107 protein-coding genes, 3 rRNA genes and 1 riboswitch (2 of these 111 only partly in view) are annotated in these 111,545 nt (G+C 68.8%); of the genes, 73 read left to right on the top strand and 37 right to left on the bottom strand.

The genetic code is table 11. The annotated features are described in order from the left end of the window. Nucleotides 1-67, bottom strand: partial view of a hypothetical protein gene (locus tag CQ047_RS18765; RefSeq protein ID WP_181155789.1) — the 5' portion only. The gene continues 104 nt to the left of window position 1, outside the view; the window shows 67 of its 171 coding nt (coding positions 1-67); it begins with the start codon at nucleotides 65-67; the stop codon falls past the left edge of the window. Nucleotides 68-108: 41 nt separating this feature from the next. Between CQ047_RS18765 and CQ047_RS18760 the strand changes: the two genes are divergently transcribed. From CQ047_RS18760 to CQ047_RS01030, 4 genes are all read left to right on the top strand, one after another. Continuing rightward, entirely contained in the window at nucleotides 109-363 is a 255-nt protein-coding gene (locus tag CQ047_RS18760; RefSeq protein WP_181155788.1) for a DUF3263 domain-containing protein, read from the top strand. Nucleotides 364-515: 152 nt separating this feature from the next. Continuing rightward, entirely contained in the window at nucleotides 516-905 is a 390-nt protein-coding gene (locus tag CQ047_RS01040) for a TadE/TadG family type IV pilus assembly protein (RefSeq protein ID WP_181155787.1), read from the top strand. After that, nucleotides 895-1,329 carry a TadE family protein gene (locus CQ047_RS01035; RefSeq protein ID WP_308737038.1) on the top strand — a complete coding sequence of 145 codons (435 nt, stop codon included), beginning with the start codon at nucleotides 895-897 and terminating at the stop codon, nucleotides 1,327-1,329. Before CQ047_RS01040 ends, CQ047_RS01035 begins: the two co-directional genes overlap by 11 nt. Further along, entirely contained in the window at nucleotides 1,329-1,748 is a 420-nt protein-coding gene (locus tag CQ047_RS01030) for a pilus assembly protein TadG-related protein (RefSeq protein ID WP_105672432.1), read from the top strand. The genes CQ047_RS01035 and CQ047_RS01030 overlap by 1 nt, the downstream gene beginning before the upstream one ends. Nucleotides 1,749-1,768: 20 nt before the next feature. Here CQ047_RS01030 and CQ047_RS01025 read toward each other — a convergent pair whose 3' ends face one another. Further along, entirely contained in the window at nucleotides 1,769-3,031 is a 1,263-nt protein-coding gene (locus tag CQ047_RS01025; RefSeq protein ID WP_105672411.1) for an MFS transporter, read from the bottom strand. 38 nt (nucleotides 3,032-3,069) lie between these two features. Between CQ047_RS01025 and prfB the strand changes: the two genes are divergently transcribed. After that, entirely contained in the window at nucleotides 3,070-4,179 is a 1,110-nt protein-coding gene (gene prfB / locus CQ047_RS01020) for a peptide chain release factor 2 (protein ID WP_105672410.1), read from the top strand. Nucleotides 4,180-4,185: 6 nt separating this feature from the next. Here the strand turns inward: prfB and CQ047_RS01015 are convergent, their stop codons facing one another. Beyond that, nucleotides 4,186-5,223, bottom strand: a complete 1,038-nt coding sequence (locus CQ047_RS01015; RefSeq protein ID WP_105672409.1) for a DUF2510 domain-containing protein — start codon at nucleotides 5,221-5,223, stop codon at nucleotides 4,186-4,188. Between the two features lie 19 nt (nucleotides 5,224-5,242). Next, nucleotides 5,243-6,745: a DUF2510 domain-containing protein gene (locus CQ047_RS18635; protein ID WP_146114244.1), complete on the bottom strand. Its 1,503-nt coding sequence runs from the start codon at nucleotides 6,743-6,745 to the stop codon at nucleotides 5,243-5,245. A gap of 139 nt (nucleotides 6,746-6,884) precedes the next feature. Between CQ047_RS18635 and ftsE the strand changes: the two genes are divergently transcribed. Genes ftsE through smpB form a run of 3 tightly spaced genes read left to right on the top strand, consistent with a single transcriptional unit; the run spans nucleotide 6,885 to nucleotide 9,394 of the window. Then, nucleotides 6,885-7,952, top strand: coding sequence for a cell division ATP-binding protein FtsE (gene ftsE, locus CQ047_RS01005; protein WP_105672408.1), 1,068 nt, complete (start codon nucleotides 6,885-6,887; stop codon nucleotides 7,950-7,952). Then, nucleotides 7,949-8,866, top strand: a complete 918-nt coding sequence (ftsX, locus tag CQ047_RS01000) for a permease-like cell division protein FtsX (RefSeq protein ID WP_105672407.1) — start codon at nucleotides 7,949-7,951, stop codon at nucleotides 8,864-8,866. Before ftsE ends, ftsX begins: the two co-directional genes overlap by 4 nt. A 51-nt stretch (nucleotides 8,867-8,917) precedes the next feature. Beyond that, a complete protein-coding gene (smpB, locus tag CQ047_RS00995) occupies nucleotides 8,918-9,394 on the top strand; it encodes an SsrA-binding protein SmpB (protein ID WP_060927199.1) in 477 nt (158 codons plus the stop codon). Here smpB and CQ047_RS00990 read toward each other — a convergent pair whose 3' ends face one another. Next, nucleotides 9,395-11,230 (bottom strand): prolyl oligopeptidase family serine peptidase, encoded by a 1,836-nt coding sequence (locus tag CQ047_RS00990; RefSeq protein WP_105672406.1) that lies wholly within the window; start codon nucleotides 11,228-11,230, stop codon nucleotides 9,395-9,397. It lies immediately after the preceding gene. Between the two features lie 194 nt (nucleotides 11,231-11,424). Here CQ047_RS00990 and CQ047_RS00985 point away from each other — a divergent pair, with 194 nt between their 5' ends. Together CQ047_RS00985 and metE are read left to right on the top strand one after the other, a co-directional pair. After that, nucleotides 11,425-12,366 (top strand): methylenetetrahydrofolate reductase, encoded by a 942-nt coding sequence (locus tag CQ047_RS00985; protein WP_105672405.1) that lies wholly within the window; start codon nucleotides 11,425-11,427, stop codon nucleotides 12,364-12,366. A gap of 29 nt (nucleotides 12,367-12,395) precedes the next feature. After that, entirely contained in the window at nucleotides 12,396-14,708 is a 2,313-nt protein-coding gene (gene metE, locus CQ047_RS00980; protein WP_105672404.1) for a 5-methyltetrahydropteroyltriglutamate--homocysteine S-methyltransferase, read from the top strand. Nucleotides 14,709-14,781: 73 nt separating this feature from the next. On the opposite strand, the gene lexA is transcribed toward metE, so the two are convergent. Further along, nucleotides 14,782-15,468 (bottom strand): transcriptional repressor LexA, encoded by a 687-nt coding sequence (lexA, locus tag CQ047_RS00975; RefSeq protein WP_105672403.1) that lies wholly within the window; start codon nucleotides 15,466-15,468, stop codon nucleotides 14,782-14,784. A gap of 291 nt (nucleotides 15,469-15,759) precedes the next feature. Here lexA and CQ047_RS00970 point away from each other — a divergent pair, with 291 nt between their 5' ends. From CQ047_RS00970 to CQ047_RS00945, 6 genes are all read left to right on the top strand, one after another. Next, nucleotides 15,760-16,122, top strand: coding sequence for a LysM peptidoglycan-binding domain-containing protein (locus CQ047_RS00970; protein ID WP_105672402.1), 363 nt, complete (start codon nucleotides 15,760-15,762; stop codon nucleotides 16,120-16,122). Nucleotides 16,123-16,215: 93 nt separating this feature from the next. Beyond that, nucleotides 16,216-17,310, top strand: coding sequence for a histidinol-phosphate transaminase (locus CQ047_RS00965; protein WP_181155786.1), 1,095 nt, complete (start codon nucleotides 16,216-16,218; stop codon nucleotides 17,308-17,310). Beyond that, a complete protein-coding gene (hisB, locus tag CQ047_RS00960; protein ID WP_105672400.1) occupies nucleotides 17,307-17,918 on the top strand; it encodes an imidazoleglycerol-phosphate dehydratase HisB in 612 nt (203 codons plus the stop codon). The genes CQ047_RS00965 and hisB overlap by 4 nt, the downstream gene beginning before the upstream one ends. Continuing rightward, nucleotides 17,915-18,550: an imidazole glycerol phosphate synthase subunit HisH gene (hisH, locus tag CQ047_RS00955; RefSeq protein ID WP_105672399.1), complete on the top strand. Its 636-nt coding sequence runs from the start codon at nucleotides 17,915-17,917 to the stop codon at nucleotides 18,548-18,550. The genes hisB and hisH overlap by 4 nt, the downstream gene beginning before the upstream one ends. A 100-nt stretch (nucleotides 18,551-18,650) precedes the next feature. Then, nucleotides 18,651-19,397 carry a bifunctional 1-(5-phosphoribosyl)-5-((5-phosphoribosylamino)methylideneamino)imidazole-4-carboxamide isomerase/phosphoribosylanthranilate isomerase PriA gene (priA, locus tag CQ047_RS00950; protein WP_105672398.1) on the top strand — a complete coding sequence of 249 codons (747 nt, stop codon included), beginning with the start codon at nucleotides 18,651-18,653 and terminating at the stop codon, nucleotides 19,395-19,397. Continuing rightward, a complete protein-coding gene (locus CQ047_RS00945; RefSeq protein WP_105672397.1) occupies nucleotides 19,381-20,178 on the top strand; it encodes an SseB family protein in 798 nt (265 codons plus the stop codon). The genes priA and CQ047_RS00945 overlap by 17 nt, the downstream gene beginning before the upstream one ends. A gap of 273 nt (nucleotides 20,179-20,451) precedes the next feature. Here the strand turns inward: CQ047_RS00945 and CQ047_RS00940 are convergent, their stop codons facing one another. Then, entirely contained in the window at nucleotides 20,452-20,850 is a 399-nt protein-coding gene (locus CQ047_RS00940) for a DUF1844 domain-containing protein (RefSeq protein ID WP_105672396.1), read from the bottom strand. A gap of 179 nt (nucleotides 20,851-21,029) precedes the next feature. Between CQ047_RS00940 and infC the strand changes: the two genes are divergently transcribed. From infC to rplT, 3 genes are all read left to right on the top strand, one after another. Next, the gene (infC, locus tag CQ047_RS00935; protein WP_374197869.1) at nucleotides 21,030-21,728 is read left to right on the top strand and encodes a translation initiation factor IF-3; all 699 of its coding nucleotides are present in this window, start codon (nucleotides 21,030-21,032) and stop codon (nucleotides 21,726-21,728) included. A 73-nt stretch (nucleotides 21,729-21,801) separates the two neighbouring features. After that, nucleotides 21,802-21,996: a 50S ribosomal protein L35 gene (gene rpmI, locus CQ047_RS00930; RefSeq protein WP_060927878.1), complete on the top strand. Its 195-nt coding sequence runs from the start codon at nucleotides 21,802-21,804 to the stop codon at nucleotides 21,994-21,996. Between the two features lie 33 nt (nucleotides 21,997-22,029). Then, the gene (gene rplT / locus CQ047_RS00925; protein ID WP_017202428.1) at nucleotides 22,030-22,416 is read left to right on the top strand and encodes a 50S ribosomal protein L20; all 387 of its coding nucleotides are present in this window, start codon (nucleotides 22,030-22,032) and stop codon (nucleotides 22,414-22,416) included. 8 nt (nucleotides 22,417-22,424) lie between these two features. Here the strand turns inward: rplT and CQ047_RS00920 are convergent, their stop codons facing one another. Further along, the gene (locus tag CQ047_RS00920; protein ID WP_105672395.1) at nucleotides 22,425-22,877 is read right to left on the bottom strand and encodes a DUF2809 domain-containing protein; all 453 of its coding nucleotides are present in this window, start codon (nucleotides 22,875-22,877) and stop codon (nucleotides 22,425-22,427) included. Nucleotides 22,878-22,934: 57 nt separating this feature from the next. On the opposite strand from CQ047_RS00920, the gene CQ047_RS00915 reads away from it, so the two are divergent. The 20 genes from CQ047_RS00915 (at nucleotide 22,935) to argH (ending at nucleotide 45,792) form a co-directional block, all read left to right on the top strand. Beyond that, on the top strand, nucleotides 22,935-23,747 hold the full coding sequence (locus CQ047_RS00915; RefSeq protein ID WP_105672429.1) for an RNA methyltransferase: 813 nt from the start codon (nucleotides 22,935-22,937) through the stop codon (nucleotides 23,745-23,747). Nucleotides 23,748-23,800: 53 nt separating this feature from the next. Then, complete coding sequence (locus CQ047_RS00910) at nucleotides 23,801-24,469, top strand: response regulator transcription factor (RefSeq protein ID WP_105672394.1); 669 nt, start codon at nucleotides 23,801-23,803, stop codon at nucleotides 24,467-24,469. 3 nt (nucleotides 24,470-24,472) lie between these two features. Beyond that, on the top strand, nucleotides 24,473-25,849 hold the full coding sequence (locus CQ047_RS00905) for a HAMP domain-containing sensor histidine kinase (protein WP_105672393.1): 1,377 nt from the start codon (nucleotides 24,473-24,475) through the stop codon (nucleotides 25,847-25,849). Further along, the gene (locus CQ047_RS00900) at nucleotides 25,846-26,808 is read left to right on the top strand and encodes a TAXI family TRAP transporter solute-binding subunit (protein WP_105672392.1); all 963 of its coding nucleotides are present in this window, start codon (nucleotides 25,846-25,848) and stop codon (nucleotides 26,806-26,808) included. The genes CQ047_RS00905 and CQ047_RS00900 overlap by 4 nt, the downstream gene beginning before the upstream one ends. A gap of 236 nt (nucleotides 26,809-27,044) precedes the next feature. After that, nucleotides 27,045-27,791, top strand: a complete 747-nt coding sequence (locus CQ047_RS00895; protein WP_105672391.1) for an amino acid ABC transporter ATP-binding protein — start codon at nucleotides 27,045-27,047, stop codon at nucleotides 27,789-27,791. A 40-nt stretch (nucleotides 27,792-27,831) separates the two neighbouring features. Further along, a complete protein-coding gene (locus tag CQ047_RS00890; protein ID WP_105672390.1) occupies nucleotides 27,832-28,749 on the top strand; it encodes a glutamate ABC transporter substrate-binding protein in 918 nt (305 codons plus the stop codon). Between the two features lie 80 nt (nucleotides 28,750-28,829). Continuing rightward, a complete protein-coding gene (locus CQ047_RS00885) occupies nucleotides 28,830-29,477 on the top strand; it encodes an amino acid ABC transporter permease (protein ID WP_105672389.1) in 648 nt (215 codons plus the stop codon). Beyond that, nucleotides 29,474-30,400: an amino acid ABC transporter permease gene (locus CQ047_RS00880; RefSeq protein WP_105672388.1), complete on the top strand. Its 927-nt coding sequence runs from the start codon at nucleotides 29,474-29,476 to the stop codon at nucleotides 30,398-30,400. Before CQ047_RS00885 ends, CQ047_RS00880 begins: the two co-directional genes overlap by 4 nt. Nucleotides 30,401-30,442: 42 nt before the next feature. After that, nucleotides 30,443-31,483 (top strand): phenylalanine--tRNA ligase subunit alpha, encoded by a 1,041-nt coding sequence (gene pheS, locus CQ047_RS00875; protein WP_105672387.1) that lies wholly within the window; start codon nucleotides 30,443-30,445, stop codon nucleotides 31,481-31,483. After that, nucleotides 31,483-33,987, top strand: coding sequence for a phenylalanine--tRNA ligase subunit beta (pheT, locus tag CQ047_RS00870; protein ID WP_105672386.1), 2,505 nt, complete (start codon nucleotides 31,483-31,485; stop codon nucleotides 33,985-33,987). The genes pheS and pheT overlap by 1 nt, the downstream gene beginning before the upstream one ends. 37 nt (nucleotides 33,988-34,024) lie before the next feature. Then, the gene (locus CQ047_RS00865; protein ID WP_105672385.1) at nucleotides 34,025-34,741 is read left to right on the top strand and encodes a DUF402 domain-containing protein; all 717 of its coding nucleotides are present in this window, start codon (nucleotides 34,025-34,027) and stop codon (nucleotides 34,739-34,741) included. Nucleotides 34,742-34,823: 82 nt separating this feature from the next. Next, nucleotides 34,824-35,789, top strand: a complete 966-nt coding sequence (locus tag CQ047_RS00860; RefSeq protein WP_105672384.1) for an NAD-dependent epimerase/dehydratase family protein — start codon at nucleotides 34,824-34,826, stop codon at nucleotides 35,787-35,789. A gap of 23 nt (nucleotides 35,790-35,812) precedes the next feature. Further along, a riboswitch (TPP riboswitch) is annotated at nucleotides 35,813-35,907 on the top strand. Beyond that, nucleotides 35,897-36,745, top strand: coding sequence for a hydroxyethylthiazole kinase (gene thiM, locus CQ047_RS00855; RefSeq protein ID WP_105672383.1), 849 nt, complete (start codon nucleotides 35,897-35,899; stop codon nucleotides 36,743-36,745). (Overlaps the previous riboswitch by 11 nt.) Further along, nucleotides 36,742-38,880: a bifunctional hydroxymethylpyrimidine kinase/phosphomethylpyrimidine kinase gene (locus CQ047_RS00850; protein ID WP_105672382.1), complete on the top strand. Its 2,139-nt coding sequence runs from the start codon at nucleotides 36,742-36,744 to the stop codon at nucleotides 38,878-38,880. Before thiM ends, CQ047_RS00850 begins: the two co-directional genes overlap by 4 nt. Nucleotides 38,881-39,101: 221 nt before the next feature. Continuing rightward, a complete protein-coding gene (gene argC, locus CQ047_RS00845) occupies nucleotides 39,102-40,154 on the top strand; it encodes an N-acetyl-gamma-glutamyl-phosphate reductase (protein WP_105672381.1) in 1,053 nt (350 codons plus the stop codon). Further along, nucleotides 40,151-41,308 carry a bifunctional glutamate N-acetyltransferase/amino-acid acetyltransferase ArgJ gene (gene argJ, locus CQ047_RS00840; RefSeq protein ID WP_105672380.1) on the top strand — a complete coding sequence of 386 codons (1,158 nt, stop codon included), beginning with the start codon at nucleotides 40,151-40,153 and terminating at the stop codon, nucleotides 41,306-41,308. The genes argC and argJ overlap by 4 nt, the downstream gene beginning before the upstream one ends. Then, a complete protein-coding gene (gene argB, locus CQ047_RS00835; RefSeq protein ID WP_105672379.1) occupies nucleotides 41,305-42,222 on the top strand; it encodes an acetylglutamate kinase in 918 nt (305 codons plus the stop codon). Before argJ ends, argB begins: the two co-directional genes overlap by 4 nt. After that, nucleotides 42,219-43,430: an acetylornithine transaminase gene (locus CQ047_RS00830; RefSeq protein WP_105672378.1), complete on the top strand. Its 1,212-nt coding sequence runs from the start codon at nucleotides 42,219-42,221 to the stop codon at nucleotides 43,428-43,430. Before argB ends, CQ047_RS00830 begins: the two co-directional genes overlap by 4 nt. Then, a complete protein-coding gene (argF, locus tag CQ047_RS00825; protein ID WP_105672377.1) occupies nucleotides 43,427-44,362 on the top strand; it encodes an ornithine carbamoyltransferase in 936 nt (311 codons plus the stop codon). The genes CQ047_RS00830 and argF overlap by 4 nt, the downstream gene beginning before the upstream one ends. After that, complete coding sequence (argH, locus tag CQ047_RS00820; protein ID WP_105672376.1) at nucleotides 44,362-45,792, top strand: argininosuccinate lyase; 1,431 nt, start codon at nucleotides 44,362-44,364, stop codon at nucleotides 45,790-45,792. Before argF ends, argH begins: the two co-directional genes overlap by 1 nt. A 21-nt stretch (nucleotides 45,793-45,813) precedes the next feature. Here the strand turns inward: argH and CQ047_RS00815 are convergent, their stop codons facing one another. Then, nucleotides 45,814-46,410, bottom strand: a complete 597-nt coding sequence (locus tag CQ047_RS00815) for a DUF1349 domain-containing protein (RefSeq protein WP_105672375.1) — start codon at nucleotides 46,408-46,410, stop codon at nucleotides 45,814-45,816. Between the two features lie 60 nt (nucleotides 46,411-46,470). On the opposite strand from CQ047_RS00815, the gene CQ047_RS00810 reads away from it, so the two are divergent. The 4 genes from CQ047_RS00810 to CQ047_RS00795 are packed head-to-tail and all read left to right on the top strand — an operon-like array spanning nucleotide 46,471 to nucleotide 50,104. Next, nucleotides 46,471-47,115, top strand: a complete 645-nt coding sequence (locus CQ047_RS00810) for a SatD family protein (protein WP_105672374.1) — start codon at nucleotides 46,471-46,473, stop codon at nucleotides 47,113-47,115. Further along, entirely contained in the window at nucleotides 47,112-47,954 is an 843-nt protein-coding gene (locus CQ047_RS00805; RefSeq protein WP_105672373.1) for a hypothetical protein, read from the top strand. Before CQ047_RS00810 ends, CQ047_RS00805 begins: the two co-directional genes overlap by 4 nt. 28 nt (nucleotides 47,955-47,982) lie before the next feature. After that, nucleotides 47,983-49,284 carry a tyrosine--tRNA ligase gene (tyrS, locus tag CQ047_RS00800; RefSeq protein ID WP_105672372.1) on the top strand — a complete coding sequence of 434 codons (1,302 nt, stop codon included), beginning with the start codon at nucleotides 47,983-47,985 and terminating at the stop codon, nucleotides 49,282-49,284. A 25-nt stretch (nucleotides 49,285-49,309) separates the two neighbouring features. Further along, on the top strand, nucleotides 49,310-50,104 hold the full coding sequence (locus tag CQ047_RS00795; RefSeq protein ID WP_105672371.1) for a DUF4184 family protein: 795 nt from the start codon (nucleotides 49,310-49,312) through the stop codon (nucleotides 50,102-50,104). Here the strand turns inward: CQ047_RS00795 and CQ047_RS00790 are convergent. Beyond that, nucleotides 50,089-51,414 (bottom strand): CoA transferase, encoded by a 1,326-nt coding sequence (locus tag CQ047_RS00790; protein WP_258132420.1) that lies wholly within the window; start codon nucleotides 51,412-51,414, stop codon nucleotides 50,089-50,091. The genes CQ047_RS00795 and CQ047_RS00790 overlap by 16 nt on opposite strands. Nucleotides 51,415-52,074: 660 nt before the next feature. Here CQ047_RS00790 and CQ047_RS00785 point away from each other — a divergent pair. The 3 genes from CQ047_RS00785 to rrf all read left to right on the top strand — a co-directional run bounded on the left by CQ047_RS00785 (nucleotide 52,075) and on the right by rrf (nucleotide 57,353). Then, a 16S ribosomal RNA gene (locus CQ047_RS00785) occupies nucleotides 52,075-53,597 on the top strand. A gap of 416 nt (nucleotides 53,598-54,013) precedes the next feature. Then, nucleotides 54,014-57,117 (top strand): 23S ribosomal RNA (locus CQ047_RS00780). Between the two features lie 119 nt (nucleotides 57,118-57,236). After that, nucleotides 57,237-57,353, top strand: a 5S ribosomal RNA gene (gene rrf / locus CQ047_RS00775). Together the 16S, 23S and 5S rRNA genes form the textbook arrangement of a ribosomal RNA operon. Before the next feature lie 175 nt (nucleotides 57,354-57,528). Here the strand turns inward: rrf and CQ047_RS00770 are convergent. The 5 genes from CQ047_RS00770 to CQ047_RS00750 all read right to left on the bottom strand — a co-directional run bounded on the left by CQ047_RS00770 (nucleotide 57,529) and on the right by CQ047_RS00750 (nucleotide 61,735). Then, the gene (locus CQ047_RS00770) at nucleotides 57,529-58,458 is read right to left on the bottom strand and encodes a sensor histidine kinase KdpD (RefSeq protein ID WP_105672370.1); all 930 of its coding nucleotides are present in this window, start codon (nucleotides 58,456-58,458) and stop codon (nucleotides 57,529-57,531) included. After that, nucleotides 58,455-59,162: a response regulator transcription factor gene (locus tag CQ047_RS00765; protein WP_105672369.1), complete on the bottom strand. Its 708-nt coding sequence runs from the start codon at nucleotides 59,160-59,162 to the stop codon at nucleotides 58,455-58,457. The genes CQ047_RS00770 and CQ047_RS00765 overlap by 4 nt, the downstream gene beginning before the upstream one ends. A gap of 2 nt (nucleotides 59,163-59,164) precedes the next feature. Next, a complete protein-coding gene (locus tag CQ047_RS00760; protein WP_146114243.1) occupies nucleotides 59,165-59,674 on the bottom strand; it encodes a DUF3060 domain-containing protein in 510 nt (169 codons plus the stop codon). A gap of 20 nt (nucleotides 59,675-59,694) precedes the next feature. Next, complete coding sequence (locus CQ047_RS00755) at nucleotides 59,695-60,885, bottom strand: OmpA family protein (protein ID WP_105672367.1); 1,191 nt, start codon at nucleotides 60,883-60,885, stop codon at nucleotides 59,695-59,697. A gap of 70 nt (nucleotides 60,886-60,955) precedes the next feature. Further along, nucleotides 60,956-61,735, bottom strand: a complete 780-nt coding sequence (locus tag CQ047_RS00750) for an IclR family transcriptional regulator (protein WP_181155785.1) — start codon at nucleotides 61,733-61,735, stop codon at nucleotides 60,956-60,958. A 52-nt stretch (nucleotides 61,736-61,787) separates the two neighbouring features. Between CQ047_RS00750 and hutH the strand changes: the two genes are divergently transcribed. From hutH to hutI, 3 genes are all read left to right on the top strand, one after another. Further along, entirely contained in the window at nucleotides 61,788-63,326 is a 1,539-nt protein-coding gene (hutH, locus tag CQ047_RS00745) for a histidine ammonia-lyase (RefSeq protein ID WP_105672365.1), read from the top strand. Continuing rightward, complete coding sequence (gene hutU / locus CQ047_RS00740) at nucleotides 63,323-64,975, top strand: urocanate hydratase (RefSeq protein WP_105672364.1); 1,653 nt, start codon at nucleotides 63,323-63,325, stop codon at nucleotides 64,973-64,975. The genes hutH and hutU overlap by 4 nt, the downstream gene beginning before the upstream one ends. Nucleotides 64,976-65,064: 89 nt before the next feature. Continuing rightward, nucleotides 65,065-66,231 (top strand): imidazolonepropionase, encoded by a 1,167-nt coding sequence (hutI, locus tag CQ047_RS00735; RefSeq protein ID WP_105672363.1) that lies wholly within the window; start codon nucleotides 65,065-65,067, stop codon nucleotides 66,229-66,231. A 24-nt stretch (nucleotides 66,232-66,255) separates the two neighbouring features. Here the strand turns inward: hutI and CQ047_RS00730 are convergent, their stop codons facing one another. Genes CQ047_RS00730 through CQ047_RS00715 form a run of 4 tightly spaced genes read right to left on the bottom strand, consistent with a single transcriptional unit; the run spans nucleotide 66,256 to nucleotide 71,292 of the window. Beyond that, entirely contained in the window at nucleotides 66,256-68,121 is a 1,866-nt protein-coding gene (locus tag CQ047_RS00730) for a glycogen debranching N-terminal domain-containing protein (RefSeq protein ID WP_105672362.1), read from the bottom strand. After that, complete coding sequence (locus CQ047_RS00725) at nucleotides 68,118-68,957, bottom strand: carbohydrate ABC transporter permease (protein ID WP_258132419.1); 840 nt, start codon at nucleotides 68,955-68,957, stop codon at nucleotides 68,118-68,120. Before CQ047_RS00725 ends, CQ047_RS00730 begins: the two co-directional genes overlap by 4 nt. Further along, a complete protein-coding gene (locus CQ047_RS00720) occupies nucleotides 68,954-70,039 on the bottom strand; it encodes a carbohydrate ABC transporter permease (RefSeq protein WP_105672361.1) in 1,086 nt (361 codons plus the stop codon). The genes CQ047_RS00725 and CQ047_RS00720 overlap by 4 nt, the downstream gene beginning before the upstream one ends. A 2-nt stretch (nucleotides 70,040-70,041) precedes the next feature. After that, nucleotides 70,042-71,292 carry an extracellular solute-binding protein gene (locus CQ047_RS00715; protein WP_105672360.1) on the bottom strand — a complete coding sequence of 417 codons (1,251 nt, stop codon included), beginning with the start codon at nucleotides 71,290-71,292 and terminating at the stop codon, nucleotides 70,042-70,044. Between the two features lie 169 nt (nucleotides 71,293-71,461). Between CQ047_RS00715 and CQ047_RS00710 the strand changes: the two genes are divergently transcribed. Then, entirely contained in the window at nucleotides 71,462-72,466 is a 1,005-nt protein-coding gene (locus CQ047_RS00710) for a LacI family DNA-binding transcriptional regulator (protein WP_105672359.1), read from the top strand. Here the strand turns inward: CQ047_RS00710 and CQ047_RS00705 are convergent. The 3 genes from CQ047_RS00705 to CQ047_RS00695 are packed head-to-tail and all read right to left on the bottom strand — an operon-like array spanning nucleotide 72,441 to nucleotide 75,184. Further along, a complete protein-coding gene (locus CQ047_RS00705; RefSeq protein WP_105672358.1) occupies nucleotides 72,441-72,989 on the bottom strand; it encodes an AAA family ATPase in 549 nt (182 codons plus the stop codon). The genes CQ047_RS00710 and CQ047_RS00705 overlap by 26 nt on opposite strands. Continuing rightward, on the bottom strand, nucleotides 72,986-73,903 hold the full coding sequence (locus CQ047_RS00700; protein WP_105672357.1) for an arginase family protein: 918 nt from the start codon (nucleotides 73,901-73,903) through the stop codon (nucleotides 72,986-72,988). Before CQ047_RS00700 ends, CQ047_RS00705 begins: the two co-directional genes overlap by 4 nt. A 3-nt stretch (nucleotides 73,904-73,906) precedes the next feature. Beyond that, complete coding sequence (locus CQ047_RS00695; RefSeq protein ID WP_105672356.1) at nucleotides 73,907-75,184, bottom strand: DUF445 domain-containing protein; 1,278 nt, start codon at nucleotides 75,182-75,184, stop codon at nucleotides 73,907-73,909. A 126-nt stretch (nucleotides 75,185-75,310) separates the two neighbouring features. On the opposite strand from CQ047_RS00695, the gene CQ047_RS00690 reads away from it, so the two are divergent. The 7 genes from CQ047_RS00690 to CQ047_RS00660 all read left to right on the top strand — a co-directional run bounded on the left by CQ047_RS00690 (nucleotide 75,311) and on the right by CQ047_RS00660 (nucleotide 80,463). Further along, the gene (locus CQ047_RS00690) at nucleotides 75,311-75,586 is read left to right on the top strand and encodes a type II toxin-antitoxin system prevent-host-death family antitoxin (protein WP_223586092.1); all 276 of its coding nucleotides are present in this window, start codon (nucleotides 75,311-75,313) and stop codon (nucleotides 75,584-75,586) included. Between the two features lie 3 nt (nucleotides 75,587-75,589). Beyond that, on the top strand, nucleotides 75,590-76,000 hold the full coding sequence (locus CQ047_RS00685; RefSeq protein WP_105672354.1) for a type II toxin-antitoxin system VapC family toxin: 411 nt from the start codon (nucleotides 75,590-75,592) through the stop codon (nucleotides 75,998-76,000). Nucleotides 76,001-76,038: 38 nt separating this feature from the next. Then, entirely contained in the window at nucleotides 76,039-76,311 is a 273-nt protein-coding gene (locus CQ047_RS00680; RefSeq protein ID WP_105672353.1) for a metal-sensitive transcriptional regulator, read from the top strand. Between the two features lie 136 nt (nucleotides 76,312-76,447). After that, nucleotides 76,448-77,566: an ABC transporter ATP-binding protein gene (locus CQ047_RS00675; RefSeq protein WP_105672352.1), complete on the top strand. Its 1,119-nt coding sequence runs from the start codon at nucleotides 76,448-76,450 to the stop codon at nucleotides 77,564-77,566. Beyond that, nucleotides 77,563-78,741 (top strand): spermidine/putrescine ABC transporter substrate-binding protein, encoded by a 1,179-nt coding sequence (locus tag CQ047_RS00670; RefSeq protein WP_105672351.1) that lies wholly within the window; start codon nucleotides 77,563-77,565, stop codon nucleotides 78,739-78,741. Before CQ047_RS00675 ends, CQ047_RS00670 begins: the two co-directional genes overlap by 4 nt. Beyond that, nucleotides 78,734-79,624, top strand: coding sequence for an ABC transporter permease (locus CQ047_RS00665; RefSeq protein WP_105672350.1), 891 nt, complete (start codon nucleotides 78,734-78,736; stop codon nucleotides 79,622-79,624). The genes CQ047_RS00670 and CQ047_RS00665 overlap by 8 nt, the downstream gene beginning before the upstream one ends. Further along, entirely contained in the window at nucleotides 79,621-80,463 is an 843-nt protein-coding gene (locus tag CQ047_RS00660) for an ABC transporter permease (protein WP_105672349.1), read from the top strand. Before CQ047_RS00665 ends, CQ047_RS00660 begins: the two co-directional genes overlap by 4 nt. Before the next feature lie 68 nt (nucleotides 80,464-80,531). On the opposite strand, the gene CQ047_RS00655 is transcribed toward CQ047_RS00660, so the two are convergent. Next, nucleotides 80,532-81,920, bottom strand: a complete 1,389-nt coding sequence (locus tag CQ047_RS00655; RefSeq protein WP_105672348.1) for an aspartate aminotransferase family protein — start codon at nucleotides 81,918-81,920, stop codon at nucleotides 80,532-80,534. A gap of 28 nt (nucleotides 81,921-81,948) precedes the next feature. Next, nucleotides 81,949-83,433, bottom strand: coding sequence for a CoA-acylating methylmalonate-semialdehyde dehydrogenase (locus CQ047_RS00650; protein ID WP_105672347.1), 1,485 nt, complete (start codon nucleotides 83,431-83,433; stop codon nucleotides 81,949-81,951). A gap of 97 nt (nucleotides 83,434-83,530) precedes the next feature. On the opposite strand from CQ047_RS00650, the gene CQ047_RS00645 reads away from it, so the two are divergent. After that, a complete protein-coding gene (locus CQ047_RS00645; RefSeq protein WP_105672346.1) occupies nucleotides 83,531-85,069 on the top strand; it encodes a PucR family transcriptional regulator in 1,539 nt (512 codons plus the stop codon). Here CQ047_RS00645 and CQ047_RS00640 read toward each other — a convergent pair. The 5 genes from CQ047_RS00640 to CQ047_RS00620 all read right to left on the bottom strand — a co-directional run bounded on the left by CQ047_RS00640 (nucleotide 85,066) and on the right by CQ047_RS00620 (nucleotide 90,095). Next, the gene (locus tag CQ047_RS00640; RefSeq protein WP_105672345.1) at nucleotides 85,066-86,451 is read right to left on the bottom strand and encodes an aspartate aminotransferase family protein; all 1,386 of its coding nucleotides are present in this window, start codon (nucleotides 86,449-86,451) and stop codon (nucleotides 85,066-85,068) included. The genes CQ047_RS00645 and CQ047_RS00640 overlap by 4 nt on opposite strands. After that, the gene (locus tag CQ047_RS00635) at nucleotides 86,448-86,915 is read right to left on the bottom strand and encodes an Lrp/AsnC family transcriptional regulator (RefSeq protein ID WP_105672344.1); all 468 of its coding nucleotides are present in this window, start codon (nucleotides 86,913-86,915) and stop codon (nucleotides 86,448-86,450) included. The genes CQ047_RS00640 and CQ047_RS00635 overlap by 4 nt, the downstream gene beginning before the upstream one ends. An 80-nt stretch (nucleotides 86,916-86,995) precedes the next feature. Beyond that, on the bottom strand, nucleotides 86,996-88,156 hold the full coding sequence (locus CQ047_RS00630) for an acyl-CoA dehydrogenase family protein (RefSeq protein WP_105672343.1): 1,161 nt from the start codon (nucleotides 88,154-88,156) through the stop codon (nucleotides 86,996-86,998). Beyond that, a complete protein-coding gene (locus tag CQ047_RS00625; protein WP_105672342.1) occupies nucleotides 88,153-88,911 on the bottom strand; it encodes an alpha/beta fold hydrolase in 759 nt (252 codons plus the stop codon). The genes CQ047_RS00630 and CQ047_RS00625 overlap by 4 nt, the downstream gene beginning before the upstream one ends. A 20-nt stretch (nucleotides 88,912-88,931) precedes the next feature. Next, nucleotides 88,932-90,095 carry an MFS transporter gene (locus CQ047_RS00620; RefSeq protein ID WP_105672341.1) on the bottom strand — a complete coding sequence of 388 codons (1,164 nt, stop codon included), beginning with the start codon at nucleotides 90,093-90,095 and terminating at the stop codon, nucleotides 88,932-88,934. A gap of 213 nt (nucleotides 90,096-90,308) precedes the next feature. Between CQ047_RS00620 and CQ047_RS00615 the strand changes: the two genes are divergently transcribed. The 5 genes from CQ047_RS00615 to nrdF all read left to right on the top strand — a co-directional run bounded on the left by CQ047_RS00615 (nucleotide 90,309) and on the right by nrdF (nucleotide 95,345). Beyond that, nucleotides 90,309-91,169, top strand: coding sequence for a GNAT family N-acetyltransferase (locus tag CQ047_RS00615; RefSeq protein ID WP_105672340.1), 861 nt, complete (start codon nucleotides 90,309-90,311; stop codon nucleotides 91,167-91,169). A gap of 330 nt (nucleotides 91,170-91,499) precedes the next feature. After that, nucleotides 91,500-91,733 carry a glutaredoxin-like protein NrdH gene (gene nrdH / locus CQ047_RS00610; protein WP_067118559.1) on the top strand — a complete coding sequence of 78 codons (234 nt, stop codon included), beginning with the start codon at nucleotides 91,500-91,502 and terminating at the stop codon, nucleotides 91,731-91,733. 6 nt (nucleotides 91,734-91,739) lie between these two features. Beyond that, entirely contained in the window at nucleotides 91,740-92,192 is a 453-nt protein-coding gene (gene nrdI / locus CQ047_RS00605) for a class Ib ribonucleoside-diphosphate reductase assembly flavoprotein NrdI (RefSeq protein ID WP_105672339.1), read from the top strand. Beyond that, entirely contained in the window at nucleotides 92,189-94,333 is a 2,145-nt protein-coding gene (nrdE, locus tag CQ047_RS00600) for a class 1b ribonucleoside-diphosphate reductase subunit alpha (RefSeq protein ID WP_105672338.1), read from the top strand. Before nrdI ends, nrdE begins: the two co-directional genes overlap by 4 nt. Before the next feature lie 31 nt (nucleotides 94,334-94,364). Beyond that, complete coding sequence (gene nrdF, locus CQ047_RS00595) at nucleotides 94,365-95,345, top strand: class 1b ribonucleoside-diphosphate reductase subunit beta (RefSeq protein ID WP_105672337.1); 981 nt, start codon at nucleotides 94,365-94,367, stop codon at nucleotides 95,343-95,345. A 105-nt stretch (nucleotides 95,346-95,450) separates the two neighbouring features. Here nrdF and CQ047_RS00590 read toward each other — a convergent pair whose 3' ends face one another. After that, nucleotides 95,451-96,146 (bottom strand): TetR/AcrR family transcriptional regulator, encoded by a 696-nt coding sequence (locus tag CQ047_RS00590; RefSeq protein ID WP_105672336.1) that lies wholly within the window; start codon nucleotides 96,144-96,146, stop codon nucleotides 95,451-95,453. 206 nt (nucleotides 96,147-96,352) lie between these two features. Here CQ047_RS00590 and CQ047_RS00585 point away from each other — a divergent pair, with 206 nt between their 5' ends. Continuing rightward, entirely contained in the window at nucleotides 96,353-97,774 is a 1,422-nt protein-coding gene (locus CQ047_RS00585; protein WP_105672335.1) for an NAD(P)/FAD-dependent oxidoreductase, read from the top strand. A 66-nt stretch (nucleotides 97,775-97,840) separates the two neighbouring features. Here CQ047_RS00585 and CQ047_RS00580 read toward each other — a convergent pair whose 3' ends face one another. The 3 genes from CQ047_RS00580 to CQ047_RS00570 are packed head-to-tail and all read right to left on the bottom strand — an operon-like array spanning nucleotide 97,841 to nucleotide 101,635. Beyond that, entirely contained in the window at nucleotides 97,841-99,289 is a 1,449-nt protein-coding gene (locus CQ047_RS00580; protein WP_105672334.1) for an aldehyde dehydrogenase (NADP(+)), read from the bottom strand. A gap of 1 nt (nucleotide 99,290) precedes the next feature. Next, complete coding sequence (locus CQ047_RS00575; protein ID WP_105672333.1) at nucleotides 99,291-100,481, bottom strand: acyl-CoA dehydrogenase family protein; 1,191 nt, start codon at nucleotides 100,479-100,481, stop codon at nucleotides 99,291-99,293. Next, nucleotides 100,478-101,635 carry a CaiB/BaiF CoA-transferase family protein gene (locus CQ047_RS00570; protein ID WP_105672426.1) on the bottom strand — a complete coding sequence of 386 codons (1,158 nt, stop codon included), beginning with the start codon at nucleotides 101,633-101,635 and terminating at the stop codon, nucleotides 100,478-100,480. The genes CQ047_RS00575 and CQ047_RS00570 overlap by 4 nt, the downstream gene beginning before the upstream one ends. A gap of 111 nt (nucleotides 101,636-101,746) precedes the next feature. On the opposite strand from CQ047_RS00570, the gene CQ047_RS00565 reads away from it, so the two are divergent. The 5 genes from CQ047_RS00565 (at nucleotide 101,747) to CQ047_RS00545 (ending at nucleotide 106,109) form a co-directional block, all read left to right on the top strand. After that, nucleotides 101,747-102,514: a FadR/GntR family transcriptional regulator gene (locus CQ047_RS00565; protein WP_105672332.1), complete on the top strand. Its 768-nt coding sequence runs from the start codon at nucleotides 101,747-101,749 to the stop codon at nucleotides 102,512-102,514. Next, the gene (locus tag CQ047_RS00560) at nucleotides 102,498-103,232 is read left to right on the top strand and encodes a cache domain-containing protein (protein ID WP_105672331.1); all 735 of its coding nucleotides are present in this window, start codon (nucleotides 102,498-102,500) and stop codon (nucleotides 103,230-103,232) included. The genes CQ047_RS00565 and CQ047_RS00560 overlap by 17 nt, the downstream gene beginning before the upstream one ends. 95 nt (nucleotides 103,233-103,327) lie before the next feature. Next, nucleotides 103,328-104,692, top strand: a complete 1,365-nt coding sequence (locus CQ047_RS00555) for an NAD-dependent succinate-semialdehyde dehydrogenase (protein ID WP_105672330.1) — start codon at nucleotides 103,328-103,330, stop codon at nucleotides 104,690-104,692. A gap of 89 nt (nucleotides 104,693-104,781) precedes the next feature. Further along, nucleotides 104,782-105,747 (top strand): acyltransferase, encoded by a 966-nt coding sequence (locus tag CQ047_RS00550; protein WP_105672329.1) that lies wholly within the window; start codon nucleotides 104,782-104,784, stop codon nucleotides 105,745-105,747. Next, the gene (locus tag CQ047_RS00545) at nucleotides 105,744-106,109 is read left to right on the top strand and encodes a cupin domain-containing protein (protein WP_105672328.1); all 366 of its coding nucleotides are present in this window, start codon (nucleotides 105,744-105,746) and stop codon (nucleotides 106,107-106,109) included. The genes CQ047_RS00550 and CQ047_RS00545 overlap by 4 nt, the downstream gene beginning before the upstream one ends. 31 nt (nucleotides 106,110-106,140) lie before the next feature. Here the strand turns inward: CQ047_RS00545 and pgi are convergent, their stop codons facing one another. Continuing rightward, the gene (pgi, locus tag CQ047_RS00540) at nucleotides 106,141-107,820 is read right to left on the bottom strand and encodes a glucose-6-phosphate isomerase (protein ID WP_105672327.1); all 1,680 of its coding nucleotides are present in this window, start codon (nucleotides 107,818-107,820) and stop codon (nucleotides 106,141-106,143) included. Nucleotides 107,821-107,843: 23 nt separating this feature from the next. Between pgi and CQ047_RS00535 the strand changes: the two genes are divergently transcribed. Together CQ047_RS00535 and CQ047_RS00530 are read left to right on the top strand one after the other, a co-directional pair. Then, nucleotides 107,844-108,848 (top strand): hypothetical protein, encoded by a 1,005-nt coding sequence (locus tag CQ047_RS00535; protein ID WP_105672326.1) that lies wholly within the window; start codon nucleotides 107,844-107,846, stop codon nucleotides 108,846-108,848. Nucleotides 108,849-108,901: 53 nt separating this feature from the next. Further along, on the top strand, nucleotides 108,902-109,105 hold the full coding sequence (locus CQ047_RS00530; RefSeq protein WP_181155782.1) for a hypothetical protein: 204 nt from the start codon (nucleotides 108,902-108,904) through the stop codon (nucleotides 109,103-109,105). A gap of 10 nt (nucleotides 109,106-109,115) precedes the next feature. Here CQ047_RS00530 and CQ047_RS00525 read toward each other — a convergent pair whose 3' ends face one another. Genes CQ047_RS00525 through CQ047_RS00515 form a run of 3 tightly spaced genes read right to left on the bottom strand, consistent with a single transcriptional unit; the run spans nucleotide 109,116 to nucleotide 110,528 of the window. Then, nucleotides 109,116-109,718, bottom strand: a complete 603-nt coding sequence (locus CQ047_RS00525; protein ID WP_105672325.1) for a GNAT family N-acetyltransferase — start codon at nucleotides 109,716-109,718, stop codon at nucleotides 109,116-109,118. A 34-nt stretch (nucleotides 109,719-109,752) separates the two neighbouring features. Next, entirely contained in the window at nucleotides 109,753-110,136 is a 384-nt protein-coding gene (locus CQ047_RS00520) for an ImmA/IrrE family metallo-endopeptidase (RefSeq protein WP_105672324.1), read from the bottom strand. A gap of 8 nt (nucleotides 110,137-110,144) precedes the next feature. Beyond that, nucleotides 110,145-110,528 carry a helix-turn-helix domain-containing protein gene (locus CQ047_RS00515; protein ID WP_223586105.1) on the bottom strand — a complete coding sequence of 128 codons (384 nt, stop codon included), beginning with the start codon at nucleotides 110,526-110,528 and terminating at the stop codon, nucleotides 110,145-110,147. 93 nt (nucleotides 110,529-110,621) lie between these two features. On the opposite strand from CQ047_RS00515, the gene CQ047_RS00510 reads away from it, so the two are divergent. Both CQ047_RS00510 and CQ047_RS00505 read left to right on the top strand, forming a co-directional pair. Then, a complete protein-coding gene (locus CQ047_RS00510) occupies nucleotides 110,622-110,873 on the top strand; it encodes a hypothetical protein (RefSeq protein ID WP_146114242.1) in 252 nt (83 codons plus the stop codon). Nucleotides 110,874-110,970: 97 nt separating this feature from the next. After that, nucleotides 110,971-111,545, top strand: the 5' portion of a protein-coding gene (locus tag CQ047_RS00505; RefSeq protein ID WP_105672322.1) for an aldo/keto reductase family oxidoreductase. 355 nt of this gene lie beyond the right edge of the window; the window shows 575 of its 930 coding nt (coding positions 1-575); the start codon lies at nucleotides 110,971-110,973; its stop codon lies off the right edge, out of view.

Below are 111,545 nucleotides of genomic sequence, written 5' to 3'. Positions count from 1 at the left end.
GCGGATGATCACGCATCACGGTCCCGCAGTTCGGGCATCGGGGCTGCAGGTCGGCGAGGTCGTCCATTCGACCAGCGTATGTCGGAGGTCTCAGGCACCATACCCGTCATGAGCCCTGCTGAACTTCTCGCCTTCGAGGCCGCGCATCCGCACTCGACTCCGTCGCGAGATGCCCTCATTCGCTCCGAGCTCGGAATCACCCCGATTCGCTATGCCGTGCTGCTCGGCCGCGCCGCGGCATCCGCCGAGGGCGTCGCGGCCGATCCGTTCACGGCGCGCCGCGTGAGGGAGCGAGCCTCATCGCGTGCGGATGCCAGAGCACGGCGCACCATGGGCGCGGTGCGAGGTGGCATCTCGGCCTAGTCGCATTCGTGAATAGTGCCTGATCCCGGCGCGGGAATAGGGCATGTTCACACTGATGACCGCGGGACTGGTCGTTCTCATCTGGGCGGTCGCGGGGCCCGCATTGAGCGCCCTGTTCGAGCAGGCCATCCAACGGGTCTCGGGGCTCTGACATGTCCCTGCGGCGTGTGCTCGTCGATGAGCGCGGATCCAGTGCGGTGGAGTTCGTTCTGGTGGGCACGCTCCTCACAGTGCTCACGCTCGCCGTGCTGCAGCTCGCGCTCGCCGTGTACGTGCGCAATGTCGTACACGATGCCGCGGTGGAGGGCGCCTACCACGCGGCGCTCGCCGACACAGAGCCCGAGGAGGGAGTGGAGCGCACTCGGATCGCCGTGAACCGCGCGGTGGGGGCGTCCTACGCGGAGGACGTGACGATCTCGGTGACGGAGCAGGAGGTCACTGTGAGAGTTCGCACCACGCTCCCTGTGATCGGTCTGCTCGGCATCCCACACGCTCTGGAGGTGGAAGCGCATGCGCCGGTGGAGTCGCTGGGTGAAGAATGAAGACGGCTCGGCCGCACTCGAGTTCATCACGGTCGGGCTCATCCTGCTCGTGCCTCTCGTCTACCTGATCGCGACGCTCGGGATCATCCAGGAGCAGACCCTCGGAGTCGAAGCGGCCGCGCGGCACACGGCTCGGTTGATCGCCCAGGCATCCGACCCCGAGAGCGCCGGAGATCGGGGCGAGCAGGTGCTCGCGGCGGTCGTCGAGGAGTACGGCCTCGACCCCGAGTCCGTCGAGGTGTCGCTCGTATGCACGCCGGTCGGCGCGGAGTGCCCAGCCGCGGGAGCCACGCTGACGGTCACGGTCCGCACCCGCATCGAGTTGCCCCTGATGCCGTCGGTGCTGGGGCTCGACGAGTCCACGGCGATCCCGGTCGAGGCCGCCTCGGTGCAGAAGATCTCCCGACTGTGGGCGGGCGGCTGATGGCCGCTCGGACGGCAGGCGACGACGAAGGGAGTGTCCTCCTGCTGGCGCTCGGTTACGCTCTCCTCGCGCTCACCCTGATCTTCGTGTGCGTCTGCGCGACCGATCTCTACGTCACCCAGAAGCGGCTCGACGCGCTCGCCGACTCCGCCGCGCTCGCCGGAGCGGACGGCTTCACGCTGACCCTCGACGGTGAGGAGGCGCGAGCCGAACTCGACGACGAGGGTGTTCGCGCGCAGGTCGACGCACTGCTCTCCGCGCTGCCGACGGATGCGCGTCTCGTGTCCGCCGGCACCCCGGACGGACTGTCCGCGCGCGTGACGGTGGAGGGGGAGTGGCATCCGCCGCTCTTCTCCCTGTTCCTGCCGGACGGCGTCCGCCTCGAGGCGACGGGCACCAGTCGCACGGCGCTGCAGTGAACGCGGTCGTGCCGGATCGATCAGGTCTCGTCGGCCGCCGTCCGCGGCACGAACATCGGGATCCAGCGGATGAAGCCCACAGCGCCCAGCAGACCGACCACTCCGATGGCGGCTGCGGCGACCGGCAGGGATGCGACCGCGATGACCCCGGAGATCATCAACGGGGCGACGGCGCCCCCGGCATCCGTCAGCGTCCGCCAGGAACCGAGGAAGGCCGCCGGTTCGCGCTTCGGAGCGACATCGGCGCCGAGCGTGAGCAGGATTCCGCTGGACAGGCCGTTGCCGACGCCGAGCATGGCCGCGAACATGCCGAACCACAGCACGGAGGCGTCCAGGTCGTGCGTGAACGAGAGGGCGAGGAACCCCGCTCCCATGAGCACCATGGCGGGCATCGCCGCCCAGAGTCGGCCGAACCGGTCCATCACCTGCCCGCTCGCGTAGAACAGGGCGAAGTCGATCGCGCCGGAGACACCCACCACGAGGGCGATCGTGGAGGCGTCGAGACCGAGGGAGAGGCCCCACAGCGGCAGGAGCACCTGGCGGGCCGAGCGCACCGCCGAGAGCGACGCGGCCGCCAGCCCGAGACGCCCGAGCACGGCACGCTGCTGCCACATCGTGCGGAAGACCCCGGCGCGCTCGATCGTCGGGATCGAACCGCTCACCACCTCGCCCGAGTCCTCGGTCAACACAGAGGAGGGCGGCACCGGGACGGTCTTCTCCGGGTCGGGGCCGAACACGACGAGCACGACCATCACCACGAGGCAGACGAGGAAGAACCAGAACGCGGCGGCCTCGGCGCCGAACAACTGCAGGAGCCCGGCGGCGACGAACGGACCGATGAAGATCCCGAGGCGGAAACTGCCGCCCAGGAGCGACAGCGCCCTGGCGCGGAAGTCCACGGGCACGCGCGTCGTCATGAAGGCGTGCCGCGCCAGCCCGAACGCCGCAGCGCAGAAGCCGAGCAGGAAGACGGATGCCGCGAGCACAGCGGGCGTCGGAGCGAACAGCATCAGCACGCCCGCCGCGATCGCCACGACGCCGCCGATCACCATCGTCATACGCTCGCCGATGCGGGCGACAGCCCATCCTGCGGGCAGATTGCCGCAGAGCTGACCGACCACCAGAGCGGACGAGATGAGCGCGGCGAGGGCGATATCGGCGCCCATCGACGCCGCGACCACGGGGATCAGCGGGATCACCGCGCCCTCGCCCAGCGAGAACAGCAGCGTCGGCAGGTACACCATGGGCCCGAACTGCCTCAGGACCACGGATGCGCTGCTCATCACTGCGACTCTACTCGGCAGGCTAGGCTGGGTGAGCCATGCTCGAACTCGATCTCTCCGCCGACATCCAGGCCCTGCGAGTCACCTACGGTGACATCCGCGAGGTCGTCGATGTCGAAGCGCTCCGCACAGACATCGCCCGCCTCAGCGAAGAGGCCGGTGCCCCCGACCTCTGGGACGACACCGAGCGGGCCCAGAAGGTGACCAGCGCGCTCAGCCACCGCCAGTCGGCCCTCGCCAGGGTCGAGGGCATCGGCAACCGCCTCGACGACCTCGAAGTGCTCGTCGGCCTCGCCAACGAGATGGACGACGAGGACTCCGCCGCCGAGGCGCGCGCCGAGCTCGCCGCGCTCACCGAGCTGATCAATCAGCTCGAGGTGCAGACGCTCATGGACGGCGAGTACGACGAGCGCAGCGCCATCATCACGATCCGCTCCGGCGCGGGCGGCGACGACGCCACCGACTTCGCCGAGATGCTCATGCGCATGTACCTGCGCTGGGCCGAGCAGCACAAGTACCCGGTCAAGGTCATGGACACCTCCTACGCGGAGGGCGCTGGCATCAAGTCGGCCACGTTCGAGATCGAGGCCCCCTATGCCTTCGGCACGCTGTCGGTCGAGGCCGGCACCCACAGGCTCGCTCGCATCAGCCCGTTCGGCTCCGCCGACAAGCGTCAGACGTCCTTCGCCGCCGTCGAGGTCATCCCGCTCATGGAGGAGGCGACCGAGGTCGACATCCCCGAGGGTGACATCCGCGTCGATGTGTTCCGGTCGTCCGGCCCCGGAGGCCAGTCGGTCAACACCACCGACTCCGCCGTGCGCCTCACGCACCTCCCGACCGGCATCGTCGTGTCGATGCAGAACGAGAAGTCGCAGATCCAGAACCGCGCCGCCGCCATGCGCGTGCTGCAGACCCGCCTCCTGCTCCTGCAGAAGGAGCAGGAAGCAGCGAAGAAGAAGGAGCTCGCCGGCAACATCACGGCGAGCTGGGGCGACCAGATGCGCTCCTACTTCCTCTACGGCCAGCAGCTCGTCAAGGACCTGCGCACCGGGCACGAGTCCGGCAACCCCGCCGCCGTGTTCGACGGCGACCTCGACGGCTTCATCTCCGCTGGCATCCGCTGGCGGAAGCGCAAAGAAGAAGACTGATCGAGGTCACTGGGCGGCGCCGGCGAGAGTGCCGGTGACGTCCTCCTCGCTGTAGACGATGCACTGGATCGCGTGGTCGTCGTCGAGCGTCCAGCTGCGCTTCGTGGGCACGTAGTAGTAGAAATCCAACACGGAGTCCGCATACGGGATGCCGACGAAGGTCTCGAACTCGGCTCTGCACCGGGTCTGGGCCTCGACGTCGACCGCCTTGTCGCCGGGGAATTCGGGCCCTTCGACGTCGAACACGAAGTAGACCTCGTCGGTGTGCGGCTGATCGCACGGGACGACGGGCACCTCGTACACCCCCTTATCCCCGTAATCGATGAGGGGGATGCAGTCTCCCACCGTCAGTTCGATCAGGCCCTTCATGACCGCGCCGTCGACGTCGGCGGGATCGACCGGGGTCGGTTCAGCGCTCGGCGCATCGGAGGGGGCGGTGCTCTCCTCGGCGACAGGACCGGAGGGGTCGGCCGATCCCGTGAACGAGATGAGGGCCACGGCCACCGCGAGGATCGCGCCGAGACCGCTGGCGCCCAGACCGAGGAAGCCCGGCCACTTGGCTCCGCGGAGGAACAGCGAGACGATCGACAGCGCGAAACCGAGGCCGAGCAGCACCCAGCCGCCGACGGCGATCGGGGGGATGCACGAGACGACGATGCCGACGACGGCGACGATGAGGCCCACCAGCCCCAGGACGGACAGCCCCTTCTTCGCGGGCGCGGGTGCGGTCGCGTACGGGGGAGCGGATCCGGAGTATCCGGGGTACACGGTCGGCTGTTCGGCGAACTGAGCGGCCGACGCCCCGGGAGCGGGCAGCTCGAAGGGAGGGGCGAACGGAGCCGCGTCGCTGGGCGTGGACGCGACAGCCGCGGCGGCGGCAGCGTCTGCACTCTGAGCGGCATCAACGGGGTGCGCGGAAGCCGTGGAGTCTGCCGGCGCCGGGGCCGGTGCGGGCGCCTCCACGAGGTGCTCGGTCCACTGCAGGCCGTCCCACCACCGCCGACGTCCTGACCCGTCGTCGTACCAGCCCGCCGGAATCGTCATCTGTCGCCCTCCGTCGGGATCAGCCGGCCGACGGCGTCACGGTGATGCGCGCCACGGGCTGCAGGATGCCATCGAGCACGACGACCGTGTAGGAATCGCTCTGCGCGATGTCGAACGTCGCCGTGCCATGCGCCGTCTCCCCGGCCGCCAGCTCTGCGTTCTCGAACTGGCTGTCGGCGAAGAAGTCGTAGGTGCCCTCGGTGCCGTCGGCGGTCTCGACCGTGAAGTAGAACGGGCCGACGTACGTGGTGCCGTCGACGCCCGTCCACGTCACATCGATCGTGAGGAATCCGCCGTTGGTGGCGTCGATGCCGCTGCCGTCGGACGTGCTCCAGGTTGCCGAGCCGATGACGATGTCGCCGGTCCCGGTCGAGTGCGGGACGGTCACCGTCTCGCCCATCGCGCCCTCGACGACCGTTCCGGAGGCTGAGCCGCTGTCGCTGGAGTCCGTGCCGGAGTCCGTGCCGGTGTCGGTTCCCGAGTCGGTGCTGCTCGTCGGGAGATCGGTCGGCAGGTCTCTGATCGCGGAGCCGACGGCCGAGACGGTGAACACGATGGCCATCACCACCGCGAGGATCGTGCCCAGCACCGAGACGATGATTCCCGCGATTCCCGGCCACTTGCGTCCCTTGAGGAACACCGAGATCAGAGACACGACGAATCCGGCGAAGAGGAGGAACCAGCCGAAGATGATCGTGAACGGGATGCAGGAGAGGATCGTGCCGAGTCCGGCGATGCCGAGGCCGACGAGACCCAGGACGGAGAGCGGCACGGGGCCCGTGGGGGCGGCCGCGTAGGGGGCCTGGTAGGCGCCGGGGTAGCTGGGAGCCGCTCCGGGGTAGCTCGGCGCGGCGCCGGGGTACGTCGGCGCAGCTCCGGGGTAGGTCGGCGCCGTGCCGGGGTAGGGCTGTGCCGGCGCCGAGCCGGGGTATGCGCCCGGGGCGGGGTATCCCTGGGCCGGGGCTCCCGAGGCATAGGGCGGAAGCGGAGCCGTCGGCGCCGTCGCGCCCGGTGCGATGAAGGGGCTCGTCGGCTGCTCGTCCTGGGGCGCGCCCGCCGCAGGGGCGGACCAGTCCGGCGCGGCTGCAACCTCGGTCTCAGCGGGCGCCGCGGTCTCTGCAGGGGCCGCAGCCTCCGGAGCGATGACCGCATCCTCGGGGGCGGCGATCGGCGTCTCGGGGGATGCGACGGCCTCGGACGCGATGACGGTGCCCTCGATGTCCGACGGCGCATCGGCAGCGGTGCTCGTCTCCGCGTCGTCGGCGGCGAGGGCGGGGGCGGTCTCGGTCGGGGCGGCGTCGACCGCTGCGGCGGCCTCGACCGCGGCATCCGTCTGCGGCGTCTGTTCGACGGGCGTCTCCGAGGAGAGCTGCGTGTCCGGGGTGCTCTCGGCCACGGGGGCGGCATCCGTCGCGGGCGCCTCGGGCTCGACGAGCGGAGCGAAGTGCTCCGTCCACTGCTCGCCGTCCCACCACCGCTGGCGTCCGGAGCCGTCGTCGTACCAGCCTGCGGGTGTGGTCATCGTGTCCCCCTCGGACCTCGGAGCCCACGCGGGCGGCGTGGATCAGCACCTTCATGTATAGCAGTGAGCGGTGACACGCTCATGGCTGCGGGGTGTCGCTCGACGGCAGACGGGAGCAGGCGCTTAGGCTCGTACCGCCATGATTCGGTTCGAGAACGTCACGAAACGCTATCGCGGGACCACCAGGCCCGCTCTGTCCGGTGTCGACTTCGAGGTCCAGCGAGGAGAGTTCGTCTTCCTCGTGGGGGCGTCGGGGTCCGGCAAGTCGTCGTGCCTGCGACTCATCCTCCGAGAGGATGTGCCGACGTCGGGCCGTGTCGCCGTGCTCGGCCGTGACCTCCGATCCCTCGCGAACCGCAAGGTCCCGTACTTCCGCCGCCACATCGGCTCGGTGTTCCAGGACTTCCGCCTGCTCCCGTCGAAGACCGTCTTCCAGAACGTCGCCTTCACGCTCCAGGTGACCGGATCCTCGCGCGGCTTCATCCAGCAGGCGGTGCCGGAGGCGCTGGCGCTCGTGGGCCTCGACGGCAAGCAGAAGCGCATGCCCCATGAGCTCTCCGGCGGCGAGCAGCAGCGCGTGGCCATCGCCCGCGCTCTCGTGAACCGCCCTCAGGTGCTGCTCGCCGACGAGCCCACCGGAAACCTCGACCCCGCGACCTCCGTCGACATCATGCAGCTGCTCGCCCGGATCAACGCCGGTGGCACGACGGTGCTCATGGCGACGCACGAGGCCGCGTTCGTCGACGCGATGCAGCGTCGCGTGATCGAGCTCCGCGACGGCGAGATGGTGCGTGACGAGGTCCACGGCGGCTACGGCGACACCTCGAACATCCCGCGCCTCGTCCCCGAGGAGGTGCGAGGAGCCGCGGCGGCCGCGGCCCTCACCGCCGTCCAGGAGGTCCAGCGGCAGACCGCCGACCTCTCGGTCGTCCGTGCGGCGCTGGCAGAGGAGCTGAGCGCTCAGCGCAAGGCGGAGGCCTCGACCCCCGACGCCGTGCCCGCGGCATCCGAGATCCCCGAAGCGCAGGCGGCCCCCATCGAGCCGCAGCAGGCACCGCAGGAGGAGAAGCCCGCAGAGGCTCCCGCCGCGGTGGGCCCCCGCACGCACCCGATCGTCCTCCCGCAGGTCGACGTCGCCGAGCTCGGCGTCGCCGACAGGTTGGGCCTCTCCGACGACGGCGACGACGAAGTGGGGCCGACCTCATGAGAATCGGACTCATCCTCACGGAGGCCCTCGGCGGCCTTCGACGCAACATCTCGATGGTGATCTCCGTCGTGCTGGTGACCTTCGTGTCCTTGACGTTCGTCGGAGCGGCGATCCTCATGCAGGCTCAGATCGGCACCATGCGCGGCTACTGGACCGACCGCGCGCAGGTGGTGGTCTCGATGTGCTCGCCGCTGTCCGAGCCCACGAACGCCTGCGTCGGCGGCGCGGCCGACGAGGATCAGGTCGCCGCGGTCAAGGCGACCCTGGAAGGGGACGCGCTCGCACGACTCATCTCGAACGTCCGATTCGAGAACAAGGACGAGGCCTACGCGAACATCGTCGCGCAGCTCGGCGAGGACAAGGCCAGCCTGTTCACGGCCGACCAGATGTCGGAGAGCTTCTACGTCACGCTCAAGGACCCGACCCAGTCGCAGGTCCTCGTCGAGGCGTTCAGCGGCAAGGTCGGCGTCGAGCAGGTGAAGGACCAGCTGCAGTACCTCGAACCGCTGTTCTCGGCGCTCACCGTGGCGACGTACATCGCGGTCGGCATCGCCGCGCTGATGCTGATCGCCGCGATCCTCCTGATAGGCACGACCATCCGACTGTCGGCGTACGCGCGGCGCAAGGAGATCGGCATCATGAGGCTCGTCGGAGCATCGAACCGCTTCATCCAGACGCCGTTCGTGCTCGAGGGAGTGTTCGCGGCGTTCCTCGGCTCCGTGCTCGCCAGCGCGGCGGTCGTCGCAGGGGTGCACTTCGGGGTCGAAGGATATCTGCGCGGCAGGGTGCCGTTCATCACGACCTGGGTGAGCATGCAGGATGCCGCATATGTGGTGCCCGTGCTCATCGGCATCGGCGTGCTCCTCGCGGCGCTGTCGGCCGGCTTCGCGATCCGCCGGTGGCTGCGCACCTGATAAGCTGACAGGCTGTCGTGCGCCCGCACGGCACGGAATCAGGAGAGCATCATGCCCAGGGAACGCGGGGAGAAGGTCATCGCGACCAATCGTCGCGCACGTCACGACTACAACATCGAGAAGTCGTACGAGGCGGGGATGGTGCTCACCGGCACCGAGGTCAAGTCACTGCGTCAGGGACGCGCGAACCTCAGCGACGGCTACGCGTTCGTCAAGGGCAACGAGGTCTTCCTCGACTCCGTGCACATCCCGGAGTACTCCCAGGGTCACTGGACGAACCACTCGGCCAAGCGGGTCCGCAAGCTGCTGCTGCACCGCGAGGAGATCGCCAAACTCCAGCACGCCGTGTCGGCGGGCGGGTACACGCTCATCCCGCTGAAGCTCTACTTCTCCGACGGCCGCGCCAAGGTCGAGATCGCGCTCGCGAAGGGCAAGCGCGAGTTCGACAAGCGGCAGACGCTGCGTGAGCGGCAGGACACCCGCGAGGCGGAGCGCGCCATGCGGCTGCGCAACCGCGTCGGGGAGTAGTCAGCCGATCACGCGCCGCAGGAAGGCGATCTCACGCTCCAGGGCGTCGACGATCGTCTCGGCACTGCGGAAGCCGTGCCCCTCACCGGGATACAGCACGTACTCGTGGTCGACGCCGTGCGCGGCCAGGGCGTCGCGGATGGCCTCGGACTGCGCGGGCGGCACGACACGGTCCTCCTCGCCCTGCAGCAGCAGCACGGGGACGTCGATCCGATCCGCATGGGTGAGCGGCGAACGCTCGATGTAGAGGGCGTCGGATGCCGGGAGGGGCCCCACGAGGCCCGCGATGTACGACGCCTCGAAGTCGTGGGAGTGCTCGACGAGCCCGCGCAGGTCGGTCACGCCGTAGCGGCTGATCCCCGCGGCGAACGCTCCTCCGCGCACGAGGGCGGAGAGCACGGTCCAGCCTCCGGCGGACCCGCCGCGGATCGCGATGCGCGCGGGGTCGGCGAGCCCGGCGTCGGCGAGACCGCGTGCGGCGGCGATCACGTCGTCGACGTCGACGACGCCCCACTGGCCGAGCAGTCTCTCCCGATAGGCGCGGCCGTATCCGGTCGACCCGCCGTAGTTCACGTCGAGCACCCCGATGCCGCGACTCGTGTAGAAGGCGATGGCCGCGGCCGCCGCGCCGGTGACGTGGGCGGTCGGTCCGCCGTGCACGAGCACGAGATAGGGCGGACGCCCGCTCTCCGGCGTCGAGACGTCGGGGTTGGCGGGAGCGTAGGCGAAGGCGTGCACCGGTCCGTGCATCCCTTCGACGACCAGCGCACGCGCCGGCGGCATCCACGCGGCGTCCGCAGGAGCGCCTCCGGCGACGGTCGACACGGCGCCCGTGTCGAGGTCGACGCACCAGACTCCCGGAGCGACGGTCGATCCGTTGCCGCTCAGCAGCACCCTGGACCTCGACACGTCGTCGACGCTCACGTGACCGTCGCAGGGCACGGCGAGAGCGCGGGTCGACCCGTCACGGTCGATCAGCACCACCTCGTCGCGTCCGTTCGTCCGCACGGCGACGATCCGGCCGTCGTCGAGGAGCCCGTACCAGCGGTTGCCCAGCACCCACAGTCCGTACCCCGTGTCGGCATCGGCCGGCGCGATCGGCTCGGGGGTCGAGCCGTCGAGCGCGACCCTGTGCAGGTTCCAGCGGCCGGAGGGATCGTCGGCGAACACGAGCTCGTCCTCACCGGCCCACTCCGGTTGGAGGGCGGCGCGCGTGGGCAGGACCAGCTCGGCGCCGTCCGCACCGCGGACGTGCAGCCGGGCGCTGTCCCACGGCATCCGATCGCCGCTCCACTGCACCCAGGCGATCCGGTCGCCGGCAGGGGAGAGCGCGGGATGGGCGTAGAAGCCGGTGCCCTCGACGACCGTGCGGACCCGTTCGACGTCGTCTGCGGCCGAGCCGTCGATCGGGATCTCCACGATCGCGCGCAGATGGGGGTCGGCGGTGAGGTCCTCTCGTACGGCGAACAGCCGCCCGCCCTGCAGCCGCAGCCCTCCGTGGGCAGGACCGGCGGGGGTGAGCGGGCGCGGCTCTGCGCCGTCGTCGCGCCGATACACGCGCTGATCGGAGGCGTTCACGAAGAAGAGCGAACCGGCGGGGCTCGCCGTCCAGGCGCCTCCGCCGTACTCGTGCACGCGGGAGCGCGCGCTCCACGGCGCCGGAAGCACCTCACGCCCTTCTGAGCTGCGCACGGTCACGCGCCCGCCCTCGGAGGGCACCGACTCGCCCCACCAGATCTCGTGGCCGACGAAGCGGGCGCCGTCGATGCGGGGCGAGGACGCCGCGACCGAGGCGGCGGAGAAGGGAGACGGCCAGGACCCGAACGGCATTGACATGCCTCGAGCCTATTGGCGTGCGACACACGACGTCACACAGGATGCGGGCGGGCGTCGGCGTGCCATAGGTTTCTGGAAACGCCCGGTTCGCCCCGGTGCGTGGAGCGACAGCCGAGCCCGGCACCCGCCCGCGAGATCGACGCAGTCCTGCGCCGCTCGCGGCCCCGTGCCCGCCCTGTCCCCAGGAGAAGAAGATGTCTTCCGAGACGCCGAACCCTCGAGTGCCGTTCTCCTTCGAGCTCTATCCGCCGCGCTCGGCGTCCAGCCACGAGGCGCTGCACGAGACCGTCCGTCGGCTGGCGGCCGCAGGGCCCGACTTCATCTCGGTGACCTACGGCGCCGGCGGCTCGACCGGGGGACGCTCCCTGGAGGTGCTCCGCTTCATCCGCGAGCACACCGCCGTCGAGCCCCTCGCGCACCTCACCTGCGTGGGCAACACCTACGCGGGCGCCGCGACTCTCATCAGGGAGTTCCTGGATGCCGGCATCCTCAGCTTCCTCGCCCTCCGCGGGGATCCGCCCGTCGGACAGGACGAGCCGTTCCTCGGCGATCTGGAGAGCGCGGCGCAGCTCGTGCAGCTCATCGACCGCGTGCAGGCGGAGCGCGCCCCCTACGAGGAGTCGCCGGTGCCCGGCATCCCCGGCGCCGCACGCGTGAGCGCGCGCCGCAAGGCGAGCATCGCGGTCGCCGCCTTCCCCAACGGGCACCCGCGCTCCGTCCACCGCTGGCAGGATGTCGACGCGCTGCTCGCGAAGCAGGCCGCTGGCGCGACCTCCGCGATCACGCAGCTGTTCTTCCACGCCGACGACTACCTCACGTTCGTCGAGAGGGCGCGCGCCGCCGGCGTGACGATCCCGATCCTCCCCGGCATCATGCCGATCGTCTCGCCGGTCCGGCTCGCTCGCGTGCTCGAGCTCACCGGCGAGACGCTGCCCAGCGAGCTCGCCATCGCCCTCGACGTGGAGCCGACCCCCGAGGGCCGGCACGAGATCGGCGTCGAGTGGGCCGCGCGCCTCGCCAGGGAGGTCGTCGCCGGCGGCGCACCCGGCGTGCACCTCTACGCGTTCAACCAGCACGACACCGTGCTCACCGTCCTTGAGGAGGCCGGCGTCCTGCCGGTGTCCCGACTCCGCTGACCCCAGAACCCCCGCTGAAAGGAACACCCATGTCCGCATTCCCCGAGGGCACCATCCTCGGCTACCCCCGTATCGGTCGCCGTCGCGAGCTGAAGAAGGCCGTCGAGGCGTTCTGGGCCGGCCGCACCGACCTCGCCGAGCTGGAGGCCACCTCCGCCGAGCTGCGCGCAGCCACGCGCGAGCGTCTCGCCGCGCTCGGCCTCGGCCGCACCGACTCCGCCATCCCCGAGTCGTTCTCTTACTACGACCAGGTGCTCGACGCCGCGGTGACGGTCGGCGCGATCCCCGCGCGGTTCGAGGACCTCCGGTCGGAGGACGGCACCATCGGCCTTCCGGCGTACTTCACGGTCGCCCGCGGCGAGGGGGAGCGCGCCCCGCTCGAGATGACCAAGTGGTTCGACTCGAACTACCACTACCTGGTGCCGGAGATCGGCCCCGAGACGGTGTTCTCGCTGTCCAGTGACCGTGTCGTCCGCGAGTTCGCAGAGGGCGCGGCGGCCGGATTCACGACCCGCCCGGTCATCGTCGGCCCGGTGACCCTCCTCGCTCTGGCGAAGGCCTCGGACGACGCCCCCGAGGGGTTCGATCCGCTGTCGCGTCTCGACGACCTGCTCCCCGTCTACGTCGAGCTGCTCGCGCGGCTGAAGGACGCCGGTGCGGAGTGGGTGCAGCTCGACGAGCCCGCCCTGGTCAGCGAGTCGCTCCCTGCGTCGATCGCTGCGCTGTCGGATGCCGCCGGCCGCGCCCTCGGGGTGCTGGGCGGAGCGGCGGCGCGCCCGTCGATCCTGGTCGCCGCGCCGTACGCCGACCTCGGTGAGGTGTTCCCCGTGCTGGCCGCCGCCCCGATCGAGGCGATCGCCGTCGACCTCGTGCGCGGAGGCGTCCCCGCCGGCGCAGCCGGCCTGGAGGGGAAGATCCTCGTGGGCGGCGTCGTCGACGGTCACAACATCTGGCGCGGCGACCTCGCCTCGGCCTTCGACACGCTCGAGGCGCTGCGCGCGCTCGGCGCCGCCGGCGTCTCTGCCTCCACGTCGACCTCTCTGCTGCACGTGCCGCACGATGTGACCGACGAGACGAAGCTCGATGCGCGTCTGGTCTCGTGGCTCGCCTTCGCCGACCAGAAGGTCGAGCAGGTCGTGGCCCTGGCACGGGGCCTCGCCGAGGGGCGTGCGGCCGTCGCCGCCGATCTCGACGCGGCATCCGCTGCCCTGCAGGACCGTCTCTCGGCTCCGGGCGTCCGCGACGGTGCCGTTCGTGCCCGTGCACTCACCGAGGCGGACTTCTCGCGCGTGTCCTACGAGGAGCGCGAGTCCGCGCAGGAGGCCCTCGGCCTTCCGGCGCTGCCGCTCACGACGATCGGGTCCTTCCCGCAGACCGGCGACATCCGTCGCGCCCGGGCGCGGTTCACCAGGGGCGAGATCCCCGCCGAGGACTACGAGGAGTTCCTGCGTCGCGAGGTCGCCAGCGTCGTCTCGCTGCAGGAGGACCTGGGCCTCGACGTGCTCGTGCACGGTGAGCCGGAGCGCAATGACATGGTGCAGTACTTCGCCGAGAACCTCGATGGCTTCGACGTCACCGAGAACGGCTGGGTGCAGTCGTACGGCTCCCGCGCGACCCGTCCGTCCCTCCTGTGGGGCGACGTCTCCCGTCCCGCTCCGATCACGGTGGACTGGTCGACGTACGCCCAGTCGCTCACGACCAAGCACATGAAGGGGATGCTGACGGGCCCCGTCACGATCCTCGCCTGGTCCTTCGTCAGAGACGACCAGCCGCTCGGCGAGACCGCGAACCAGGTGGCGCTCGCCCTGCGCGACGAGATCGCCGACCTCGAGGCCGCTGGTATCGCGATCATCCAGGTCGACGAGCCCGCGCTGCGCGAGCTGCTGCCTCTGAAGAAGGCGGATCAGTCCGCGTACCTGCAGTGGTCGGTGGACTCGTTCCGCCTCGCGACGGGTGGCGCGGCGGCGGGCACCCAGGTGCACACCCACCTCTGCTACTCGGAGTTCGGCGTCGTGATCGACGCGATCCGCGCCCTCGACGCCGACGTGACATCTATCGAGGCGGCCCGCAGCCGCATGGAGGTCGTGGCGGACATCGCCGAGGTCGGCTTCGATCACGGCATCGGCCCCGGTGTCTACGACATCCACTCGCCGCGCGTCCCCTCGGCGGAGGAGGTCGAGTCGCTGCTGCGCCGCGCGGTGGACGAGATCCCGACGCGCCAGCTGTGGGTCAACCCCGACTGCGGTCTGAAGACGCGTGGATACGACGAGACCGTGGCGTCGCTGCGCAACATCGTCGAGGCCACGCGTCGGGTGCGCGAGGACGTGGTCGTCGCTGTCTGACGCCCGTCCGAAGAGAGAAGCGAACCGCCCTTCCCGGGGCTCGGGAAGGGCGGTTCGCTGTCGTCAGCCGTCGTCAGACCGCGCGCAGCACCGCGACGATCTTGCCGAGGATCACGGCCTCGTCGCCCAGGATGGGCTCGAAGGCGGAGTTGCGGGGGAGGAGCCAGGTGTGTCCGTCGCGGCGGCGGAGCACCTTGACCGTGGCCTCGCCGTCGAGCATGGCCGCGACGATCTCGCCGTTCTCCGCGCTGTGCTGCGAACGCACCACGACCCAGTCCCCGTCGCAGATCGCGGCGTCGATCATCGACTCACCCGACACCTTGAGCATGAACAGGTCGCCCTTGCCGACGAGCTGCCGGGGGAGCGGGAAGATCTCCTCGACCTGCTGATCCGCGGTGATCGGCACTCCGGCGGCGATGCGACCCACCAGCGGCACGAGAGCGGCGTCTCCGACCGGGGTGGCGACATCGGCGGGATTCTCGCCGCTCGCGCCGGGGAGGTCGATGAGCACCTCCATGGCCCTGGTCTTGCCGGGGTCGCGGCGCAGATAGCCGCTGAGCTCCAGCTGTCCGAGTTGATGCGTGACGCTGGACAGCGACTTGAGGCCGACGGCGTCGCCGATCTCGCGCATGCTCGGCGGATAGCCGTGCCGGCTGATCGAGTTCTGGATGACCTCGAGGATCGCCATCTGCTTGGGGCTGAGGCTCTTGCGGCGACGGGTACGCGGCGCCTCGGTGTCGGGGGCGGAGTTCTCGCTCATCGTGCTCCTTTGTACGCGATTCCGGCGTCGCAGTTCGAATGTCGGAGGTCCGTGGTGGGGTATCCGTATCGAAACCGTATCCGAGAAACGGCCCGATCTGGAAGATCTGTTCGAGCGTGTCGGCAGATTCTCGAACCAGGTTTCGAAGAACGCTTGACAGATGTTCGAACTCGAAGATATCTTCGGTACGTAGCTTCGCATTCCTGACTCCCGGCCGAGTCCTGGATGCGAACGCTACGCCAACTTTCTCCGGCGGGGATGATCCGCCGGAGGGCAGAAAGGGAGCACGACATGAGCACCATCACCTTCGGAACCGCAGCAGTCCTTCCGGCACGTCCGGCCGCACGCCTGCGTCTGACGGTCCGCGGTCGCCGCGTGCTCCTCGGGCTCGCCTCGATCCCTCTCGCGGCGGGCATCGCCTTCGCCGCGCTCAGCGGTGGAAGCGCGGCGGCGTCCGGTGCTCACGTCGCGACGGCGTCCTTCGAGACCGTCACGGTGATGCCGGGGGACACCCTCTGGTCGATCGCCACCACGGTCGCTCCCGACGCCGACCCTCGCGAGGTGATCGGCGAGATCAGTCGGCTCAACATGCTCACGGGCGGCGCACTGCAGATCGGCGACGAGCTCGCCATCCCCGCGCAGTACTCCGAGTGATCTCGGAGCGCGCGTCCTGCGAGCCCGTCGGGAGAGCGGTGCATGCGCAATGCGGCGTCACCCGGTGCATCATCGGCCTTCGCGCGTCCTAGCATGGGAAGGGTGACCGCATCACTCGCTGACCTCCCGCTTCGCGATGACCTCCGCGGATTGACTCCCTACGGAGCTCCGCAGGCCCCGCTTCCCATCGCGCTCAACGTCAACGAGAACACGCATCCCATTCCGGATGCCGTCGCCAGCGACATCCTCGACGACATCGCCGTGGCGCTGCGCGACATGAACCGCTACCCGGATCGAGAGTTCACGACTCTGCGCGAGGGCTTCGCCGAGTATCTCGGGCACGGCCTCACTGCCGACCAGATCTGGGCGGGCAACGGCTCGAACGAGGTGCTGCAGCACATCCTCCAGGCCTTCGGCGGTCCTGGACGCACGGCGTTCGGCTTCGCGCCCACGTACTCCATGTACCCGCTGATCGCTCAGGGCACCGGCGCACGCTGGGTGGCGGGTGTCCGCGAGCCCGACTACACGATCACCGCGGAAGATGCTGCTGCTCAGGTGCGCGCTGTCGACCCCGACGTGATCCTGCTGTGCTCCCCGAACAACCCGACGGGCACGCCCCTCGGGCTCGACGTCGTCGAGGCCGTCTACGAGGCGGCCAGAGGCATCGTGATCGTCGACGAGGCGTATCAGGAGTTCGCACCGAGGGAGGCGGCATCCGCCCTCTCCCTTCTCGAGGGGCGTCCGCGTCTGGCGGTGTCGCGCACGATGAGCAAGGCGTTCGCCTTCGCGGGAGCGCGGGTGGGCTACCTGGCCGCCGATCCCGCGTTCATCGACGCGCTGCGCCTCGTGCGCCTGCCCTATCACCTGAGCGCCCTCACCCAGGCGGCGGCGATCGCCGCGCTGCGCAACGCCGATGTCATGCTCGGCATGGTCGACGAGATCGTCGAGCAGCGCGACCGCATCTCGGCGACCCTGGAGGCGCTCGGGTACACGCCGCACGAGTCCTGGTCGAACTTCGTCCTCTTCGGTGGCGTGGTCGACCCGAAGGCCACGTGGCAGCAGCTGTACGACAGGGGCGTGCTGATCCGCGACGTCGGCATCCCCGGCCACCTCCGCGTCACCGCGGGCACGGAGGCCGAGACCACGGCGTTCCTCGACGCCCTCGCCTCGATAGGATCGGCATCATGAGCACCCCCGCCCCGCGCACAGCCCGCCGCGTGCGCAGCACGTCGGAGTCCACGGTCGAGCTCGAGCTCAACCTCGACGGGACGGGTGTGAGCCGCATCGACACCTCGGTGCCGTTCTTCGACCACATGCTGACAGCGTTCGCGAAGCACTCCCTCACCGACCTCACGGTGCGGGCGTCCGGCGACACGAACATCGATGCGCACCACACCGTCGAGGACGTCTCGATCGTGCTCGGGCAGGCGATCCGCGAGGCGCTGGGCGACAAGTCCGGCATCTCCCGCTACGGCGACGCGCTGGTCCCTCTCGACGAGGCGCTCGCGCAGGCGGTCGTGGACATCTCCGGTCGCCCGTACCTCGTGCACGAAGGTGAGCCCACAGGATTCGAGTACCACCTCATCGGCGGTCACTTCACGGGCGCCCTCGTGCGGCACTCGTTCGAGGCGATCACGTTCAACGCCGGACTCACCGTGCACGTCCGCGTGCTGGGCGGCCGCGATCCTCACCACATCGCCGAGGCGGAGTACAAGGCCTTCGCGCGTGCCTTCCGCCAGGCGAAAGCCCTCGATCCGCTGGTCGACGGCGTCCCGTCCACCAAGGGCGCGCTGTGAGCAGCGCGCCCACGGTCGCGGTCTTCGACTACGAGTCCGGCAACGTCCATTCCGCCGTCAAGGCGCTCGTCGCCGCGGGAGCGGATGCCGTGCTCACCCGCGACAAGACGCAGGCGCTGGAGGCCGACGGCCTCGTGGTTCCTGGCGTCGGCGCATTCCAGGCCGTCCGCGACGCGCTGTTCGCCCACGGCGGTGACGAGATCATCGATCGTCGGCTCGCCGGCGGGCGCCCGGTGCTGGGCATCTGCGTCGGCATGCAGGTGCTGTTCTCCCACGGCGTCGAGCGCGGACACGACACCGAGGGCCTCGGCGAATGGCCGGGCGCGGTGACGGAGCTCAACGCGCCGGTCCTGCCGCACATGGGCTGGAACACGGTCGAGCCCGGCGCCGACAGCGTGCTGTTCCGCGGCATCGAGCAGGAGCGGTTCTACTTCGTGCACTCGTACGCGGCGCAGTCCTGGGAGCTCGACGTCATCCCTCCGTTCCCGCAGCCCGTGCTCACCTGGACGACGTACGGAGATCCCTTCCTCGCAGCCGTCGAGAACGGCCCGCTCTCGGCCACCCAGTTCCACCCGGAGAAGTCCGGAGACGCGGGCATCCAGCTGCTGCGCAACTGGGTCGGCAGCCTCTGACCTCCTCGATCGGCGTCACGCATTTGAACGAGCGCCGATTGCGAGGGTAACCTCGGTTCTCGTGCCTCTCATCGGCGCACTCCCACCACTCAAGGACGTCATGAACGACTTCGCGCAGTCTCCCTCCCTCACTCTGCTCCCGGCCGTCGATGTCGCGGGCGGCAAGGCCGTCCGCCTCACGCAGGGCGAGGCCGGCAGCGAGACCAGCTACGGCGATCCTCTCGACGCAGCGGGGGAGTGGGTGGCGCAGGGCGCGAAGTGGATCCACCTCGTCGACCTCGACGCCGCTTTCGGACGGGGGAGCAACGCCCCCATCCTGCGCAAGGTGATCAAGCAGTTCAAGAACGTCAACATCGAGCTCTCCGGCGGCATCCGCGACGACGCGACGCTGGAGGCGGCGCTCGAGAGCGGCGCCACGCGCATCAACCTCGGGACCGCGGCGCTGGAGAACCCCGAGTGGGCGGCAGACGTCATCGGCCGGTTCGGCGAGGCGATCGCGGTCGGCCTCGACGTGCGCGGCACGACCCTCGCGGCCCGCGGCTGGACGAAGGACGGCGGCGATCTCTGGGAGGTCCTGGATCGTCTCGAGGATGCCGGCTGCAGCCGCTACGTCGTGACCGACGTGACCAAGGACGGCACGCTCCGCGGACCGAACCTCGAGCTCCTGCGCGAGATGACCTCGCGCACCCCGAAGCCCGTCGTCGCCTCCGGCGGCATCGCGAACCTTGACGACATCGCCGCTCTCCGCGAGCTCGTGCCGCTGGGCGTCGAGGGTGCCATCGTCGGCAAGGCGCTGTATGCCGGAGCGTTCACGCTGGCCGAGGCTCTGGATGTCGCAGGAGACTGACGCGCACTCCTGCGGGCCCGAGTCGCACAATCACGGCGACTCGGCGGGCGTTCCGTGGGAGGGGCGCAGTTTCGAGCCGAATCCGCACGCCGCGGACGACGGCTCCGCCGACCCCGCGCTGCTCGAGGCGCTGCAGAGGTTCCGTGCGGGTGAGGGCGCTCAGACCGAGGTCATCGACGCCTTCCGCTCCGCGCGCGTGCTGATTCCCCTCGTCGCCGAGAAGGGCGATGAGGGCGTAGGTCCCACGGGCCTGGTCGTCGACAAGACGCAGGAGCTGTCGATCGTCACGGTCGCGGCCCCCGACGGCCGCCGCGTGCAGCCGGTGTTCTCCTCGGTCGATGCGATGCAGCGGTGGGATGCCACAGCCCGGCCCATTCCGGTCGAGGCCGTGCGCGCCGCGCTGGCGGCCTCCGCCGACGACACCGATCTGATCGTGCTGGACCCGACGTCCGACACGGAGTTCGTGATCCGCCGTCCCGCCGTGTGGGCGATCGCTCAGGGGCATTCCTGGGAGCCGAGCTTCCTCTCGCCGGAGGTGTTCGGCGCGCTCCAGGAGAGCGTCGCGCACGAGCTCGCGGTGATCGACGTCGCCGTCGCCGCGGGCGACCCGGACGCGAGGCTCCGCGGCCCTGAGCTCGTCGTGATCCTCGAGCTCGTCGACGGACTCGAGCGCGAGGTGCTCGACGCGGTCCTCGCGCGTCTCGCCCAGCGCTGGTCCGCCGACGATCGCATCGCCGTGCTCGCCGACTCGCTCACCGTCAAGCTCCGCCGCTCCGCCTGACCCTGCCCCGACGACGTGCGATCCTCGCCGCGTTCGTCTCGCCGCGCTCGCTCAACGTCCGGGGATTGGTGCGCTCGCTCAACGTCCGGGGATTGCGTGTCGTCTCGCTGTGCTCGCTCAGCGCCCGGGTTGCGGACTTCTACCCCAGCCGTTCGTCAACAGAACGTGACGGCGCAGGGTTGCCCTGTTCGGGTGAATCGGGAGGTGCCCGCGAAGCGGGAGGGTTCCCGTTCTTTGCCTGACCAAGACATCCCGGAGTCCGGCAACGAGAGACTAGTTGACCGGCCCCGTCCACTTCTCGCCCGGCCCCTTGCCGATCGGGTCGGGGATGACGGAGGCCTCGCGGAAAGCGAGCTGCAGGGACCGCAGTCCGTCGCGCAGCGACCGTGCGTGCATGTCGCTGATCTCGGGGGCGCCGGCCGTGATGAGTCCGGCCAGCGCGTTGATGAGCTTGCGCGCCTCGTCGAGGTCGAGCTGCGCTGCGGCATCCGGGTCGTCGGCGAGGCCGAGCTTGACGGCCGCGGCGCTCATGAGGTGCACGGCCGCGGTCGTGATCACCTCGACGGCGGGGACGTCTGCGATGTCCCGGGTGGCGGATGACGCGGCCTCCTCCTGTCGGGCCCAGCGCTCTTCGCGCTCGCGTGTAGCCTCGTCCGATGCCTGGTTCGTCACTTCGCCTTGCCTTCTGTTAGACTTTGTCGGGCTCCGGAGCGTCATGCTCCGGTACGAAAGAGGATTCACTTCCCACCCGCGCTTGCCGTTCCAGGCTACCGGGTCTTGCACTCCACCGGATCGCATCGACAGATGCCGCCGGCAGACTGGGTGCGAAGCTGGCGTCTGGATGCCGGTGGGTGGGAGACGATTCTGATTTCGCCCGGATTGCGAACAGCATCCGGTGGCCGAAACCATCGTCTAAGGAGTTCCGCATCAGCGATCCCCGCACCAATGAGCGCATCCGCGTCCCCGAGGTCCGCCTCGTCGGCCCCGCGGGTGAGCAGATCGGCGTCGTCCGCATCGAGGCGGCGCTGCGCCTTGCGCAGGAAGCCGACCTCGACCTCGTCGAGGTCGCACCCAACTCGAAGCCGCCCGTGGTCAAGATCATGGACTACGGCAAGTTCAAGTACGAAGCCGCCCAGAAGGAGAAGGAAGCTCGCCGCAACCAGGCGAACACCATCCTCAAGGAGGTCCGCTTCCGCCTGAAGATCGAGGCGCACGACTACACGACGAAGCTCAAGCGCGCCGAGGGCTTCCTCAAGGCGGGCGACAAGGTCAAGGCCATGATCCTGTTCCGCGGTCGCGAGCAGTCGCGTCCCGAGCAGGGTGTCCGTCTTCTCCGCAAGTTCGCCGAGGACGTCGCCGAGCTCGGAACGGTCGAGTCCAACCCGACCATCGATGGACGCAACATGGTCATGATCGTGGCTCCGCTCAAGAGCAAGTCCGAGGCGAAGCAGGAGCAGAACGCCGTTCGCGACGCGCAGCGCGCAGCGAACAAGCAGGCGGCTCGCGAGGCCAAGACCGATGCTCCCGCCGAAGGCGCCGCAGCGGAGTAACTCCCGCCCCACCTACTCCCGCACCGCGGGTTGACACCGTCGCCTGAGAAGGCGCCATACGAAGGAAGAGAAGATGCCGAAGCAGAAGACCCACTCGGGTGCTAAGAAGCGCTTCAAGATCACCGGCAGCGGCAAGCTGAAGAAGCAGCAGGCCGGGATGCGCCACAACCTCGAGCACAAGTCGAGCCGTCGCACCCGTCGCCTCAACCAGGACCAGGTTCTGTCGAAGGCAGACTTCAAGGTCGCGAAGAAGCTTCTCGGTCGCTGACGCGATCGAACGCACGAATAGGAACACAGGAAAATGGCAAGAGTCAAGCGGGCGGTAAACGCCCACAAGAAGCGTCGCGTCATCCTCGAGCGCGCCTCCGGCTACCGCGGTCAGCGTTCGCGCCTCTACCGTAAGGCCAAGGAGCAGGTCATCCACTCCCTGGTCTACTCGTACCGGGACCGTCGCAAGCGCAAGGGCGACTTCCGTCGTCTGTGGATCCAGCGCATCAACGCCGCTGCCCGCCAGAACGGCATGACCTACAACCGCTTCATCCAGGGCCTCGGCCTCGCGGGTGTCACGGTCGACCGTCGCATGCTCGCCGACCTCGCGGTCAACGACGCTGCGACCTTCACCACGCTGGTGGAGACGGCGAAGAAGGCTCTGCCCTCCGACGTCAACGCTCCGAAGTCGGCTGCGTAAGCACCTCTTCACACAGGGCGCTCTCCTTCGGGAGGGCGCCCTGTGGCGTTCCCGGGAGCGCGTGAGCCCCGACGACGCGCGATGGTCTCGTCGACGACGGCGGCCGCGATGACGGCGACGGCGTAGACGACGAGGTCGCGCGGGTCGAACCCGGCCCCCAGCACCAGGCCGATCGGGGGGAACTCCGCCGTCCAGAGACGGGGGAGCCCGGTGAGCTGGAGCAGCTCGATCCCCGCGCAGATCGTGAAGGCGATGAGGGCCGGCCGCAACGGCCGCGCACGTGGGGCGACGAAGGCCGCGAGCAGATAGATGAGCACGGCGTAGAGCCCATCGCCGACGACATCTCCGACGGGGCCCGAGACCGACCGGTGCACGAGCAGCCCCAGCCCCACGGTCGCGGCGGCGAGCACCGCGAGCACGAGCCTTCGGCGGATCGGCGTCGGGGCGGCATCCGTCATCATGCACGCACCTTATCCGGATGGCGCGAGAAGGACCTCCACGTTCCCTAGACTGTGATCGTGCTGGAGAACCCCCGGTCCCCCCGAGTCCGTGCCGTCGCGAAGCTGACCAAGCGCAGCGCGCGAACAGAGACAGGGCTGTACCTCCTCGAGGGCCCGCAGGCCGTGCGCGAGGCGCTGACCTACCGACCCGAGACGATCGTCGAGCTCTTCGCGACCCCGACGGGGTGGGACAAGCATCCGGACATCAGGGCGAAGGCGGTGGATGCCGACGTAGACGTCGAGTACGTCACCGAGTACGTCCTCAACGCCATGGCCGACACCGTGACCCCTCAGGGGCTCGTCGCGGTCGTCCAGCAGACGCCGACGTCGGTGCGCGACGTCTTCGCGTCGTCGCCTCGTCTCGTCGCGATCTGCGAGGAGGTGCGCGACCCTGGCAATCTCGGCACGATCATCAGGGCAGCGGATGCCGCCGGAGCCGATGCCGTCGTGCTCACCGGCCGCACCGTCGACCCGTACAACCCCAAGGTCGTCCGCGCCACGACGGGGTCGCTGTTCCACCTGCCCGTGTCGGTCGCGGGCGATCTCGCCGAGGTCGTGGAGCGGGCGCACGACGCCGGGCTCCGCATCCTCGCCGCAGATGTGAAGGGCGACGACCTCCTCGCCGCCCGCGCGGAGGGCGTGCTCGCCGAGCCGACGGCCTGGCTGTTCGGCAACGAGGCCCGCGGTCTCGAGGACAGCGCACTGGAACTCGCCGACCGCGTCCTCAAGCTCCCGATCTTCGGCCGTGCCGAGTCGCTGAACCTCGCGACCGCCGCGAGCGTGTGCCTGTACGAGAGCGCCTTCGCGCAGCGCGCAGCCGTGGCAGACTGATCCGGATGGAGCGGCAGGGCGCCGTTCCCGCCTGACGTGGGGACAGGGGGCCGATGCGAGTTCTGATCGTCGAGGACGACGCCGGCGTCGCGAAGGCTCTCGATGCATTCCTGAGCCGCTCCGGATACGCTACGGTCCGTGCGGCGACCGGTCAGGAGGCGTTGGACGCCCTCGGAGCCGACACCGAGGTCGTGCTGCTCGATCTCGGCCTCCCCGATGTCGACGGCATCGACCTCTGCCGCCGGATCCGAGCGCGCACGGACGTGCCGATCATCGTCGTGACGGCGCGCAGTCAGGTCGACGAGCGCATCAGGGGGCTCAGGGCGGGAGCAGACGACTTCGTCGTGAAGCCCTACGACATCCAGGAGCTGCTGGCCAGGATCGAGGCGGTCACCCGCAGGACCCGGCCCGCGAGAGTCGAGTCGGAGGAGATCGTGCGCCTGCACGGGGGCGCCGTCGAGGTCGACTTCGTCAAGCGCCAGCTGCGGGTGCGCGCCGATCCGGTCGATCTCACCAAGAAGGAGTTCGACATCATCGCCGTGCTGGCGAGATACCCCGGTGTCGCGGTGCCGCGGGACCGGCTGATCAGAGAGGTCTGGAACACCGACTGGCACGGCTTCAGCCACTCGCTCGAGGTGCACGTGGGCGCGGTCAGGCGCAAGGTCGCAGTGCCGCTCATCGAGACCGTCCGCGGAGTCGGCTATCGGCTGATCGGCGGCTGACCCATGCGGAACCGCCTCGTCATCGTCTTCCTCGTGCCCCTGATCGCGATCGTCCTCGCACTCAGCGGAGCGTACGCCTGGAGCGCGGCGCGCAGCGTGCAGCAGTCCTTCTACAGCGATCAGTTCGGCGACCTCACCTACTTCGTGACCAGTGCGCGGCAGTCGCTGCGCGCCGACACCCCCGCTGTGCTCGAGGGCGAGGTCCGCAGGTTCCAGGACGTGTACGGCATCCGCGTGGTGGTCGTCGACGTGTCTGGTGAGGTGTGGGCGGCCAGTGGACCGGATTCGGCGGTGCTGGAGGAGGCGGAGTCCGAACGGGTGCAGCTCGCCCTCAGCGGGCGTCGCTCTGAGCCGCCGGAGCCCACCTTCCCCCTGATCGACAACGATGCGGTCATGGCCGAGCCGGTCTTCGACGACAGCGACGTGATCGGCGTCGTCCTGATCTCGTCGAGCACCGATTCGCCGAGATCGGAGATCCTGCAGCACTGGTTCGTGCTGTCTCTCATCGTGATCGCGACGATCCTCGCCGGGCTGCTGCTCGTGTTCGGGCTGGCGAACTGGGTCCTGGCGCCGGTGCGCCGACTCGATCAGGCGATGGTCGCGATCGAGCGCGGCGAGATGGACGCCAGAGTCTCCGAAGACACCGGGCCGCCAGAGCTGCGTCGCATGACGGTGCTCTTCAACAGCATGGCCGCCGAGATCGAACGCGTGCTCGCCCGTCAGCAGGAGTTCGCCCTGAACGCCTCGCACGAGCTGCGCAATCCGCTGAACGCCCTGCTCCTGAGGGTCGAGCATCTGATGACGGGCCTCGGTCGCGAGTGGCGCGAGGACATCGAGGAGACCAGGGAGGAGGGGCGGCGGATGACGCGGATCCTGGAGACCCTCCTGAGCCTCGCGAAGGGCGGGCGAGGCGATGCGAGCTTCGCCGCCGTCGACCTCGCCGGGCTCGCGCGGCGCAGAGCGGAGGCCTGGCGGGAGGTGGCCGGCCGTCGCTCGGTGACCGTGGAGGTGACCGGCGATCGGGCCGTGCCGACGATGGCGGACAGGACGGTGCTGGAGAGCGCTCTGGACGCGGTGATCGACAACGCCGTGAAGTACTCGCCCGAGGGCGGTCACATCGAGATCCGCGCCGTCGCGGCCGACGGTCGCACGGGGATCGCCGTGCGCGACAACGGCCCCGGTCTCGAGGCGTCCGAGGTCGGAAGCGCGACCGAGCGGTTCTGGCGCAGCTCCGAGACGGGGACCGTGAGCGGATCCGGCCTCGGGCTCGCGATCGCCACCGACCTCCTCGCCTCGATCGGCGGAGAGCTGAGCGTGGAGGCGCCGGACGACGGGGGGCTGCTCGTGTCGCTGTGGATCCCGGACGGAGCCGTCCGATGAGGAGAGGCCTGCGCAGGGTCGTCGCGCTGATCGCCGCGGCAGCCGTCGCCGTCGGGGTCGGCGGCTGCAGCGCGCCGAGCGACGAGTGGAGCACGAGCAGCACCGTGATCGCCGGCGGAAGCACGACGGGCGTCTACTACGACTACGGGGAGCATCTCGCGGGAGAGCTCTCCACCCGCCTCGGGACCCCCGTGACCGTGGCGGAGACGAACGGCTCGGTGGACAACCTGCTGCGCATCGCCTCCGGACGGGCCGTCGTCGGTTTCGCACAGGGGGATGCCGCGGCCGACGCCGTCGCCGGGACCGGGGTGTTCCAGGAGCCCCTCGCCGTGAAGGCCGTGGCGCGGCTCTACGACGAGTACCTGCACATCGTGGTGCGCGCCGACTCCCGCATCGACGATGTGCGTGACCTCGCCGGCATGCGCATCTCCCTGGGCGCCGAGAACTCGGGCGTGCACGTGATCGCCACGAGGCTCCTCGAGGCCGCGGGGGTGGATGCCACGACGATCAGCGACCCGCAGCTCGGACTCGCCGAGTCCATCGACGCCATGCAGAGCTCGGACATCGACGGCTTCTTCTGGGTGGGCGGCCTGCCCACTCCGGGGATCGCCCAGCTCGCGGAGAACACTCCCGTGCGGCTGCTCCCGGTGGAGCAGGCCTGGGTCAACAGCGTGAACGCGAGCCACTCAGGGGCGTATCGACCAGCCGACATCCCGGCGGGCACCTACGGCATCGAGGAGCCGACGCTGACGATGGCGGTCCCGAACTTCCTGATGACCGCCACGGACACGCCGGATGCCGTGGTGGAGGACATCGTCTCCACCCTGTTCGACGCCCGTTCCCGCATCGCTCAGGAGGTGCCGGTTGCCGCGCGACTGGACCGGAGGCAGGCGATCTTCACCGAGCCCGTCGAGCTGCATCCGGGTGCGCTGACGTACTACCGGGACACCAGGAACTGAGCCGCGGAGCGCTGCACGCACGTCGTTCCGTGTCCGTTGGGTAACACCCGTGTTACGAGCCTCAAGAAACCCTCAAGAAGTCTGACACCGCTCGTCGCGCTCTGCCATCGTGAGGTCGGTCGCGCACGATTCGATGGAGAACTCAGACGCCCGTGGGGACGGGTGGCGCGCATGAGCTCTCTGGGAGAGCACCCCCGATCGAGCACCGCTGACCACCCTGCGAGTTTGGAGAACACATGACCTCTGGTAACGCCCTTGTGGTGGTCGAGAACGTGCAGAAGCACTACGGCGACTTTCAGGCGCTCACCGACATCGACCTCACGGTCGATCAGGGCGAGGTCGTCGTCGTGATCGGGCCCTCCGGCTCCGGCAAGTCGACGCTCTGCCGCACGATCAACCGCCTGGAGACGATCACGAGCGGCAGCATCCGCATCGACGGCAAGGAGCTGCCCGCCGAGGGCAAGGGTCTCGCGACCCTCCGCGCCGACGTCGGCATGGTCTTCCAGTCGTTCAACCTCTTCGCGCACCTGACGATCCTGGAGAACGTGACGCTCGGGCCCATCAAGGTCCGCGGGATCAAGAAGGCCGACGCCGAGAAGGAGGCGATGGAGCTCCTGGAGCGCGTCGGCGTGGCCAAGCAGGCTTCGAAGCTCCCCGCGCAGCTCTCCGGCGGTCAGCAGCAGCGCGTGGCCATCGCCCGTGCGCTGGCGATGCATCCGAAGGTGATGCTCTTCGACGAGCCGACCAGCGCGCTGGACCCCGAGATGATCAACGAGGTGCTCGACGTCATGATCGAGCTCGCCCAGCAGGGTATGACGATGATCGTCGTCACCCACGAGATGGGCTTCGCCCGCAAGGCCGCCCACCGCGTCGTCTTCATGGCCGACGGGCGCATCGTCGAGGAGGCGACGCCGGAGGAGTTCTTCACGAACCCGAAGAGCGATCGCGCCAAGGACTTCCTCTCGAAGCTCCTCACCCACTGACCTTTCCACCCTGCACACACAGCACACGAAGGAGACGCACATGCGACGCACACGGACACTGGCAGGAATCGGGATCGCTGCGGCTGCGCTGCTCGCGCTGACCGCCTGCAACAGCGGCACCCCGACCAGCACCGGAACCGGCGGAGGCGCCGAGGAGGAGCCGTCGACGAGCAGCACGCCGTGGACGGTGGCGACCGACGTCAAGATCGACGGCAGCCCGACGTTCGACAGGATCTCGTCCTCCGGCACGGTCAAGGTCGGCGTCAAGGAGGACCAGCCGGGTCTCGGCTACCTCGACCCGGTGACGGGGGAGCGCACCGGCTTCGACGTCGACATCGCCCGCTGGATGGCGGCATCCCTCGGCGTCGACCCCGAGAAGATCGAGTTCCAGGCGATCGCGTCGGCGAACCGCGAGCAGGCCATCGTGAACGGCGACATCGACTACTACGTCGGCACCTACTCGATCACCGACAAGCGCAAGGAGCAGATCTCCTTCGCCGGTCCGTACTTCATCACCGGGCAGGGCCTCCTCGTCGCCTCCGACAGCAAGATCAAGAGCGTCGACGACCTGAGCTCGTCGACGACGGTGTGTTCCGCGACCGGCTCGACGCCGATCCAGAACATCAAGACGAACTACCCCGAGGTCCCGACCAAGGAGTACGACACGTACTCGAAGTGCGTGGAGGACCTGAAGAACGGGCAGGTGGATGCCGTCACCACCGACGAGGCCATCCTCATCGGCTACGCGGCGCAGGCCCCCGACCAGATCAAGGTCGTCGGCAAGCCGTTCAGCGAGGAGCGCTACGGCATCGGCGTCGCCAAGGGCGACACCGCGCTGGTGGAGTACTTCAACACGCAGCTGACCGATGGCGGCGACGTCTGGCAGCAGATCTTCGACAACAACCTCGGCGCATCCGGGGTCAAGGCGACTCAGCCCAAGGTCGACCCGGTCGGCTGAGTTCCGGCGGGCGGCCGATATCCTCGGCCGCCCGCTGATCGGCAGGGGCAGCACGAGCACACGAATCGACAGGAGCAGCAGTGGGAGTCATTACAGACAACCTCGATCTCTGGGGAGAAGCACTGGGGGGCACGATCGTGCTGTTCCTGGGCGGTGGGCTCATCGCCCTGGTGCTCGGGCTGGTCGTAGGAGCAGCGAGGGTGTCCCCGGTGCCGATCGCACGGGCGGTCGGCGGCGTGTACGTGAACTGGATTCGCAACACGCCGCTGACCCTCGTGATGTTCTTCTTCGCGTTCTGCCTGCCGATCCTGCTGGGGGAGCGCGTCAACTCGCTGCTGCTCACGGTGGTGGCGCTGGGCATCTACACCGCGACCTATGTCGCCGAGGCGCTGCGAGCCGGTATCAACACGGTCCCGGTCGGGCAGGCGGAGGCGGCGCGGGCGATCGGCCTGAACTTCGGCCAGGTGATGCGCTACGTGGTGCTTCCTCAGGCGACGCGCTCCGTGGTCCCGCCGATGATGAGCGTGCTGATCGCCCTGCTGAAGAACACCACGGTGGCGGCGGGCTTCTCGGTCCTCAACCTCGGCTCCATCAGGTCGTGGCTGAGCGAGCGCGGTGAGAACGCACTGGTCGTGCTGCTCTGGGTGATGGTGATCTTCGTGGTGATGGTGCTGCTGCTCGGCTGGGTGCAGCGCGTTCTCGAGAACAGGTGGAGGATCGCGCGATGAGTTCCGTCCTTTTCGATGTCCCCGGCCCTCGTGCCGTCGTCCGCAACCGGCTCATCGGAGTCCTGACGATCCTCGTCGTCCTCGCCGTGCTCGGCTGGGTCGTCTGGCGTCTCTTCGCCACCGGGCAGTTCTCCGCGGCGAAGTGGAACATCTTCACGTACTCCGCGGTCTGGGTCCGCTTCGGCGAGGGGCTGTTGAGCACGCTGGCCGCCTTCGCGGTCGCCGGCGTGGGGTCGATCGTCCTCGGGTTCGTCCTCGGCATCGGCCGTCTGTCCGACCACGCATGGGTGCGGGAGCCGGTCAGGTGGATCATCGAGGTACTGCGGGCGGTGCCCGTCCTGGTGCTGATGATGCTGCTGTACTACGGGCTCCCCGTGATCGGCGTGAAGATGCCTCCGTACTTCGCCGTCGTGATCGCGCTGATCGTCTACAACGGCTCGGTCCTCGCTGAGGTGCTGCGCGCCGGAATCGAGTCCCTTCCTCGCGGGCAGCGGGAGGCCGGCTACGCGATCGGTCTGCGCAAGTCCGGCGTGATGCGGCTCATCCTCATCCCGCAGGCGGTGCGGGCCATGATGCCGGTGATCATCGCCCAGCTCGTCGTCGCGCTGAAGGACACCGCGCTCGGCTTCATCATCACGTATCAGGAACTGCTCTTCGTGATCAACCTGATCGGCAACCAGCCGACCTACAACTCCCCGCTGATCCCGGCGGCGATCGTCGGCGGCTCGATGTACGTGGCGGTCTGTCTCGTGCTCTCCTACATCGCCTACCGGCTCCAGCGTCGGGCCAAGCGCTCGCCGAAGCAGGCCGCGGTCGCGCACAACGCGGCCGCAGACGACGAATCGACGATGACCGAGGTGATCGCGCTGCAGAGCCGAGCCGGGAAGCACGACGGGAGCAACTCCGGCGCCCAAGGTCTGTGAGCCGCACGGCGCGGTGCCGTGCCCCCGGTAGACTCGACTCTCGTGTCTGAGTCTCCAGAGATCACCCCAGAAGCGGTCGAAGCCGCCGTCGCCGCAGCCCTCGAGGCCATCGGGGCGGCGCGCGACACCACCGAGCTGAAGGCGGCCCGCGCCGCACACGTCGCCGAGGGGTCGCCGCTCGCGGTCCTGAACGCGTCCATGCGGCAGGTCGCCCCCGAGAACAAGGCGGCGTTCGGCAAGCTGGTCGGCCAGGGCCGCGGCCAGGTCACCCAGGCGCTCGCCGCCAAGGAGGCTGAGCTCGCCGAGGCCGAGATCGCCGCTCGGCTCGAATCGGAGCGCGTCGACATCACCGCCGTGCCGTCCCGCACGCGCGTCGGCGCCCGGCATCCGCTCACCCTGCTCAGCGAGCAGATCTCCGACATCTTCGTTGGCATGGGGTGGGAGATCGCGGAAGGCCCCGAGCTCGAGCACGAGTGGTTCAACTTCGACGCCCTGAACTTCGACGTCGACCACCCGGCGCGCCAGGAGCAGGACACGTTCTACGTCGACCCGGCCTCGCGTCACCTCGTCATGCGCACCCACACGAGCCCCGTGCAGGTGCGGTCCATGCTCGACCGCGAGGTGCCGATCTACGTGCTCTGCCCCGGCCGCGTGTACCGGACCGACGAGTTCGACGCGACGCACCTGCCGGTGTTCACCCAGTTCGAGGGCCTCGTCGTCGACAAGGGCATCTCGATGGCGCACCTCAAGGGCACGCTCGACCACGTCGCGCGTCAGCTCTTCGGACCGGAGGCCAAGACGCGCTTCCGCACGAACTTCTTCCCCTTCACCGAGCCCTCCGCAGAGCTCGACCTGTGGCACCCGACCTTCAAGGGCGGCGCGCGCTGGATCGAGTGGGGCGGCTGCGGCATGATCAACCCGAACGTGCTCCGGGCGGCGGGCATCGACCCCGACGTCTACAGCGGCTTCGCCTTCGGCATGGGCGTCGAACGCGGGCTCATGTTCCGCAGCGACGTGCAGGACATGCGCGACATGGCAGAGGGCGATATCCGATTCAGCGAGCAGTACGGGATGGTGGTGTGATGCGCGTCCCGCTTTCGTGGCTGCGTGAGTACGTCGATCTGGCAGCGGATGCCACGCCCGAGGACGTCCTCGCGGCGATGGTGCGCGTCGGCTTCGAGGAGGAGGACGTCCACCGCTTCGACATCACCGGTCCCGTCGTCGTCGGACAGGTCGTCTCGCTCGAGGGCGAGCCGCAGTCGAACGGCAAGACGATCAACTGGTGCCAGGTCGACGTGGGCGAGGCGAACGGCGGCATCCGCGGGATCGTCTGCGGTGCGCACAACTTCGTCGCCGGCGACAAGGTCGTCGTGACCCTGCCCGGTGCCGTGCTGCCCGGTCCGTTCCCGATCGCGGCGCGCAAGACCTACGGACACGTGTCCGACGGCATGATCGCGTCGGCGCGCGAGCTCGGCCTGGGGGATGAGCACAACGGCATCGTCGTGCTCTCCGACCTCGGCATCGATGCGCCCGTCGGCGCCGACGCGATCGCGCTCCTCGGCCTCGACGACGTCGCCGTCGACATCAACGTCACCCCCGACCGCGGCTACGCCTTCTCGCTCCGCGGAGTGGCTCGCGAGTACTCGCACGCGACGGGGGCGGAGTTCCGCGACCCCGCCGAGCGCGACTTCGCCGAGCTTCAGCCGGGCACCGGTCACACCGCGATCGTCGACGACCAGGCCCCCGTGCGCGGACGCGTCGGCGCGAGCGAGTTCGTCACCCGCGTGGTGCGCGGGGTCGACCCGTCGCGTCCGACGCCGCCCTGGATGATCGCGCGTCTGACCCTCGCCGGCATGCGCTCCCTCGGCGTGCTCATCGACATCACGAACTACGTGATGCTCGAGCTCGGCCAGCCCCTCCACGGCTACGACCTCGACGCCCTGAGCGGCGGCATCACCGTGCGCCGCGCCTCCGCGGGCGAGAAGATCACGACGCTCGACGGCCAGGAGCGCACGCTCGACGCCTCTGACCTGCTGATCACCGACGACTCGGGCCCCATCGGCATCGCCGGGGTCATGGGCGGCGGCACGACCGAGATGACGGAGACCACGCGCAACGTCCTCATCGAGGCGGCGACGTTCGACCCGGTCACGATCGCGCGCTCGGCACGTCGTCACAAGCTGCCCAGCGAGGCCTCCAAGCGCTTCGAGCGAGGCGTCGACCCGCTGATCCCGTTCGTCGCGGCCCGTCGCGCCGCCGACCTCATGGTCGAGCTCGCCGGCGGCACGCTCACCGAGGAGGGCGGCGCGCTGTTCGCCGAGGTCTTCGTCGGCGACATCGAGCTGCCCACGGGCTTCGTCGAGGGGCTCATCGGCGTGGACTACACGGATGCCGAGATCTCGGGCGCGCTCGAGACGATCGGCGCCGAGGTCACCGCGACCGACGCCGGCTGGACGGTCATCCCGCCCACCTGGCGTCCCGACCTCACGGACAAGTGGACGCTGGCCGAGGAGGTCGCGCGCATCCACGGGCTCGACCGCATCCCGTCGGTGCTGCCCACGCCGCCCTCCGGCCGCGGACTCACCGCGCACCAGCAGGGTCGCCGTCGGGTCGCGAACGCGCTCGCGTCCGCAGGACTCGTCGAGACGTCCGCGTTCCCGTTCACGAACGAGGCGCAGAACGATCTGCACGGCTCCGCCGCGGGCGAGCACCTGCCCAGCATCCGCCTGGCGAACGCCCTCGACGGCCAGACGCCGTACCTGCGGCGCTCGCTGATCCCCGGTCTCCTGCAGATCGCGCATCGCAACATCTCGCGCGGCTTCACTGACCTCGCGATCTTCGAGACCGGCGTCGTCTTCCTGCCCGAACCCGGCGTCGTCTACGGCACCGACGAGGTGCCGCCGCTCGGCGTGCGTCCGTCGGACGAGACGCTCGCAGAGCTGAACGCGTCGATCCCGCCGCAGCACCGTCACGTCGCGGCGCTGTTCACGGGCAACGTGTCGGCGCGCCAGCCGGGCCGAGCGGCCGAGGCGGCCGGTCTCTCCGAGGCCCTCGACGCCGTGCGCGTCATCGCCGCGGCGGCGGGCGTCGAGATCGACGTGGTGCAGACGCAGCGCGCCGCGCTCCACCCCGGCCGTGCCGGTGCGCTCCGCATCGGGGATGCGGAGGTCGGCTACGTCGGCGAGCTGCACCCGGCGGTCTCCGAGGACGCCGATCTGCCCGGTCGCGCGACGGTGCTCGAGCTCGATCTCGACGGCATCCTCTCGCTCGCCGGGGGAGGGACGGTCGCGGCCTCGCTGTCGACCTTCCCCGCGGCGACGCAGGACGTGTCGCTCACGGTGCCCGCGGAGGTCCCCGCTGGGGACGTCCGTGCCGCTCTCATCGAGGGGGCGGGGCCCATGCTCGAGTCCCTGCGACTGGTCGACGACTACCGCGGCGAGGGCGTTCCCGAGGGGTCCAAGAGCCTCACGTTCGCACTGCGCTTCCGCGCCGACGACCGCACGCTGACCGCGGCGGAGGCCACGGAGGCCAAGCTCGCCGGGGTCGCGGTCGCGGCGGAGCGGTTCGGCGCCGCGCTGCGCGACTGAGCCAGGTTCCGGCACGGCGCCGGGGTAGCGTGTCGGGATGAGCATCCTCCCGCACAGCACCCCGGCGGCCGTTCCCGAGGGCGCCCGTCCGCTCGGCGACGGTCCGTTCCTCATACCGGGAGAACAGATCGACTGGCACTACCGCGCGCCCGGCTGGCAGCCGGGAGATCCCTCGACGATCAGCCCCATGCGCGTCGTGCGCGACGATGAGCGCGGTCTCGTGGCCTGGCTCGCCTCCGGCACGCTGCAGGAGGCCCAGGGCACGGTCACGGGCGAGCGCGTGCGCTCGATCCCGCTGGAGCGGCGCTGGCTCGACGGCCGCACGAGGATCGTCGAGGCATGGTGGGGCGGCGGCAGCCTGCGCATCGCTCCGGCCGGAGCACCCTGGTCGGTGTGCCTGTTCTGGACGCACGCGGATGACGGCGACTGGCGCTTCGACGGCTGGTACGTGAACCTGGAGAACGCCCACCTGCGCACCGACCGCGACACCTACTCCTCGGATCACATCCTCGACGTCTGGATCGCGGCGGACCGCACGGTTCATCTCAAGGACGAAGACGAGGTCGCCGCGGCGATCGTGCAGGGTCGCCTCACCCGCGAGCAGGCCGCGCAGATCGAGAGGCATGCGGATGCCGCGATCCAGTCCTTCCACGACGGCGACTGGCCCTTCGACCCGGAGTGGGTCGCATGGCGCCCCGACCCGACGTGGACCCTCCCCGAGCTTCGCGGACTGGAGGAGCTGCGGCGCCCTTGAGGTCGGCTCCGCCGCGGTGTCGGTGCTCTGCTCTGGGCGGAACGGGCTTCCGTGCGGAAGCGGATGCTGATGACATGGACGCATGACGATTGCTCTGATCCTCGGCGGAACCGGCTGGCTCTCCGGTCGCATCGCGCGACGGCTGATCGACGACGGCGTCGAGGTCACGTGCCTCGCCCGTGGTGCACGCACGGCGCCGAGCGGGGCTGCTCTCGTGCGGGCGGACCGGGATGATCCCGACGCGTACGCGGAGGCGGCCGTGCGTGACTGGGACCGTGTGATCGACATCTCCTCCCGTGCCGACCATGTCGTCGCCGCCGTCGCGGCGCTCGGAGACAGAGCCGCACGCTGGACGTACGTCTCGTCGATGTCCGCCTACTCCGACGACGTCACGGTCGGCGCCGACGAGTCCGCTCCGCTGCACATCGCCGCGGCACCGGGGGATGAGTACGAGTACGGTCCGCAGAAGGTCGCGGCGGAGGACGCGGTGCGCACGCTCGCAGACCGGGCGCTCATCGTGCGACCCGGACTCATCGTCGGCGCGGGCGACCCCAGCGATCGCTTCGGATACTGGGCCGCGGCGTTCGACCGCGCGGGCGACGGGACGGTGCTGCTGCCGCCAACGGAGGGGCGCACGACGCAGGTGATCGACGTCGATGATCTCGCGGCGTACGTGGCCGCCACGGCGTCGACCGGTGCGGTGAACACGATCGGCGACGAGCATGCGCTCGGCGAGGTGCTCGCACTGTTCCGCGCGGTGGCGGGGCACGACGGCGACACGGTGTCCGCCGACGAGGGATGGCTCGTGGAGCACGGCGTCGAGTACTGGATGGGGGAGCGCTCGCTGCCGCTGTGGCTGCCGGCGGAGATGACCGGTTTCATGACGCGCTCGAACGCCGCCTATCGTTCCGACGGCGGGACCCTGCGTCCGCTCGGGGACACCGTGGACGCGGTTCTCGCGGACGAACGAGCACGCGGCGTCGACCGCGAGCGGCGCGCGGGGCTCACCCGGACCCAGGAGCTGGAGCTTCTCGCCGAGCTCGGGTGATCCGCGCTCTTCGCTAGACTGCGAGCAGTGACACGGGGTGCCGCATCCGCGGCTGAGAACAGACCCGTCGAACCTGATCTAGTTAGCACTAGCGAAGGGAATGTCGCATGAGCGATCTTCTGCGTCCTGCATCCGCCTCCGACCTCGTCTCCGAGGCCGCCACGCTGCTGGGGGTGCTGCGAGAGGCGCCTCCTCTCACGCACTGCATCACCAACGCCGTCGTCACCGGGTTCACAGCCAACGTGCTCCTCGCCGTCGGCGCGGCCCCCGCGATGGTCGACATCGTCGGCGAGGCCGGGATGTTCGCCGGCATCGCCTCCGGTCTGCTCGTGAATCTCGGCACGCCGAACCCCGAGCAGCGGGCGGCGAGCCTGGAGGCGGCGGCCGGAGCCGCGGCATCCGGCACGCCCTGGGTGCTCGACCCCGTCGCCATCGGCGCGCTCCCGGTGCGCACGGCGCTGGCGCAGGAGCTCGTGGCGCTGCGCCCGACGGCCATCCGCGGCAACGCCTCGGAGATCCTGGCGCTGGCCGGACTCAGCGCAGGCGGTCGAGGGGTCGACGCCACTGACACCACGGATGCCGCCGCCGACGCCGCGGTCGCGCTCTCCTCGCGCCTCGGCAGCATCGTCGCGGTGTCGGGTCCGGTGGACCTGATCACCGACGGGGAGCGCGTGCTGCGGCTCGCGAACGGACACGAGCTGCTCACCAGGGTCACGGGAGGCGGCTGCGCTCTCGGCGCCGTCATGGCTGCGTTCCTCGGGGCCGCACGGACCACGGGAGCCGATGCGCTCACGGCGGTCGCCTCGGCCAGCCTCGTCTACACGATCGCCGCCGAGCGCGCCGCTGCGGCATCCGCAGGCCCGGGCAGCTTCGCGGTCGCACTGCTCGATGCGCTCGCCGCCGTGCATCCTGCCGATCTCGCCGGAGCGGCGCGCGTCGAGGGCGGCGCGCTGTGATCGCCGACCTCTCTCTGTACCTCGTCACCGATCCGGGGCTGTGCGGAGAACGCGGTGTCGTGGAGACCGTGCGGATGGCCGTCGACGGGGGAGTGCGCCTCGTGCAGCTGCGCGACAAGCGGGCGACGGATGCCGAGACGACCGCGCAGCTCGTCGAGCTCTCCCGGGTGATCGACGGTCGAGCGCTCCTCGTCGTGAACGACCGTCTCGACGCCGCGCTCGCCGCTCGTGCCGCGGGCGCCCGCGTCGACGGCGTGCACCTCGGACAGGGGGACTCCTCGGTGCTGCGCGCCCGTGCCGCACTCGGCCCCGACGCCCTGATCGGTCTCACCGCGAACAGCACTGAGCACCTCGCCGCACTCGGAGAGCTGCCGGAGGGCACAGTGGACTACCTCGGCGTCGGCGTCATCCGACCGACCAGCACCAAGCCCGACCATCCGCCTGCACTCGGCATCGAGGGCTTCGCGGCGGTGGCTGCGGCCTCTCCGCTGCCGTGCGTGGCGATCGGCGGCGTCGGCATCGACGACGCCGAGGCGCTGCGCGAGGCGGGCGCCGCCGGTCTCGCGGTCGTGTCGGCCCTGTGCGCCGCCGATGATCCGGCAGCGGCGGCGCGAGGATTCCTCCGCCGCTGGCGTGCAGCGGGGGTGCCGCGTGTGCTCAGCATCGCCGGCAGCGACCCGTCGGGAGGGGCGGGCATCCAGGCCGACCTGAAGTCGATCGCGGCGAACGGGGGATACGGCATGGCCGTCCTCACCGCTCTCACCGCGCAGAACACGCAGGGCGTCAGCGCCGTGCACGTGCCGCCGACGGAGTTCCTGCGCGCGCAGCTCGACGCGATCTCCGCCGACATCGTCGTGGACGCCGTGAAGATCGGCATGCTCGCCGACGCGGAGGTCATCGGCGCCGTGGCTGACTGGCTCGACAGGGTGCGCCCGCCGATCGTCGTGATCGATCCCGTCATGGTCGCCACCAGCGGGGACCGCCTGCTCGACGCGGCGGCCGAGCACGCGCTGCGCGGACTGCTGAGCCGTGCCGACGTCGTCACCCCCAATCTCACCGAGCTCGCCGTGCTCACCTCCCGTCGGATCACAGGTTGGGAGGAGGCACTCGCCGCGGCGGAGGAGCTGTCGGCCGAGATCGGCGCCCAGGTGCTCGTCAAGGGCGGGCACCTCACCGGTGCGGAGACCCCAGACGCGCTGATCGGCGCCGGGGTGCGGCGCGAGTTCTCCGGCGCCCGCATCGACACCCCGCACACGCACGGCACCGGCTGCTCACTGTCCTCCGCGCTGGCTACGCTGCTCGCGCGGGGGGAGAGCCCGGCGGATGCCGTCGCCGGAGCGCGCACCTGGCTGCGGGAGGCGCTGCGTGAGAGCCATGAGCTCCGTGTCGGACGCGGACACGGCCCGGTGCACCACTTCGCAGGCCTCTGGTCCCGCGGTGGTCTCGACACCCGACCCACCCCCGGTGAGGTCCGCGCGGACTGGTGGGAGGGCATCTCCGACATCCGTTCCGGCATCGACGAGCTCCCGCTCATCCGTGCCCTCGCCGACGGCACGCTGGATCGCGATGCCTTCGTGTTCTACCTCGCGCAGGACGCGCTGTACCTGCGGGAGTACGCCAGAGTGCTGGCGGAGGCGTCCCGCCTGGCGCCGTCGTCGGCGGAGCAGGCGTTCTGGGCGGAGTCCGCACACGGGGCGATCGTCGGAGAGCTCGAGCTGCACGCCTCCTGGCTGACCCCCGCGACGGGCGTCGGCCAGGAGACATTCGCCGCCGCGCCCGCCCCGACCACGACGGCCTACCTCGACCACCTGCGCTCGGTCGCCTTCGGGGGCGACTATGCCGAGCTCATCGCGGCGATCCTGCCCTGCTTCTGGCTCTACACCGACCTCGGTCGGCGTCTGCACGCGGGGGAGTTCGGGGAGTACGCCCGCGATCCACGGCATCCGTACGCGTCCTGGCTCGTAACCTACGCCGACCCCGGTTTCGAAGCCGCGACGGAGACGGCGATCGCGTACGTGTCGCGGGCCGCGGCGGCATCGTCGCCCTCGCGCAGAGAGAGGATGCTCCGCGCCTTCGAGATCGCGAGCGCGCACGAGCTCGCCTTCTTCGCCGCGCCGATCCCGCAGGGCATGTGACGCGCAGGATTTGCGGATGCCGCGGCGCTCGCGCTACTGTCGCGACATGCCTTCGGCCGCCACCGCTTCTCTGACGCTCACTCCGAGCGTCATCGCTGTGCGCCGACGCCGCGGCGGCCGCCGACTCTAGGCGACCCCGCGCTCCTGCCTGTGCACGCACGGCGGTCGAGTGCCGGTGTCGCCGCTCAGGCCTCCGACCCTCCCACCGTTAAGGTAGAAGCATGACGTACTCCGTCGCCGTCTCCGGCGCATCCGGCTACGCAGGCGGCGAGATTCTGCGCCTCCTGGCCGCCCATCCCGACATCGAGATCCGCACCGTCACCGCACACTCGAACGCAGGGCAGCCGCTGATCCAGCATCAGCCCCACCTGCGCTCGCTCGCCCATCTCACGCTGCAGGACACGACACCCGAGATCCTGGCAGGGCACGACATCGTGTTCCTTGCCCTGCCGCACGGGCAGTCTGGGCAGTACACCGACGCGCTCGGCTCGGTGCCGCTCGTGATCGACGCGGGCGCCGACCACCGGCTCACCTCGAAGGAGTCGTGGGACGCCTTCTACGGCGGCGACTTCCACGAGCCGTGGGCGTACGGTGTTCCCGAGCTGCCCGTCGGCGGGGGGAAGCAGCGGGCGAACCTGCGCGGCGCCACGCGCATCGCGGCACCGGGGTGCAACGCCTCGACCGTGAGCCTCAGCCTGGCGCCCGGCGTCGCCGCGGGAGTGATCGATCCCGGCGACATCGTCTCCGTGCTCGCGGTCGGCCCCTCAGGCGCGGGCAAGAGCCTCAAGACGAACCTCCTCGGCAGCGAGATCCTCGGCACCGCCAACCCCTACGCGGTGGGCGGCACGCACCGCCACATCCCGGAGATCAGGCAGGCGCTCGCCGCGGCGTCCGGGGCAGAGGCCGACGGCATCCGCATCTCCTTCACGCCCGTGCTCGTCCCGATGTCACGCGGCATCCTCGCCACCTCCACCGCTCCGATCGCCGAGGGCGTCACCGACGCGCAGATCCGCGACGCATGGGAGAACGCCTATGCGGGGGAGACCTTCGTCCAGCTTCTCCCCGAGGGGCAGTTCCCGCGCACGGCCGACGTGCTCGGGGCGAACACCGCGCTGATCGGACTCGCGATCGACCGCGCCGCGAACCGCGTCACCGTCGTCACCGCGGTCGACAACCTCGTCAAGGGCACCGCCGGTGCCGCCATCCAGTCCATGAACATCGCGCTCGGTCTCCCCGAAGAACGCGCCCTCTCCGTGAACGGAGTCGCACCGTGAGTGTCACCGCACCTGCAGGATTCGAGGCGGCCGGCGTCGCCGCAGGCCTCAAGAGCACGGGAAAGCCTGACGTCGCCGTGGTCGTCAACCGCGGCCCGCGCAAGGTCGGAGCGGCCGTCTTCACGAGCAACCGCGCCAAGGCCAACCCCATCATCTGGTCGCAGCAGGCCGTGGCCGACCGCGTCGTCGAGGCCGTCGTGCTGAACTCGGGTGGGGCGAACTGCTTCACCGGCAGCTTCGGCTTCCAGACCACGCATCAGACCGCCGAGAAGGCGGCCGAGCTCCTCGGCGTCAGCGCGGGGGATGTGCTCGTGTGCTCCACCGGGCTCATCGGCACCGGTGACGAGGTCTTCCGCTCGAGGGTCCTCGCCGGCACCGCGCAGGCGATCGCCGAACTCTCCTCCGAGGGAGGGGACGCCGCCGCCCAGGCCATCATGACCACGGACACGGTCGCCAAGACCGCGGTGGTGCGCCGCGACGGCTGGACTATCGGCGGCATGGCGAAGGGCGCGGGGATGCTCGCGCCCGGTCTCGCCACCATGCTCGTGGTGCTCACCACCGATGCCGTCCTCGAACCGCTCGAGGCCGATGAGGCGCTCCGTCGGGCGACGGGTCAGACGTTCGACCGTCTCGACTCCGACGGCTGCATGTCGACCAACGACCAGGTGACGCTGCTCGCCAACGGGGCGTCCGAGGTGGCCCCCGACCTCGACGACTTCGCCGCCGCGCTCTCCGAGGTCTGCCAGGAGCTCGCCGTCAAGCTGCAGGGCGATGCCGAGGGCGCGAGCCACGACATCACGATCGAGGTGCAGCATGCCGCATCCGAGAAGGATGCCGTCGAGGTCGGCCGCTCCGTCGCGCGCAACAACCTCTTCAAGGCGGCGATCTTCGGCAACGACCCGAACTGGGGGCGCGTGCTCGCCGCGATCGGCACGACGGCGGCGCAGTTCGACCCCTACGACGTCGACGTGTGGATGAACGGCGTCCGCGTGTGCAGCGAGGGCGGCCCCGACCGTCCCCGCGACGAGGTCGACCTGACCCCTCGGGCCACCCACCTCGTCATCGACCTCAAGGTCGGCGAGGTCACGGCATCCATCCTCACGAACGATCTCACCCACGAGTACGTCCACGAGAACAGCGCCTACGCCTCATGACCGACATCCAGGACACCCCGGCCGAGATCGCCGCGGTCAAGGCTGAGACCCTCATCGAATCCCTCCCGTGGCTGAAGAAGTTCCGCGACCAGATCGTCGTCGTCAAGTACGGCGGCAACGCCATGGTCTCCGACGAGCTGCAGGAGGCGTTTGCCCAGGACATCGCGTACCTGCGCTACGTCGGCGTGCAGCCCGTCGTCGTGCACGGCGGGGGTCCGCAGATCTCGAACATGCTCGATCGTCTCGACATCCCGAGCGAGTTCAAGGGCGGCTACCGGGTCACCACCACCGAGGCGATCAGCGTCGTGCGGATGGTCCTCACCGGCCAGGTCAACCCGCAGCTGGTGTCGAAGATCAACTCGCACGGCCCGATCGCCACCGGTCTCAGCGGCGAGGACGCGGGTCTGTTCGGCGGGCGTCGTCGCGGCGTCATCATCGAGGGGGAGGAGGTCGATCTGGGTCGCGTGGGCGATGTCGTCGAGGTCGATCCGACCCCCGTGCTCGATCACCTGGCCGCGGGGCGAGTGCCGGTCGTATCGTCGATCGCGCCCGATCTGGACCACCCCGGGCAGTCGCTCAACGTCAACGCGGATGCCGCCGCCGCCGCCCTCGCGGTGGCGCTCGGGGCGCGCAAGCTCGTCATCCTCACCGACGTGCCGGGGCTCTACGCCGACTGGCCCAACAGGGACTCCCTCGTCTCGCACCTCACATCGGACGCACTCGTCGAGATGCTGCCGAGCCTGGAGTCCGGGATGATCCCGAAGATGAGGGCCTGCCTGGACGCGGTCGAGGGCGGCGTCGACGCCGCGGCGATCATCGACGGACGGGTGCCGCACTCGGTGCTCGTCGAACTCTTCACCAGCAAGGGAATCGGAACAGAAGTGGTCATGGGAAGCGCAGGGACGACGGCATGAGCAACTGGCAGGATGACGCGGCGAGCGATCTGGTCCTCAACGCGGGGCCCCGCCTCGCCATGCTCACGCGCGGCGAGGGCTCGTATCTGTGGGACTCCGAGGGCAAGCGCCTGCTGGACTTCCTCGCGGGCATCGCGGTGACCTCCCTCGGCCACGCGCACCCCGTGTTCGTCGAGGCCGTGTCCCGCCAGGCGGCGACCCTCGCTCACGTGTCGAACTACTTCGCCACGCCGTCGCAGCTCGCCCTCGCCGCGCGCCTGAAGCGGCTCGCAGGCGCGGGCCTCGACGGCCGCGTGTTCTTCTCGAACTCCGGCGCCGAGGCCAACGAGGCGGCGTTCAAGCTCGCCCGTCTGCACGGCGGAGCGGAGAAGCCGCGCATCATCGCGCTGGAGAACGGCTTCCACGGGCGCACGATGGGCTCCCTCGCCATGACGGCGAAGGAGTCGATGCGCGCCCCGTTCGAGCCGATGCCCGGTGGTGTCGAGCACATCCCGGCGACGATCGAGGCGCTCGAGGCCGCGATCGACGACCGCGTCGCCGCGGTCATCGTCGAGCCCATCCAGGGAGAGGCCGGAGTGGTCGAGCTGCCCGATGGGTACCTCGCCGCAGCGCGCTCGCTCACCCTGAAGCACGGCGCGCTGCTCATCGTGGACGAGATCCAGACCGGCGCCGGGCGCACCGGAGCCTGGTTCGGCTTCAACCACGAGGGCATCACCCCCGATGCGATCACCCTCGCGAAGGGGATCGGCGGCGGCTTCCCGATCGGCGCCCTCGTCACCTACGGGGCCGCGAGCGCGCTCTTCACACCCGGTTCGCACGGCTCGACGTTCGGCGGCAACCCTCTGGCGACGGCCGTGGCCGACGCCGTCCTCGCCGAGATCGAGGACGCGGGTCTCGTCGAGAACGCCGCGCTGCGCGGCGCTGAGCTGCGCGATCTCATCGAGGCCATCGACTCCCCGCTGATCGAGGGCGTCCGCGGTCGCGGTCTCCTCATCGGCGTCGCGCTGACCGCTCCCGTCGCCGGCGCCGTGGTCGCCGCGGCCCAGGAGCGCGGTCTCATCGTGAACGCCGCCAACCCCGAGACCGTGCGCATCGCGCCGGCGCTCACCATCGGCGCCGCCGAGCTCGCCGAGTTCCGCGAGTTGTTCACGGCATCCCTCGCCGATGTCCAGGCATCCCTCACCGACTCCGGAAAGGCCCCCGCATGACCCGCCACCTGCTGCGTGACGACGACCTCACCCCCGCCGAGCAGGCGGAGATCCTCGATCTCGCGCTGGAGCTGAAGAAGGACCGCTGGGCGGACAAGAGCCTCGCCGGTCCGCAGACCGTCGCGGTGATCTTCGACAAGTCGTCCACCCGCACTCGCGTGTCCTTCGCGGTCGGCATCGCGGATCTCGGCGGCTCCCCGCTGATCATCTCGACGGCCAACAGCCAGCTCGGCGGCAAGGAGACGCCCTCCGACACCGCACGGGTGCTGGAGCGCCAGGTCGCGGCGATCGTCTGGCGCACCTACGCCCAGGCCGGTCTCGAGGAGATGGCGAACGGCACCCGCGTGCCCGTGGTCAACGCGCTCTCCGACGACTTTCACCCCTGCCAGCTGCTCGCCGACCTCCTCACGATCCGCGAGCACAAGGGCGATCTGAAGGGTCTCACCCTCACGTTCTTCGGCGACGGGCAGAGCAACATGGCGCACTCCTACGCGCTCGCGTGCGTCACGGCGGGCATGCACGTGCGCATCGCCTCGCCGGCCGACTACGCGCCGCGCGCCGACGTCGTCGAGGCCGCCGACCGCCGTGCCGCCGAGACCGGCGGCTCGATCACGCTCTACACGGACCCGGTGGAGGCGGCGGCCGGCGCCGACGTGGTCGTCACCGACACGTGGGTGTCGATGGGCAAGGAGGAGGAGAAGCTCGCGCGCATCCGCGATCTCGGGGGCTACAAGGTGATGCCGGAGACGATGACGATCGCCGACTCCGAGGCGATCTTCATCCACTGCCTCCCCGCCGACCGCGGCTACGAAGTCGACTCCGAGGTCATCGACGGCCCGCAGAGCGTCGTGTGGGACGAGGCCGAGAACCGCCTGCACGCGCAGAAGGCGCTGCTGGTCTGGCTGCTCCGCAAGAACGAGGAGGCCGCCTGATGGGCGCGGACAAGAACGAGGGCACGAACGAGGGTGCCCTATGGGGAGCGCGTTTCGCGAGCGGTCCCTCTCCCGAGCTCGTCGAGCTGAGCCGCTCGACGCACTTCGACTGGATCCTCGCGCCGTACGACATCGCCGGATCCCATGCGCATGCGACGGCCCTCGAGGCCGCAGGGTACCTCGAAGCCGATGAGGCGACGCGGATGCACGAGGGACTGGATGCCGTGGCCCGCAAGGTCGCGGACGGCTCGCTGCGGCCGCAGCCGACGGACGAGGACGTGCACGGCGCCCTGGAACAGGCCCTGATCGCCGAGCTCGGGCCCGAGCTGGGCGGACGCCTGCGCGCGGGTCGCAGCCGGAACGACCAGATCGCGACGCTCGTGCGCATGTACCTGATCGACCACGCCCGGGTGATCGCCCGTGACATCCTCCGCGTGATCGACGCGCTCGTCGCCCAGGCCGAGGCGCACCCCGATGCGATCCTCCCCGGTCGCACCCATCTGCAGCACGCGCAGCCCGTGCTCCTCGCCCACCACCTGCAGGCGCACGGCTGGCCTCTGGTGCGAGAGCTCGAGCGGCTCGTCGACTGGCGTCGCCGCGCCGGCGTCTCGCCGTACGGCGGCGGAGCGCTCGCGGGTTCGACCCTGGGCCTCGACCCGGCGCTCGTCGCGACGGAACTCGGACTCGACCGTCCCGCCGAGAACTCCCTCGACGGCACATCCGCGCGTGACGTGGTGGCGGAGTTCGCCTTCATCACGGCCATGACGGGCGTCGACCTGTCGCGCCTCGCCGAGGAGATCATCCTCTGGAACACGCGCGAGTTCGGGTTCGTCACGCTGCACGACGGCTACTCGACCGGGTCGAGCATCATGCCGCAGAAGAAGAACCCCGACATCGCCGAGCTGGCCAGAGGCAAGTCGGGCCGGTTGATCGGCAACCTCTCGGGTCTCATGGCGACCCTCAAGGGGCTGCCCCTGGCGTACAACCGCGACCTGCAGGAGGACAAGGAGCCGGTCTTCGACTCCGTGCAGACGCTGGAGGTCGTGCTGCCCGCGTTCGCCGGCATGGTCGCGACGCTGCAGTTCGACACGCAGCGGATGGCCGCGCTCGCCCCGCAGGGCTTCTCCCTCGCGACGGACGTCGCGGAGTGGCTGGTCAAGCGCCGCGTGCCCTTCCGTGACGCGCACGAGATCTCCGGTGCGCTCGTCCGCGCCTGCGAGGACCGGGGGATCGGCCTCGAAGACGCCTCCGACGAGCTGCTGCTCTCGGTGTCCGCGCACCTGGCGCCCGAGGTGCGCGAGGTGCTGACGATCGAGGGATCCGTCGCCTCGCGCACGGGCGCCGGTGGCACCGCCCCCGTGCGCGTCGCGGAGCAGCGCGCCGAGCTCGTCGCACGGGCACAGGCAGCGGCGCACGCTCTCGGGCTGTAGTCCTGCCGCGGCGGATCCGGCTCAGTGCAGGGTCGCGTCCGCCGCGGATCGCACCCAGCGCGTGAATCGCACGGTGAGCCCGGAGCGCATGGGGGCGGCGAGGAACGGACCGGCGGATGCCGCGGCGTCTCCGTCGAACGGCGCGACCCGCACCAGGCGCCAGTCGCCGTCGTCGGCGCGAGCCCGCACGATCACGGCATCCGGCCAGCGGCTCACGCGCACGGTGATCTCGCTTCCGTGCCAGTCGTCGACGTGGCCCACCGACCAGTCGGAGCCGACGTCGGTGACGACGGCGCCGAGTCCGAGGTGGTCGTCGGCGTACTCGATCCCCGCCTTGATCCAGTGCTCGTCGTCGATCTTCGCGAAGACACCGGCCTGGTCGAACTGACCGTCCCACGGAGCCTGGAACGACACGTCCATGGCCTCGCCGACGGCGAGGGGCGCGAGAAGCGCGTGCTCGCTGTCGTGCACGAAGCCGTAGGCGGTGCGTCGCCAGGCGTCGCTGCCCTCGACGGCCGTGACGTCGAGGTGGGTTTCGTCGGATGCGGCCGTCGACTGGGCGAAGGGGGCATGGGTCCACGAGCCGTCGGACCAGGGGATGATGTGCGATTCAGGCATATCCTCAAGATATAACTAAATAACGCATAAGTACAGAGTTATTCGTGATACGGTTATCCGATGGTCATCGCCGTACTCGCCGACATCGTCGGCTCCCGCAGGCTCGATGATCGCACGGCCGCGCAGCACGTGCTCGACCGGACGATCGCGCAGGTCGAGGCCGACCTCCCGCTGGCCGCGCAACCGCTGACTCCCACGGTGGGAGACGAGCAGCAGGGCGTCTACAGCGACCTCGGAGACGCGCTGATCTCGCTCCTGATGATCCAGCTCCGGCTGCCGGACGGCATCGCGTTCCGGTTCGGGATCGGCGTGGGGGAGGTGCGTCCCGTCGCATCCGTGCACGGCGAGCTCGCAGACGGACCGGGGTGGTACGCCGCGCGCGCGGCGATCGAGACCGTGCACGCGAGGGAAGGCCGCGCCGTGCCGCGCACGCGCACGTGGATTGTCGGAGCCCCCGGGCAGGATGAGGTCATGGAGACCACGATCGCGGCGTCCAACGCCTACCTCCTCGTCAGGGACGAGCTGGTGGGCGCCATGAACGAGCGCGAACGGCGTCTGACCTACGGACGCATCATCGGACGGTCGCAGCAGGAGCTCGCCGCCGAGGAGGGCATCTCCCAGCCGAGCATCTCGAAGGCGCTGCGCACCGCGGGAGCCGCCGCGATCGTCGAGGGACTGGCCGCGCTCAGAGGGGAGCTCGCATGATCGCCGCCGGATTCGTCCTGCTGGCCGTCGGCGCCGCCGACCTCGTGCGGCAGTTCGCGCCTCGCCGGTGGATCGGCTATCTCTCCGTGGTGGTGATCCTGCTCCTGCTCGGCAGCGTGAGCGACGCCCTGCTGCCGATGATCGCAGCGCTCGTCGTGGGCGCTCTGTGGGTGTGGTGCATGCCAGACGATCGACCGGCGCCCCTGGGATTCTGGCCTGCGGTCCTCCTCGGCGTCCTCAGCGTCGGCGCGGTGGTGTGGTGGGGAGCCCGCACCGACGCCGGTCTCATCGGCGGAGTCTGGAGTCTGCGTTCGCCGTTCGGCGACGTGTCCTTCGACCTGGCGGTGCTCACGCTGGGCGCCGGAGTCTTCCTGCTCGAATCCGCGAACCTCGTGGTGCGCGCCGCACTCGACGGCGAGCACACCTGGCGTCCGGCCGATCCGGTGGCGGTCGTCACCGCGCCGTCGGACTCGGCGACCCCCGTCGCGGAGGCCGAGGCGTCGGGCGCAGAGTCGTCGGAGGCAGAGTCGTCGGGCGCTGAGTCGTCGGACGATGCGGCGGCGAAGAGCGCAGCCGCTCCTGCTGATCCGCGCGGCGGGTTCAAAGGCGGGCGGCTGATCGGACCGCTGGAGCGCACGCTCGTGATGATCCTCACCCTCGCATCGGCGTACCCGATCCTGGCGGCGATGCTCGCGGCTAAGGGCATCGTGCGCTTCCCGGAGATCTCGCGCGACGGCGAGACCGGAGCCAGGGCGGAGTACTTCCTCGTCGGAAGCCTCGTCAGCTGGGTGATCGGGCTGGGAGCGGCGTTCCTCGTCTGGTGGGCCGCGCACAGCTGAGCGGTTCACCGCTGATAGCCTTGATCGCGTGTCTGATCCCGCTCTGACGACTGCGGCGCCCGCGATCGATCCCACGTTCGACAACGTGTGGGACGAACTCGTGTGGCGTGGCCTCGTCCACGTGTCCACCGACCAGGAGGCGCTGCGCGCCCTGCTCGCGGGAGACCCCATCACGTACTACTGCGGGTTCGATCCGACCGCTCCGAGCCTGCACCTGGGCAACCTCGTGCAGCTGCTCACGCTGCGTCGCATCCAGCTCGCCGGCCACAAGCCCCTCGGCCTCGTCGGCGGCTCGACCGGCCTCATCGGAGATCCGCGACCGACCGCCGAGCGCACGCTGAACACGCGCGAGACCGTGGTCGAGTGGGTCGGGCGCCTGCGCACCCAGGTCGAGCGCTACCTCAGCTTCGAGGGCGACAACGCCGCACGCATCGTCAACAACCTCGACTGGACGGCGCCGATGTCGGCGATCGACTTCCTGCGCGAGATCGGCAAGCACTACCGCGTCGGCACCATGCTGAAGAAGGACGCGGTCGCCGCGCGCCTGAACTCCGACGCCGGCATCAGCTACACCGAGTTCAGCTACCAGATCCTGCAGGGAATGGACTTCCTGGAGCTCTTCCGCCAGTACGACTGCGTGCTGCAGACCGGCGGCAGCGACCAGTGGGGCAACCTCACCAGCGGAACCGACCTCATCCACCGCGTCGAGGGCGCTTCGGTGCACGCGATCGGCACCCCGCTGATCACGAACAGCGACGGCACGAAGTTCGGCAAGAGCGAGGGCAACGCGATCTGGCTGGACGCCGAGATGTGCAGCCCCTACCGGATGTACCAGTTCTGGCTCAGCACCGCGGACGCCGACGTCATCGACCGGCTGAAGGTCTTCACCTTCCTCAGCCGCGCCGAGATCGAGGAGTACGCGGCGCTCGTGGAGTCCGAGCCGTTCCGCCGTGCGGCGCAGAAGCGTCTCGCGCTCGAGGTCGTCGCCACGGTTCACGGCATCGATTCTGCCGCCGCCGTGATCGCGGCATCCGAGGCGCTGTTCGGACAGGGTGACCTGACCGCTCTCGACGCCTCGACGCTGCGGACCGCGCTGGAGGAGCTGCCGAACGCCACCGTGCCTTCGGGGACTCCGGTGGTCGAGGCTCTCGTGACGACTGGTCTGGTGTCCAGTCTCAGCGAGGCCCGGCGTGCGATCACGCAGGGCGGGGTGTCGGTCGACGGCATCCGCGTCGACGACGAGTCCGCAACCGTGAGCGGTGCGCTTCCCGGCGGAGTCTCCGTGCTCCGTCGAGGCAAGAAGACTCTCGCCGGCGTCTTCGTCGGCTGACGCTCGTCCGTCGCGAGCAGAGCGGATGCCGTTCACCCCGAGTCATGCGCTGGTCGCACTGCCGTTCGTGCGCACGCCGCTCGTGCCGTCGGCGATCGCGATAGGTGCGATGGCGCCCGATCTGCCCCTGTTCCTCCGTGGAACGGGGCTGGACTACGGGTTCACTCACACCTACGCGAACGTGATCTGGACGGCGCTCGTCGCATTCGCGCTGTTCCTGATCTGGCGAGTCGTGCTGCGCCCGGCCGTTCCGGAGCTCTCACCGGTCTGGTTGGCGCGTCGGCTTCCCGCGAGCTGGGACGACCGGGGCCTCCCCGCGCTGCGGAAGGCGATCGGCTACGGTGAGTCGCGCTTCTTCCCCTTGCTCCTCGCGGCCTCGCTGATCCTCGGCGTCCTGTCGCACATCCTCTGGGACTCCTTCACGCACGAGGGGCGGTGGGGCGTCGAGATGCTGCCGGCGCTCGATCGGATGTGGGGACCTCTGACCGGGTTCAAATGGCTGCAGTACGGCTCGGGGGCGGGCGCGCTTGTCATCATCGGCGTCTGGGCGATCCTTCGAGTGACCAGGGCCGTGCCCCGAGAGAGCATCGTGCGGGCGCTCCCCTCGGCCGTGCGGATCTCCTGGTGGCTGTCGCTCCCGATCATCCTCGCCACGGCGTGGACCATCGGGTTCGCGGCCTACGGCCCGTTCACCGATGACTTCACCCTGCAGCACCTCGCCTATCGGGTGCTCCCACCGGCCTGCGCGGTGTGGGGTGCGCTGACCGTGATCCTCTGCCTGCTGCTGCCGGTGTTCCGCGGTCGTCACCAGCGGGGCTGATCCATGCCCCACTCGTGCGGGGCACGGAAGTCGAGCCCGGGAAGAGCGGGTCGTGCGGTGGCGAGTCGTCGCCCTCCGATGTCGAAGTGCGCCGTATGGGGTGCGGGGTCGACGTCGCGCTCCGGCGCGGGTTCCGCGTTCCGCGGCATCCCGAGAAGCTCGGCGGCGATGCGGCGCAAGGAGGTTCGCACCTGCCAGGTGCCGCCGTCTCGTCGTCGCCGCTCGAGCAGCGCGACGACGGATGCGGCGAGCAGATAGCCCGCGCTGTGGTCGAGTGCCTGCGCGGGAAGCGCCCCCGGACGGTCGCCGTCCGCCGACTCGACGAGCGCGATGCCTGACTCCGCCTGCACCAGGCTGTCGAAACCGGCGCGCTCAGGGCGGTCGACACCCCAGGCGCTGAGCTGCGCGACGACGAGACCTGGATAGCGCTCGGCGAGGAGCTCTGCGGAGAGGCCGAGTCGATCCAGCGCCGCGGGGCGGTATCCGAGCACGACGACGTCGGCCTGGGCGAGGAGCGCGTGCATCTCGGACGAGCGGGCGTCGAGCAGGGCCGACCTTTTGCCGTGGCCGGTGTCGAAGTGCTGCCATTCGGGTTCCGGCAGGTGCGGCGGATCGATACGGAGGACGTCGGCGCCGAGGAGCGCGAGGGTGCGAGTGCAGACGGGGCCGGCGATCACGCGGGTGAGGTCGAGGACGCGAATGCCCGAGAGCGGGAGCGCGCGGACGGGTGAGAGGGGGAGATCCGGAGCAAGGGGTGCTCGACCGGGGCCCTCGACACCGCGGATATCCAACAGGGGAGTGCTGCGCAGTGCGGCATCCTCGATCGGCCGCTCGGTGGAGACGACCACGGCGAGACCTCCCTCGGAGGAGATCGCGGTGGCAGCCTCCGTCGAGGTCCGCTCGGCGAATGCGGAGGAGATCGCGTCGAGGTCGGTGATCCCGAGACCCCGCAGCAGCGCCTCTGCGTGGTGGCGGTAGTTCCCGTGGGTGCGCACCCACCCGTCGCGGGAGCGCCAGAACCCGGAGTACGGCGACCACACCGATGGCGCCGTGTCGTCGACGGTCAGCAGGCGGTCGCTCCGGTAAGAGAGGGCGATCCGGTCAGGGTCGAGCTCTGCGCTGATCCCCGCCACAGATGCCACCGAGACCACGCTCGCCCAGGCGAGATCCGCCGTCGCCAGGCGGGAGGGCAGCGGGACGGGGTGTGCCGGCGCGGGAAGAATCAGGACCGACGAGTGATCCATGCCGAGCTCGGTGAGAACCCGATCGCGCAGGGCCTGGTCCGGACGGGGGAGGAGGGGCGCAGACATGAGCCGATCGTACTCCGCGGCGCGATGGACGCCGGATTCGCGATCTGGCCAGGGGGAAATAGCGGGACCGGCGACGACGACACGCCCGGGGGGTACGGCCCGATTTGCCGGAGGCCCGGGATCCACGTAAGTTATTACTTGTTCGCCCCACAGGGAAGCGGAGAGGCCGAGAGCCTTACCCCCCTCAAGCGGAGAACCACCCCCACACGATCAGCTCCTCGGAGAAGATCGCAGACATACTTCTGTCTGATGTGGGGATCCGGATTCCGGATCGCGTCGATTTGACAGCGAAACGGAATCGGGTAAGCTAGTCGAGTTGCCTCGGCGCGGTAAGCGCCTGGCAATAACATCAGCTCCCGAGCTTCCGGCGTGTCGATTTGACAGCCTGAATTGCTCCGGTAAGATTGAGAAGTTGCCCTTCGGGCCTGGTTGTGATGACTGGGTCGGGGGAGCGTCCGATCCTTGAGAACTCAACAGCGTGCACTTGTCAAATGCCAAATAACCTCGATCTAGCTTCGGCTAGGTGAGATTCCTTTGGATCAAAGACCAGCCCTTCTTTTGGGGGGTTGGCATTCGGATGAAGTCAGCAATGAATTTGTCTCTTTGGTCAGCATCAAACTCGCTGCGTCACCGTTTTCCCGGTGGGGTATGCATTTCTTTTTTACGGAGAGTTTGATCCTGGCTCAGGATGAACGCTGGCGGCGTGCTTAACACATGCAAGTCGAACGGTGAAGCAGAGCTTGCTCTGTGGATCAGTGGCGAACGGGTGAGTAACACGTGAGCAACCTGCCCCTGACTCTGGGATAAGCGCTGGAAACGGCGTCTAATACTGGATACGAGCAACGGCCGCATGGCCAGTTGTTGGAAAGATTTTTTGGTTGGGGATGGGCTCGCGGCCTATCAGCTTGTTGGTGAGGTAATGGCTCACCAAGGCGTCGACGGGTAGCCGGCCTGAGAGGGTGACCGGCCACACTGGGACTGAGACACGGCCCAGACTCCTACGGGAGGCAGCAGTGGGGAATATTGCACAATGGGCGGAAGCCTGATGCAGCAACGCCGCGTGAGGGATGACGGCCTTCGGGTTGTAAACCTCTTTTAGCAGGGAAGAAGCGAAAGTGACGGTACCTGCAGAAAAAGCGCCGGCTAACTACGTGCCAGCAGCCGCGGTAATACGTAGGGCGCAAGCGTTATCCGGAATTATTGGGCGTAAAGAGCTCGTAGGCGGTTTGTCGCGTCTGCTGTGAAATCCCGAGGCTCAACCTCGGGCCTGCAGTGGGTACGGGCAGACTAGAGTGCGGTAGGGGAGATTGGAATTCCTGGTGTAGCGGTGGAATGCGCAGATATCAGGAGGAACACCGATGGCGAAGGCAGATCTCTGGGCCGTAACTGACGCTGAGGAGCGAAAGGGTGGGGAGCAAACAGGCTTAGATACCCTGGTAGTCCACCCCGTAAACGTTGGGAACTAGTTGTGGGGTCCATTCCACGGATTCCGTGACGCAGCTAACGCATTAAGTTCCCCGCCTGGGGAGTACGGCCGCAAGGCTAAAACTCAAAGGAATTGACGGGGACCCGCACAAGCGGCGGAGCATGCGGATTAATTCGATGCAACGCGAAGAACCTTACCAAGGCTTGACATATACGAGAACGGGCCAGAAATGGTCAACTCTTTGGACACTCGTAAACAGGTGGTGCATGGTTGTCGTCAGCTCGTGTCGTGAGATGTTGGGTTAAGTCCCGCAACGAGCGCAACCCTCGTTCTATGTTGCCAGCACGTAATGGTGGGAACTCATGGGATACTGCCGGGGTCAACTCGGAGGAAGGTGGGGATGACGTCAAATCATCATGCCCCTTATGTCTTGGGCTTCACGCATGCTACAATGGCCGGTACAAAGGGCTGCAATACCGCGAGGTGGAGCGAATCCCAAAAAGCCGGTCCCAGTTCGGATTGAGGTCTGCAACTCGACCTCATGAAGTCGGAGTCGCTAGTAATCGCAGATCAGCAACGCTGCGGTGAATACGTTCCCGGGTCTTGTACACACCGCCCGTCAAGTCATGAAAGTCGGTAACACCTGAAGCCGGTGGCCTAACCCTTGTGGAGGGAGCCGTCGAAGGTGGGATCGGTAATTAGGACTAAGTCGTAACAAGGTAGCCGTACCGGAAGGTGCGGCTGGATCACCTCCTTTCTAAGGAGCATCTGACACCTCTTGTAGGTGTCCAGAACCCAGATCGAAGGCGTACGTTCTTCGCTGGGAGCTCATGGGTGGAACATTTGACATGGCATCGAGATCTTGTCTCGGAATGAGTACGCCGCTTGCGGTGGGAAAGTTCTGGGGGGAGGGGTCGGTGTCTGCACGCTGTTGGGTCCTGAGGGACCGGACGTCGTGGCCTTTCGGGGTTGCGTGTCTGTACCTCTGGGCCTCTTGTTGTTTCCCCTGGTGGGAAGTGGTGAGGGGTACCGCCCGTACTTTGAGAACTACACAGTGGACGCGAGCATCTTGCAACAGCCTTCGGGTTGTTGCGATAGATGATCTTAAAGATCATTAGTCAATTTCTGATCCCGCCTTCGGGTGGGGTCGAGTTTTGATTCAAACTCATGTGATTTCAAGTCTTTAAGAGCAAACGGTGGATGCCTTGGCATCTGGAGCCGAAGAAGGACGTAGCAATCTGCGATAAGCCTCGGGGAACTGATAAGCAAGTTTTGATCCGAGGGTGTCCGAATGGGGAAACCCCGCTGGGCGGCGTGCCGACCTAGTGACTCCCGCCTGAATATATAGGGCGGGTAGAGGGAACGTGGGGAAGTGAAACATCTCAGTACCCACAGGAAGAGAAAGCAACCGCGATTCCGTTAGTAGTGGCGAGCGAAACCGGAACAGGCTAAACCTAGCGTGTGTGATAGCCGGCAGGCGTTGCACGTTGGGGGTTGTGGGACTTTTCAGTCATCTCTGCCGAGGTGGCGGCGTTACACGATGGTATAGACGAACGGTCTTGAAAGGCCGGTCATAGAGGGTGCCAACCCCGTAGTCGAAATGCCAACCGTGGCGCGAAGAGTATCCCAAGTAGCACGGGGCCCGTGAAATCCCGTGTGAATCTGTCAGGACCACCTGATAAGCCTAAATACTCCCAGATGACCGATAGCGGACAAGTACCGTGAGGGAAAGGTGAAAAGTACCCCGGGAGGGGAGTGAAATAGTACCTGAAACCGTTTGCTTACAAACCGTTGGAGCACCCCTGGTAGGTGTGACAGCGTGCCTTTTGAAGAATGAGCCTGCGAGTTAGCGATATGTGGCGAGGTTAACCCGTGTGGGGTAGCCGTAGCGAAAGCGAGTCTGAATAGGGCGATTCAGTCGCATGTCCTAGACCCGAAGCGAAGTGATCTATCCATGGCCAGGTTGAAGCGACGGTAAGACGTCGTGGAGGACCGAACCCACTTAGGTTGAAAACTGAGGGGATGAGCTGTGGATAGGGGTGAAAGGCCAATCAAACTTCGTGATAGCTGGTTCTCTCCGAAATGCATTTAGGTGCAGCGTTGCGTGTTTCTTGCCGGAGGTAGAGCTACTGGATGGCCGATGGGCCCTACAAGGTTACTGACGTCAGCCAAACTCCGAATGCCGGTAAGTGAGAGCGCAGCAGTGAGACTGTGGGGGATAAGCTTCATAGTCGAGAGGGAAACAACCCAGACCACCAACTAAGGTCCCAAAGCGCGTGCTAAGTGGGAAAGGATGTGGAGTTGCTGTGACAACCAGGAGGTTGGCTTAGAAGCAGCCACCCTTGAAAGAGTGCGTAATAGCTCACTGGTCAAGTGATTCCGCGCCGACAATGTAACGGGGCTCAAGCACGCCACCGAAGTTGTGGCATTGACATTATTGGTAGGCCTTCGTGGTCCAGCCGTGTTGATGGGTAGGAGAGCGTCGTGTGGCCAGCGAAGCGGCGGTGTAAACCAGCCGTGGAGGCTACACGAGTGAGAATGCAGGCATGAGTAGCGAAAGACGTGTGAGAAACACGTCCTCCGAAAGACCAAGGGTTCCAGGGTCAAGCTAATCTTCCCTGGGTAAGTCGGGACCTAAGGCGAGGCCGACAGGCGTAGTCGATGGACAACGGGTTGATATTCCCGTACCGGCGAAGAACCGCCCAAACTAATCCAGTAGTGCTAAGTATCTGAATCCTCACATTGGATCCTTCGGGATCCGCCGTGGGGCCTAGCGTACGACCCCATGCTGGTGCGGTTAGCGTATTAACAGGTGTGACGCAGGAAGGTAGTCCAAGCCAGGCGATGGTTGTCCTGGTGCAAGTGCGTAGGCCGAGAGATAGGCAAATCCGTCTCTCACATAGGCTGAGACACGATGCGGATAAAAAGTGGATGATCCTATGCTGCCAAGAAAAGCATCGACGCGAGGTTCTAGCTGCCCGTACCCCAAACCGACTCAGGTGGTCAGGTAGAGAATACCAAGGAGATCGAGAGAATCGTGGTTAAGGAACTCGGCAAAATGCCCCCGTAACTTCGGGAGAAGGGGGGCCATCCACTTATACGGATTTACTCCGAAAAGGGTGTGGTGGCCGCAGAGACTAGTGGGTAGCGACTGTTTACTAAAAACACAGGTCCGTGCCAAGTCGCAAGACGATGTATACGGACTGACGCCTGCCCGGTGCTGGAAGGTTAAGAGGACCGGTTAGCCGCAAGGCGAAGCTGAGAATTTAAGCCCCAGTAAACGGCGGTGGTAACTATAACCATCCTAAGGTAGCGAAATTCCTTGTCGGGTAAGTTCCGACCTGCACGAATGGCGTAACGACTTCCCAACTGTCTCAACCGCGAACTCGGCGAAATTGCATTACGAGTAAAGATGCTCGTTACGCGCAGCAGGACGGAAAGACCCCGTGACCTTTACTACAGCTTGGTATTGGTGTTCGGTGTGGCTTGTGTAGGATAGGTGGGAGACTGTGAAGCAGGGACGCTAGTTCTTGTGGAGTCATTGTTGAAATACCACTCTGGTCACTCTGGATATCTAACTTCGAACCGTAATCCGGTTCAGGGACAGTGCCTGGTGGGTAGTTTAACTGGGGCGGTTGCCTCCCAAAAAGTAACGGAGGCGCCCAAAGGTTCCCTCAACCTGGTTGGCAATCAGGTGTCGAGTGTAAGTGCACAAGGGAGCTTGACTGTGAGACTGACAGGTCGAGCAGGGACGAAAGTCGGGACTAGTGATCCGGCAGTGGCTTGTGGAAGCGCTGTCGCTCAACGGATAAAAGGTACCTCGGGGATAACAGGCTGATCTTGCCCAAGAGTCCATATCGACGGCATGGTTTGGCACCTCGATGTCGGCTCGTCGCATCCTGGGGCTGGAGTAGGTCCCAAGGGTTGGGCTGTTCGCCCATTAAAGCGGTACGCGAGCTGGGTTTAGAACGTCGTGAGACAGTTCGGTCCCTATCCGCTGCGCGCGTAGGAAGTTTGAGAGGATCTGACCCTAGTACGAGAGGACCGGGTTGGACGAACCTCTGGTGTGTCAGTTGTTCCGCCAGGAGCACCGCTGATTAGCTACGTTCGGGATGGATAACCGCTGAAAGCATCTAAGCGGGAAGCCGGCCTCAAGATGAGACTTCCATACCTTCGGGTGAGAGGCTCCCAGCCAGACTACTGGGTTGATAGGCCAGATGTGGAAGTGCAGTAATGCATGCAGCTGACTGGTACTAATAAGCCGATGACTTGATAACACACCGTTTGTAGGTGCTACGCGTCCACTGAGTGGTTCTCGATGTACGGTCGAGAACCACACAACACACACGAACTTTTTCGTGCACATGTTGTGTACTGATTGAAACATCAATAGTGTTTCGGCGGCCATAGCGTGAGGGAAACGCCCGGTTACATTCCGAACCCGGAAGCTAAGCCTCACAGCGCCGATGGTACTGCAGGGGGGACCCTGTGGGAGAGTAGGACACCGCCGGACTCCTTTTAGTCAAAATGGCCACCCATCGCTGGGTGGCCATTTTGCATATACACGAACAAAACAGATTGTGCGCGCAGTACGTCGCACGCTCAGTGAGAAGAGCCACCCGTCACCGGGTGGCTCTTCTGCGTTAACGGATCTTCTCTGTCGACGCCGTGTGTGCCGTTGGAGCTTGTCAGCGGGCGATCGGCAGGCGAAGCGTCAGCACGCTGCCGGCGCCTTCCGCAGAACGGATCGACACATCGCCGCCGTGGCGGCGCATCACCGTCGCCACGAGCGTGAGACCGATACCTGAGCCGCTCACATCGCGTGCGTTCTGCGCACGCGCCAGTTCGTCGAACACAGTGGACAGTTCGGCGGAGGGGATGCCGCGACCGGCATCCGCCACCTCGATGACCGCCCAGCCGTCCTGTTCACGCAGACGCACCTCGATGGGGCCGGACTCGGAGTACTTCGCGGCGTTGCCCAGCACGTTGTCCAGCGCGACGGAGAGGAGGTCGACGTCGACGGAGAGCGGCGGGACCGCCCACGGGACCCGGGTGACGGCGAGGACGACCCTGGCGCCCGCGGTGGGGTTCTGCTGCGCGAGTGCGGTGACGGATTCGCTCAGCAGCTGCTCGAGGTCGACCTGCTCTCTGTCGAGTGGCCGGGTCTCCAGTTCGGCGAGCTTCCGCAGATCGCGGATGAGTGTGCTGAGCTTCGCGGCCTGGGCGTCTATCGTTCGCCATGCGTCGGTCTGCGAGCCGTCCTGAGCCGCGACGGCGGTCGCACGGATGGCAGTGATCGGGTTCTTCAGCTCATGATCGAGCCGGGCGAGGAAGCGCTGGTGGGTCGCGCGCTCGTGGAGGGCTGCCGCATCCGCCGCATCCCTCGCGCGCGCGTCGTTTCGGACGTCGCGGCGCCGGGCGCGGTTGCGCGCTACCAGCACGGTGAGCGGGACCGCGGACAGGACGAGCCCCGCTGCAAAGGTCGCGGCAGGAAGGGGCGTGCTCATCGTCAGGAGGCGCTCGTCTCCGGCCAACAGCATCCCGCCGGCCGTGAGCGTGCACAGCGCCACCGGTACGGCGGTCAGGATGCCCAGGGCGACGTCGGCGCGGCGGCTCATCCGGCCACGACCTTCGGGACGAACTGATAGCCCATGCTCTGCGCGGTCTCGATGAAGCGCCCGTCTCCCAGGACCCGTCGGAGCTCGGCGATCCGGTGATCGACGGCTCTGCTCGATGTGGCGAAGTCGAAGCCCCAGAGGGTGGAGAGGAGGCGCTCGCGCGTGTGGACCTCCTGCGGGTGGAGCATGAGGTACTCGAGCAGCGTCAGCGCCTTGGGCGTGAGCGTCAGTTCGGCATCACCGCGCCAGACCCGGCGAGCGGTGCGGTCGAGGGTCAGGTCGAGGGCACGCAGGCGCGGCGCGGAGCGGAGAGAACCGGCGCCCTGTTCGGTACGGCGCAGCACGGCGCGGATCCTCGAGATCAGCTCGTGAGGATCGAAGGGCTTGTTCAGATAGTCGTCGGCGCCTTCGTCGAGCGCGGCACTGCGCTCCCACGATTCGCCCACCTGGGTGAGCAGGATGATCGGCAGCCAGAGCTGGCGCGCACGTACGCGGCGCACGAACTCGCGCCCGTCGACATGGGGCATGAGCACATCGCACACGACGAGGTCGGGGGCGTCGCGCTCGACCTCGAGGAGGCCTGCGCGGCCGTCCTCCGCGATGCGCACGTCGAATCCGCTGCGCCCGAGGAACGCGCCGAGCGCCCCCGTGATCGCCTCGTCGTCGTCGACGATGAGGATCCGCGGGCGGTCCGGCGCGTCCATGCTCAGCCCTTTCGCAGCGTGTTGGACGAGCCGCTGTCGTGCACCGTCGGGGTGGCGCCCGACCAGAAGATCGAGCTCGCACTGCCGGTGACCGTGACGACACCGAGGTTCTCGGCGTACACGACGGTCCCGCTGCCCTCGAGCGTGAGCTCGTCGACGTCGTCGGCGATCACGACGCCCGCGTCGATCTCGATCACGAGCTCGGGGCATGCGCCCTCGACCCGGACGATCGCCCCGTCGGCGGTCAGCGGACCGTCAGGGCACGGCATCGTGGTGGTGGCCGCGGCGATGAGCCGATCGCGTTCCTCCTGCCCGTCGGCGCTCAGCCCGGAGGTCGCGGGCGTCTCGGCCTCCGGCGTCTCCTTCTCGGCATCCGGAGCCTGCGACGTCTGCTCCTGCGTGGGGGCCTTCTGCGAGGGTTCGGACGGATCGACGATCCCCACTGTGCATCCGGTCAAGCCCGCCGCGAGAAGGGCGAGGGAGAGGAGGGGCATCAGACGCGGTGCTCGCATGGTTCTATCCTCTCGTCTTTTCAGAGCGTCGCCGGGATGAAGATCTCCACCCGACGGTTGAGCTGCCGACCTGCGGGGTTGTCTGATCCGTCCACTTCATTGGGAGCGACGGGGCGGGACTCGCCGAAGCCCTCCGCCGTGAGCGACGCCGTCACGCCACGCTTCTCCAGACCCGCGACGACGGACTGGGCTCGGTCCTCGGAGAGCTTCTGGTTGGCGTCATCCGAGCCGATCGCATCCGTGTGGCCCGAGACCTGCGCCTGGGCGACGGACAGCGAGCCGAACACCTCGGCGACGGCATCCAGGGTGGTGGCCGCGTCCGGGCGGATATCGCTCCGATCGAAGTCGAACAGGACACCGTCGTCGAAGGTGAGCGTCGTGCCGCAGGATTCGATCGGGGCGAGTGCGCCCAGGGGAGGGAAGGAGCCGAGCTTCGGCACGGGAGGGAGCTTGTCGGCGTCGACGGTCTCGCCGTCGACGAGCGCGGTGCCGTCTCCGAAGTTCTGGATGCTGATCCTGCCGTCGGAGTAGTTGCCGGAGCCGTCTCCGAAGTTCTGGATCGTGACGGTGCCGTCGGAGAAGTTGCCGGAGCCGTCTCCGAAGTTCTGGATCGTCACGGCGCCGTCGGAGTAGTTGCCCGACCCGTCTCCGAAGATCTGCACGGTCTTCGTCGCGTCGGAGTAATTGCCGGAGCCGTCTCCGAAGTTCTGGATCGTGACGGTGCCGTCCGAGTAGTTGCCGGAGCCGTCTCCGAAGTTCTGGATCGTGACGCCGTTGATCGTGGAATTGCCGGACCCGTCTCCGAAGTTCTGCACGGTGCCGTCTGCGCCGGTGAACGTGCCGGAGCCGTCGCCGTAGAGGAACGACGTGCCGTTGCCGGACACCACGCCGCCCGACGCATCGCAGTGCGCCGGGGTGGCCGTGACGCCGGGGATGTCGGAGAGCGCGTCGTTCACCTCGATCGTGAAGGCGGATGCCGAGGTGTCGAGCAGCGCCAGGTCGGGGAGCACGAACAGCGGCACGGCAGGGAACTGTCCCACGTCGTACCCCGGCACCACGGAGGTCCGGGGAGCGGAGGCCGACGGAGTGGACGATGCGGGCGGCTTCTTCCCGCCGGAGGCCGGCTCGGCTGCGCAGCCGGTGAAGAGGAGGGTCGCGGCCAGGCCGAGAACGAGGCCGCGGCGACGGATGGTGCTGGTCGAGGAGGTCATGCTTCGACAGTAGCCAGTGGGTGTGGCGGGACTGTCGCCATCGTGTCGCAGGTCTGCGACATTCCGATACTCAGCGTTTCAGGCGGGACTCCAGCGTCGCCGCGGTGTCGCGCACGGCATCCGCCAGAGCGCTCTCGTCGAGGTCGCCGTCCGCCCAGGTGACGGCAACGGCGGCGATCGGCCATCCGGCGTGATCGCGCACCGCGACGCCCACGCTGCGCAGCCCGTCGGCGACCTCGCTGTCTTCCGTGGCGTATCCGCGGCCGCGCACCTCGCGCAGGAGCTCGCGGAGCTCACCCGGCTTGCGGGGGCCTAGGCCGGTGCGGTCGGGGAACGAGGAGGCGCTCGGGTAGAGCGCCCGCACCTGCTCACGGGGAAGGGATGCGAGCATGGCGCGTCCCGACGCCGTCAGGTGCGCGGGGAGCCGCACGCCGACGTCGGTGATCAGCGCGGGCCGTCGAGGAGCGCGCTCCTCGACGATGTAGAGCACGTCTCCGCCGCTCATCACGGCGAGGTGCGTGCTCTCGCCGAGGCGATCGGAGAGGGAGGCCACGAGCGGACGCCCGAGACGGGCGAGGGGCTGTTGCCGTGCGTAGCCGCCGGCGAGCTCGAACGCCGAGGTGCCGAGACCCCATCGCCGCTCCTCGCGGAGATGGAGGACGAAGCCGTGCGCGGCGAGCGTCGTGAGCAGGTGGTACACGGTCGACCGGGGGAGTGCGAGCTCCCTGGCGATGGCGGATGCCGCGACCGGCGCCGGTCGTCCGGCGAGGTAGCGCAGGATGCGGAGCGTGTTCTCCGCCGCCGGAACCTGGGCGGAGGCGGCATCCGATATGTCTGGTATCACAGACAAAGGATGCCATGAACCGGTGCCGCGCGCGACCGCGACGGTGTGGAATCGACGTATGAGTGATCAGTCCCCCGTTCTCGTCGGCGTCGAGCCCCTGCGCCACGCCGACGTCGTCGCCGTCGCCCGACACGGCGCCCCCGTCGTCATCGCCCCCGAGGCTCTCGCCCGCGTCGCCGAGACCCGCACCGTGATCGACGGCCTCGCCGCGGACCCGAACCCGCACTACGGGGTCTCCACGGGCTTCGGCGCGCTCGCGACGACGTTCATCGCCCCCGAGCGCCGCCTGCAGCTGCAGGCCAGCCTGATCCGCTCGCACGCCGCCGGCACCGGCGCGGAGATCGAGCGCGAGGTCACGCGCGGCCTTCAGCTGCTGCGCCTGCAGACGCTCGCCTCGGGGCGCACCGGCGTGCGACCGGTCGTCGTCGAGACCTACGCGGCACTCCTCAACGCGGGGATCACCCCGATCGTGCGCGAGTACGGCTCGCTCGGCTGCTCCGGCGACCTCGCGCCGCTCGCGCACATCGCGCTCGCCACCATGGGCGAGGGAGACGTCCGCGACGCCGCAGGCACGCTGCTCCCGGCATCCGAGGCGCTCGCCGCTGCGGGGATCGAGCCGCTCACCCTCGTCGAGAAGGAGGGCCTCGCCCTCATCAACGGCACCGACGGCATGCTCGGCACCCTGGTGCTCGCACTGCATGACCTGGAGGAGCTCCTGGTCACCGCCGACATCGCGGCCGCGATGTCGATCGAGTCGCAGCTCGGCACCGACGCCGTGTTCGCCGCCGACCTCATGGCGCTGCGTCCGCAGGTCGGTCAGGGAACCTCCGCCGCGAACCTGCGCGCGTTCCTCGGCGACTCCCCGATGGTGCACAGCCACAAGGGCCCGGAGGACGGCCGCGTGCAGGACGCCTACTCGCTGCGCTGCACGCCGCAGGTGCACGGCACCGCGCGCGACACCGCAGGTTACGCGGCGACCATCGCCGACCGCGAGCTCGCCAGCGTCATCGACAACCCCGTGATCACGCTCGACGGACGCATCGAGTCGAACGGCAACTTCCACGGCGCCCCGGTCGCGGCGGTCCTCGACTTCCTCGCCATCTCGGTCGCCGATGTGGCCTCCGTCTCCGAGCGCCGCACCGACCGCGCCCTCGACCCCGCGCGCAACCACGGCCTCCCGCCGTTCCTCGCCGACGAGGTCGGCGTCGACTCCGGTCTCATGATCGCGCAGTACGCGGCGGCCGGCATCGTGTCCGAGCTCAAGCGCCTCGCCGTCCCGGCATCCGTCGACTCCATCCCGTCGTCTGCCATGCAGGAGGACCACGTGTCGATGGGCTGGGCGGCCGGACGCAAGCTGCGCCGAGCGATCGACGGCCTCGGTCGCGTCCTCGCCATCGAGATCCTCACCGGCGCGCGCGCCCTCGACCTGCGCGCGCCCCTCCAGGCCGGAGCGGCCACCGGGGCCGTCCGCGACCTCGTCCGCACGGTCGCCGCCGGCCCCGGCCCCGACCGCTTCCTCTCTCCCGAGATGGAGGCCGTGACCGCCCTCGTGCAGTCCGGCGCCATCGCACGCATCGCAAAGGAGCACGCGAAATGAGCACCACCCACACGAACATCCGGGCGCCGCGCGGCAACGAGCGCACCGCCAAGAGCTGGGGCGCCGAGGCCGCCAAGCGGATGCTGATGAACAACCTCGACCCCGAGGTCGCCGAGCACCCCGAGGACCTCGTGGTCTACGGCGGCACCGGCAAGGCCGCCCGCAACTGGGAGGCGTACGACGCGATCGTCCGCACGCTCGACGAGCTCGAGCCCGATGAGACCCTGCTGGTGCAGTCGGGCAAGCCGGTCGGCGTGTTCCGCACGCACGAGTGGGCTCCCCGCGTTCTCATCGCGAACTCCAACCTCGTCGGCGACTGGGCGAACTGGCCCGAGTTCCGCCGTCTCGAGCAGCTCGGCCTCATGATGTACGGGCAGATGACGGCCGGGTCGTGGATCTACATCGGTTCGCAGGGCATCCTGCAGGGCACCTACGAGACCTTCGCCGCCGTCGCTCGCTCGCTCGGACGGGAATCGCTCAAGGGCACCCTGTCGCTCACCGGCGGCGCCGGCGGGATGGGCGGCGCGCAGCCGCTCGCCGTCACGATGAACGACGGCGCCGTGCTCATCGTCGACGTCGACGAGACCCGTCTGGCCCGTCGCGTCGACCACGGCTACCTCGACGTCTACTACACCGATCTCGACGAGGCCATCGCTCGGGCGGTCGCCGCCAAGGAGGCCGGCGAGGCGCTGTCCGTGGGCATCGTCGGCAACGCGGCCGAGGTCTTCCCCGAGCTGTTCCGTCGTGGCGTCCCGATCGATATCGTCACCGACCAGACCAGCGCGCACGACCCGCTCGCCTACCTGCCGATCGGCATCTCGGTCGAGGACTGGAAGGCCGAGGCCGAGCGCGACCCCGAGGAGTTCACGCGTCGCTCCCGTCTCTCCATGGCGGCGCACGTCGAGGCCATGGTGGCCTTCAAGGATGCGGGGGCCGCGGTGTTCGACTATGGCAACTCGATTCGCGCGGAGGCCCAGCTGGGCGGCTTCGACAGGGCGTTCGAGTTCCCCGGCTTCGTGCCGGCGTACATCCGCCCGCAGTTCGAGGAGGGGCGTGGCCCGTTCCGCTGGGCTGCGCTCTCCGGCGACCCCGAGGACATCCGCAAGACCGACCGCGCGATCGCCGAGCTGTTCCCCGAGGATGCCGCTCTGCACCGCTGGCTGGAGAAGGCCGGCGAGAAGGTCCACTTCGAAGGTCTTCCCGCCCGCATCTGCTGGCTGGGCTACAAGGAGCGCCACCTCGCCGGACTCAGGTTCAACGAGATGGTCGCGTCGGGCGAGCTGTCGGCTCCGATCGTGATCGGCCGCGACCACCTCGACTCCGGCTCCGTCGCCTCGCCGTACCGCGAGACCGAGGCCATGAAGGACGGCTCCGACGCGATCGCCGACTGGCCGCTGCTGAACGCGCTGCTGAACACGGCATCCGGCGCCTCCTGGGTGTCGCTGCACCACGGCGGGGGCGTCGGCATCGGTCGTTCGATCCACGCCGGTCAGGTCACCGTGGCCGACGGCTCAGCGCTCGCCGCCGAAAAGCTCGAGCGCGTGCTGACGAACGACCCCGGCACCGGCGTCATGCGCCACGTCGACGCCGGCTACGAGCACGCCCGCGAGGTCGCCCGTGAGCGCGGCCTCAAGGTCCCGATGCTCTGACTGTGACAACCTCATGAGAGGTCAGAGGACGTCTCTCCGGACCCCCGGCAGGCGACGCTCTCTGACCTCTCACGGAAGGGAGACCCCGGATGACCGTGCTGATCACGAACATCGGCGAGCTGACGACCAACGTCCGCTCGGCCGACGGCGACCCGACCGGAACCCTGCACGACGCCGCCGTCCTCATCGACGACGGGCGGATCGTCTGGGTCGGCGCTGCGGCCGATGCCCCTCAGGCCGACGAGACGGATGACGCCGGCGGCGCCGCGGTCATCCCCGGATTCGTCGACAGCCACAGCCACCTCGTGTTCGGCGGCGATCGCGCCGTCGAGTTCGAGGCGCGGATGGCGGGGCAGAAGTACGCGGCGGGAGGCATCCGCTCCACGGTGGCCGCGACCAGGGCCGCGACGGACGATGAGCTGCGTGCGCGTCTGCGCGGCTTCATCGAGGAGCTGCGCGCTCAGGGAACGACGACCGTCGAGATCAAGAGCGGCTACGGACTGAGCGTCGTCGACGAGGAGCGGCTCGTCCGCCTCGCCGCCGAGGTGACGCCGGAGGTCACGTTCCTCGGCGCGCACGTGGTGCCCGCCGAGTACGCGGACCGCGGCGACGAGTACGTCGACCTCGTCACGGGGCCCATGCTCGACGCCTGCGCTCCCCACGCGAAGTGGATCGACGTGTTCTGCGAGACCGGTGCGTTCTCGGTGGAGCAGTCCCGCCGGGTCCTCGAAGCGGGCATCGCCCGAGGACTCGCTCCGCGCGTGCATGCGAGCCAGCTCGGCCCCGGCGACGGGGTGCGCCTCGCCGTCGAGCTGGGCGCGGCATCCATCGACCACGGCACCTACCTGACGGATGCCGACGTCGAGGCGCTCGCAGGGTCCGACACGGTGCTGACGCTGCTGCCCGGCGTGGAGTTCTCCACGCGCCAGCCGTACCCCGACGCCCGGCGTCTCATCGACGCGGGTGTGACGGTGGCGCTCGCGTGCGACACCAACCCCGGGTCGAGCTTCACGAGCTCCATGCCGTTCTGCATCGCCGTCGCCGTCCGCGACATGGGGATGACGCCGGCCGAGGCGGTCTGGGCCGCCACCGCCGGAGGCGCGGCGGCGCTGCGCCGCGACGACGTCGGCGTCATCGCCCCTGGGTATCGTGCGGATCTCGTGCTGCTGAAGGCCCCCACGCGCATCCACCTGGCGTACCGTCCCGGCGTGCCGCTCGTGGACCAGGTGTGGAAGGACGGGGTCGTCGTCGCCTGAGCGGACGACGACGACCCCGACCGCTCATTCGAGCGCGCGAGCGCAGACCACTGCCGCGGCGGCCGACCAGGCCTGCGGGCGGCACGCGGCAGGGTAGGGGACAGGGCGCCCGCCGGGCACCCTCTCGTCGCCGGCGTGCAGTTCGGGGACCCGGTAGTCGAATCCCTCGGCGACGTCGATCAGCTGCGCCGCGACCGCACGCGCCTCGTCGGCGAGACCGGCGCGCAGCATGCCGTGGACGGCGATGGCCGTGTCGTGGGTCCACACGCTGCCGCCGTGATAGCTCAGCGGCCAGTAGCCGGCGGCTCCGGTCGAGAGGGTCCGGATGCCGAAGCCGCTGGACATCGATCGGCCCGTGAGCAGAGCCGCGCAGGCGCGCTCCTCCTCGGGGTCGAGGATGCCGGTGCCGATCAGGTGGCCGATGTTGCTCGTCAGGGAATCGACCGCGGCCCCGTGCGCATCGAGTGCGATGGCGGGATAGTGCCCCTCCTCGGTGCGCACCCAGTACGCGGCGCGGAAGCGGGCCCGCAGATCGGCCGCCCACTCGCGCAGTGCGGTGCCGCCCGTCTCTCCCAGCTGATCGAGCAGCCCGGCCCCGCGCACCGCCGCCTCGTAGGCGTACGCCTGCACCTCGCTGAGGGCGATCGGACCGTCGGCGAGCCGGCCGTCGCGCCACTGGATCGAGTCGCCCGAGTCCTTCCAGCCCTGGTTGGCGAGGCCGTGCCCCGACTCGTCGGCGTAGTCGATGAAGCCGCTGCCCGAGGCGTCCCCGTGCACGATCATCCAGTCGAGCGCCGCACGCAGGGCGGGAAGCAGCTCGCGCAGCTCGTCGTCTGGCATCCCCGCGTCCCGCGCGTCGGCGAGGAGGCACACCCACAGCGGCGTCGCGTCCACCGTGCCGAAGTAGAGGGGCGGCAGGTGCACGCCCTCGTTCGGCAGGGAGAGGATGCCGCTGCGGAGCTCATGCGGGATCTTTCCAGGGGCCTCCGCCGAGTCGGCATCCGTCGTCGTCCCCTGCAGGCGGGCGAGCACCCGCAGCGTCGAGGCCGCCATCTCCGGCGCGGCGGCGAGAGCCAGTCGCGCCGCCCAGATCGAGTCGCGGCCGAACAGGGTGAAGAACCACGGGGCGCCCGCGGCGTAGAACGCATCGTCGGGGTGGTCGGGCAGAGCCAGCCGCAGCGCGTCGAGATCGGCGGTCGCCCTGTCCAGCCAGCGGGACGCTCGGGGGTCGACCGGGGAGGCGAGCCGGTGGGGTTCCGCGGGGGCGGCGGCGGAGACGACGAGCGTCGGATCGTCCATGGTCACCGACCAGGAGAGATCGAGCGAGCCGTGCGGCGGTATCACCGCACCCCAGGTCATCGTGATGCCGTGCTCGTCGGCGGTCACGGTCGCTCCGGCGGCGGCGAGCGTGAAGGACGCCTCGTCGGCACGGCAGACCGCGCCGTCCCACGACCAGGACGCCTCGGCGGAGAGCCCGGCCTTCACCTCCTGCATGGGCGCGAAGTCGGGGACGATGCGCACCGTGAGGTCGACGGGCACACCGTCGTCGAGGTGAGCGGAGACGCGGAGACGCTCCGAGAACGCGCCGGCCGTCACGGTGCGCTCGCGGTCGAGCCGCACCTTCGGGTCGGCCGAGTCGTCGTCGATGCCGCGCAGCACGTCGACGAGGAGCACACGGCGGGGGGTGGGGGAGGCGCAGCCGATCGATTCCAGCTCGGTGCCGCGCACGGCGACGTCGATCGCTCTGATGTGCCGCATGTCGCCGTGATAGACCCCGTGGATGGGTGCGGTTCCCATGCGCCCCTCGGCGTCCGACCACACCTGGGTCGGCGCCTCGAGGGCGATCACTGCGTCGTGCAGCAGCGGTTGCAGCGGCGGGGTGGGGGTCATTCCTTGACGGCTCCTTCTGTGGTGTTCATGATGCGGCGCTGGAAGATGAAGAACATCACGGCGACGGGGATCGTCATGAGGAGCGCCGCCGCGAGCTTGATCGGGTACTGCGTGCCCTGGCTGAGCTGGCCGCTCGCGAGCGAGGCGACGCCCTTCGTCAGCGTGGTCAGAGCGGGATCGTTGGTGGACACGATGAAATGGCTCAGCTCGTTCCACGAGCCCTGGAACGACAGGATCACGATCGTCACGAGCGCCGGGGTCGCCATCGGCAGGACGACCGACCAGAACAGCCGGAACGTGCCGGCTCCGTCGATGCGCGCCTGCTCCTCGACGGAGACCGGGATCGACTCGAAGAAGTTCTTCATGATGAAGACTCCGGCGGCGTCGACGAGCAGCGGCAGGATCATCCCCGCATAGGAGTTGAAGATCCCGAGCTGGTTGATCACGAGGAACTTGGGGATCAGGAGCACGACCGCCGGCACCGACATGACGGCGACCAGAGCCGCGAAGACGACGCCGCGACCTCGGAAGTGCAGACGTGCGAGCGCGTACCCCGCGAGCGAGTTGAAGAAGACCCGGCCCGCCGTCACGAAGATCGTCACGATCGCGCTGTTGACGAACCACGACGGGAAGTCGGAGTTCGCGAACAGGCGTTCATAGGCCGCGAAGGTCCACACCTGGGGGATGAGCGAGATGCCGCTGGATGCCGCGTCCTCGTCGGTCTTGAAGCTCGTCGCGACCTGGACCAGGAAGGGGTAGATGTAGATGAGCGCGAGCCCGATGAGCACGGCGTACAGCACGATCTGCCAGGTCAGCTGCTTGCGGGAGAGCCTCATGATGCACCGCCCTTCTCCGTGACCTGGTAGGCGCGGATGCGGCGCTGGGACACGGGGCGGTCGCGCAGCACCCAGCGCTGCACGAGGGTGAAGACGACGATGATCACGAAGAGGATGAAGGCGATCGCGGCGCCCTGGCCCCACTCCTGGTTGTTGAACGCCGACTGGTAGGAGAGGTAGGCGGGCGTCAGCGTGGTCTTGCTCGGCGCGCCGCGGGTTCCGGCGTAGATCTGGTCGAAGACCTGCCAGCATCCGATGAGGCCGAGGGTCAGGACCGTGAACAGGGTCGGCCGAAGCTGGGGGAGGGTGATCCGCCAGAAGCGCTGCCAGCCGTTCGCGCCGTCCATCATCGCTGCCTCCTCGACGTCGCCGCCGAGGTTCTGGAGCCCGGCGAGGAAGAGAAGCATGAACGTCCCGGACGTCGTGAAGACCGCCATCAGGATGTAGGCGCTCATCGCGATGGACGGGCCGGAGAGCCAGTCCCACCAGGAGACCCCCAGCATCCCGCCCTGGGCGAGCGCAGCGGGTCCGCTGTCGCCGAGGAGGAGATGCAGGATGCCGCGCGGATCGTTGAACCAGTTCGGCCCGTTGAGGCCGAACCAGGACAGCACGTCGTTGACCGCTCCGCTCGCCGAGAACAGGAACATCCACAGCACGGTGATCGCGACGGAGCTGGTGACGGAGGGGAAGTAGTAGGCGGTGCGGAAGAAGCCGCGGCCGCGCAGCATCGCCCTGTTGACGAGGACCGCGAGGAACAGCGCGAGCGCCGTCTGCAGCGGCACCACCAGCACGACGTACCAGGCGTTGTTGCGCAGCGCGGTGCCGAAGTCCTTGGTGGCGAGTCCGCCGTCGGTGAGGACCGCGGCGTAGTTGTCGGCGCCGACGAACGACACCGAGCCGGCGAGGGGGCTTCCGCGGCCCGCCCAGTCGGAGACGCTCACCCACAGCGCCATGAGCACCGGGACGAGGAGGAAGACGCCGAGGATGGCGATCACCGGCGCGGTGAACAGCCACCCGGCTGCGGCCTCGCCGCGGCGGAGCCCGGAGGATCCGCCGCGACGAGGCGTGGCCAGAGCGGTCATGGTTACTTGACGACCGCTTCGAGGTTGGACTGGACGGAGTCGAGGATCGTCGCGGGGTCGGCGGTCTTCAGCGACTCGAGCTGCGCGTTGAAGTCGGAGACGACGTCGGCCGCCCCGTCCTGGTTCGGCGGGAACTGCGCGTAGTCGGCGCCGGCGAGGAAGGGGGCGAGGGCGGCGTTGTCGGCCGTCCAGGCGTCGGCTGCCGACTTGATCGAGGGCATGGGGCCGAACGCCTTCGAGAAGGCCAGCTGGCTGTCGGCGCTCGTGAGGTACTCCACGAGGTCGAGGGCGGCCTTCTGGTTGGGGCTGTCGGCCGCCATGCCCCAGCAGTTGGTGAACTGCAGGGTGCCCTGGCCGCTGGGGCCGGCGGGGAGCTCCGCGACGGTGTAGTCGACGGACGAGTAGTCGTTGGTCATCGCCCCGGTGATCCAGTTGCCTTCGATCACCATCGCGGCGGAGCCCTTGCCGAGTGCCTCCCCGCCCCATCCGGCGCCGACGTCCTTGGCGAAGGCGAAGGTGCCGTCCGCGAGGTGCGACTTCACGTAGGTCAGAGCGTCGACGTTCGCCTGGTCGCTTGCGATGGCCTTGCCGTCCTTCACGAGGCCGCCGCCCGCCTGCGCCATGAAGGTGCCGACGCGCTGGTACTCGGCGCCGAACGCGAGGCCCACGTGCTCGGGCGTCGTGAGCTTCTGCGCGACGGAGGCCAGGTCGTCCCAGGTCTTCGGCAGATCGGCGTCGGTGAGGCCGGCATCCGTCCACATCTTCGTGTTGATGACGAGCGCGAGGGTGGAGAAGTCCTTCGGCGCGCAGTAGAAGTCGCCGTCGACGGTGAAGTTCTCGACGAGCGAGGGGTAGAAGTCGTCCTTGTTCTTCAGGTCGTCTCCGTAGGCCTTCAGAGAGCCGTTCGATGCGTAGCCGGCGATCTGGTCGGTGGAGAGATAGAAGAGGTCGGCGGGCTTGCCCGCGGCGAACCCCTGGGAGAGCTCCTGGTTGAGGTCGCTGGCCACCTGGAGGGAGGTCTTCGTGCCGGACTTCGCGGTCCAGTCGTCCAGCGCCTTCTGCACGGCGGCGGTCTCGGCATCGCCCGAGGAGCCGATGAGGACGGTGAGCGCGTCGTCGGAGGAGGTGAGGCCGCCGGCATCCGGCTTCGCGTCTCCTCCGGAGAAGCCGGATCCGCAGCCGGTGAGCACCAGGGTGCTGCTGATCAGCACCGCTCCGGTGCCGAGGACTGCGCGTGTGATGTGCCGTGTCATGGTCTCTCTCCTTTGATGAGTCACTGCGGGCGACGGCCGCGTGCGGCTCGTGCGAGTTCGGGAAGGGTAGGAATTTGAACGATCAAATCCTGTGTGGAATAGGCTAGGGGCGAGGGCGCGGAAGTGTCAACCCCGCACCTGTGACCCAGGCCGTGAACGAGGAGGTGCGATGGCGAAGGCGCCCACTGTCGAAGACGTCGCCGAGCACGCCGGAGTCTCCCGCCAGACGGTCTCGAACGTGCTCAACACGCCAGACATCGTGCGTCCGGCCACGAGGGAGCGCGTGCTCGCCGCCATCGACGCCCTCGGCTACCGACGCCATGCCGCCGCGCGACAGCTCCGACTGCGGCGCAGCTCGACCATCGGCATCCGCCTCGACCCCTACGTCGGCGGCATCTCCGGAGTCGTGCTCGACAGGTTCGTGCACGCCATCACCGAGCACGCGAGTGAGCGGGGCATGCGCATGCTCGTCTACGCCGCTCGCACTCCGGAGGAGGAGATCGCCCGCCTCGCGGAGCTGTGGGAGGGGTCGGAGATCGACGCGGCGATCATCACCGGCACCATGCGCGACGACCCCCGCGTGGGCCGGCTCGACGATTCGGGACTGCCGTTCATCTCGTTCGGACGGCCGTGGGGAGAAGACGACATCGCCGACCCGCGGCACCTGTGGGTCGACGTCGACGGCGCGGCCGGCACCCGCGCGGCGACGGAGCACGCGCTGACCTTCGGCGGCCGTGTCGCGTTCCTCGGCTGGCCATCCGGCTCCGGCACGGGCGACGACCGCGAGCGCGGGTGGATCGAGGCGATGCGCGCGGCCGGCGCGAAGGGTGCGCGGGTCGTCGCCGACGACTCGGTGCCGCAGGTGAGGGCGAGCGTCGCGCGCGCCCTCGACGAGGGACTGGATGCCGACGCCGTCGTCTGCGCGAGCGATTCGCTCGCCGTCGGCGCTCTTCTCGCGCTCTCCGACGCGCGGCGGTCGGTTCCCGTGATCGGCTTCGACAACACCCCGACCGCGGAGGCGCTGGGGTTCTCCAGCGTCGAGCAGCGCCCGGAGGACGTGGCCGCGGCCATCCTGGAGCTCATGATGGGCCCGACGGGCGACGTCGTCGCCCCCCGCCGTGTCCAGTCAGGCTCGGCGCACGCCCTGATCACCCCTGAGCTCGTGGTGCGCTGACCGCATCGAGCACGTGCGCGAGGCGCTCCTGCGGATCGCCGGAGACGACCAGGAGAGCAGGCAGGGCTCCGTCGCGTTCGAGGTCGTCGACGATCTCCAGGAGCGCATCGTCCATCGCGTCCCTCAGCTCGGGGTCCTCATCGTCGGGGACGAGGATCGGATGCCGCCTGTCGAGGGGGAGCACGACGACGAGGTCGATCTCGCGCATGGAGGCGGCGGCGATCTCCGTGGCTCTGGCGAGAAGAGACCCGTCGCTGCGCCCCAGGGACTCCAGGGCGGTGAGATAGGCGACGAAGTCCAGTGGCCCCCGCTCGGACACGACGGAGGGCTCGTGCGCGGTCTCGCGCAGCCGTGCGGCGGTGACCGACAGCTGTGCGGCGAAGCTGCGCTCTCCGGTGGGGGCGTCGTCGTCGATGTCGTCGAAGGGGTCGCCGAGCACGAGGTACTCGGGCAGCGCGGCGCGGAGGTCGGCGATCAGGGTGCTCTTGCCGCTCGCGTGGGTTCCGGAGACGACGATCCTCATCGTCGGGAGTGCAGTCCTGCGAGCAGCTCCAGCACGCAGAGCGCGGCGAGGCGGACGGTGCGGGCGTCGTCGGCGTCCGCCGTCGCGTCGACCTCCGCCAGGTCGGCGCTGACGACCCGGGGGTCCGCGGCCACGGCGCGCGTCAGCGCACGGAGCTCCCAGGCGGCGAGCCCGCCGGGGATGCTCGCAGGGCACCCCGGCGCCACCGAACGGTCGCACACGTCGACATCGATGTCCAGGTGCACGCGGGGCGCGGCCCCGGCCCCGGCGATCTCCAGCGCCTCCGCGACGACGTCGTCGATGCCGCGGCGGCGCAGCTCGTCGAGCGTGATCACCCGGATGCCCCAGTCGGCCGCCCGCTTCGCGTACGCCGCGGAGTTCGCGAAGTCGGCGATGCCGATCTGCACGATGTGCGCGGGGTCGATGCGCGAGGTCTCCACCGTGGCCGCAGCGGGAGCGTCTTCGACGAGTCTGCGCACGGGCGTGCCGTTGGAGACGCCGTCGCGCAGGTCGAAGTGCGCGTCGAAGGTGATGAGGCCGGTGGCCTCGGCGCCGAGGGCCACGGGGTAGGTGAGGGAGTTGTCGCCGCCGAGAGCGATCACGAGTTCGGCGGATGCCGTGAGCTCCCGCACGCGGGAGATCACATCGGACTCTCCCTCGTCGCCGTCCGGCTCGTGGACGTCGCCAGCGTCGGCGATGCGCAGCGCCTCGTTCAGATCGACGATCGGCGGCCCCATCAGCGTGGCGCCGTAGCGGGGCAGCGCCTCGCGGATCGCGGCCGGGGTCGCGTGGGCGCCGGTCGGGGAGAGCGAGGTGCGCCACACCGGCACGCCGAGCAGCACGGCATCCGCCGTGGAGTCGAAGGCCGGCCAGCCACCTGCGCGCGGCCAGAGGGGATCGTGCGACAGTGCCATGGTTCAGACTCCGGGGATCAGGGCGTGGGCGATGGTGAAGATGGCGAGTCCGGCGAGAGCGCCGACGACGGTGCCGTTCAGACGGATGTACTGCAGGTCGCGTCCGACCATGAGCTCGATCTTCTCCGTGGTCTCGGCCGGGTCCCAGCGTTCGACGGTGTCGGTGATGATCGAGGCGATGTCGTGCCGGTAGCGGTCGACGAGGAAGACCGCGGCATCCGAGACCCAGGTGTCGACGCGGTGCTGCAGCGCGGCATCCGTCGTGAGGCGTTCGCCGACCTCCTGGAGCGCCTGCACGAGCCGTCGCCGAAGTCCGCTCTCGGGGTCGGCGAGGGCGGAGAGGAGCCCGTTCTTCGCCGTGTTCCATGCCTCGGCGGCGAGGGCGCCGACCCGAGGGCTGTCGAACAGGGAGGCCTTCGCGTTCTCGAGCTTGGTGCGGGTCGCAGGGTCGTGCTGCAGGTTGTCGGCGAGGCGGGTGAGGTAGCCGTCGATCGCGAGCCGGGCGGGATGCCGGGGGTCGGCCTTCACCGCGTTCACGAACCGCACGGCCTCGTTGTAGGCGGTCTCGTCGACGAATCGATGCGCCAGACGAGGCACCCACGAGGGCAGGCGGCGGGAGATGAGTCCGTTGAAGGCGACGGCGTTGGCGTTCAGCCAGGTGGCGATGCTGTCGACGGCGAGGTCGACGGCGCCGTGGTGGGCGTCGGCCGCGACGATCTTCTCCAGCCACACTCCGGCCGGTGTGCCCCACTCCGGGGCGACGAGGTGCTCGCGGGCGAGGTCGGTGATGAGGTCGCGCACGTCGTCGTCGCTGAGGGCGTTGAGCACCGCGGTGGCGACCGTCGCTCCCTCCGTGCCGACGCGTTCGGCGTGCGCGGGCTCGCGCAGCCACTCGCCGGCCCGCAGCGCGATCGGGGTGCTGGAGAGCTTCGTGCGCACGACGTCCGCTGCGAGGAAGTTCGTCTCCACGAACTCTCCGAGCGTGCGGCCGATCTCGTCCTTGCGGCTCGGGATGATCGCGGTATGCGGGATCGGGATGCCGAGCGGATGCCGGAACAGCGCCGTCACGGCGAACCAGTCGGCCAGGGCGCCGACCATGCCGCCCTCGGCTGCGGCGCGCACATAGGAGAGCCAGCCGACGCGCTCCTGAAGGGCGAAGGCGATGACGAAGGCGAGCGCCATGAAGATCAGCGCGCCGAGCGCGACGGCCTTCATGCGGCGGAGCGCGCGCAGTCGGTCCTGGTCGGCGGGGGAGAGCTGCGTCATCGGCGTTCGCGGCATGGAGTCATCCTTTCACGCGATCACCGGGCGGGGCGTGGTCGGGGGGATGAAGCGTCTCGGCGCCCAGACAGGATCACCTGTGTAGTACCATCACTACATTCTGAATCGAGGTGCACGATGTTCACCATGAGCGCTCGAGAGTTCAATCAGTCCGTCGCGCGTGCGCAGCGTGTCGCCGACGGTGAGCCGGTGCTGATCACCAGGCGCGGCGAGCCGGCGTATGTGCTGCTCAGCATCGAGGAGTACGAACGGATCGTTCCAGCCCGACCGGGGTCGATGCTCGAGCTTCTCGCGATGCATGATGACGACCTCGCGCACGACGACGGCGCGTTCGACCGCATCATCGACGAGATCGTCGCCGACCGGAAGAACGACTTCGGTCGCCCTCCGATCGAGTTCTGACCGATGTATCTGGTCGATACGAACACCTTCTCCGAGGCGCGGCGCGGGGGAGAGCTCGGAAGCGCTGCGCGGACGTGGATGGAAGGAGTGGTCCCTGACGCCCTGCACATGAGTGCGATCACGGACTACGAGTTGGAGCTCGGAGTTCTCGGACTTCACAGACGCGACCCGCAGCAGGCGAGGGCGCTCAGGCAGTGGTTGAGTGTGATCCGCCAGAGCCTCGGCCCGCGGATCCTCCCCGTCTCTCCCGAGATCGCGCGGACGTGCGCCGCGCTCAACGTGCCGAATCGGCGGCCGTGGGCGGACGCGCTCATCGCCGCCACCGCACTGCATCACGGGCTGACCGTCGTCACTCGCAACGAGAAGGACTTCGACGTCCCCGGGCTCGCGGTGATCAACCCCTTCTCAAGCTGATCGGCCGGCGTCCGGCCCACGCGAGTACGCTCGATTCCGTGATCGAAGACATCAAGAAGCGCGCCCTGCACCGCACCAGCATCCTCGAGGGCCAGATGCGCGGCGTCGCGCGGATGATCGAGAACGAGGAGTACTGCATGGACATCATCACGCAGTCCCGTGCGATCCAGAAGTCCCTGGAATCCCTCAACAGGCTCCTGCTGGAGAACCACCTGCGCACGCACGTCACGCACATGTTCGAGGAGGGCGGCGACGAACGCGACAAGGCGGTCGTCGAGCTCCTCAAGGCGTTCGACTTCGATTCGAAGTAGACGACTTGATCGCACGTTGATTCGTGATCTCGCAACGGAAATCGTTGCGAGAGGCCCAACTGGCATCGGTTTTCGCTGTACCTGATGCGATTCGTGTGTTTGACTGTCCCCCAGTGATTCTCAATGGGGAGGCTTCATGCCCGATTCCACCGGCGGCGTCAGCATCGACGGCGTCACCAAGCTCTACGGCGCAGCCACGGCCGTCGACCATCTGACTCTCGACATCCGGCCCGGCGAGTTCCTCTCCCTGCTCGGGCCCTCCGGCTGCGGCAAGACGACGACGCTCCGGATGATCGCCGGGTTCGAGTATCCGGATGCCGGCGACATCCGCATCTCCGGTCGCAGCGTCCTCGATCTGCCTCCGCACAAGCGCGAGGTCAACACCGTGTTCCAGGCCTACGCGCTGTTCCCGCACATGACCGTCGCCGAGAACGTGGCGTACGGCCTGCAGCAGCGCAGGGTGCCCAAGGCTGAGCAGCGCGAGCGCGTCGCCGAGGCTCTCGACATGGTGCAGTTGCGCCGCTTCGCCGATCGCAAGCCCACCCAGCTCTCCGGAGGGCAGCAGCAGCGCATCGCCCTGTCGCGCGCGCTGATCAACCGGCCCAGCGTGCTCCTGCTCGACGAGCCACTCGCCGCCCTCGACCGTCAGCTCCGCGAGGAGATGCAGCTCGAGCTCAAGCTGCTGCAGGCGAGGCTCGGCACCACGTTCGTCTTCGTCACCCACGATCAGGCCGAGGCGCTGTCGATGAGCGACCGCATCGCGGTGATGCGGGCCGGCCGCATCGAACAGCTCGCCGAGCCCGCGGAGATCTACGCCGAACCGGCATCCGCGTACGTGGCGTCCTTCATCGGACAGCAGAACTTCGTGCACGGCGCCGTGCGCGCCGACGGCTCCTCCCTCGACACCGGGATCGGCGTGATCGGCGGACGATGGGGTGGGGAGAGGGTCGCATCGGGGCAGGCGGCGGTGGCCGCGATCCGGCCGGAGTACGTGCGCCTCGAGGCGGAGGGAGAAGCCGGCATACCCGGTCGCGTCCTCGGGGTGTCGCACCTCGGCGAGACCCTGCAGGTCGCCGTGCAGGTCGGCGGCGAGTCCACCTTCCTCTCGAGGATGCCCGCCCCCACGGCGCCGCGGATCCAGGTGGATGACGATGTGCGCTGCGTATGGGATGCCGCGGACGTGCGGCTGTTCGCCGCCGACGGCATCCCCACCACGGCGACGCACGTCATCGCACTGCCGAAGGCCGCCGCATGACCGGGGCGCCCCCGGTGCGCGTGCTGGCGGACCGCGGCGCGGCGCACATCATCCGCACCGAGCTGACCAGGCGAGGGTTCCTCGCGACGGCGCTCGCCGCGACCGGGACGGTGCTGTTCACCGCGTGCGCTCCCGGCCAGGTCGGCGCGGCCCCGCAGGCTCATGGCGGTCCGCTCGAGGACAAGCTGTCGATCTACACGTGGAGCGACTACGACGCCCCCGAGGTCCTCGATGCGTTCAGCGCGAAGAAGGGGCCCAGGATCGTCGTCGACGCCTTCAACTCGAACGAGGAGCTGATCGCGAAGCTGGTCGCGGCTCGGGGCACCAGCGGATACGACATCGTCGTGCCCAGCGGCCTGTTCGTCACGCCGATGGCCGAGAACGGGCTGCTCGAGGAGCTCGACCTCGACCTGATCCCGAACTTCGCCACGATGAATCCGAACTTCATCCACCGCTCCTTCGACCCCGACAACCGGTACTCGATCTGCAAGGCATGGGGCACGACCGGCTTCGTCTACGACCGCCGCGTCATCACCAGGGAGCTGACCGACTGGGCGGACTTCATCGATGCGGCGCAGAACGAGGCGTCGGGCAAGGTGTCGCTGCTCGACGATCCCGCTCCGATGTGCGGCATCTACTTCTGGTCGCACGGCATCGACTGGAACACCACGAAGAAGGCAGACCTCGACGCGTGCGAGAGATTCCTCGTGAAGGAGCTCGCCCCGCACGTCTCGACCTTCGACTCCGCGCCGGGAGGGCAGGTGATCCCGCAGGCCTCCGCCGCGCTCGTGCAGTCGTACAGCGGCGACGCGCGCACCGGCATGAACGAGTCCGACGACCCCGAACGCTGGCAGTGGGTGCTCGGCGCCCCCGCCACCGAGCTCTGGATGGACAACTGGGCGATCGCCAAGGGCGCACCGCACCCCGAGGCCGCCCACGCGTTCATCGACTTCATGATCGCGCCCGACGTGCAGCTCGCGCAGGTCGACTACATCGGCTACGACACGGGTGTGCAGGGCACGCAGAAGAAGGCGGAGGACGCCGGGCTCGAGAGGCTCGACATGGTCTACTTCGACGACGCGCAGGTGGAGACGATGCACGAGCAGGAGTTCACCGAGGCACAGGAGCGGATCGTCTCGATCTGGAACGCGACGAAGGCGGCCGCCGGTGCGTAAGCTCAGGATCCGCTTCGGCCTCGCCCTCCCCGCGTGGGTGTGGCTCATCATCTTCTTCCTCGTGCCGATCGGCGTGGTGATCTGGTACAGCTTCGGATACAAGCCCAGCATCTTCGCCACGAACTCGAACGACAGGCTGTCGTTCGACCGCTACGTCGAGGCGCTGTCGCCGACCTTCTTCACGACGTTCCAGAACACGCTCTGGGTCGGCGTCACCGGCACGCTGCTGTGCCTCCTGATCGGCGCGCCCGTGGCCTACTGGATCGCGGTGAAAGCCGCTCCGTCGCGGAGGGGGATGCTCCTCGCCCTCGTCATGGTGCCGTTCTGGACGAACTTCCTGGTGCGGACCATCGGATGGCAGGTGATCCTCGCCCCCGAGGGGTGGCTCTCGCAGGCGCTGCAGTTCATCGGCGTCATCCCCGGCCCGCTCGAGATGCTCAACACCAGAGGGGCGGTGCTCCTCGGCGTCGTCTACAACTACCTGCCGCTGATGATCCTCCCGCTGTACGTCGCGTTCGACCGCGTCAGCGGACCGCTGCGCGAGGCGAGCAAGGACCTCGGCGCGAACAGCGTCACGACGTTCCTGCGGGTCACGGTGCCGATGGCGCGCCCCGGGATCATCGCCGGCATCCTTCTGGTGTACATCCCTCTCATGGGCGACTACATCACCGCGACCGTGCTCGGCGGCGCGAAGGGCAACATGGTCGGCCAGATCGTCGCCAGCCAGTTTCAGACGGCGCAGAACTGGGCGCTCGGTTCGGCGATGGCGGTGCTGCTCATCCTCACCATCGCCCTGTCGATCGGGGTGGCGGCGCTGCTGCTGTGGCTCGTCACGATCCCGGTGCGACGACGCAACCGGCTCATCCTCGGGGAGGCATCATGACCAGGCGCGGCATCGCACGACACCTTCTGCCGATCTGGGCGACTCTGGTGTTCCTCTTCCTGTTCCTGCCGATCATCGTGATCATCGTGTACTCCTTCAACGTCGGTCGGCTGCTCGTGTCGTGGGATCACTTCGGGTTCGACTCGTTCGCCGCCATCGTCACGAAGCCCGCGATCCGCGACGCCGTCCTGGTGTCTCTGCGCACGGGCCTGCTCGCGGCGGTCTTCGCGACCGCCCTGGGAACGCTCGCGGGCATCGCCATGGCGCGGACGCCCGGCAGGTGGGTCGGCTGGTTCCTGGCGATGCTGCTGCTGATCTCGGTGACGCCGGAGATCGTGGACGCGGTGGCGCTGCTGCCGTGGATGGTGTTCCTCGGGCAGGACCTGGGGATGAGCGTCTTCAACGACGGCACGGTGCGGCTCGTCGTCGGGCAGTCGCTGTTCTCCATCGCGATCGTGTCGTACATCGTGCGGGCGAGGCTGGTGGGTCTGGACGCGCGGCTCGAGGAGGCGTCCGCGGATCTGTACGCCCCGCCGTTCCGCACGTTCATGAAGGTGACGCTGCCGCTCGCGATGCCGGCCGTGCTCGCCGGATTCCTGCTCTCGTTCACACTCGGGCTCGACAACACCGTCGTCTCGGCGTTCGTGCAGGTCTCGGGCACGACCCCGTGGCCGGTCTACGTGCTCAGCGCGCTGCGCAGCGGCCTGCGCCCCGAGATCGCCGCGGTGTCGACGATCATGCTGCTCGTGACGCTGCTGGCGCTCGCGCTGGTGGCCGTGGTGCTGAAGAAGGCCGGCGACTCCGCGACCGACATCGCCCGCACGATGGCGGGCGGCTGAGGGTTCACCTCCGAACGCGAGAACTCCTCCCGAACCTGTGCGGCTCGGGAGGAGTTCTCGACGACGGGTCAGCTCGCGGCGTGCTCGTCCGCGACGGTGAGGGCCTCGTCGATCGCGGACAGGCCGCGCACGAGCTCCTCTTCGGAGATGACCAGCGGGGGAGCGACGTGCACGCGGTTGAAGTGCGTGAACGGCCAGACGCCGGCCTTCTTCGCGGCGGCGGCGAAGGCGCCCATGGGCGCGGCATCCGGTCCCGAGGCGTTGAAGGGCACCAGCGGCGCGCGGGTCTCCCTGTCGCGCACCAGCTCGATCGCCCAGAACAGGCCGCGTCCTCTGACGTCGCCGACGCTCGGGTGCTTCTCAGCCCAGGATCGCAGCGTCGGCTCCACCACGCGGGTGCCGAGGTCGCGCACGCGCTCCAGGATGCCGTCACGACGGAACACCTCGAACGTGGCGACACCGGCAGCGCACGCGAGCGGGTGACCGGAGTAGGTCAGGCCGCCGGCGAAGGGCACGGTGTCGAACGCCTTCGCGATGGCGTCCGAGATGACGACGCCGCCGAGCGGGACGTAGCCCGAGTTCACGCCCTTCGCGAAGGTGATGAGGTCGGGCTTCGCGTCGAACGCGTCGATGCCGAACCACTCGCCCAGACGACCGAAGCCGACCATGACCTCGTCGGCGATGTAGACGATGCCGTAGCGGTCGCACAGTTCGCGCACGCCCTGCAGGTAGCCGGGCGGCGGGATCAGGACGCCGTTGGTGCCGACGACGGTCTCGATGATGATCGCCGCGATCGTCTGCGGACCCTCGAGCTGGATGGTCTGCTCGAGGTGGGCGAGCGCGCGCTCGGCCTCCTGCTCCTGCGTCTCCGAGTGGAACGGCGAGCGGTACAAGTACGGCCCGAAGAAGCGCACGGCGCCGGAGTCGACGGTGTCGTTCGCCCAGCGCCGAGGGTCGCCCGTGAGCGAGATCGCCGTGGCCGTGGAGCCGTGGTAGCTGCGGTACATCGAGAGCACCTTGCGGCGCCCGGTCGACTGCCGCGCCATGCGCACGGCGTACTCGTTGGCCTCGGCGCCGCCGTTGGTGAAGAAGACCTTCTCCATGCCGTCGGGCGCGACCCCGGCGATGAGCCGTGCGAGCTCACCGCGCACGTCGTTCGCCACGGACGGCTGGATGGTCGCCAGGCGCCCGGCCTGCTGCTGGATCGCCGACACGAGATCGGGATGCTGGTGTCCCAGGTTCAGGTTCACCAGCTGGCTGGAGAAGTCGAGGTAGGCGTTGCCCTGGTAATCCCAGAACGTCGAGCCCTCGCCCGCGGCGACCGGAAGCGGGTCGATGAGACCCTGCGCGCTCCACGAGTGGAAGACGTGCCCGCGGTCGTCCGCACGCACCTGAGCTTCGGCAGCCGCGTCGGGCAGCGCGTGCGCGGCTCCGTGTCGGTCGGTGTAGTTCGTCATGTCGGTGCCTTTCGAGAACCGTGTCCGATCAGTGGTTGCTGGGGAAGCCCAGGTCGATCTGCGAGGGGGTGTGGTCGGGCCAGCGGGTGGTGACGACCTTGGACCGAGTGTAGAAGTGCACCGATTCGGGGCCGTAGATGTGGGAGTCGCCGAACAGCGAGTCCTTCCAGCCGCCGAAGGAGTACGCGCCGATCGGCACGGGGATCGGCACGTTCACGCCGACCATGCCGACCTCGATGTCGAACTCGTACTGACGTGCGGTGCCCCCGTCGCGCGTGAAGATCGCGGTGCCGTTGCCATAGGAGTTGGAGTTCACGAGCTCCACGGCGTCTGCATAGCTCTCCACGCGGACCACGGAGAGCACGGGGCCGAAGATCTCGTCCTCGTAGACCTTCATGCCGGGACGGACGTGGTCGACGAGGCTCACGCCGATGAAGAACCCGTCGGAGTCGAACTGCTGAGTGGTGCCGTCGACGACGACGGTCGCGCCCTCGGCCGCTGCGCCCGTGACGTAGGAGGCGACGCGATCGCGGTGCTCGCGCGTGATGAGCGGACCCATCTCGCTCGCGGCATCCGTTCCGTCGCCGATCGTGAGCCCCTGGATGCGCGAGGAGATCGCGTCGATGAGGTCGTCGGCGACGTCGCCGACCGCGACCAGCACCGAGACGGCCATGCAGCGCTCGCCGGCGGATCCGTAGGCCGCGGAGATCGCGGCGTCGGCCGCGGCGTCGATGTCGGCGTCCGGCATCACGACCATGTGGTTCTTCGCGCCGCCCAGCGCCTGGACGCGCTTGCCGGCGGCAGAGGCGCGCTGGTAGATCGAGCGGGCGATGGGGGTGGATCCCACGAAGCTGATCGCGTTCACGCGCGGCGACTCGAGCAGCGCGTCGACCGCCTCCTTGTCGCCGTTGACGACGTTGAGGACGCCGGCGGGCAGACCCGCCTCCTGGAAGAGCTTCGCGAGCCAGATCGCCGCCGACGGGTCCTTCTCGCTGGGCTTGAGGACGACCGTGTTGCCGCAGGCGATCGCGGAGGCGACCATCCACAGCGGCACCATGACCGGGAAGTTGAAGGGGGTGATCGCGGCGACGACGCCGACCGGCTGCTTCACGGAGTGCACATCGACGCCGCGGGCGACCTGCTCGCTGCGCTCGCCCTTGAGCAGGTGCACGAGACCTGCGGCGAACTCGACGTTCTCGATGCCTCGCGACACCTCGCCCGCGGCATCCGACAGCACCTTGCCGTGCTCGTTCGTGACGATCGCGGCGAGCTCGGGGGTGCGCTCCTTGAGAAGCTGGCGCAGGCGGAAGAACACGTCGGCGCGCTTGATCAGGCTCGTCTCGCGCCACGCGGGCAGAGCGGCGGCAGCGGCGGCGATGGCGGTCTCGACCTCGGCGGTCGACGCGAATGCGACCTCCCTGGCGACCTCGCCGGTGGCGGGGTTGAAGATCTTGCCGGTGCGGGCCGCCTCGGCGGTCTCCACTCCGTCGATGACGTGACGAACGATGTCCACGGTTCTCCTTCGAGCTGGAAGCGCTTATCGAACACTCTGACCGGGGTTCGATACGCTGGTACTTCTCAATGATCACAGAGGGGAACGGCGATCAGCGATGTCAGAACGTCAGGACTTCGGCGCAGATCAGACAGATCGTCCGGCGCGACGGGATGCGCTGCTGACCGTGGCGGACGTGCTCGCCGAGCCGGTGCTGCAGGCGGGCTCTCCGGAGGTGATCGTCGGGGGAGGAGCCCTCGACGCCGAGGTGCGCTGGGCGCATGTCTCCGACAGCGCCGCCGTCGCCCGTCTGCTCGACGGTGGAGAGCTGCTGCTCAGCACCGGGGCGGGGTGGCCGTCGGATGCGGGGGAGCTGCGCTCGTTCGCACAGGCGCTGCATCGTGCGGGGATCGCGGGCATCGTCGTCGAGCTCGGCTCCGGGCACGCGCGCGTCCCCGATCCCGTGATCGACGTGTGCGTCGAGGCGGAGCTGGCGCTGATCGCGCTGCACGCGGAGATCAAGTTCGTCACGGTCACCGAGGCCGTGCACCGGGCGCTGATCGCGGCGCAGACCGACGCGCTTCGTGAGCGCCAGCGACTGCACGAGCTGTTCACGGCGCTGAGCCTTCAGGGAGCCCCGGCCGATGTCGTGGTGTCGGAGACGGCGAAGGCGCTGGGCGCCCCTGTCGTCCTGGAGAACCTCGCGCACGAGGTGATCGCGCTGGAGGCGCTGCGGATGCCGGTGGCCGAGGCGCTGAGGGATCTCGGGGAGGTCGATCGCGTCCCGGTGCAGGCGAGAGGGGTGCGGTGGGGGACGCTCCTGGCGCTGCCTGGACCCGCGCATCCTGCGGGTCGCCTCACCGTGCTGGAGCAGGGGGCGACCGCGCTCGCCTTCGGATGCCTCGCCGACGGCGGCGACGCCGAGTGGTCGGTGCTCGCCCAGAGCGGCATCATCGACGACCTGCTGGGGGCGCGGTTCGCGAGCCCCGACGACATCGCCGCACGCCTCGCCGCCGGAGGCTTCGCCGTCGCGGATCGGCAGTGCCACGGAATCGTCGCTCGCGGCGCACGCTCCGCCAGCGAGCTCGCGTATCGCGCCAGGCAGGCGGGATGCGCCGTGGTGGCCGCCCGGGTGGGCGACGACGACGTGGCGCTGCTGTCACTGCCGGCATCCGTCGTGCTCACCGATGAGCTGGTGGTACGCATCGCGGGCGGCGAGCGGGCGGTCTTCGTCGGACCACCGGCCGACGGCGTGCTCGATCTGCTCTCCTCCCTCCGCGCCGCGCGCGACCTGGCGGCGAGCGATCGCTCCGACGCGGGCGCTCGGGTGCGTCGCGTCGACGACCGTCCGCTCGAGCGCCTGGTCGCCTCACTGCGCGACGATCACCGCCTGCACGCGCACAGCGAGCGGATGCTCGCACCCCTCGTCGCCTACGACCGCGAACGCCGAGGCGATCTGCTCGACGTGCTCGGCGCACTCGTCGCTCATCCGGGCAACCGCTCTGCGGCGGCATCCGCCAGCCATCTCTCCCGGTCGGTGTTCTACCAGCGGATCACGCTGATCGGCGATCTGCTGGACGCCGACCTCGACGACGGCGAGACGCTCGCGGCGCTCCACCTCGCGCTGCTGGCGAGGCGGAGCACCGCGGGGAGCTAGAGGACCCCCTGCGCGCGGGTCAGCACATCGCGGAGGATCTGCTCGATCTCGCGGAACTCGGACGGCCCGATCGTGAGCGGCGGTGCGAGCTGGATCACGGGGTCGCCGCGGTCGTCGGCGCGACAGTACAGCCCCGCCTCGTAGAGCGCGGGGGAGAGGAAGCCGCGCAGCAGGCGCTCGGACTCCGCGTCGTCGAACGTCTCGCGGGTCGTCTTGTCCTTGACCAGCTCGATGCCGAAGAAGTACCCGTCGCCGCGGACGTCGCCCACGATGGGCAGGTCGCTGAGCTTCTCGAGCTCGGCGCGGAACAGGGGGGAGTTCTCCCGCACGTGCGCGTTGAGGTTCTCCTCGTCGAAGATCGCGAGGTTCTCCAGCGCGACCGCGGCCGACACGGGGTGCCCGCCGAAGGTGTAGCCGTGATAGAAGGTCGTGTCGCCCTTCGAGAACGGCTCGTAGATGCGGTCGCTGACGATGGTCGCGCCGATCGGGGAGTAGCCGCTGGTCATGCCCTTGGCGCATGTGATCATGTCGGGCACGTAGCCGAGTCCCGTGCACGCGAAGGTGTGGCCGAGACGACCGAAGGCGCAGATGACCTCGTCGGACACGAGCAGCACGTCGTACTTGTCGCAGATCTCACGGACCCTGGCGAAGTAGCCGGGAGGCGGCGGGAAGCATCCGCCGGAGTTCTGCACGGGCTCGAGGAACACCGCGGCGACCGTCTCCGGGCCCTCGAAGAGGATCATCTCCTCGATGCGGTCGGCGGCCCAGCGGCCGAACAGCTCGATGTCGTCAGACGGCGCGCCCATCTCGGCGGCGCGGTAGAAGTTCGTGTTCGGCACGCGGAATCCACCGGGGGTGACCGGCTCGAACATCGCCTTCATGGCGGGGATGCCGGTGATCGCCAGAGCGCCCTGCGGGGTGCCGTGGTAGGCGACCGCGCGCGAGATGACCTTGTGCTTGGTGGGCTGGCCCATCAGCTTCCAGTACTGCTTGGCGAGCTTGAAGGCGGTCTCGACCGCTTCGCCGCCGCCCGTGGAGAAGAAGACGCGGTTCAGGTCGCCCGGCGCCTCCTCGGCCAGCCGATCGGCGAGCTCGATCGCCGCGGGGTGGGCGTACGACCACAGCGGGAAGAAGGACAGCTCAGACGCCTGCTTCGCCGCAGCCTCGGCGAGCCGGCGACGGCCGTGACCCGCGTTGACCACGAACAGGCCGGCGAGGCCGTCGAAGTACTCCTTGCCCTTGGAGTCCCAGATGCGGTGGCCGTCGCCCTTGACGATGATGGGCACGCCCGACTTCTCCATCGTGGACTGCCGGGTGAAGTGCATCCAGAGGTGGTCTTTGGCCATCGCCTGGAGTTCGGCTTCGGTGGGTGTGGTGCTCATCTGGTCCCCCAGTTGTAGAGCTGCTTCTGCAGCTTGGCGTAGATGAAGGTCTCGGTCGACAGGACTCCGTCGATCGGTCGGATGCTGTCGTTGATCAGCGCGAGCAGATCGTCGTCGTCCTCGCACACGACCTCGGCGAGGATGTCGAACGAACCGACCGTGATCACGACGTAGTCGATCGCCTCGATCGCGGCGATCTCCTCGGCGACGACCCGGGTGTCGCCGGTCACGCGGATGCCGATCATCGCCTGCCGGCTGAAGCCGAGCTGCATCGGATCGGTCACCGCGACGATCTGCATGACCCCGGAGTCGGTGAGGCGCTGCACGCGCTGGCGGACCGCGGCCTCACTGAGGCCGACGACGCGCCCGATATCGGAGTACGAGCGGCGCCCGTCCTCCTGGAGCAGCTCGATGATCGTCTTGGAGACGTCGTCGAGGGTGGGGAGCTTCTTCGTCGAACCCATGGTGCGATCCTCGCATCATCAAGGGTCGATCGGCAACCGATTCCGCAGGAGAAATTCAGAAAATCTGCGAAATCGCGGGTTCAGGCCTCGATCGGGCCCAGCCACGCGCTCGCCGCCGTGGCGTGAGCGGACTCGGGGTCGGAGGGATGGAACGCCCCGGCGAGCACGTCGCGGTAGAGCCGCGACAGCTCGTTCGAGGAGAAGTACGATCCGCCGCCCGCCGTGAGCATCGCCTGGTCGACGACGTGCTTGGCGGTGGTGATCGCACGATGCTTCACGCCGGACAGCAGCGAGAACCAGCGGGCGCCGTGGTCTGCGCTCTCGTCGACGTCGCGCGCGAGCGCGGCGATCTGCGGCGGCAGCGCATCGTAGGAGAGGGCCATGTCGGCGATCCGCCAGCGGATGTCCGGGTCCTGGGCGTAGGCGAGGCCGGTCCTCTTCGAGGTGCGCTTCTGCGCGGTCAGCACCGCGAGATCGAGGGCGCGGCGCGCGATGCCCGTGTACACAGAGGCGAGCAGGATCTCGAACACCGAGAAGATGCCGAACACGATCGGATCGGGCGTGGGCCCGGGGTCGATGCGGCGGACCACGTGCGCGGCATCCGCCACCGCGCCCTTCAGCCGGGTGGTGCGGGACTGGGTCGCGCGCATGCCCAGGGTGTCCCAGTCGTCTCCGGTCTCGACGGCCGCCGTGCGATCCACGAACGCGAACACGAGCTTCGGGGCGTCGTCGCTCGTGGTGTCGAGCCCGTGCAGTCCGAGCTTCGTCCAGACGGGGGCCAGGGAGGTGAAGATCTTCGTCCCCGTGAAGGAGTAGCCGTCGTCTCCTGTCGGCTCGGCAGCGGTGTCGCTGCCGAACAGCACGAGGTCGTTGCCGCCCTCGCTGATGCCGAAAGCGAAGACCTCCCCGGCGACGGCGCCGTCCTGCACGAACTCGAGGCCAGGCACTCCGCGATCGGAGAAGACCTTCGCGACGCCCGTCCAGACGAGATGCATGTTGATCGCCAGCGCGGTCGCCGGGGCCGCACCGGCGAGCCGCTGCTGCAGGAGCGCGGCCTCGGCGAGACCCAGCCCCGCGCCGCCGCGCTCGGCGGGCACGAGGATCGAGAGGTAGCCGGCATCCCGCAGCTCGTCGAGGTCCTGCTGGGGGAAGGTGTTCTCGCGGTCGTGGATCGGTGCGCGCTCGCGGATGCGCTCCAGGAGGTCGTCCGGCAGGTACGCGGCGGGATCGAATTCGCTCATGACAGGGCCTCCAACAGATGACGCACGGACTCCTCCGGCTTGTCGCGGTGCAGCGAGTGGCCGGCTCCCTCGACCACGCTCATCGTGAGACGCGGATTGGATGCGAGGATCTCCGCGGCCGAGTCTCCGCGGAACAGACTGAAGACGGTCGGATCCGCGGCGATCACGTGCGTGGGGACGGACAGCTGCGCAGCCTCTGGACGGACATCCCACGGCCGGTTCTGGACGCTCGTCTGCTCGACCGCCCAGCGGCTGGCGCGGTGCACGGCGTCCACCTTCAGCTCGACGTCCTGCGGGTGCCAGTGCGGATGCTCGTCGCGCACGGCGTCGATGCGGTTGTCGGCGAACGCGCGCTCCTGGCTCCTGCGGATGACGTTCGCATCGCGTCCGTCGAGCACGATGGCAGGGTCGATGAGGATGAGCCGGAGCGTCCATCCGGGAGAGGACGCCGCGGCTACCGTGCTGGAGGCGCCGCCGAGGGAGTGGCCGATCACGGCATCCCAGGCCCCGTCGCCCTCGGGGCGGGTCGCCGCGAGATCGGAGGCGTACGCCGCGATCGTGTAGTCGAGGGAGCGGGGCGCGTCTCCGTGACCGCGCAGGTCGACGGCGGTGGCATGCCATCCGGCCCCGGCCAGGGCGTCGCCCAGACGCCACATGAGAGCGGCCGAGGAGCCGAGACCGTGCACGAGGAGCGCTCGTCTGGAGGACGCGGGATCTCCCCAGGAGATGCGAGGGAGGGTGAGCGGCGCGGGCATGAGCCCAGCTTACGATCCGCTCAGGACGGGGTGACGGCGAGCGGCTCCGTGTCGGGGCGAGGGCTCGCGTCGCGGCCGCGCAGGTCGGGGAATGCCCGCACGAACACGATCGACACCACCAGCCCGACCGCGGCGAACAGCGTGGCCGCGAGGTACGCGCCGCGCCAGTCGGTGACGTCGACGAGGAAGCCGGCGACCGCGGAGCCCGCAGCCGCGCCGATGAGCTGACCGGTGCCCGCCCAGCCGAACGCCTCAGCGGTCTCGCTGAACTTCACGCTCGCCGAGGTGATCGCGAAGAGCATCGCGAGGGCGGGGGCGATGCCGATCCCCGCGAGGATCAGGGTGCCGCCGAGCCAGAACACGTTCAGCATCACCATCGTCAGCGCGAGTCCGACCGTGACGATCAGCAGTCGCCTGGCCATCGCCCAGGGGCCGATGGGGAGGTGGCCGAACGCGAGTCCGCCCGCCAGGCTGCCCGCGGAGAACACCGCGAGGACGAGCCCCGCCTCCAGGCTTCCGTGCTCGAAGGTGGCGACGACGCCGACCTCGACCGCGGCGCACGCGCCGATCAGGAGGAAGCCGATCACGGTCGCCAGCATCACCGGAGGCTTGAGCACGACCGTGCCGAGGGGGTTGCGGCTGCGCGGGATGCGGACGCGGCCGACCTCGGGGGAGAGGATGAACCACGAACCGCCGCCGACCAGCACGATCGCCACGAGCAGCAGGCCCTCCACCGTGCCGATCTGCGTGGACACGAGGGTGATCACCACCGGAGCGAGGATCCAGATGATCTCCTGCAGGGAGGCGTCGAGGGAGAAGAGCGGCGTCAGCTGGGACGAGTTCACCAGCTTGGGGTAGATCGTCCGCACCGCTGCCTGGATCGGCGGGGTGGAGAGCCCGGCGATCAGACCGAGGATCATGTATCCCGGCAGGGTGAGAGGCAGCAGGGCGAGACCCAGGATGGCGACGACGCACACGCTGAGCGTGAGAGTGAGCACGCGCCGCATGCCCCAGACGCCCATCCACCGGCTCGTGATCGGGCCGGCGACGGCCTGGCCGACGCTGGTCGCCGCGAGCACGAGACCGGCGGCGCCGTACGAGCCGGTCTGCTGCTCGACGTGCAGCAGGATCGCGAGGGAGCTCATCCCGTTCGGGAAGCGCGCGGTCAGCTGAGCAGCGATCATGCGCGCCACTCCCGGCGTGCGAAGAAGATCCCGATATCCCGCCACGGGTCAACGCTACCGGGCGGCGGGGACACGGAGGAACCCGCGTGTGCGGTCGCGCACGGCGCTTGCCTCCCGGTGAACGGCTGATCGCGTCCTCTTGCTCACTCGCGGGCACGCGCGCGAACCTGGACCGCGGACCCGGCGCCCGGTCGGGTCGCCGAGGAGGACCCGATGGCCGAGGTGCTGAGAGCTCGACGAGGAGCTGTTCCGGCCGAGGCGACGGCCGGATTCTCCTCCTTCCGCGCCGACGAGGCGGAGGCCCTGTGGGGCGCGCTGCGTCGCCACACCCTCGAGCTGAGCTGCGGAGACGGCGACCGGGATGCCCGCCGCGTGGCCGTGGGGGAGGTTCTCGACGTCTGGCTGGACGACGTGCTCGCCGTCGAGGAGCCCGGTGATGAGGAGTCGTCCTGCACGGTGCGGCTGCCGAGCGACGACACGGACCTCGTCCTCGCCCTGCTGACGAGGGGCTTCGCTCCCGTCACGATCGACGCGGTCCGCAGGCTGTCCTCCTCCGGCCGATCGGATGCCGCGCACGGACTCGCCGCCACGCACGGACTCGGAGACGGGGCGCTGCTGCGTGCGGCCTCGGCATCCGACGCCCCGGCGCTCGCCGCCTTCGACGCCCTTCTCCTCTCCCATGAGGCCGACTTCGGCGCCGTGTTCCGCAGGCAGGGGGCGGAGCAACTGCTTCTGGCGTCGATGACGGATCGACTGCGGTCCTGGCCGGACTGGACATGGCTGATCGAGCAGGACGGCGCGGCGCTCGGCTACGTGCACGCCTTCCCCGACTCGGAGACGCCCGGCTCTCCGCCTCGCGCCTACCTCGACGCCATGTACCTCGCCCCGGATGCGCGCGGCGCCGGGCTCGGCCGGAGGGTGGTCGACGCCGTCCACGGCATCCTCACGGGGGAGGGCGCGGGCTCCGTGCGGCTCGACTACTCGGTGGCGAATCCGCAGTCGGGGCCGTTCTGGTCGCGCCTCGGCTACCGGCCCGTCACGACCACCTGGCAGCGTCGTCCGTCGGTGCGCTGAGGTTCGTGTCGCGGACACGCCGCGACACGCCGGAACGCAGTTTCCACAGAAAATCGAATGTCGGATGCCGCGCGTAGCGTGCCCCCTGTGGATGGATCCGAGCGGGGCTCTCCGGAGCCGCGAGATTACGCGTTTCGACGCCCGGTTCGACACCCTCGGGGCTGTGGAAGAAACGGTGGAGAACCTGTGTTGTATCGGTGGAGAACGGTGGAAAACTACACGGATGTAACTACTACCCCTTGTGGTCGCCTCCAATGTCCGTCCCTATATGTAGTATTGAACTCCCGGCGGGGGTCTGCCGGATAAACCAGAGATTTGAGGGGATTCACGATGTCGATCACGGTCTACACGAAGCCTTCCTGCGTTCAGTGCAACGCCACCTATCGTGCGCTGGATGCCAAGGGCATCGAGTACGAGATCCACGACCTGTCGGAGGACCCGGCGGCGCTCGAGCAGGTCAAGTCGCTCGGCTACATGCAGGCGCCGGTCGTCGTGACCGATGAAGACCACTGGTCGGGCTTCCGTCCCGACAAGATCGACGAGCTCGCGTCCCGTCTGGCCTGATCACCCATGAGCGCCGTCGCGACCGCTGCGCCGCTCCTGGTCTACTTCTCCAGCGTGTCGGGCAACACCGCACGCTTCGTCGAGAAGCTCGGGCTTCCGGCCCGTCGTATTCCGCTTCGACCGCAGGAAGAACCGCTCGTCATCGACGAGCCGTTCGTGCTCGTCACCCCCACCTATGGCGGGGGTGAGGGGCGCGGCGTCGAGCGCGGAGCCGTGCCCAAACAGGTGATCCGGTTCCTCAACGACGAGAACAACCGGCGTCACATCCGCGGAGTCATCTCCGCGGGCAACACCAACTTCGGCGAGTCCTTCTGCCTCGCCGGCGAAATCATCAGCCGCAAGTGCCACGTGCCTCACTTGTACCGGCTCGAAATCTTCGGCACACAGGACGATGTCGATCGGGTGACCGACGGATTGGAGCGACGGTGGGTACCACAGTTGACGAGCAGGACGCAGTGACCGAGACAGTGGCGTTCAAGGCCAACCCCAACTATGAGGGCCTCGACTATCACGCGCTCAACGCGATGCTGAACCTGTACGACGCGGACGGCAAGATCCAGTTCGACGCCGACAAGCGCGCGGCGCGGGAGTACTTCCTGCAGCACGTCAACCAGAACACGGTGTTCTTCCACTCGCTCAAGGAGCGGCTCGACTACCTCGTCGAGAAGGAGTACTACGAGCCCGCCGTGATCGAGCGGTACTCGATGGAGTTCATCCAGAAGCTCAACGATCTCGCGTACGGCAAGAAGTTCCGCTTCGAGACGTTCCTCGGGGCCTTCAAGTACTACACGAGCTACACGCTCAAGACGTTCGACGGCAAGCGCTACCTCGAGCGCTTCGAGGACCGCGTCGTGATGACCGCCCTCGGCCTCGCCGACGGCGACGAGAAGCTCGCCGTCGCGCTGGTCGAGGAGATCATCTCCGGCCGCTTCCAGCCGGCGACCCCGACGTTCCTCAACGCGGGCAAGGCGCAGCGTGGCGAGCTCGTCAGCTGCTTCCTCCTGCGCATCGAAGACAACATGGAGTCGATCGCCCGCGGCATCAACTCCGCCCTCCAGCTCTCCAAGCGCGGCGGCGGCGTGGCGCTGCTGCTCTCGAACATCCGCGAGGCGGGTGCGCCGATCAAGCAGATCGAGAACCAGTCCTCCGGCATCATCCCCGTGATGAAGCTGCTCGAAGACTCCTTCAGCTACGCCAACCAGCTCGGTGCCCGTCAGGGCGCCGGCGCGGTGTACCTCAACGCGCACCACCCCGACATCATGCGGTTCCTCGACACCAAGCGCGAGAACGCCGACGAGAAGATCCGCATCAAGACGCTGTCGCTCGGCGTCGTCGTGCCCGACATCACGTTCGAGCTCGCGAAGAACGGCGAGGACATGTACCTCTTCTCGCCGTACGACGTCGAGAAGGTCTACGGGGTGCCGTTCGGCGACATCTCCGTCACCGAGAAGTACCGCGAGATGGTCGACGACCCTCGCATCAAGAAGACGAAGATCAACGCGCGCGAGTTCTTCCAGACGATCGCCGAGATCCAGTTCGAGTCGGGCTACCCGTACATCATGTTCGAGGACACGGTGAACAAGGCCAACCCGATCAAGGGCCGCATCAACATGTCCAACCTCTGCAGCGAGATCCTGCAGGTGAACACGCCGACCACGTACAACGACGACCTGTCGTACGACCAGATCGGCAAGGACATCTCCTGCAACCTCGGCTCGATGAACATCGCGCTGTCGATGGATGCCGATGACCTCGGCCAGACGGTCGAGACGGCGATCCGCGCGCTGAGCGCGGTCAGCGACCAGAGCCACATCCGCTCCGTGCGCTCGATCGAGGACGGCAACGACCGCTCCCACGCGATCGGCCTCGGCCAGATGAACCTGCACGGCTACCTCGCTCGCGAGCACGTGTACTACGGCTCCGAAGAGGGCATCGACTTCACGAACATCTACTTCTACACGGTGCTGTTCCACGCGCTGCGCGCCTCGAACAACCTCGCGATCGAGCGCAAGCAGGCGTTCGACGGGTTCGAGGACTCGACCTACGCGTCGGGGGAGTTCTTCGACAAGTACATCGATCAGGCGTGGGTGCCGGCGACCGAGAAGGTCAAGGAGCTCTTCGCGGGCAAGCACATCCCGACGCAGGAGGACTGGGTCGCGCTCAAGGCGTCGATCCAGGAGCACGGCATCTACAACCAGAACCTGCAGGCCGTGCCGCCGACCGGTTCGATTTCGTACATCAACAACTCGACGTCGTCGATCCACCCGATCGCGTCGAAGATCGAGATCCGCAAGGAAGGCAAGCTCGGTCGCGTCTACTACCCGGCTGCGTTCATGACGAACGACAACCTGGAGTACTACCAGGACGCGTACGAGATCGGCTACGAGAAGGTCATCGACACGTACGCCGCCGCCACGCAGCACGTCGACCAGGGCCTGTCGCTGACGCTGTTCTTCAAGGACACCGCCACCACGCGCGACATCAACAAGGCGCAGATCTACGCATGGCGCAAGGGCATCAAGACGATCTACTACATCCGTCTGCGTCAGATGGCGCTCGAGGGCACCGACATGACCGAGTGCGTCTCCTGCATGCTCTGACCTGTCCCTGAACCCGAGAAACGACGAGAAGATGACTCCCCACACCCCGATCAAGCTGGTCGACAGCGTTCAGGCGATCAACTGGAACCGCATCATCGACGACAAGGACCTCGAGGTCTGGAACCGTCTGGTGAACAACTTCTGGCTGCCGGAGAAGGTGCCGCTGTCGAACGACATCCAGTCGTGGAACACGCTGACTGCTGATGAGCAGCTGCTCACGATGCGCGTGTTCACCGGCCTGACGCTGCTCGACACGATCCAGGGCACCGTCGGCGCCGTGTCGCTGATCCCCGACGCGATCACTCCGCACGAGGAGGCGGTGTACACCAACATCGCGTTCATGGAGTCGGTGCACGCGAAGAGCTACTCCTCGATCTTCTCGACGCTCGCGTCGACCAAGGAGATCGACGAGGCGTTCCGCTGGTCCACCGAGAATCCGAACCTTCAGAAGAAGGCCCAGATCATCATGGACTACTACCAGGGCGACGACCCGCTCAAGCGCAAGGTCGCCTCGACGCTGCTCGAGTCGTTCCTGTTCTACTCGGGGTTCTACCTGCCGATCTACTGGTCGTCGAAGGCGAAGCTGACGAACACGGCCGACCTGATCCGCCTCATCATCCGTGATGAGGCCGTGCACGGGTACTACATCGGCTACAAGTTCCAGAAGGGGCTCGAGAACGAGACCGAGGAGCGTCGTCAGGAGCTGAAGGACTACACCTTCAACCTGCTGTTCGAGCTCTACGACAACGAGGTGCAGTACACGCAGGACCTCTACGACGGCGTCGGCCTCACCGAAGACGTCAAGAAGTTCCTGCACTACAACGCCAACAAGGCGCTGATGAACCTCGGGTACGAGGCGATGTTCCCGTCGACGGTCACGAACGTGAACCCGGCGATCCTGTCGGCGCTCTCGCCGAACGCCGACGAGAACCACGACTTCTTCTCCGGCTCGGGTTCGTCTTACGTCATCGGCAAGGCCGAGGCCACGGAAGACGACGACTGGGACTTCTAGACCGAGCCGATCAGTCGCAGAGTCTGTGACGACGAAAGGCCCCAGGGTGTTCGCTCGAGCCGAGCGAACACCCTGGGGCCTTCGTCGTGTCCGCCGTGTTCTGCGTCAACGGGCGCGTCCGCTCGCCCCCCAGCGGTGGTGCATCCCGGTCAGGAGCGCATCGAGGCCGATCGTGAACAGCAGGTCACGCGGTGGCAGGTCGCGTTCGGCCACCGTGGCGGCGAACGCCGTCGCCGTACGCGCCAGCACGGGAGAGCGGCCCGGATCCTTGGGCTGATACACGTCATCCGGGGAGTCCGAATCGGCGGTGGCGCCGAAGATGTAGGTCTCCAGGATGCTCATCGCGGTGATGATGCTCTCGTCCGGCCATCCCGCCTCGGTGAACCCGGTCACCACGCGCTGATACATCAGCGCCGTGTAGGGCGTATGAGCCAGAGGGACCGCGACGATGAGCGGCACCAGCTCCGGACGTGCGCGAAGACTCTCCAGATAGCTCCAGGCCCAGCGGGAGAGCGCCTCGCGAAGGGGCACGACGCCGAAGCCTGTCGTGTCCACGGTCGCAGCGAAGCGCTCCTGCAGCAGCGCCAGCACGTCGTCACGGGAGGAGACGTGGTTGTAGAGGGCACTGGGAGTCACCCCCAGTCGTCGCGCGAGCGCACGCATCGTGAGTCCGCGGATCCCCGCGGCGCGGATCTCGGCGAACGCCGCCTCGGCGATCAGGTCGCGATCGAGCACGCGCTCGCGGGGCCTTCCCGGCGCGCGCCGGACGGACGGCGCAGCGGCGGCACGCGATGTCGACATGGGCCCTCATTAATGAACGATTTGAAGTGAGCTTGAGCTGATTCTATGCGCTCCTAGGGCCGATAAATGTACGTTCCCGGTGATCTCCTGGAGCGTGATGCGACCGCTTGCCTAGGCTCGGAGGGCCATCAGCGCTGATTCGGCTCGGTACTCCGGCCACGCTGTGAGCGGGTCCGCCCTGCGCGGTCCGGAGCGAGAGGAAGACCATGACGGGTGCACGAGCCACTGCCGGAGACGTGGACGAAACGGAGGTCCTCGACCGTGACGTCGTGGTGATCGGTGCGGGCATATCCGGTCTCGTCACCGCGCGCCGCCTGACGCAGGCCGGGCATTCGGTCGCCGTGCTCGAGGCCAGGGATCGCGTGGGCGGACGCACCTGGTCTCAGACGATCGACGGCTCGTTCTTCGAGATCGGCGGGCAGTGGATCTCGGTCGAGCAGACTGCGCTGAAGGACCTGCTCGCCGAGCTGGGCAAGGAGACCTTCCGCCGGTACCGAGAGGGCGACTCCGTCTTCGTGACCCCCGACGGGGTGCGCCACGAGTTCGACGGGGACTTCCCGGTCGCTCCGGCCACGCTTGCCGAGATCGGGCGTCTGGTCGAGGGGCTGGACGAGCTGGCGGCGCAGATGGACGTGAGCGCGCCCTGGGCGCACCCTCGGGCGGCGGAGCTGGATCGGATCTCGTTCGCCACCTGGCTCTCCGAGCATTCCGGTGACCCTCAGGCCCGTCGCATCGTCGAGCACTACATCGCCGCCGGAATGCTCACCAAGCCTGCACATGCCTTCTCCGTGCTGCAGGCGCTGCTGATGATCGCCTCGGCGGAGAACTTCGGAAACCTCATCGACGAGGATCTGCTGCTGGACGAGCGCGTGGTCGGAGGCATGCAGTCGGTCTCGGAGCAGATCGCCGCCGAACTGGGCGCGGACGTCGTGCGCGTGAACGCCCCCGTGCGCTCGCTGCACTGGAGTGCGGACGGCGACGGCGCACCCGGTGAGGTGCTCGCCGTCAGCGACGGACTGCGGGTGCGGGCGCGCTTCGCGGTCGTGGCGGTCCCGCCGAACCTGTACTCGCGCATCGACTACGTGCCGGAGCTGCCGAGAGAGAGGCAGGTCGCTCATCAGCACGTGTCGATGGGTCTCGTGATCAAGGTGCAGGCCGCCTACGATCGTCCCTTCTGGCGCGATCGAGGTCTCAGTGGGACCGGCTTCGCCTCCCACGAGCTCGTCTGCGAGGTCTACGACAACAGCTCTCCGCACGAGAGCAGAGGAATGCTCGTCGGATTCATCGCGGGGGAGGCCGCGGACCGCGCCTGGGCGCTCCCTGAGGAGGAACGTCGCCGCGCGATCCTGAACTCGTTCGCCGCGTACTTCGGCGAGGAGGCGACGCAGCCCGTGGCCTCCTACGTCTCCGACTGGGGGAGCGAGCAGTGGACCCGCGGAGCATTCGCCACGAGCTACGATCTGGGCGGTCTGAGCCGCTGGGGTCACCAGCAGAACCAGCCGGTCGGGCCGATGTTCTTCGCGAGCAGCGACATCCAGGGCAGCGGATACCAGCACGTCGACGGCGGTGTACGGATCGGCACGGACACGGCAGCGCGGATCGTGGAGGCTCTTTCCGAACGCGTGTGACCTCGACGCGACAGGACGAAGGGCAGTGCCGATCGGCACCGCCCTTCGTCGTTCCTCCGCAGCGGGTCAGCCCCCGACCGGACGTCCGTCCTCGCGACGCGGCACCGACAGCGGGTTGCCGTCGCGCAGCTCCGCCGGGAGCACGCTCTGCGGGGCGTCCTGGTACGCGATCGGAGTGAGGAATCGTCGGATCGCCGTCGCCCCGACCGAGGTGTGCACGGACGCCGTGGATGCCGGCCAGGGGCCGCCGTGGTGCTGGCTCCACGCGATCGCGACGCCGGTCGGCCAGCCGTTGTAGAGCACGCGCCCGGCGATCCGTGACAGCGCCGTCGTCGCCGCCGAGACGAGAGCGTCATCGTCGTCGTCCGGTGCGTACCAGACCGTGCCGGTCAGGCTCCCCTCGAGCACGGCCAGGGCGGCGTCGAGCTGTGCGGCGGAGTCGTACCGCACCAGCAGGGTGAGCGGACCGAAGTGCTCCTGCTGGAACCTCTCCGGCTCTGCGAGGAAGGCGTCGGCGCCGATCGCGGCGACCACGGGCGCGGCCTCCCCGTCCACGGACGGCGCCTGCGCGAGAACCTCCACGTCGGCTTCCGCCTCGAGCTCCGCCGCGCCCTCCCCGAACGCGGAGGAGATCCCGCTGGTGAGCAGTTGCTGCCCGGCTGACGCGGCGACGGCTGCGGTCAGCGCCTCGTCGAACTCGGCGCTCGGCGGCACGAACACCAGCCCCGGCTTGGTGCAGTACTGCCCGCCGTCGCGCGTGAACGAGCCGGCCAGGCCGGCCGCGATGCCGGCGCCGGATGCCGCGACCGCCCGCGGCGTGATCACGACCGGATTCACCGAGCCGAGCTCGCCGTAGAACGGGATCGGCGCGCGGCGGGCGGAGGTGAGGTCGAACAGCGCGCGCCCTCCGCGGGTGGATCCGGTGAATCCGACGGCGGCGATGAGCGGATGCTGGACGAGTGCGGCTCCTGCGCTGACGCCCTCCACGAGCGTCAGCGCGTCTGCGGGGCCGTTCGCGGCGACGAGCGCCTCGCGGGCGATCTCGGCCACCCGGCGGGACAGCCCGGGGTGGCCCGGGTGGGCTTTCACGACGACGGGGCAGCCCGCGGCCAGCGCTGAGGCGGTGTCGTTGCCGAGCACGGAGAACGCGAACGGGAAGTTCGACGCGGCGAACACCGCGACCACCCCGAGCGGCCGCAGGATGCGGCGCAGGTCGGGCCGAGGCGGGATCAGTGCGGGGTCAGGGCTGTCCAACGTGGCCTCCAGGTAGGAGCCCTCGCTGATCACGTCGGCGAAGAAGCGCAACTGGGTGGCGGTGCGCACGACTTCTCCGCCGAGTCTCGCGAGGCTCAGATGGGTCTCGACGTGGGCGAGGGCGATCAGCTCGTCGGCGTGCGCGGTGAGCGCATCGGCGATCGCGCGCAGCCACACCGCGCGATCGGCGCGCGAGGACTCGGCGAGGCCGGAACGGGCGGCAGCGAGGACGGCATCCTCCATGGCATCGTGCGCACTCATGTCAGAACGCGCTCAGGCCGGTCAGGGCGCGTCCGATGACGAGCTGGTGGATCTCGTCGGTGCCCTCGTAGGTGCGCACGGACTCGAGGTTGGCGGCATGCCGCATCACCGGGAACTCGTTCGTGATCCCGTCTCCCGCGAGGATCGTGCGGGCCTGGTGCGCGATCTTCAGCGCCTCGCGCACGCTGTTCAGCTTGCCGACGGAGATCTGCGCCGCGGTCAGAGCGCCGCGCTCCTTCAGCCTGCCGAGGTGCAGCGCGAGGAGCGTGCCCTTCTCGACCTCGAGCAGCATGTCGGCGAGCTTGGCCTGGGTGAGCTGGTTCGCGCCGATCGGCTTGCCGAACACCTCGCGGGAGATCGATCGCTCGAGCGCCGCCTCCAGGCAGCTGCGGGCGGCGCCCATGGCGCCCCAGATGATCCCGTACCGCGCTTCGTTCAGGCACCCGAACGGGCCGGAGAGCCCTTCGGCGCCGGGGAGGATCGCGTCGCTCGGCAGCCGCACGCCGTCGAGCGTGACATCGCACTGCACGGATGCGCGCATCGACAGCTTTCCTGCGATCGGCGTCGCCGTGAAGCCGGGCGTGCTCGTCGGAACCAGGAAGCCGCGCACCGCGCGTCCCCCTTCGCCGTACGCGGGGTCGTCGACGCGCGCCCAGACGATCGCGACGTCGGCGAGCGACGCCAGTCCGATCCAGCGCTTGGCGCCGTCGATCACCCAGCCGTCGCCGTCGCGCCGAGCGGTGGTGGTCATCGCTGCGGGGTCGCTCCCGCCCTGGGGTTCGGTGAGGGCGAAGCATCCGACGGCCTCTCCCGTCGCCATCCGCGGCAGCCACTGCTGCTTCTGCTCTTCGGAGCCGTACTTGGCGATCGCGCTCATCGCCAGCGAACCCTGGACCGATACGAAGGTGCGCCAGCCGCTGTCTGCAGCCTCCAGCTCCAGGCACACCAGACCGTACGACACGGCGCCAGCGCCCGCGCATCCGTATCCGCTGATGTGCATGCCGAGGAAGCCCTGTGCTCCGAGCTCGGGAATCAGCTCTCGACGGAAGTGCGCGTCCTCGAAGTCCTGCTCGATGACCGGCTGGATGCGCTCCTGCGCGAACGCTCGCGCTCGCTGCTGCCAGTCGCGTTCTTCGTCGGTGAGCAGCGCGTCGAAGTCGAACACGGTGTCGATGCGGGGGGCGTGTGTCATGGGAGTTCCTCTCCGGTGAGCCATGCGGCGGGGTGCGCGTCGTTCAGTTCAGGGGGCGCGGTGCGGTAGTCCGCGGGGGTCTCGCTCAGACCGATCGGACTCGCGATCGTGCGCGATGCGCCGAGCTCGACGACCGGGTCCAGCCCGAGCCGTTCGGCGAAGGCGATGGCCTCGGCCACGTCGTTCACGAGGCCGGCGGGGATGCCCGCGGCGCTCAGGTGCGCGACCCACTCCGTCGCCGGGGCGGTCGCCAGGCGATTCTCGAGGATGGCGGTGAGCTCGTCGCGGTGCGCGACGCGGTCGGCGTTGCTCGCGAAGCGCGGATCTGTCGGAAGCCCCGCCAGATCGAGCGCCGCGGACAGCGCGCGGAACTGCTTGTCGTTGCCGACGGCGATCACGAGGTCGCGATCGGCGGCGCGGAACAGCGCGTACGGCGCGATCGACGGATGCTCGTTGCCGAGGCGCCGCGGGGGCGTGCCGGTGGCGAGGGTGGAGGCGGCCTGGTTGGTCAGAGCCGACAGCAGGCTGTGCAGGAGGTCGACCTGGATCCGCTGCCCGACCCCGCTGCGGTCGCGCTCGCGGAGTGCGAGGAGGATCCCCGCGACAGCGTTCTGCCCGCACAGCACGTCGACCAGAGCGACACCGGCCTTGGCCGCAGGGCCGTCGGGGTCTCCGGTGATCGACATCAGCCCTCCCACGGCCTGCACGAGCAGGTCGTAGCCGGCCAGGGCGGCGCCGGCCCCGTCGCCGAAACCGGTGATCGAGCAGTAGACGACGGCCGGATTAACCGCGCGCACGGCGTCGTGGTCCAGGCCGAAACGCGCCATCACGCCTGGACGGAAGTTCTCGACGACGACATCGGCGGATGCCGCCAGCCGCAGTGCACGCGCGCGATCCGCCTCGTCGGTCAGGTCGAGCGCGACAGAGCGCTTGTTGCGGTTCACGCTGCCGAAGTAGGTGGCCATCCCGTTCTCGTCGATCGGAGGCAGCCAGTGCCGGGTGTCGTCGCCGAGCGGCGGCTCGATCTTCAGGACGTCGGCGCCGAAGTCGGCCAGAGTCATCGTGGCGTAGGGGCCGGCCAGCACCCGGGAGAAGTCCGCGACGCGCACGCCGTCGAGGACTCCGTGTCGTCCGGAGCGCGCTGAATCGGTCATCGTCATCCGCCTTCGCATGTCGGGTGCAGCGTGCAACCGGTATTGATCCTATATGGAATCTTTCAAAGCACTCAAGCGTTCGGCGAGGCCGGGCTCGACTATCGTGAGGACATGCCCTCGAACCTTGGACCCGGCGTGAAGGCGGCCGTGTTCGCTCAGCTCACCGACGCCGGTCGCGCGGAGCAGGTGGCGCAGCGGCTCGCCGACGGCATCGCGCTCGGTGTGCTGCAGCCCGGTGAGCGGCTGCCCAGCGAGCCGGAGCTGGTGCGCCGCTTCGGCGTGGCGCTCATCACGGTGCGCGAGGCCCTCGGGATCCTCCGCACGGCCGGGGTTCTGGAGACCCGCCGCGGTCGCGGAGGAGGGAGCTTCGTCGTCGGGCAGGGCGGAGACCAGGACGACATGCTCGCTGCCAGAGTGCGGCGTCTGAGTCCGATGGAGCTCGCCGACATCGCCGTGATCTTCGGAGCGCTCGCGTCCGCATCGGCGGCCGCCGCCGCAGAGCGCGCCACCGAGGACGAGGTCGCCAGAGTGACGCGCTGGCTGGATGCGGCGGACTACTCCTCGGCTGCGGCTGCGCGGATGAACCAGGGCGGCTTCCAGCTCGAGCTCGCCGTGCTGAGCCAGTCTCCGCGACTCGTGCGCGAGCAGATCCGTCTCCAGGCGGAGTCGGGTTCCGTGCTGCTGGCGGGTCTCGACGACGAGGCCACGCGGAGCGACGTCAGAGCAGCCGATCGGCGCATCCTCCGTGCGGTCCAGCGGCGGCAGCCGGGGGCTGCGCGCTCTGCGGTGGAAGCGCTCGAGCAGGCGCTCCTCCGGCGCGTGCTGGCCAGCCGCATCGAGGGCGCTCGGCAGGAGGTGAGCGATGGACGCGCGAGCTGACGCCGCGGCGCACGCCGACGACCTCTTCGACGGCGTCGTGGCGACCCTGCACGGCTGGCGGGAGCGCGCAGAGCAGGTGCTGGCCGAGGGGGGAGACCGCCGTGTCGAACTCGATGCCTGCGTGGAGTCTCTGGTGGTGCCGGAGCTGGCGCGCGCGAATCCGCTCCTCGTCGGTGCCGGTGCGATCGCGGACGACGCATCCGAGGGGCCGGGCGGAATGCACTTCGCGTGGTGGCTGGGGCCCCTCAGCACCAACCCGGTGCTTCGCACCACGACAGAGCCCACGCCGCTCGACCTGTCCGCCCGCGGCTACGTCGAGTACGTGCGGGACTTCCGTGATCGCGAGTGGTATCGCGTGCCCGTCGACACCAGGCGGGCTCATGTCACCGGGCCCTATGTCGATCATCTGTGCACCTGCGACTACATCGTGACAGTGACGATGCCGCTGTCGTCGGGGGCGTCGGAATCCGCGACCGTGGTCGGCGTCGTGGGCGCCGACATCGCCGTGAGCACCCTCGAGCGCGAACTCCTTCCCGGTTTCGCCGCTTCTTCCGCCCCGCTGGCGCTGGTCGGAGCGGGTGGCCGGGTGGTGCTCTCCACGGTGCCGGAGATCGTGCCGGGCTCGCGGGCTCGATGGCAGGACGGCGCCGCGCTGGCGTGCCGCAGCGCGCCGTTCGCGGTCGTCATGGACCCGCAGCCGGACCCGGTGCGAGGATGATCAGGGGTCACGTCTTATCCTGAAACATCCTGTGTAGTATCTTTTTTCAACAGCGTGCGGATCGAGCGCGCGCCCGCATGGATCGAAGGAGCCCCATGACCTACGCAGTGACGAACCCGACGACCGGCGTCATCGAGCGCACGTACGACACCATCGGCGAAGACGCCCTCCAACAGGCGATCGCGGATGCCGAGCGGGTGCGGCTCACCTGGACCAAGACGTCGACGGTGGCCGAGCGGGCGGCGCTGATGCGCCGCGTGGCCGAGCTGCACGCCGAGCGCGCCCAGGAGCTCGGCGAGATCATCGTCCGCGAGATGGGCAAGCCGATCGAGCAGGCCGTCGGAGAGGTGGAGTTCGCCAGCGCGATCTTCGAGTACTACGCCGACAACGCCGAGTCGCTGCTGGCGGATGAGCCGATCGAGCTCCTCGCCGGAGAGGGGTCGGCCTTCGTGCGCCGCTCTGCGCTCGGCGTCCTGCTGGGCATCATGCCGTGGAACTTCCCGTACTACCAGGTCGCGCGTTTCGCGGGCCCGAACCTCGTGATCGGCAACCCGATCCTGCTCAAGCACGCCGAGCAGTGCCCCGAGTCCGCCGCGGCGATCGAGAGGATCTTCCTCGACGCGGGGTACCCGCAGGGGGCGTACGTCAACCTCTACGCCTCGCACGATCAGATCGAGACGGTCATCGCCGATCCGCGTGTGCAGGGCATCTCGCTCACCGGGTCCGAGCGCGCCGGAGCCAAGGTCGCGGAGATCGCGGGACGCCACCTGAAGAAGGTCGTGCTCGAGCTCGGCGGATCCGACCCGTTCATCCTGCTCTCCACCGACGATCTCGACGCGACCGTGGAGGCTGCCGTGCTCGCCCGCGTCGACAACAACGGACAGGCGTGCAACGCGGCGAAGCGCTTCATCATCGTCGACGAGCTCTACCAGCCGTTCCTCGACAGGTTCACCGCAGCGATGAACGCGGTCGTCGAGGGCGACCCCGCGCAGGAGGGCACCGCTCTCGGGCCGCTCTCGTCGGCTCGTGCCGCCGAGATCCTCGCCGAGCAGGTCGACCGCGCGGTCGCCCAGGGGGCCACGCTGCACTCGGGCGGCACTCGTCGGGAGAACTACTACTCGGCGACGATCCTGACGGACGTGGCTCCCGGCAGCGACGCGTTCCATGAGGAGTTCTTCGGCCCGGTCGCCCAGGTCTTCCGCGTGGCCGACGAGGCGGCGGCCGTGGAGCTGGCCAACGACACGCCCTTCGGTCTCGGGTCGTACGTCTTCACCACCGACCCCGAGCAGGCACTGCGCGTCGCCGATGGGATCGAGGCCGGCATGGTCTTCGTCAACGTCGTCGGCGCCGACGGTGCCGAGCTGCCGTTCGGTGGCGTCAAGCGCAGCGGTTCCGGCCGTGAGCTCGGCCGCTTCGGGGCCGACGAGTTCGTGAACAAGAAGATGATCCGCATCGGCTGATCGGATCGGATCGGGTCGCGGGAACGGGTCGCTCGGACGCATCCGTCAAGCCCACTGCGCTCATAGGGAGCGCGGCGAATACTGGGGTGATGCTCGATCAGCTCCCCGACCGTTCCGGTGCGATCGACCTCGTGCGGCTCCTCGCGGTCGCCGCGATCGTCGCAGGGCACGCGTTCACGAAGGACGTCACGCAGGCGTGGCTGTACTCGTGGCACGTGGCCGTGTTCTTCATCCTGACGGGGTACCTCTGGAAACCCGGACGGATGCTGCGCACGGAGGTCTTCCGTCGCGCGCTCAGCCTCGGGCGCCCCTACGTGGCGGCGTTCGCCGTGCTGACCGCGGTGCTGCTGATCGTGAAGCCGGTCGATGCGCTGCACACGATCGCCGGGGGTGTGGAGGGCGGCCGGTTCGCGCAGATGCCCTACGTGACGCTGTGGTTCGTCTCGGCCCTGTTCTTCACCGCCGTCGTGTTCCGCGCGATGGAGCGGCTCCCGTACGCCGCGCAGTGGGGCATCGGCATCGCGGGCGCCCTCGCGGCGTGGGCGTGGAGCGGACCGTTGTCGCGCACGCCCCTGGGCATCGGCTACATCGCCACCTGTCTGCTCTACCTGCTGGTCGGCGATGCGCTGCGTCGGGTGCGGGACCGGATCGCGATGCCGCTGGTCTCCGGCGTGGTGGCCCTGACCATCGGCGCCGCGCTCGTCGCGGTCGGCGCGGCGGCGCCGCTGGACATCAAACTCGGCGACGACGGCACGCCAGCCGTGTCCGCTCTCGCCTCGAGCGCGATCGCGATCGGCCTGATCCTCGTGGCCGAGAGCGTCGTGCGCCCCGGGCGCTTCTCCAGGGCCTGCACTCTTCTCGCCCTGCCGCTGCTGACCGTGGTCCTGCTGCATCCGCTCGTGCTCTGGCTGGGGGCGCCGCCGTGGGCGCAGTTCGCCCTCGGCATCCTCGTGCCGCTCGCCCTGGGGCTGGTCGCGCTGCGCACCCCGCTCTCCCCGTGGATCACCGGGCAGACCAGGGTGCGGGGCGCACGGGCGATAGGCTCCGCCGTATGACAGACGACGTTCGCAACGTGCACGACGCCCTCGCGGCCATCACCGAGCACTGGCAGCCGCATCGGCTGACCAGCGTGAACGACTACGACGTCAAGGTGGTGAAGCTGCAGGGCGAGTTCGTCTGGCACACCCATCCCGACACCGATGAGCTGTTCATGGTGATCAGCGGCACCCTGACCATCCAGCTCCGCGACGGCGACGTCGTCCTCGGCCCGAACGACGTGTACGTGGTGCCGCGCGGCGTCGAGCACTGCCCGAAGGCCGACGACGAGGTCCATGCCCTCCTGTTCGAGCCGAAGGGCACGGTCAACACAGGGGATGCCGGAGGCGACATGACCTCGGAGCTGCGAGAGCTCCGCTGACCTGACCGGTCCTCCGCGCCGCGGCGGGGAGCTAGCTCCGGTGCTCGGCGTAGTACTCCAGCAGCGCCTTCGTCGACGGGTCCTGTGCCGCGACGGCATCCGCGTCGCCCTCGATCGCCGGGGCGATCTGCATGGCGAGCTGCTTGCCGAGCTCGACGCCCCACTGGTCGAACGAGTTGATGCCCCAGATCGTGCCCTGCGTGAACGTGATGTGCTCGTAGAGCGCGATGAGCTGGCCGAGCACCTGCGGGGTGAGCGCCGGCGCGAAGATCGACGTCGTCGGGCGGTTCCCGGCGAAGGTGCGGGCGGCGACGAGAGCCCCCGTGGTGCCCTCGGCCTCGACCTCGGCGGCCGTCTTGCCGAACGCGAGCGCCTTGGTCTGCGCGAGGAAGTTCGCCAGGAACAGCGCGTGCACGTCCTGCCCGCCGTCGGTGAGCGGGTAGGCCGGGTTCACGAAGGCGATGAAGTCGGCGGGGATCAGCCGGGTGCCCTGGTGGATCAGCTGGTAGAACGCGTGCTGGCCGTTCGTCCCTGGCTCGCCCCAGAAGACCTCTCCGGTGTCGGTGGTGACGGGCGTGCCGTCCCAGCGCACCGACTTGCCGTTGGACTCCATGGTGAGCTGCTGCAGGTACGCGGGGAAGCGGCTGAGCTGCTGCGCGTAGGGGAGCACCGCATGCGACTGCGCGTCGAAGAAGTTCACGTACCAGACGTTCAGGAGCCCCATCAGGACCGGGACGTTGCGCTCCAGTGGAGTGGTGCGCACGTGCTCGTCGACGGCGTGGAAGCCCGCGAGCAGGTCGCGGAACGTGTCGGGTCCGAGGGCGATCGCGAGCGACAGGCCGATGGCGGAGTCGACCGAGTAGCGGCCGCCCACCCAGTCCCAGAAGCCGAAGGCGTTCGTCGGGTCGATCCCGAAGGCCGCGACCTTGTCGAGCGCGGTGGAGACCGCGACGAAGTGGTGCGCGACGGCATCGGTGCGGGACTGCTCGCCGCCGTCGATCGCACCGGATGCCGTGAGACCGGCCCACAGCCAGTCGCGGGCGAGCCGGGCGTTGGTGAGCGTCTCCAGGGTCGTGAAAGTCTTCGACGCGACGATGAACAGCGTCGTCTCGGGGTCGAGGTCCGACGTCTTCTGCGCGAGGTCGGTCGGGTCGATGTTCGACACGAAACGGGCCTGGATGCCGGCATCCGCGTAGGGCTTGAGCGCCTCGTAGACCATGACGGGGCCGAGGTCGGAGCCGCCGATGCCGATGTTCACGACGTGCGTCACCCTCTTGCCGGTGATGCCGCGCCAGTCGCCGGAGCGGACGCGGTCGGCGAACGCCGAGAGCGCGCCGAGCACCTCCTGCACATCGGCATCCACATCCTGCCCGTCGACGACGAGGGCCGGAGAGGCGTTCGCGGGGCGGCGCAGCGCCGTGTGCAGCACGGCGCGGTCCTCGGTGGTGTTGAGGTGCGACCCCGAGAGCATGGCGGCGTAGCGCTCGGCGACCCCGGTCTCCTCCGCGAGGCGGAGGAGCGCTGCGAGCACGTCGTCGGTGACGAGGTTCTTCGACAGGTCGACGTGCAGATCGGCGAGGGGGAGCGAGAAGCGCTCCGCGCGCGCGGGGTCGGCGGCGAACCAGCCGCGAAGGTCGGGGACGAACCCGCCGCGGAGCGCGGTGAGCTCGGACCAGGCGGACGTGCGGGTCGGGTCAACGGGAGCGGTCATGGGTACATCCTAGGATTGCGGAGATGAGCGAGACGACGGCACCGGCACGGATCGTCGTGCCGCTGTGGCGGCGGATGCTGTTCAACCCGGTGCTCTGGGGGACGGCATTGCTCGCGGCCGCGACCGCGCTGACGCTGGGGACGCAGGACATCGACCTCCCGCAGTTCCTCCTCATGATCGTCGGCGGGTGGTGCTTCGGCCTCGCGTTCGTCAACGCGACCTTCGGGATGCGGCGCAACGGGCTCGTGCTGCACCTCGCCGTCGCGGTCGTCCTGGTGGCGACCATGCTCGTCGTCACGGAGTACGGGTCGCGCCTGCTCGACCCGCTCCCCGACCCGGTGAAGGGCGTGCTCCTCGTGCTCTGGATGGCGGCGATCCCCGCGACGGGGTGGATCGTGCTGGGTCTTCTGGGCAGGGTGACCGATGCCCTCACCCGGCGCGAGCGCAAGAAGACTCCGGTGCGCGTCCCTCCGGAGTGGGAGCGCGATGAGCGCGGCGACGGCTCGTTCGTGCGGTTCCCGGCGATCGAGATGCGGATGCGCGAGCTGACCCTGTCGATCATCGGGATCACGGTCTTCGTCGGCCTCATCGGCATCGCCCTGCTCATCTCATTCAGCGACGTCGTGATGCGCTTCCCGCCCCGTCTGGCGATCGTCCTCATGGGGCTGGTGCTCGGACTCCCCGCCTACCTCGTGCTCACCGCGACGCTCAGGAAGCGCACGAAGGAGTGCACGGTGGCGTTCGGGAACGACGAGATCCGCATCCGGCTCGGCGATTCGGCATCCGTCGTGCGCTTCTCCGAGCTGGAGCACCTGCGCTGGCGCTGCCGCAGCGACTACGCGCGCATCGAGGTGCGCGGTCCTGGCGTCGACCTGTCGCTGTTCGCCGGCTTGGCCAAGGCGCCTCCCGGGCGCACCTCCGAGCTGCCGGTGCTGCCTCGACGCGTCTTCCGCAGGTTGGAGCTCGCGGGTCTCGTCGTGGCGAAGTCCCGGCGGGACGAGGTCATCACGTTCTCGCGCGCGGTCTGAGCAGCGAACGGGCGGAGGTATCCTGGTAGACGGCCGCTACGACAGGAGACCCCGTGATCCTCAGCTTCATCTTCTTCATGATTCTCTTCCTCGGAGGCATCTATCTGATGGGTCTCGCACAGTCGCTCGAGGACTTCCAGATGATCGTGTTCATCGCGGGCCTGCTGATCGTGAGCCTGTCTCTCGCGTTCATGATGCGCCAGGGCGGCTCGGCCACTCGCCGCTCGAACAACTGGTCAGGCAAGGCCGCGGAGTAGCCCCCGCGCCTCAGCGCCTCTTCGCGAGACGCGCCTCGAGGTTCGCCTTGACGGCGGGCCACTCCGGCTCGATGACGGAGTACTCGACGCTGTCGCGCAGGGCGCCGTTGCGGTAGCGGCTCATCGCCCGCATCACGCCGTCCTGCTTGGCGCCGAGTCGCTCTATGGCGGCGCGCGACTGGAAGTTCACCCACTGGGTCGTCAGTCCGACGCGGAACGCGCCGAGCGTCTCGAACGCGTGCTGCATCAGGAGCAGCTTCGATTCGGCGTTCGTGCCGGTGCCATGCGCCGAAGGACGATTCCACGTGTAGCCGATGTGCACACGGGGCACATCGGCGACCAGGTCGTACAGCGAGGTGAGGCCGAGCACCCGGCCGGACGCGTCGAACGCGGTGAACGGCACCATCTCACCCGACTCGATCAGACCGAGACGGCGGTCGATCTCCGCGGCGAGGCCGTCGGGGGACGGCACGGACGTGTACCAGGCGGTCTGCCACAGGTCGCCCTCCTGCAGGGCGTCGAGGAGGCCGTCGTGGTGCGAGCGGTCGAGCGGGCGCAGTTCGACGAGGCGTCCGGTGAGGGTGACGGGGAGCGGAGCGGTGCGGAATGCCATGCGGCCATTCAACCAGCGCGGCGACGATGCGGCGTCACGCCGCACGGGCCCGCTGGAGCAGACGCTGGAACCCGAAGACCAGTTCGACGGTGACCCCCAGCTCGAAGGCGATGCTGGGCGCGTGGGGGCCGCGGGTCGCCTCCGCCTCGGCGTACGAGGCGGGCGTGATCAGCAGCTGAGCCGCCCATTCGTCGGCTCGACGCTCCTGTCGGTCGCGGAGCGACGCCCTCGTCGTCGGAAGGTGTCCGAGGACGGCGTGCGCCAGCTCGTGCGCGAGCACGCTCCTCTTCATGCGCTCGCTCATGCCGGGAGCGAGGCGGATCGTGCGCGACCACGGGTCGAAACCGCCCGGGGTTCCTCCGGGCCTCTCGACGATGCGCAGGCCATGCTCCTCGATGAGGGGAAGGAGCTGGTCCATGCGCTCTCCTACTGGTAGAGGTCGTCCGTGTCGCCGTCGTGGGTGAGGTGCGATTCGAAGGCGACCTCAGCATCATCTTCGCGTCGACCGGGGACATCGGAGCGGCGGCGGATGGGCGTGACCGTTCCGGCGCCCGCTCGCCGGGCGTCGTCGGCGCGGAGCCGCTCCTCTGCGCGGGCGAGGACGACGTGCGGCTCGACGTCGAGGGCGACGCAGACGCCGTAGAGCACGGGGATCGGGATGGAGCGCTTGCCGGTGACGTAGTTGTCGAGTCCGCTTCTCGCGATGCCGACCTCGCGCGCCATCGCGGCGATGCTGCTGCCGCCGGCGGCGATCTCGGCCCGCAGCTGGCGACCCACGGCCGCGTTGAACTGCTCGCCCTGTGTCTTCACCCGTGTCACGATAGCACCGGGGTGAAGCCAAGATGCCGTCATTCTGGTTGCTGAACGCTTGATCGCTCACAGTCGGGGCGATAGTGTCGTCAGGTGACGACAGAAGTGCGACGAAAGGTGGCTGACGCCGTCAGGTCCGCGCTCGCCGCCTCCGGGCACACGGAGCGATGGCTGGCCGCGCGGGCGAGCCTCGACCGTGACGACCTGCGTGACAAGCTCGCGCTGCGCACCGATTTCACCGTCACCGACCTCGCAGACATCGCCGTCGCGCTCGGCATCCCGATCGCGAGCCTGTTCCCGCAGTCGAGCGGCGACGTCTCGCGAGCGAGTGATCATCAGCGCTGATGATCTGCGGCGCACGGCCGCTCAGCGTGAGGATGAGCGCGCGCTCCCTCACCATTCCGCCCGATAGCGCTGCGCGCATGAGGGTAGCGTTGCACGCATGAAGACTGTGCCCTTCGGCTCCGCCGCCGCCCCCGCCGTCATCGCCGGCATGATGCGCATCGACGACAAGGATGATGCGCAGATCCGCGCGCTCTACGACACGGCCAGGGCCTCGGGGATCGACTTCTTCGACCACGCCGACATCTACGGCGGGCGGATGCACTTCTGTGAGGAGCGGTTCGCCGGAGCGCTGCAGCTCAGCCGGGCGGAGCGCGAGGAGATCGTGCTGCAGACCAAGTGCGGCATCGTCCCCGATCGAGGGATGTTCGATTTCTCCTACGAGCACATCATCGGCCAGGTGGAGGGCTCGCTGCGGGCCCTTCAGACCGAGTACATCGACGTGCTGCTCCTGCATCGCCCCGACGCCCTCGTCGAGCCCGACGAGGTCGCTCGCGCCTTCGACGAGCTGGAGTCCGCGGGCAAGGTCCGCGCCTTCGGCGTCTCGAATCACACGCCCCGGCAGATCGACCTGCTGCGCACCGCCGTTCGTCAGCCCCTCGTCGCGAACCAGCTGCAGCTGTCGATCACCCACGCCCCGATCATCGCCCAGCCGATCGCCGCCAACATGGCGGG

It is taken from the genome of Microbacterium sp. MYb72, assembly GCF_002979415.1.
GTDB lineage: Bacteria > Actinomycetota > Actinomycetes > Actinomycetales > Microbacteriaceae > Microbacterium > Microbacterium natoriense.
The sequence above is the reverse complement of the archived record's forward strand: the minus strand, read 5'-3'. Positions and strand labels throughout refer to the sequence as shown.

Coding starts and splice junctions, on each gene's coding strand:
- CQ047_RS18760 (WP_181155788.1), top strand. CDS start 109: ATGAGCCCTGCTGAACTTCTCGCCTTCGAGGCCGCGCATCCGCACTCG.
- CQ047_RS01040 (WP_181155787.1), top strand. CDS start 516: ATGTCCCTGCGGCGTGTGCTCGTCGATGAGCGCGGATCCAGTGCGGTG.
- CQ047_RS01030 (WP_105672432.1), top strand. CDS start 1,329: ATGGCCGCTCGGACGGCAGGCGACGACGAAGGGAGTGTCCTCCTGCTG.
- CQ047_RS01025 (WP_105672411.1), bottom strand. CDS start 3,031: ATGAGCAGCGCATCCGTGGTCCTGAGGCAGTTCGGGCCCATGGTGTAC.
- prfB (WP_105672410.1), top strand. CDS start 3,070: ATGCTCGAACTCGATCTCTCCGCCGACATCCAGGCCCTGCGAGTCACC.
- CQ047_RS01015 (WP_105672409.1), bottom strand. CDS start 5,223: ATGACGATTCCGGCGGGCTGGTACGACGACGGGTCAGGACGTCGGCGG.
- CQ047_RS18635 (WP_146114244.1), bottom strand. CDS start 6,745: ATGACCACACCCGCAGGCTGGTACGACGACGGCTCCGGACGCCAGCGG.
- ftsE (WP_105672408.1), top strand. CDS start 6,885: ATGATTCGGTTCGAGAACGTCACGAAACGCTATCGCGGGACCACCAGG.
- ftsX (WP_105672407.1), top strand. CDS start 7,949: ATGAGAATCGGACTCATCCTCACGGAGGCCCTCGGCGGCCTTCGACGC.
- smpB (WP_060927199.1), top strand. CDS start 8,918: ATGCCCAGGGAACGCGGGGAGAAGGTCATCGCGACCAATCGTCGCGCA.
- CQ047_RS00990 (WP_105672406.1), bottom strand. CDS start 11,230: ATGTCAATGCCGTTCGGGTCCTGGCCGTCTCCCTTCTCCGCCGCCTCG.
- CQ047_RS00985 (WP_105672405.1), top strand. CDS start 11,425: ATGTCTTCCGAGACGCCGAACCCTCGAGTGCCGTTCTCCTTCGAGCTC.
- metE (WP_105672404.1), top strand. CDS start 12,396: ATGTCCGCATTCCCCGAGGGCACCATCCTCGGCTACCCCCGTATCGGT.
- lexA (WP_105672403.1), bottom strand. CDS start 15,468: ATGAGCGAGAACTCCGCCCCCGACACCGAGGCGCCGCGTACCCGTCGC.
- CQ047_RS00970 (WP_105672402.1), top strand. CDS start 15,760: ATGAGCACCATCACCTTCGGAACCGCAGCAGTCCTTCCGGCACGTCCG.
- CQ047_RS00965 (WP_181155786.1), top strand. CDS start 16,216: ATGGGAAGGGTGACCGCATCACTCGCTGACCTCCCGCTTCGCGATGAC.
- hisB (WP_105672400.1), top strand. CDS start 17,307: ATGAGCACCCCCGCCCCGCGCACAGCCCGCCGCGTGCGCAGCACGTCG.
- priA (WP_105672398.1), top strand. CDS start 18,651: ATGAACGACTTCGCGCAGTCTCCCTCCCTCACTCTGCTCCCGGCCGTC.
- CQ047_RS00945 (WP_105672397.1), top strand. CDS start 19,381: ATGTCGCAGGAGACTGACGCGCACTCCTGCGGGCCCGAGTCGCACAAT.
- rpmI (WP_060927878.1), top strand. CDS start 21,802: ATGCCGAAGCAGAAGACCCACTCGGGTGCTAAGAAGCGCTTCAAGATC.
- rplT (WP_017202428.1), top strand. CDS start 22,030: ATGGCAAGAGTCAAGCGGGCGGTAAACGCCCACAAGAAGCGTCGCGTC.
- CQ047_RS00920 (WP_105672395.1), bottom strand. CDS start 22,877: ATGATGACGGATGCCGCCCCGACGCCGATCCGCCGAAGGCTCGTGCTC.
- CQ047_RS00910 (WP_105672394.1), top strand. CDS start 23,801: ATGCGAGTTCTGATCGTCGAGGACGACGCCGGCGTCGCGAAGGCTCTC.
- CQ047_RS00905 (WP_105672393.1), top strand. CDS start 24,473: ATGCGGAACCGCCTCGTCATCGTCTTCCTCGTGCCCCTGATCGCGATC.
- CQ047_RS00900 (WP_105672392.1), top strand. CDS start 25,846: ATGAGGAGAGGCCTGCGCAGGGTCGTCGCGCTGATCGCCGCGGCAGCC.
- CQ047_RS00895 (WP_105672391.1), top strand. CDS start 27,045: ATGACCTCTGGTAACGCCCTTGTGGTGGTCGAGAACGTGCAGAAGCAC.
- CQ047_RS00890 (WP_105672390.1), top strand. CDS start 27,832: ATGCGACGCACACGGACACTGGCAGGAATCGGGATCGCTGCGGCTGCG.
- CQ047_RS00880 (WP_105672388.1), top strand. CDS start 29,474: ATGAGTTCCGTCCTTTTCGATGTCCCCGGCCCTCGTGCCGTCGTCCGC.
- pheT (WP_105672386.1), top strand. CDS start 31,483: ATGCGCGTCCCGCTTTCGTGGCTGCGTGAGTACGTCGATCTGGCAGCG.
- CQ047_RS00865 (WP_105672385.1), top strand. CDS start 34,025: ATGAGCATCCTCCCGCACAGCACCCCGGCGGCCGTTCCCGAGGGCGCC.
- CQ047_RS00860 (WP_105672384.1), top strand. CDS start 34,824: ATGACGATTGCTCTGATCCTCGGCGGAACCGGCTGGCTCTCCGGTCGC.
- thiM (WP_105672383.1), top strand. CDS start 35,897: ATGAGCGATCTTCTGCGTCCTGCATCCGCCTCCGACCTCGTCTCCGAG.
- argC (WP_105672381.1), top strand. CDS start 39,102: ATGACGTACTCCGTCGCCGTCTCCGGCGCATCCGGCTACGCAGGCGGC.
- argB (WP_105672379.1), top strand. CDS start 41,305: ATGACCGACATCCAGGACACCCCGGCCGAGATCGCCGCGGTCAAGGCT.
- CQ047_RS00830 (WP_105672378.1), top strand. CDS start 42,219: ATGAGCAACTGGCAGGATGACGCGGCGAGCGATCTGGTCCTCAACGCG.
- argF (WP_105672377.1), top strand. CDS start 43,427: ATGACCCGCCACCTGCTGCGTGACGACGACCTCACCCCCGCCGAGCAG.
- argH (WP_105672376.1), top strand. CDS start 44,362: ATGGGCGCGGACAAGAACGAGGGCACGAACGAGGGTGCCCTATGGGGA.
- CQ047_RS00815 (WP_105672375.1), bottom strand. CDS start 46,410: ATGCCTGAATCGCACATCATCCCCTGGTCCGACGGCTCGTGGACCCAT.
- CQ047_RS00810 (WP_105672374.1), top strand. CDS start 46,471: ATGGTCATCGCCGTACTCGCCGACATCGTCGGCTCCCGCAGGCTCGAT.
- CQ047_RS00805 (WP_105672373.1), top strand. CDS start 47,112: ATGATCGCCGCCGGATTCGTCCTGCTGGCCGTCGGCGCCGCCGACCTC.
- CQ047_RS00795 (WP_105672371.1), top strand. CDS start 49,310: ATGCCGTTCACCCCGAGTCATGCGCTGGTCGCACTGCCGTTCGTGCGC.
- CQ047_RS00790 (WP_258132420.1), bottom strand. CDS start 51,414: ATGTCTGCGCCCCTCCTCCCCCGTCCGGACCAGGCCCTGCGCGATCGG.
- CQ047_RS00770 (WP_105672370.1), bottom strand. CDS start 58,458: ATGAGCCGCCGCGCCGACGTCGCCCTGGGCATCCTGACCGCCGTACCG.
- CQ047_RS00765 (WP_105672369.1), bottom strand. CDS start 59,162: ATGGACGCGCCGGACCGCCCGCGGATCCTCATCGTCGACGACGACGAG.
- CQ047_RS00760 (WP_146114243.1), bottom strand. CDS start 59,674: ATGCGAGCACCGCGTCTGATGCCCCTCCTCTCCCTCGCCCTTCTCGCG.
- CQ047_RS00755 (WP_105672367.1), bottom strand. CDS start 60,885: ATGACCTCCTCGACCAGCACCATCCGTCGCCGCGGCCTCGTTCTCGGC.
- hutH (WP_105672365.1), top strand. CDS start 61,788: ATGAGTGATCAGTCCCCCGTTCTCGTCGGCGTCGAGCCCCTGCGCCAC.
- hutU (WP_105672364.1), top strand. CDS start 63,323: ATGAGCACCACCCACACGAACATCCGGGCGCCGCGCGGCAACGAGCGC.
- hutI (WP_105672363.1), top strand. CDS start 65,065: ATGACCGTGCTGATCACGAACATCGGCGAGCTGACGACCAACGTCCGC.
- CQ047_RS00730 (WP_105672362.1), bottom strand. CDS start 68,121: ATGACCCCCACCCCGCCGCTGCAACCGCTGCTGCACGACGCAGTGATC.
- CQ047_RS00725 (WP_258132419.1), bottom strand. CDS start 68,957: ATGAGGCTCTCCCGCAAGCAGCTGACCTGGCAGATCGTGCTGTACGCC.
- CQ047_RS00720 (WP_105672361.1), bottom strand. CDS start 70,039: ATGACCGCTCTGGCCACGCCTCGTCGCGGCGGATCCTCCGGGCTCCGC.
- CQ047_RS00715 (WP_105672360.1), bottom strand. CDS start 71,292: ATGACACGGCACATCACACGCGCAGTCCTCGGCACCGGAGCGGTGCTG.
- CQ047_RS00710 (WP_105672359.1), top strand. CDS start 71,462: ATGGCGAAGGCGCCCACTGTCGAAGACGTCGCCGAGCACGCCGGAGTC.
- CQ047_RS00705 (WP_105672358.1), bottom strand. CDS start 72,989: ATGAGGATCGTCGTCTCCGGAACCCACGCGAGCGGCAAGAGCACCCTG.
- CQ047_RS00700 (WP_105672357.1), bottom strand. CDS start 73,903: ATGGCACTGTCGCACGATCCCCTCTGGCCGCGCGCAGGTGGCTGGCCG.
- CQ047_RS00695 (WP_105672356.1), bottom strand. CDS start 75,184: ATGCCGCGAACGCCGATGACGCAGCTCTCCCCCGCCGACCAGGACCGA.
- CQ047_RS00690 (WP_223586092.1), top strand. CDS start 75,311: ATGAGCGCTCGAGAGTTCAATCAGTCCGTCGCGCGTGCGCAGCGTGTC.
- CQ047_RS00685 (WP_105672354.1), top strand. CDS start 75,590: ATGTATCTGGTCGATACGAACACCTTCTCCGAGGCGCGGCGCGGGGGA.
- CQ047_RS00675 (WP_105672352.1), top strand. CDS start 76,448: ATGCCCGATTCCACCGGCGGCGTCAGCATCGACGGCGTCACCAAGCTC.
- CQ047_RS00670 (WP_105672351.1), top strand. CDS start 77,563: ATGACCGGGGCGCCCCCGGTGCGCGTGCTGGCGGACCGCGGCGCGGCG.
- CQ047_RS00660 (WP_105672349.1), top strand. CDS start 79,621: ATGACCAGGCGCGGCATCGCACGACACCTTCTGCCGATCTGGGCGACT.
- CQ047_RS00655 (WP_105672348.1), bottom strand. CDS start 81,920: ATGACGAACTACACCGACCGACACGGAGCCGCGCACGCGCTGCCCGAC.
- CQ047_RS00645 (WP_105672346.1), top strand. CDS start 83,531: ATGTCAGAACGTCAGGACTTCGGCGCAGATCAGACAGATCGTCCGGCG.
- CQ047_RS00640 (WP_105672345.1), bottom strand. CDS start 86,451: ATGAGCACCACACCCACCGAAGCCGAACTCCAGGCGATGGCCAAAGAC.
- CQ047_RS00635 (WP_105672344.1), bottom strand. CDS start 86,915: ATGGGTTCGACGAAGAAGCTCCCCACCCTCGACGACGTCTCCAAGACG.
- CQ047_RS00630 (WP_105672343.1), bottom strand. CDS start 88,156: ATGAGCGAATTCGATCCCGCCGCGTACCTGCCGGACGACCTCCTGGAG.
- CQ047_RS00625 (WP_105672342.1), bottom strand. CDS start 88,911: ATGCCCGCGCCGCTCACCCTCCCTCGCATCTCCTGGGGAGATCCCGCG.
- CQ047_RS00620 (WP_105672341.1), bottom strand. CDS start 90,095: ATGATCGCTGCTCAGCTGACCGCGCGCTTCCCGAACGGGATGAGCTCC.
- CQ047_RS00615 (WP_105672340.1), top strand. CDS start 90,309: ATGGCCGAGGTGCTGAGAGCTCGACGAGGAGCTGTTCCGGCCGAGGCG.
- nrdH (WP_067118559.1), top strand. CDS start 91,500: ATGTCGATCACGGTCTACACGAAGCCTTCCTGCGTTCAGTGCAACGCC.
- nrdI (WP_105672339.1), top strand. CDS start 91,740: ATGAGCGCCGTCGCGACCGCTGCGCCGCTCCTGGTCTACTTCTCCAGC.
- nrdF (WP_105672337.1), top strand. CDS start 94,365: ATGACTCCCCACACCCCGATCAAGCTGGTCGACAGCGTTCAGGCGATC.
- CQ047_RS00590 (WP_105672336.1), bottom strand. CDS start 96,146: ATGTCGACATCGCGTGCCGCCGCTGCGCCGTCCGTCCGGCGCGCGCCG.
- CQ047_RS00585 (WP_105672335.1), top strand. CDS start 96,353: ATGACGGGTGCACGAGCCACTGCCGGAGACGTGGACGAAACGGAGGTC.
- CQ047_RS00580 (WP_105672334.1), bottom strand. CDS start 99,289: ATGAGTGCGCACGATGCCATGGAGGATGCCGTCCTCGCTGCCGCCCGT.
- CQ047_RS00575 (WP_105672333.1), bottom strand. CDS start 100,481: ATGACACACGCCCCCCGCATCGACACCGTGTTCGACTTCGACGCGCTG.
- CQ047_RS00570 (WP_105672426.1), bottom strand. CDS start 101,635: ATGACCGATTCAGCGCGCTCCGGACGACACGGAGTCCTCGACGGCGTG.
- CQ047_RS00565 (WP_105672332.1), top strand. CDS start 101,747: ATGCCCTCGAACCTTGGACCCGGCGTGAAGGCGGCCGTGTTCGCTCAG.
- CQ047_RS00560 (WP_105672331.1), top strand. CDS start 102,498: ATGGACGCGCGAGCTGACGCCGCGGCGCACGCCGACGACCTCTTCGAC.
- CQ047_RS00555 (WP_105672330.1), top strand. CDS start 103,328: ATGACCTACGCAGTGACGAACCCGACGACCGGCGTCATCGAGCGCACG.
- CQ047_RS00550 (WP_105672329.1), top strand. CDS start 104,782: ATGCTCGATCAGCTCCCCGACCGTTCCGGTGCGATCGACCTCGTGCGG.
- CQ047_RS00545 (WP_105672328.1), top strand. CDS start 105,744: ATGACAGACGACGTTCGCAACGTGCACGACGCCCTCGCGGCCATCACC.
- pgi (WP_105672327.1), bottom strand. CDS start 107,820: ATGACCGCTCCCGTTGACCCGACCCGCACGTCCGCCTGGTCCGAGCTC.
- CQ047_RS00535 (WP_105672326.1), top strand. CDS start 107,844: ATGAGCGAGACGACGGCACCGGCACGGATCGTCGTGCCGCTGTGGCGG.
- CQ047_RS00525 (WP_105672325.1), bottom strand. CDS start 109,718: ATGGCATTCCGCACCGCTCCGCTCCCCGTCACCCTCACCGGACGCCTC.
- CQ047_RS00520 (WP_105672324.1), bottom strand. CDS start 110,136: ATGGACCAGCTCCTTCCCCTCATCGAGGAGCATGGCCTGCGCATCGTC.